This is a genomic window from Ruegeria sp. CDSA079 (genome assembly GCF_059612245.1).
On sequence record NZ_JBXWQF010000010.1, the window covers coordinates 56,066 to 152,280 of the forward strand.

Annotated in this window: 96 protein-coding genes (1 of these 96 cut by a window edge); 44 read left to right on the top strand and 52 right to left on the bottom strand. The window is 58.1% G+C overall.

Annotation, left to right across the window (positions count from 1 at the left end):
• Positions 1–531 carry the 5' portion of a PAQR family membrane homeostasis protein TrhA gene (gene trhA, locus AC2FJZ_RS12450; protein ID WP_496777880.1) on the bottom strand. 111 nt of this gene lie to the left of the window's left edge, so the window shows 531 of its 642 coding nt (coding positions 1–531); its start codon is at positions 529–531; the stop codon falls past the left edge of the window.
• Positions 532–597: 66 nt separating this feature from the next.
• Entirely contained in the window at positions 598–1,092 is a 495-nt protein-coding gene (locus AC2FJZ_RS12455; protein ID WP_496777882.1) for an RNA pyrophosphohydrolase, read from the bottom strand.
• 137 nt (positions 1,093–1,229) lie between these two features.
• Here AC2FJZ_RS12455 and AC2FJZ_RS12460 point away from each other — a divergent pair, with 137 nt between their 5' ends.
• Both AC2FJZ_RS12460 and AC2FJZ_RS12465 read left to right on the top strand, forming a co-directional pair.
• Positions 1,230–3,257, top strand: a complete 2,028-nt coding sequence (locus tag AC2FJZ_RS12460; protein ID WP_496777884.1) for a 2,4-dienoyl-CoA reductase FMN-binding domain-containing protein — start codon at positions 1,230–1,232, stop codon at positions 3,255–3,257.
• A gap of 95 nt (positions 3,258–3,352) precedes the next feature.
• On the top strand, positions 3,353–4,264 hold the full coding sequence (locus tag AC2FJZ_RS12465) for an AEC family transporter (protein ID WP_496777886.1): 912 nt from the start codon (positions 3,353–3,355) through the stop codon (positions 4,262–4,264).
• Positions 4,265–4,289: 25 nt separating this feature from the next.
• On the opposite strand, the gene AC2FJZ_RS12470 is transcribed toward AC2FJZ_RS12465, so the two are convergent.
• The gene (locus AC2FJZ_RS12470; protein WP_496777888.1) at positions 4,290–4,730 is read right to left on the bottom strand and encodes a DUF4399 domain-containing protein; all 441 of its coding nucleotides are present in this window, start codon (positions 4,728–4,730) and stop codon (positions 4,290–4,292) included.
• Positions 4,731–4,957: 227 nt separating this feature from the next.
• On the opposite strand from AC2FJZ_RS12470, the gene AC2FJZ_RS12475 reads away from it, so the two are divergent.
• Positions 4,958–5,863 (top strand): LysR family transcriptional regulator, encoded by a 906-nt coding sequence (locus AC2FJZ_RS12475; protein ID WP_050605100.1) that lies wholly within the window; start codon positions 4,958–4,960, stop codon positions 5,861–5,863.
• A gap of 77 nt (positions 5,864–5,940) precedes the next feature.
• Here AC2FJZ_RS12475 and AC2FJZ_RS12480 read toward each other — a convergent pair whose 3' ends face one another.
• Genes AC2FJZ_RS12480 through AC2FJZ_RS12495 form a run of 4 tightly spaced genes read right to left on the bottom strand, consistent with a single transcriptional unit; the run spans position 5,941 to position 8,857 of the window.
• Positions 5,941–6,843 carry an OmpA family protein gene (locus AC2FJZ_RS12480; RefSeq protein WP_496777890.1) on the bottom strand — a complete coding sequence of 301 codons (903 nt, stop codon included), beginning with the start codon at positions 6,841–6,843 and terminating at the stop codon, positions 5,941–5,943.
• Complete coding sequence (locus AC2FJZ_RS12485) at positions 6,840–7,412, bottom strand: peroxidase-related enzyme (RefSeq protein ID WP_496777892.1); 573 nt, start codon at positions 7,410–7,412, stop codon at positions 6,840–6,842. The genes AC2FJZ_RS12480 and AC2FJZ_RS12485 overlap by 4 nt, the downstream gene beginning before the upstream one ends.
• A gap of 15 nt (positions 7,413–7,427) precedes the next feature.
• Positions 7,428–8,138 (bottom strand): GNAT family N-acetyltransferase, encoded by a 711-nt coding sequence (locus AC2FJZ_RS12490; RefSeq protein WP_496777893.1) that lies wholly within the window; start codon positions 8,136–8,138, stop codon positions 7,428–7,430.
• Positions 8,135–8,857, bottom strand: a complete 723-nt coding sequence (locus AC2FJZ_RS12495) for a competence/damage-inducible protein A (protein WP_496777894.1) — start codon at positions 8,855–8,857, stop codon at positions 8,135–8,137. Before AC2FJZ_RS12495 ends, AC2FJZ_RS12490 begins: the two co-directional genes overlap by 4 nt.
• Positions 8,858–8,907: 50 nt before the next feature.
• On the opposite strand from AC2FJZ_RS12495, the gene sfsA reads away from it, so the two are divergent.
• A complete protein-coding gene (gene sfsA / locus AC2FJZ_RS12500; RefSeq protein ID WP_496777896.1) occupies positions 8,908–9,609 on the top strand; it encodes a DNA/RNA nuclease SfsA in 702 nt (233 codons plus the stop codon).
• A 175-nt stretch (positions 9,610–9,784) separates the two neighbouring features.
• A complete protein-coding gene (gene map / locus AC2FJZ_RS12505; protein ID WP_050605106.1) occupies positions 9,785–10,597 on the top strand; it encodes a type I methionyl aminopeptidase in 813 nt (270 codons plus the stop codon).
• On the opposite strand, the gene AC2FJZ_RS12510 is transcribed toward map, so the two are convergent.
• The 4 genes from AC2FJZ_RS12510 to AC2FJZ_RS12525 form a co-directional block, all read right to left on the bottom strand.
• Positions 10,585–10,764 carry a hypothetical protein gene (locus AC2FJZ_RS12510; RefSeq protein WP_496670530.1) on the bottom strand — a complete coding sequence of 60 codons (180 nt, stop codon included), beginning with the start codon at positions 10,762–10,764 and terminating at the stop codon, positions 10,585–10,587. The two genes, map and AC2FJZ_RS12510, sit on opposite strands and share 13 nt — an antisense overlap.
• 25 nt (positions 10,765–10,789) lie before the next feature.
• Complete coding sequence (locus tag AC2FJZ_RS12515; protein ID WP_496777897.1) at positions 10,790–11,425, bottom strand: HAD family hydrolase; 636 nt, start codon at positions 11,423–11,425, stop codon at positions 10,790–10,792.
• An 88-nt stretch (positions 11,426–11,513) separates the two neighbouring features.
• Entirely contained in the window at positions 11,514–12,074 is a 561-nt protein-coding gene (gene rsmD, locus AC2FJZ_RS12520) for a 16S rRNA (guanine(966)-N(2))-methyltransferase RsmD (protein WP_496777899.1), read from the bottom strand.
• Positions 12,071–13,282, bottom strand: a complete 1,212-nt coding sequence (locus AC2FJZ_RS12525; RefSeq protein WP_496777900.1) for an NAD(P)/FAD-dependent oxidoreductase — start codon at positions 13,280–13,282, stop codon at positions 12,071–12,073. Before AC2FJZ_RS12525 ends, rsmD begins: the two co-directional genes overlap by 4 nt.
• Positions 13,283–13,381: 99 nt before the next feature.
• Between AC2FJZ_RS12525 and AC2FJZ_RS12530 the strand changes: the two genes are divergently transcribed.
• The 4 genes from AC2FJZ_RS12530 (at position 13,382) to AC2FJZ_RS12545 (ending at position 14,906) form a co-directional block, all read left to right on the top strand.
• The gene (locus AC2FJZ_RS12530) at positions 13,382–13,867 is read left to right on the top strand and encodes a peroxiredoxin (protein WP_050605111.1); all 486 of its coding nucleotides are present in this window, start codon (positions 13,382–13,384) and stop codon (positions 13,865–13,867) included.
• A 101-nt stretch (positions 13,868–13,968) separates the two neighbouring features.
• A complete protein-coding gene (locus AC2FJZ_RS12535) occupies positions 13,969–14,214 on the top strand; it encodes a glycine zipper 2TM domain-containing protein (RefSeq protein WP_083445331.1) in 246 nt (81 codons plus the stop codon).
• An 11-nt stretch (positions 14,215–14,225) separates the two neighbouring features.
• Positions 14,226–14,573, top strand: coding sequence for an EF-hand domain-containing protein (locus AC2FJZ_RS12540; protein ID WP_496777901.1), 348 nt, complete (start codon positions 14,226–14,228; stop codon positions 14,571–14,573).
• A gap of 24 nt (positions 14,574–14,597) precedes the next feature.
• Positions 14,598–14,906 (top strand): hypothetical protein, encoded by a 309-nt coding sequence (locus AC2FJZ_RS12545; protein ID WP_050605114.1) that lies wholly within the window; start codon positions 14,598–14,600, stop codon positions 14,904–14,906.
• Here the strand turns inward: AC2FJZ_RS12545 and AC2FJZ_RS12550 are convergent.
• From AC2FJZ_RS12550 to AC2FJZ_RS12565, 4 genes are read right to left on the bottom strand one after another with little or no spacing between them, the layout of a single operon-like run.
• A complete protein-coding gene (locus tag AC2FJZ_RS12550; RefSeq protein WP_209505128.1) occupies positions 14,903–15,196 on the bottom strand; it encodes a 4a-hydroxytetrahydrobiopterin dehydratase in 294 nt (97 codons plus the stop codon). The two genes, AC2FJZ_RS12545 and AC2FJZ_RS12550, sit on opposite strands and share 4 nt — an antisense overlap.
• Positions 15,193–16,380 (bottom strand): GNAT family N-acetyltransferase, encoded by a 1,188-nt coding sequence (locus AC2FJZ_RS12555; protein ID WP_496777903.1) that lies wholly within the window; start codon positions 16,378–16,380, stop codon positions 15,193–15,195. The genes AC2FJZ_RS12550 and AC2FJZ_RS12555 overlap by 4 nt, the downstream gene beginning before the upstream one ends.
• Positions 16,381–16,425: 45 nt before the next feature.
• Positions 16,426–17,196: a glycerophosphodiester phosphodiesterase family protein gene (locus AC2FJZ_RS12560; RefSeq protein WP_496777904.1), complete on the bottom strand. Its 771-nt coding sequence runs from the start codon at positions 17,194–17,196 to the stop codon at positions 16,426–16,428.
• Positions 17,193–17,648: a RidA family protein gene (locus tag AC2FJZ_RS12565; protein ID WP_496670498.1), complete on the bottom strand. Its 456-nt coding sequence runs from the start codon at positions 17,646–17,648 to the stop codon at positions 17,193–17,195. The genes AC2FJZ_RS12560 and AC2FJZ_RS12565 overlap by 4 nt, the downstream gene beginning before the upstream one ends.
• Before the next feature lie 291 nt (positions 17,649–17,939).
• On the opposite strand from AC2FJZ_RS12565, the gene AC2FJZ_RS12570 reads away from it, so the two are divergent.
• Together AC2FJZ_RS12570 and AC2FJZ_RS12575 are read left to right on the top strand one after the other, a co-directional pair.
• Complete coding sequence (locus tag AC2FJZ_RS12570; RefSeq protein WP_496777906.1) at positions 17,940–18,755, top strand: MlaA family lipoprotein; 816 nt, start codon at positions 17,940–17,942, stop codon at positions 18,753–18,755.
• A complete protein-coding gene (locus AC2FJZ_RS12575; protein WP_050605120.1) occupies positions 18,745–19,344 on the top strand; it encodes an MlaC/ttg2D family ABC transporter substrate-binding protein in 600 nt (199 codons plus the stop codon). The genes AC2FJZ_RS12570 and AC2FJZ_RS12575 overlap by 11 nt, the downstream gene beginning before the upstream one ends.
• 98 nt (positions 19,345–19,442) lie before the next feature.
• On the opposite strand, the gene fliP is transcribed toward AC2FJZ_RS12575, so the two are convergent.
• Genes fliP through fliF form a run of 4 tightly spaced genes read right to left on the bottom strand, consistent with a single transcriptional unit; the run spans position 19,443 to position 22,630 of the window.
• Positions 19,443–20,171, bottom strand: a complete 729-nt coding sequence (fliP, locus tag AC2FJZ_RS12580) for a flagellar type III secretion system pore protein FliP (protein WP_496777908.1) — start codon at positions 20,169–20,171, stop codon at positions 19,443–19,445.
• Complete coding sequence (locus AC2FJZ_RS12585; RefSeq protein ID WP_496777909.1) at positions 20,171–20,458, bottom strand: FliM/FliN family flagellar motor switch protein; 288 nt, start codon at positions 20,456–20,458, stop codon at positions 20,171–20,173. The genes fliP and AC2FJZ_RS12585 overlap by 1 nt, the downstream gene beginning before the upstream one ends.
• Positions 20,451–21,047: a FliH/SctL family protein gene (locus tag AC2FJZ_RS12590; RefSeq protein ID WP_496777911.1), complete on the bottom strand. Its 597-nt coding sequence runs from the start codon at positions 21,045–21,047 to the stop codon at positions 20,451–20,453. The genes AC2FJZ_RS12585 and AC2FJZ_RS12590 overlap by 8 nt, the downstream gene beginning before the upstream one ends.
• Positions 21,047–22,630 carry a flagellar basal-body MS-ring/collar protein FliF gene (gene fliF, locus AC2FJZ_RS12595; protein ID WP_496777913.1) on the bottom strand — a complete coding sequence of 528 codons (1,584 nt, stop codon included), beginning with the start codon at positions 22,628–22,630 and terminating at the stop codon, positions 21,047–21,049. Before fliF ends, AC2FJZ_RS12590 begins: the two co-directional genes overlap by 1 nt.
• A gap of 118 nt (positions 22,631–22,748) precedes the next feature.
• Between fliF and AC2FJZ_RS12600 the strand changes: the two genes are divergently transcribed.
• From AC2FJZ_RS12600 to AC2FJZ_RS12620, 5 genes are read left to right on the top strand one after another with little or no spacing between them, the layout of a single operon-like run.
• On the top strand, positions 22,749–23,246 hold the full coding sequence (locus AC2FJZ_RS12600) for a flagellar basal body-associated FliL family protein (protein WP_496777915.1): 498 nt from the start codon (positions 22,749–22,751) through the stop codon (positions 23,244–23,246).
• Positions 23,247–23,255: 9 nt separating this feature from the next.
• Positions 23,256–23,738 carry a hypothetical protein gene (locus tag AC2FJZ_RS12605; protein ID WP_496777917.1) on the top strand — a complete coding sequence of 161 codons (483 nt, stop codon included), beginning with the start codon at positions 23,256–23,258 and terminating at the stop codon, positions 23,736–23,738.
• Positions 23,735–24,310, top strand: coding sequence for a MotE family protein (locus AC2FJZ_RS12610; RefSeq protein WP_496777918.1), 576 nt, complete (start codon positions 23,735–23,737; stop codon positions 24,308–24,310). The genes AC2FJZ_RS12605 and AC2FJZ_RS12610 overlap by 4 nt, the downstream gene beginning before the upstream one ends.
• A 53-nt stretch (positions 24,311–24,363) precedes the next feature.
• Positions 24,364–25,233 carry a flagellar motor stator protein MotA gene (motA, locus tag AC2FJZ_RS12615; protein ID WP_496670470.1) on the top strand — a complete coding sequence of 290 codons (870 nt, stop codon included), beginning with the start codon at positions 24,364–24,366 and terminating at the stop codon, positions 25,231–25,233.
• Positions 25,230–27,380 (top strand): hypothetical protein, encoded by a 2,151-nt coding sequence (locus tag AC2FJZ_RS12620; RefSeq protein ID WP_496777920.1) that lies wholly within the window; start codon positions 25,230–25,232, stop codon positions 27,378–27,380. The genes motA and AC2FJZ_RS12620 overlap by 4 nt, the downstream gene beginning before the upstream one ends.
• Positions 27,381–27,593: 213 nt before the next feature.
• On the opposite strand, the gene betB is transcribed toward AC2FJZ_RS12620, so the two are convergent.
• The gene (gene betB, locus AC2FJZ_RS12625) at positions 27,594–29,048 is read right to left on the bottom strand and encodes a betaine-aldehyde dehydrogenase (RefSeq protein ID WP_496777922.1); all 1,455 of its coding nucleotides are present in this window, start codon (positions 29,046–29,048) and stop codon (positions 27,594–27,596) included.
• Between the two features lie 188 nt (positions 29,049–29,236).
• Between betB and AC2FJZ_RS12630 the strand changes: the two genes are divergently transcribed.
• Positions 29,237–29,566 carry a hypothetical protein gene (locus AC2FJZ_RS12630; protein ID WP_496777924.1) on the top strand — a complete coding sequence of 110 codons (330 nt, stop codon included), beginning with the start codon at positions 29,237–29,239 and terminating at the stop codon, positions 29,564–29,566.
• Between the two features lie 3 nt (positions 29,567–29,569).
• Here the strand turns inward: AC2FJZ_RS12630 and AC2FJZ_RS12635 are convergent, their stop codons facing one another.
• Positions 29,570–30,082, bottom strand: coding sequence for a potassium channel family protein (locus AC2FJZ_RS12635; RefSeq protein ID WP_496777926.1), 513 nt, complete (start codon positions 30,080–30,082; stop codon positions 29,570–29,572).
• A 65-nt stretch (positions 30,083–30,147) separates the two neighbouring features.
• A complete protein-coding gene (gene trhO / locus AC2FJZ_RS12640; RefSeq protein WP_496777927.1) occupies positions 30,148–31,053 on the bottom strand; it encodes an oxygen-dependent tRNA uridine(34) hydroxylase TrhO in 906 nt (301 codons plus the stop codon).
• Positions 31,054–31,149: 96 nt separating this feature from the next.
• Here trhO and pncA point away from each other — a divergent pair, with 96 nt between their 5' ends.
• Positions 31,150–31,743: a bifunctional nicotinamidase/pyrazinamidase gene (gene pncA / locus AC2FJZ_RS12645; protein ID WP_496777928.1), complete on the top strand. Its 594-nt coding sequence runs from the start codon at positions 31,150–31,152 to the stop codon at positions 31,741–31,743.
• Here pncA and AC2FJZ_RS12650 read toward each other — a convergent pair.
• Entirely contained in the window at positions 31,740–32,270 is a 531-nt protein-coding gene (locus AC2FJZ_RS12650) for a hypothetical protein (RefSeq protein WP_496777930.1), read from the bottom strand. The two genes, pncA and AC2FJZ_RS12650, sit on opposite strands and share 4 nt — an antisense overlap.
• A 164-nt stretch (positions 32,271–32,434) precedes the next feature.
• Between AC2FJZ_RS12650 and pncB the strand changes: the two genes are divergently transcribed.
• Positions 32,435–33,727, top strand: coding sequence for a nicotinate phosphoribosyltransferase (pncB, locus tag AC2FJZ_RS12655; protein ID WP_496777932.1), 1,293 nt, complete (start codon positions 32,435–32,437; stop codon positions 33,725–33,727).
• Here the strand turns inward: pncB and AC2FJZ_RS12660 are convergent.
• From AC2FJZ_RS12660 to AC2FJZ_RS12685, 6 genes are all read right to left on the bottom strand, one after another.
• The gene (locus AC2FJZ_RS12660) at positions 33,724–35,175 is read right to left on the bottom strand and encodes an aldehyde dehydrogenase family protein (RefSeq protein ID WP_496777934.1); all 1,452 of its coding nucleotides are present in this window, start codon (positions 35,173–35,175) and stop codon (positions 33,724–33,726) included. The two genes, pncB and AC2FJZ_RS12660, sit on opposite strands and share 4 nt — an antisense overlap.
• A gap of 33 nt (positions 35,176–35,208) precedes the next feature.
• Positions 35,209–36,807 (bottom strand): ABC transporter ATP-binding protein, encoded by a 1,599-nt coding sequence (locus tag AC2FJZ_RS12665; protein WP_496778000.1) that lies wholly within the window; start codon positions 36,805–36,807, stop codon positions 35,209–35,211.
• Complete coding sequence (locus AC2FJZ_RS12670) at positions 36,804–37,619, bottom strand: ABC transporter permease (protein WP_496777936.1); 816 nt, start codon at positions 37,617–37,619, stop codon at positions 36,804–36,806. Before AC2FJZ_RS12670 ends, AC2FJZ_RS12665 begins: the two co-directional genes overlap by 4 nt.
• A complete protein-coding gene (locus AC2FJZ_RS12675) occupies positions 37,616–38,563 on the bottom strand; it encodes an ABC transporter permease (RefSeq protein ID WP_496670438.1) in 948 nt (315 codons plus the stop codon). The genes AC2FJZ_RS12670 and AC2FJZ_RS12675 overlap by 4 nt, the downstream gene beginning before the upstream one ends.
• Positions 38,564–38,603: 40 nt before the next feature.
• Complete coding sequence (locus tag AC2FJZ_RS12680; RefSeq protein ID WP_496777938.1) at positions 38,604–39,602, bottom strand: ligand-gated ion channel; 999 nt, start codon at positions 39,600–39,602, stop codon at positions 38,604–38,606.
• Positions 39,603–39,736: 134 nt separating this feature from the next.
• A complete protein-coding gene (locus AC2FJZ_RS12685) occupies positions 39,737–41,224 on the bottom strand; it encodes an ABC transporter substrate-binding protein (protein ID WP_496777940.1) in 1,488 nt (495 codons plus the stop codon).
• Positions 41,225–41,394: 170 nt separating this feature from the next.
• On the opposite strand from AC2FJZ_RS12685, the gene panB reads away from it, so the two are divergent.
• From panB to AC2FJZ_RS12705, 4 genes are all read left to right on the top strand, one after another.
• Positions 41,395–42,234, top strand: a complete 840-nt coding sequence (panB, locus tag AC2FJZ_RS12690) for a 3-methyl-2-oxobutanoate hydroxymethyltransferase (RefSeq protein WP_496777942.1) — start codon at positions 41,395–41,397, stop codon at positions 42,232–42,234.
• Positions 42,231–43,082: a pantoate--beta-alanine ligase gene (gene panC, locus AC2FJZ_RS12695; RefSeq protein ID WP_496777944.1), complete on the top strand. Its 852-nt coding sequence runs from the start codon at positions 42,231–42,233 to the stop codon at positions 43,080–43,082. Before panB ends, panC begins: the two co-directional genes overlap by 4 nt.
• A 69-nt stretch (positions 43,083–43,151) precedes the next feature.
• The gene (glpK, locus tag AC2FJZ_RS12700) at positions 43,152–44,630 is read left to right on the top strand and encodes a glycerol kinase GlpK (protein WP_496777946.1); all 1,479 of its coding nucleotides are present in this window, start codon (positions 43,152–43,154) and stop codon (positions 44,628–44,630) included.
• Positions 44,631–44,714: 84 nt separating this feature from the next.
• Positions 44,715–45,131: a VOC family protein gene (locus tag AC2FJZ_RS12705; RefSeq protein WP_050605143.1), complete on the top strand. Its 417-nt coding sequence runs from the start codon at positions 44,715–44,717 to the stop codon at positions 45,129–45,131.
• Positions 45,132–45,146: 15 nt separating this feature from the next.
• Here AC2FJZ_RS12705 and smpB read toward each other — a convergent pair whose 3' ends face one another.
• The 10 genes from smpB to AC2FJZ_RS12755 all read right to left on the bottom strand — a co-directional run bounded on the left by smpB (position 45,147) and on the right by AC2FJZ_RS12755 (position 53,356).
• On the bottom strand, positions 45,147–45,623 hold the full coding sequence (gene smpB, locus AC2FJZ_RS12710) for an SsrA-binding protein SmpB (protein ID WP_050605144.1): 477 nt from the start codon (positions 45,621–45,623) through the stop codon (positions 45,147–45,149).
• A gap of 57 nt (positions 45,624–45,680) precedes the next feature.
• Positions 45,681–46,223, bottom strand: a complete 543-nt coding sequence (gene idi, locus AC2FJZ_RS12715; protein ID WP_050605145.1) for an isopentenyl-diphosphate Delta-isomerase — start codon at positions 46,221–46,223, stop codon at positions 45,681–45,683.
• 199 nt (positions 46,224–46,422) lie between these two features.
• Positions 46,423–46,836 (bottom strand): c-type cytochrome, encoded by a 414-nt coding sequence (locus tag AC2FJZ_RS12720; RefSeq protein ID WP_050605146.1) that lies wholly within the window; start codon positions 46,834–46,836, stop codon positions 46,423–46,425.
• Between the two features lie 113 nt (positions 46,837–46,949).
• Complete coding sequence (locus AC2FJZ_RS12725; protein WP_496670406.1) at positions 46,950–47,966, bottom strand: P1 family peptidase; 1,017 nt, start codon at positions 47,964–47,966, stop codon at positions 46,950–46,952.
• 80 nt (positions 47,967–48,046) lie between these two features.
• Positions 48,047–48,793 (bottom strand): SDR family oxidoreductase, encoded by a 747-nt coding sequence (locus AC2FJZ_RS12730; protein ID WP_496777948.1) that lies wholly within the window; start codon positions 48,791–48,793, stop codon positions 48,047–48,049.
• A gap of 60 nt (positions 48,794–48,853) precedes the next feature.
• A complete protein-coding gene (arfB, locus tag AC2FJZ_RS12735) occupies positions 48,854–49,273 on the bottom strand; it encodes an alternative ribosome rescue aminoacyl-tRNA hydrolase ArfB (RefSeq protein ID WP_496670401.1) in 420 nt (139 codons plus the stop codon).
• A gap of 262 nt (positions 49,274–49,535) precedes the next feature.
• The gene (locus AC2FJZ_RS12740; RefSeq protein ID WP_496777950.1) at positions 49,536–50,180 is read right to left on the bottom strand and encodes a queuosine precursor transporter; all 645 of its coding nucleotides are present in this window, start codon (positions 50,178–50,180) and stop codon (positions 49,536–49,538) included.
• 91 nt (positions 50,181–50,271) lie between these two features.
• Positions 50,272–51,156, bottom strand: coding sequence for an esterase-like activity of phytase family protein (locus tag AC2FJZ_RS12745; RefSeq protein ID WP_496777951.1), 885 nt, complete (start codon positions 51,154–51,156; stop codon positions 50,272–50,274).
• The gene (gene mepA, locus AC2FJZ_RS12750) at positions 51,129–51,992 is read right to left on the bottom strand and encodes a penicillin-insensitive murein endopeptidase (RefSeq protein ID WP_050605151.1); all 864 of its coding nucleotides are present in this window, start codon (positions 51,990–51,992) and stop codon (positions 51,129–51,131) included. Before mepA ends, AC2FJZ_RS12745 begins: the two co-directional genes overlap by 28 nt.
• Positions 51,989–53,356 carry an MFS transporter gene (locus AC2FJZ_RS12755; protein WP_496777952.1) on the bottom strand — a complete coding sequence of 456 codons (1,368 nt, stop codon included), beginning with the start codon at positions 53,354–53,356 and terminating at the stop codon, positions 51,989–51,991. Before AC2FJZ_RS12755 ends, mepA begins: the two co-directional genes overlap by 4 nt.
• A gap of 129 nt (positions 53,357–53,485) precedes the next feature.
• Here AC2FJZ_RS12755 and AC2FJZ_RS12760 point away from each other — a divergent pair, with 129 nt between their 5' ends.
• From AC2FJZ_RS12760 to yaaA, 3 genes are all read left to right on the top strand, one after another.
• Entirely contained in the window at positions 53,486–53,776 is a 291-nt protein-coding gene (locus AC2FJZ_RS12760) for a YggT family protein (RefSeq protein WP_496670392.1), read from the top strand.
• A gap of 86 nt (positions 53,777–53,862) precedes the next feature.
• A complete protein-coding gene (recQ, locus tag AC2FJZ_RS12765) occupies positions 53,863–55,902 on the top strand; it encodes a DNA helicase RecQ (RefSeq protein WP_496777954.1) in 2,040 nt (679 codons plus the stop codon).
• A gap of 33 nt (positions 55,903–55,935) precedes the next feature.
• Positions 55,936–56,706 carry a peroxide stress protein YaaA gene (gene yaaA, locus AC2FJZ_RS12770; RefSeq protein WP_496777955.1) on the top strand — a complete coding sequence of 257 codons (771 nt, stop codon included), beginning with the start codon at positions 55,936–55,938 and terminating at the stop codon, positions 56,704–56,706.
• A gap of 79 nt (positions 56,707–56,785) precedes the next feature.
• Here yaaA and AC2FJZ_RS12775 read toward each other — a convergent pair whose 3' ends face one another.
• The gene (locus AC2FJZ_RS12775; protein ID WP_496777956.1) at positions 56,786–59,044 is read right to left on the bottom strand and encodes a response regulator; all 2,259 of its coding nucleotides are present in this window, start codon (positions 59,042–59,044) and stop codon (positions 56,786–56,788) included.
• A gap of 116 nt (positions 59,045–59,160) precedes the next feature.
• Between AC2FJZ_RS12775 and AC2FJZ_RS12780 the strand changes: the two genes are divergently transcribed.
• Positions 59,161–64,587, top strand: coding sequence for an alpha-2-macroglobulin family protein (locus AC2FJZ_RS12780; RefSeq protein WP_496777958.1), 5,427 nt, complete (start codon positions 59,161–59,163; stop codon positions 64,585–64,587).
• Positions 64,588–64,671: 84 nt separating this feature from the next.
• Positions 64,672–66,660 (top strand): penicillin-binding protein 1C, encoded by a 1,989-nt coding sequence (pbpC, locus tag AC2FJZ_RS12785; RefSeq protein WP_496777959.1) that lies wholly within the window; start codon positions 64,672–64,674, stop codon positions 66,658–66,660.
• Here pbpC and AC2FJZ_RS12790 read toward each other — a convergent pair.
• From AC2FJZ_RS12790 to AC2FJZ_RS12805, 4 genes are read right to left on the bottom strand one after another with little or no spacing between them, the layout of a single operon-like run.
• On the bottom strand, positions 66,657–68,699 hold the full coding sequence (locus AC2FJZ_RS12790) for a hypothetical protein (RefSeq protein ID WP_496777961.1): 2,043 nt from the start codon (positions 68,697–68,699) through the stop codon (positions 66,657–66,659). The genes pbpC and AC2FJZ_RS12790 overlap by 4 nt on opposite strands.
• Positions 68,696–71,458 (bottom strand): DUF4159 domain-containing protein, encoded by a 2,763-nt coding sequence (locus AC2FJZ_RS12795; protein WP_496777963.1) that lies wholly within the window; start codon positions 71,456–71,458, stop codon positions 68,696–68,698. The genes AC2FJZ_RS12790 and AC2FJZ_RS12795 overlap by 4 nt, the downstream gene beginning before the upstream one ends.
• Positions 71,455–72,330 (bottom strand): DUF58 domain-containing protein, encoded by an 876-nt coding sequence (locus AC2FJZ_RS12800; protein WP_496670376.1) that lies wholly within the window; start codon positions 72,328–72,330, stop codon positions 71,455–71,457. Before AC2FJZ_RS12800 ends, AC2FJZ_RS12795 begins: the two co-directional genes overlap by 4 nt.
• Positions 72,327–73,334 (bottom strand): AAA family ATPase, encoded by a 1,008-nt coding sequence (locus AC2FJZ_RS12805; protein WP_496777965.1) that lies wholly within the window; start codon positions 73,332–73,334, stop codon positions 72,327–72,329. The genes AC2FJZ_RS12800 and AC2FJZ_RS12805 overlap by 4 nt, the downstream gene beginning before the upstream one ends.
• A 64-nt stretch (positions 73,335–73,398) precedes the next feature.
• Here AC2FJZ_RS12805 and AC2FJZ_RS12810 point away from each other — a divergent pair, with 64 nt between their 5' ends.
• Positions 73,399–73,974, top strand: coding sequence for a DUF1285 domain-containing protein (locus AC2FJZ_RS12810; protein WP_496777967.1), 576 nt, complete (start codon positions 73,399–73,401; stop codon positions 73,972–73,974).
• Here AC2FJZ_RS12810 and AC2FJZ_RS12815 read toward each other — a convergent pair.
• Positions 73,957–74,913, bottom strand: coding sequence for a DMT family transporter (locus AC2FJZ_RS12815; RefSeq protein WP_496777969.1), 957 nt, complete (start codon positions 74,911–74,913; stop codon positions 73,957–73,959). The two genes, AC2FJZ_RS12810 and AC2FJZ_RS12815, sit on opposite strands and share 18 nt — an antisense overlap.
• A 178-nt stretch (positions 74,914–75,091) precedes the next feature.
• On the opposite strand from AC2FJZ_RS12815, the gene AC2FJZ_RS12820 reads away from it, so the two are divergent.
• The gene (locus AC2FJZ_RS12820) at positions 75,092–75,847 is read left to right on the top strand and encodes a hydroxypyruvate isomerase family protein (RefSeq protein ID WP_496777971.1); all 756 of its coding nucleotides are present in this window, start codon (positions 75,092–75,094) and stop codon (positions 75,845–75,847) included.
• 62 nt (positions 75,848–75,909) lie between these two features.
• On the top strand, positions 75,910–76,140 hold the full coding sequence (locus AC2FJZ_RS12825; protein WP_050605164.1) for a DUF2798 domain-containing protein: 231 nt from the start codon (positions 75,910–75,912) through the stop codon (positions 76,138–76,140).
• A gap of 42 nt (positions 76,141–76,182) precedes the next feature.
• Here the strand turns inward: AC2FJZ_RS12825 and polA are convergent, their stop codons facing one another.
• Positions 76,183–78,987: a DNA polymerase I gene (gene polA / locus AC2FJZ_RS12830; protein WP_496777973.1), complete on the bottom strand. Its 2,805-nt coding sequence runs from the start codon at positions 78,985–78,987 to the stop codon at positions 76,183–76,185.
• 27 nt (positions 78,988–79,014) lie between these two features.
• Here polA and AC2FJZ_RS12835 point away from each other — a divergent pair, with 27 nt between their 5' ends.
• Positions 79,015–79,506, top strand: a complete 492-nt coding sequence (locus AC2FJZ_RS12835; protein WP_496777974.1) for a hypothetical protein — start codon at positions 79,015–79,017, stop codon at positions 79,504–79,506.
• A 7-nt stretch (positions 79,507–79,513) separates the two neighbouring features.
• Here the strand turns inward: AC2FJZ_RS12835 and AC2FJZ_RS12840 are convergent, their stop codons facing one another.
• Complete coding sequence (locus AC2FJZ_RS12840) at positions 79,514–79,690, bottom strand: zinc-finger domain-containing protein (protein ID WP_496777975.1); 177 nt, start codon at positions 79,688–79,690, stop codon at positions 79,514–79,516.
• Positions 79,691–79,777: 87 nt separating this feature from the next.
• Between AC2FJZ_RS12840 and AC2FJZ_RS12845 the strand changes: the two genes are divergently transcribed.
• The gene (locus tag AC2FJZ_RS12845) at positions 79,778–80,767 is read left to right on the top strand and encodes an ABC transporter ATP-binding protein (protein ID WP_496778002.1); all 990 of its coding nucleotides are present in this window, start codon (positions 79,778–79,780) and stop codon (positions 80,765–80,767) included.
• Here AC2FJZ_RS12845 and AC2FJZ_RS12850 read toward each other — a convergent pair.
• Positions 80,757–81,227, bottom strand: coding sequence for a DUF1203 domain-containing protein (locus tag AC2FJZ_RS12850; RefSeq protein ID WP_496777976.1), 471 nt, complete (start codon positions 81,225–81,227; stop codon positions 80,757–80,759). The genes AC2FJZ_RS12845 and AC2FJZ_RS12850 overlap by 11 nt on opposite strands.
• A gap of 109 nt (positions 81,228–81,336) precedes the next feature.
• Here AC2FJZ_RS12850 and AC2FJZ_RS12855 point away from each other — a divergent pair, with 109 nt between their 5' ends.
• The 3 genes from AC2FJZ_RS12855 (at position 81,337) to AC2FJZ_RS12865 (ending at position 85,790) form a co-directional block, all read left to right on the top strand.
• A complete protein-coding gene (locus AC2FJZ_RS12855; RefSeq protein WP_496777977.1) occupies positions 81,337–84,255 on the top strand; it encodes an error-prone DNA polymerase in 2,919 nt (972 codons plus the stop codon).
• Between the two features lie 48 nt (positions 84,256–84,303).
• On the top strand, positions 84,304–84,717 hold the full coding sequence (locus AC2FJZ_RS12860) for a group III truncated hemoglobin (protein ID WP_496777979.1): 414 nt from the start codon (positions 84,304–84,306) through the stop codon (positions 84,715–84,717).
• Between the two features lie 134 nt (positions 84,718–84,851).
• Positions 84,852–85,790, top strand: coding sequence for a DMT family transporter (locus AC2FJZ_RS12865; protein ID WP_050605172.1), 939 nt, complete (start codon positions 84,852–84,854; stop codon positions 85,788–85,790).
• Between the two features lie 10 nt (positions 85,791–85,800).
• Here the strand turns inward: AC2FJZ_RS12865 and AC2FJZ_RS12870 are convergent, their stop codons facing one another.
• Both AC2FJZ_RS12870 and AC2FJZ_RS12875 read right to left on the bottom strand, forming a co-directional pair.
• Positions 85,801–86,523, bottom strand: coding sequence for an NYN domain-containing protein (locus AC2FJZ_RS12870; protein WP_496778003.1), 723 nt, complete (start codon positions 86,521–86,523; stop codon positions 85,801–85,803).
• A 98-nt stretch (positions 86,524–86,621) separates the two neighbouring features.
• Entirely contained in the window at positions 86,622–87,734 is a 1,113-nt protein-coding gene (locus AC2FJZ_RS12875; RefSeq protein WP_496777981.1) for an S-(hydroxymethyl)glutathione dehydrogenase/class III alcohol dehydrogenase, read from the bottom strand.
• A 130-nt stretch (positions 87,735–87,864) separates the two neighbouring features.
• On the opposite strand from AC2FJZ_RS12875, the gene AC2FJZ_RS12880 reads away from it, so the two are divergent.
• Positions 87,865–88,152, top strand: coding sequence for an I78 family peptidase inhibitor (locus AC2FJZ_RS12880; protein WP_496777983.1), 288 nt, complete (start codon positions 87,865–87,867; stop codon positions 88,150–88,152).
• Between the two features lie 61 nt (positions 88,153–88,213).
• Positions 88,214–89,866, top strand: a complete 1,653-nt coding sequence (locus AC2FJZ_RS12885) for a DUF6504 family protein (protein WP_496777985.1) — start codon at positions 88,214–88,216, stop codon at positions 89,864–89,866.
• Between the two features lie 3 nt (positions 89,867–89,869).
• Here the strand turns inward: AC2FJZ_RS12885 and AC2FJZ_RS12890 are convergent, their stop codons facing one another.
• Complete coding sequence (locus AC2FJZ_RS12890; protein WP_496670329.1) at positions 89,870–90,595, bottom strand: SDR family NAD(P)-dependent oxidoreductase; 726 nt, start codon at positions 90,593–90,595, stop codon at positions 89,870–89,872.
• A 193-nt stretch (positions 90,596–90,788) separates the two neighbouring features.
• On the opposite strand from AC2FJZ_RS12890, the gene AC2FJZ_RS12895 reads away from it, so the two are divergent.
• Genes AC2FJZ_RS12895 through AC2FJZ_RS12915 form a run of 5 tightly spaced genes read left to right on the top strand, consistent with a single transcriptional unit; the run spans position 90,789 to position 94,995 of the window.
• A complete protein-coding gene (locus AC2FJZ_RS12895) occupies positions 90,789–92,120 on the top strand; it encodes an NAD(P)/FAD-dependent oxidoreductase (RefSeq protein WP_496777987.1) in 1,332 nt (443 codons plus the stop codon).
• A complete protein-coding gene (locus AC2FJZ_RS12900) occupies positions 92,074–92,619 on the top strand; it encodes a hypothetical protein (protein ID WP_496777989.1) in 546 nt (181 codons plus the stop codon). Before AC2FJZ_RS12895 ends, AC2FJZ_RS12900 begins: the two co-directional genes overlap by 47 nt.
• A complete protein-coding gene (locus AC2FJZ_RS12905; protein WP_496777991.1) occupies positions 92,619–93,842 on the top strand; it encodes an MFS transporter in 1,224 nt (407 codons plus the stop codon). The genes AC2FJZ_RS12900 and AC2FJZ_RS12905 overlap by 1 nt, the downstream gene beginning before the upstream one ends.
• Positions 93,839–94,456, top strand: a complete 618-nt coding sequence (locus tag AC2FJZ_RS12910) for a DUF3833 domain-containing protein (protein WP_496777993.1) — start codon at positions 93,839–93,841, stop codon at positions 94,454–94,456. Before AC2FJZ_RS12905 ends, AC2FJZ_RS12910 begins: the two co-directional genes overlap by 4 nt.
• Positions 94,453–94,995, top strand: a complete 543-nt coding sequence (locus tag AC2FJZ_RS12915; protein ID WP_496777995.1) for a DUF3833 family protein — start codon at positions 94,453–94,455, stop codon at positions 94,993–94,995. The genes AC2FJZ_RS12910 and AC2FJZ_RS12915 overlap by 4 nt, the downstream gene beginning before the upstream one ends.
• A 27-nt stretch (positions 94,996–95,022) precedes the next feature.
• On the opposite strand, the gene AC2FJZ_RS12920 is transcribed toward AC2FJZ_RS12915, so the two are convergent.
• On the bottom strand, positions 95,023–95,247 hold the full coding sequence (locus AC2FJZ_RS12920) for a hypothetical protein (RefSeq protein WP_496670299.1): 225 nt from the start codon (positions 95,245–95,247) through the stop codon (positions 95,023–95,025).
• A 121-nt stretch (positions 95,248–95,368) separates the two neighbouring features.
• On the opposite strand from AC2FJZ_RS12920, the gene AC2FJZ_RS12925 reads away from it, so the two are divergent.
• Entirely contained in the window at positions 95,369–96,118 is a 750-nt protein-coding gene (locus AC2FJZ_RS12925; RefSeq protein ID WP_496777997.1) for a hypothetical protein, read from the top strand.
• Positions 96,119–96,215 lie beyond the last annotated feature (97 nt).

Sequence of the window (96,215 nt, forward strand, 5' to 3'; positions counted from 1 at the left end):
CGTTCCAATAACATAACTGGCTGCGCCGCCCGCAATGCACCAAAGGGTGGCTACGGGAACGGTGGTCATGTCGGGGATCGCGCCCAGACCAATGCCGCCCAAACCAAGGTATGACGCTGTCGACCATCGCGATTTAACTGTCTCATTCGCAATCTTGTTCCAGACGGCTGCGATGGTCAGCCCCCAGCACACCCAAAGCAAAGTCATGGTCCATGTCGTGCCGGCCTGAACGAAGAACGGTGTAAATGTCCCGCAGATACTGGGATAAATCGCGGCATGATCGATGCGGCGCAGCAATTTGCGGCGGTCATGCCAAGGCGCGAAATGATAAGCGCAGGACGCAAGATTCGACGCAAGCGCGCAGAGCACATAAACAATGACCGCAAGAAGCAGCGCGGAATCCAAACGCTGATAGGCGTTCATGATCAGCAGGCTGCCGGCCATCAGGATCAGGGACAACCCGATCACATGGACAACCATGTCGACAGTGCGATGCGCACGTACGGGGCTTGGATAGGTCGTTTGCATCATGACAGGCCAGTTACGAACAGCTCTGCGCTAAAGACCCGTTTGGAAAATGTCCAACTTTCCCATGCGTCATGTGTACGAGCCAAGGTGACCTTCAAAAGCCGTCAGCACTTGCTCATACACGTCCCGTTTGAACGGCACGATCTCTTCGATCAACCGATCAGGCGCCTGCCATTTCCAGTGTGAGAACTCGGGGTGGTCGGTTGCGATATTGATCTGGTCATCTGTTCCGACAAAGCGCAGCAGGAACCATTTCTGCTCTTGCCCGCGATAGCGACCTTTCCAGATCTTGGGCACGATGTCGTGCGGCAGGTCATAGGGCAGCCAGCCATCTGTTTCGGCCACGACCTCCACCAGATCAGAGGTCACCCCGGTTTCTTCCCACAACTCGCGCAAGGCCGCGTCGCGCGGGCTTTCGCCCTTGTCCACACCACCCTGAGGCATCTGCCACGCGTCCTTGTGGCGGTCGTTGCGCTGGCCCACAAAAATCCTGCCGTCCGCGTTTATCAGCATCAACCCCACGCAAGGGCGATAGGGCAGCTTGGCGATGTCTTCGGGGGTCATGTTGGGCCTCATCGGGTTGTTCCGCCCACCTCTAGCAACCGCAGCCGCAACAGCAAAGAGGGTGACGTGGGGTTTCGCGTGACAAAGTTGACGCGAAGGTCAATCTAATTCGCACATTCGGGAGGGAGAGTTTCGTCATGACCGCGTACCCAAACATGCTGGCCCCGCTGGATCTGGGCTTTACCACCTTGAAGAACCGCGTGCTGATGGGCTCGATGCATACGGGGCTTGAGGAAACCGGTGATTGGAACCGGGTTGCTGAATTCTATGCTGATCGGGCCCGCGGCGGTGTGGCATTGATGGTAACGGGTGGGATTGGTCCCAACCTCGAAGGCTCGGTTCTGCCTGGCGCGTCGATGATGACCAATGACAAAGAGGTAGCGAACCATTCCATAGTGACCCAGCGGGTGCACGAAGCAGGCGGCAAGATCGCGATGCAGATCCTGCACGCGGGCCGCTATGCCTATGGTCCGAAATGCGTGGCCCCCAGCCCGGTAAAATCCCCGATCTCGCCCTTTCCCCCGAATGAACTGGATGAAGAGGGTATTGAGAAACAGATCAGCGACATCGTAAACGCTGCCGTTCTGGCGCAAAAGGCAGGTTATGATGGGGTCGAGATCATGGGGTCTGAAGGGTATTTCCTGAACCAGTTCCTTGTGACCCATACCAACAAGCGCATCGACCGCTGGGGCGGGTCCTACGAGAACAGGATGCGCCTGCCGATTGAGGTCGTGCGCCGCACGCGTGAGGCCGTTGGCAGCGATTTCATCATCATCTACCGCCTGTCGATGATCGATCTGGTACCTAATGGCTCGACCCATGAAGAGGTGGTGCAACTGGCTCAAGAGGTTGAAAAGGCCGGTGCCACGATCATCAACACCGGCATAGGCTGGCACGAGGCGCGGATTCCAACCATTGCCACCAGCGTCCCGCGTGCAGCCTTTGCCTGGGTGACGAAAAAACTGATGGGCAAGGTGTCGATACCTGTGATCACCTCGAACCGGATCAACACGCCAGAGGTTGCGGAAGAGGTTTTGGCCACAGGCTGTGCCGATATGGTGTCGATGGCCCGCCCGATGCTGGCCGATGCAGATTTTGTCAACAAAGCCGTCGCAGGCCAGTCTGCGCAGATCGCACCCTGTATCGCCTGCAATCAAGCCTGCCTGGATCATACATTCAGCGGCAAACTGACCTCGTGTCTGGTCAACCCGCGCGCTTGTCATGAGACTGAACTGGTGATTGAGCCCGCCACGACGCGCAAAAAAGTTGCCGTTGTCGGTGCGGGCCCCGCCGGTCTGTCCACCGCCATGACCGCCGCCCAGCGCGGCCACGACGTCGCCCTATTCGAACGCGCATCCGAGATCGGCGGGCAGTTGAACATGGCAAAGCAAGTTCCAGGGAAAGAGGAATTCTGGGGGCTGGTCGACTGGTACCGCACCATGATGGATGAACTGGACGTTAACGTGGAGTTGAACCGTGAGGTCAGTGCCGACGACCTGATCGGCTTTGACGAGGTGGTCATTGCAACCGGCGTCACCCCGCGCGATCCAGAGATCCCCGGGCAGGATCGGGATAACGTGCTAAGTTACATCGACGTGCTGCGTGGTAAGGCCGAGATCGGCAAATCCGTTGCTGTAATCGGGGCCGGTGGCATCGGATTTGACGTGTCCGAGTTCCTTTTGGAAGATGGCCACAGCGCAACAACCGACTTGCCGCTTTGGATGAAAGAGTGGGGCGTGACAGACCCGGCCGAGCACCGCTCGGGCCTTGCCCCTGAAGGACCACAACCCAGCGCACCCGCGCGTGAGGTCACTTTGCTACAACGCAAGAAACAGGCACACGGTAAGGGCTTGGGCAAAACCACGGGTTGGATTCACCGTGCAGCGCTGAAAATGAAGAATGTCAGTTTCGTGGGCGGCGTGAACTACGAGCGCATCGACGAGGGCGGCCTGCACGTCAGCTTTGGCGAAGACCGTGCCGACCCAACCGTGATAACGGCGGACAGCATTGTGCTGTGTGCCGGTCAGGTCTCGGACCGGTCGCTGGCAGACGCTTTGATTAAGCGCGGACTCACCCCGCATGTAATTGGCGGCGCGGATGTGGCTGCGGAACTGGACGCCAAACGCGCGATCAATCAAGGGACGCGTCTGGCGGCAGAGTTTTAGCAACTGTCAGTTCCGACACTGGCTTGTCGGTAACTGTCTTGTCAGTGATGGCTGGCCAACTAGAGTGGCATCGCTGAATGTAGGAACAGCCTGCCATGATCTTTGCCACCATATTGTCGGGGCTTGCCCCGAGTTTCCTGATGGTCGCGCTTGGCGGAGTTATCCGGGCACGGTTGTCCGAGAAGGCTTGGCAGGGCCTCGACAAACTGAACTTTGAAATTTTGTTCCCCGCGTTGCTGTTTGTCGCGGCCTGCAAACGACCCATTGCTGTGGCCGATGTTTTACAGATCGGACCAGCTGTATGGGCTATTTTGATCTTTGCTATGCTATTGGGCTGGGCGGCAAGACCAATCGGGCCGGACCGGTTTCTGGATTTTGCGGGCGGTTGGCAAACGGTGTGGCGCTTTAACTCGGCAATCGCATTGGTCGCATCACAAACACTGGGACCGGATACGATCGGTCAGATGGCTGTGGCCATCGGGATGGCGGTGCCAGTCGCGAACATGTTGGCGGTTTTGGTGCTGTCAAAGGGTGGCAGCCTGAGCCTCTTGCAAACTCTGTCCAGAGTGGCACTGAACCCCTTTTTGCTGGCCAGTGTCCTGGGCGTGGCAGTCGGCCTTTCCGGCATAACCATTCCCGCACCTATTTTGGCCCCTCTTGAAATGGTCGCGGCAGCGGCAATTCCGATTGCGCTTATTTCAATCGGTGCAACCATGAATTGGACCGCGCTGGCAAAGATGGATCGATTCAGCGGATATGTTTGCCTGACACAGTTGGTACTGGTTCCCGGGGCCACGTTTCTTGTATGCCTGCTTACTGAAGGGGCAAACGGGCTGGCGCCTGTTTTGATCCTTTTTGCGGCCTTGCCGACGGCCTCCGCCGCCCACGTACTGGCGTCTGGGTTCGGGGCTGACAGAAAGCTGGTCGCCACGCTAATCGCGCAATCAACACTTCTGAGCGCAGTGACTCTGCCACTGTGGATTTTAGCGGCGCGGGCTGTGTTTTAGAGGTCACCCCCTCGTCCGAAAAACCTTACTCCACGGAAATCGTAATCACCTCGGATACGATCGGAGTGGCGTGTGGCACATGCCCGGCGTCGCCCAGCACCAGTTGCAATGTGTGCTGACCGGGGGGCAAGTCCAGCGTTACCTCGGTCTGGCCGCCGCCGAAATGAAGGTGATTGTCGTCGGCGGGCAGGCCAAAGGCCAGTTCATCCGCGCCGTCCTCGCCTTCGCCAATTGGGGGACGGTCGATCAGCAAATGATGGTGACCGGTGTTTTCCTTCTCGGTCCCAGCTGGCGCAACGCCCATGCCGCTGAGACCAAAGACAACGGTGACCGGTGATTGCACCGTGTCACCGTCTGACAAATTGACGAAATAAACCTTTGCATCGGGGTTCGAAGGCGTTTCACCCCCGGCTTGCGCAAAGCCCGCAAAGAGGCAAAGGGAAGCAATGGCGAAAAAGGTCTTCATGATCTCCTCCGTTGTCACAGAAATGCCATTCTCAAGTTAACAGCTTAGCGCGATTGCCCCGAAAACACAGCATCACAGGGTCTGCGGCGATTATGGAAACCACTGTTTCTAAGTTTCCCATACGCAAACGATCCGATTCAAATCCCTGATATTATCCCATGTATGCCCCGTTTCCGCCCAGATTCAGCGCCATAGTCAGGGAGGAAATCAAGATCTGGGGAACGAGTATGGACCGATTGACCGAAATGGAAGCCTTTGCCAATGTGGTGGACCAGGGTGGTTTCACCGATGCGGCCAAGAAGATGGGCATCTCCAAATCTGCTGTGTCCAAACATGTCTCGAGCCTCGAAGCGCGTCTGGGGGCCCGGTTGCTGAACCGCACCACGCGCCGGGTGTCACCAACGGAAATTGGCCTGGCTTATTATGACCGCGCGCGACGCGTTCTGAATGACGCAGGCGAGGCAGATTCGCTGGTCACGTCGATGCAATCGGCCCCATCGGGCCTGCTACGGATCAGCGTCGCCACCGATTTTGGTGTAAATCACCTGTCTCCCGTTCTGTCCAAGTTCCTGTCTGCCTATCCCGACATCACCGTGAACATGGTGTTGAACAACCGTTACGTAGAGCTGATTTCCGAAGGATTTGACGTAGCCGTACGCATCGGCGAGTTGGAAGACAGCACGCTGCGCGCACGGAAACTAACCGAAACCGTGAAACGAATGGTTGTTGCGCCCAGCTACATTGAACGATTCGGGCGTCCGCAGAAGATCGATGATCTGAACGAACACAAGCTGCTGCACTATTCCAGCCAGTCCTCGGGCAACGTCTGGAAACTGACCGCACCCTCGGGTGAAAAGCGTCAGGTGCGCACTGCAGGCTGGCTAAGCGTGAATGACGGGCAATCGCTGTTGAACGCGGCCATCTCGGGGCTGGGGATCGCGTACCTACCCAGCTACCTGTATGCCGAAGCGCTGAAATCAGGGCAGGTGGTCGACGCCATGCCATCACTGCCGGATGAAGTTCAGGGCATCTATGCCGTCTACCCACCCGGCCGCTTCACACAACCCAAAGTTCGGGCCTTCATCGACTTCCTCGTCGATTCCTACCACGAGAAAGGCCCGATGGACTGGTAATTCTCCCAGAAGACCAACCTCTGACCCGCATCTAAAAGTGCGGGTCTTTTTTTGCCTTCAGGCATGGCTGCACCTGCTCAGTTGACCAGCAACACCGCCTCGACCCGGCGGTTCAGGTCGCGCCCCTCGGGTGTTGCATTCGACGTGATCGGAGACAGATAGCCCACGCCCTGCGCCTCGATCCGGTCGGGGGCCACACCATGGGCTTCGATCAATCGGGTACGTACGGCCTCGGCCCGGCTTTTGCTGACCGAGATATTGGCCTGCAACGCACCGGTGTCGTCAGTATGCCCCACCAAAGCCAACCGCGTGTCCGGGTTGTCGGCCAGATACCCGGCCAGCAGGGTCAGCGAGCCAAACGGCCCCTCACCCAACGCCACCTCGCCGGTTGGAAAATGCAAATCATCCAAGATCACATGCCCTGCGCTTGTCAGGGCCTCGAGTAATCCGCCCGAGCCTTCGACGGCCTGTTCGATCACCACCGGATCCGGGTCAGGCACATCCTGCGGCGACACGCGGATCAACTGGACATAGCCATCCGGCGGGTTGCGGCTGACAAGCAGGCTGAGCGCAACAGGTCCCTTGGTGGCGGACAGAAAACGGTAATCCTGAATGGCGACATACATGTCGGGTGTCGGCACGACTTCGGTGCCAAATCTGAAGTCGAAGCCGCCGCAAGTTCGCGCCTCGCATTCGAACAGAATCTTGTATCCCTGCGCCTCGACCTGATCGCGCAACGGGGCCAAAAGTTGCAGGGTCGTACTGGACCCTGCCTGAAGCCGCCATGTGAACCGTTCGACCCGACCCTCATACGTATCAGCAGGTACAACGCCATTGGCATAAACCCCTGTTGGCAGGTCATAACTGTCCAGCGGCGACGTCCGGTCGCTGACCTGGCGTGCACTTGCTGGCAGGGTCAGATCCTGCGCCAGAACCGGACTTGCCAGAAGCATTGAAACAAGGGCTGCGGCGCGGATCATCGAAACTGTGCGTGATATTCTTCGTTGGGCACCATTGCGGTCGCGCTGGCCACCCGGTTGGACATGTTGAAAAACCCGGTGACATTGGCAATGTCCCAGATGTCCCGGTCGGTGAACCCGGCATCGCGCAGCTTCTGGCGGTCAGGTTCTTCTATCTCGGCGCTGGAAGTGGTCATCTTTGCAGCGAAGTCCAACATCGCACGTTGACGAGAGTCCAGCGGCGCGACGCGATAGTTCATCACCAGCATCTCGCCCAATTGCGGATCGCCCGAGAGCTGACGTACCGCTGCGCCATGCGCGACCAGGCAGTAAAAGCACTTGTTAATCGACGACACCACCACGGCGATCATCTCTCGTTCCAGCTTGGACAAGCCGCTGTCGGCCAGCATCAGGTCGTTATACATCGCCGTGAAGGCGTTCAGCTTGTCGATATCAAACGCGTTGGCCTTCAACACGTTCGGCACCATGCCCAGCTTTTCAACACATATCTCAAAGTACTTCTGCGTTTCCGGCGGCAAGGGATCGACCATGGGCAGGTTCAGCGCGGTGGGCTTGTCTTTCTGTGTCACGGCGGCCTCTTCAGTTCACTCAAGGTGACGGTAATGGTATTCGCCCGCAAGCTCCATCCCGAGCGTGCGATAAAGACCGTTGGCACCTTTGTTGGCTTTGGTGCAGATCACGCTGAGGCTCTGCGCGCCATGATCTCGCGCCCAGATTGCTGCCGCGCGCATGGTCCAGTTGCCCAGCCCTTGGCGGCGATGATCGGGCAGAATTTCAAGCGCGTGGACCATCGCAACATTCCCATGCATCGCGACAAAGGCCACACCGCTGGGTTTATCGTTGTGGCGCAGCAACAGACTGGTTTTGGGGCCCTTTGCGCGCGCCATCACCGCCTGCCGTTTTGGCCCGACCCCGGCAGAAGACCAGATTTCTCGAATGATCTCAAGTGGTTCCCAGACCGCAAACACCATGATCGAAGGGATCGGTTGATCTGTCAGCCGAGCGACCGGGCAAGCATAAATGTTGACCGGATCCAGAATACTATAACCACGACGCGCCAACTGAACATCCAGCGCCTCGTCCCCGGGGCGCAGGCAGAAAATGCGTTTCTGCCCCATGGCAAGCATTGCCGCCTCAGCAGCGTCAATATCCGCTTCGGTAGCGGGGCCCAGCGCATTGGCGGCAGACACGCGTGACCCGCCGCCCTGCCCTTCGCGCAACTGAAATGGGCCAAGCGCCTGATAACGTGCGGCAGGCCATGTGCCGTCGACTATATCCGCCCAGTTGGGACTCAAAGCTCCAACTCTTTCGCAAGACGGGTCATCGCGGCATCAATCTGTCCACCATCAGTGCCGCGTATCACAACATTGGCGCCAAAGACCCCGTTAATCTGGAACGGATAACAGCCGATGGACAAGTCGTTGAACTCTTCGGCTAAAACGGACAGGTTTGCCGCAATATCGCCCTCGCCCCGATCCACGCGCAGAGTTTGTGACAGCAAGGGGCTGCCGCCGGTCAGTGTTGGCAAAACGCTGGCCACCATCGCCTGAAAGACCGAAGGCACACCTGCCATCACATACACATTCGCAAGGACAAAGCCCGGTGCCGTTGAGACCGGGTTGTCGATCAGCGCCGCGCCATCCGGGATGCGGGCCATGCGCAGACGGGCGGCGTTCAGCTCCAACCCGGATTTGTCGTAATGGGCTTGCAGCAGCGCCCGCGCGTCATCCCGTATGTCTATTGGCGTGTCAAATGCACGTGCGATGCAGTCGGCGGTGATATCGTCATGGGTCGGGCCGATGCCGCCGCTGGTAAAGACGGTGTCATGGGCGTCAGATAGCGCTTTGGCCGCCGCTTCGATAGCGGGGGCGTCATCGCTGACAATGCGCACTTCTTTCAGGTCAATGCCGTGCTTGGTTAGTTCCTGCGCCAGAAAGTGCATGTTGGCATCACGGGTGCGGCCCGAGAGGATTTCATCCCCGATCACCAACATTGCTGCGGTTGGATTGGCCATGGCGCTCTCCCCTCTTGATCGTTCTCAGGGGCAGGTATAGGCCCTGAACCATGCGTTTTGAAACCCCTCTTGTCCCCGCCCGCCTGATCCGTCGCTACAAACGCTTTCTGGCCGATTGCACGCTTGAAGATGGGCGAGAGGTTACGGCCCATTGCGCCAATCCCGGCTCGATGATGGGGCTGGCCGAACCGGGCGAGAAAATCTGGCTGGAGCCCAATGACGATCCCAAGAAAAAGCTGAAATACGGCTGGCGGCTGGTTGATCACGAGAATGGGCATTTCACGGGGGTCGATACCTCGGTTCCGAACCGGGCTTTGCGGGCCGCCCTAGAGGCGGGCGAAATGCCCGAACTTGCCGCCTATGACATCGTCCGGCCCGAGGTGAAATACGGCGAAAACAGCCGCATCGATTTCCTGCTGACCGGGCCGGGCCTACCGGACGCCTATGTCGAGGTCAAAAGTGTTACCCTGTCCCGCCAACCCGGCCTCGCCGAGTTTCCCGACAGCGTCACGGCCCGTGGTACCAAGCATTTGGGAGAACTGGCGACGATGGCCGCGCAAGGACACCGGGCGATCATGCTGTATCTGGTGCAACGGACGGATTGTGACCGGTTTGCTCTGGCTGAGGATATTGATCCGGCTTATGCGTCGGCGTTTGACACCGCGCAAGCTCAGGGAGTTGAACGGTTGATTTACGGGACGCGCATTTCGCCGGGGGGTATTTGCGTGGCTGATGCACGACTGGCCGACTGAGCAGGGATTCCGCAGGGCAAACCTCGTTTGAGGCTAAGGTTGTACAGCCCTTGAACTTAGCCCTCCAAACGCCATTTTCTTTCGTTGAATCGCCCCGCGACCCCGCACCCTCTGGAACTTTCTGCACAAGCAGCGTAAAAGGAATGCTGCGCGCAACATATGGAGCTTAGCGTCGATGAAAGAGCATCGTGGCCGCCTGACGAAAGACGGCATTCGCATCTATGAACAAAGTGACTTCGCCGGGATGCACGCGGCGGGCGCATTGGCGGCGCGGATTCTGGATGATATCGCCGGGCATATCTTTCCCGGCCAGACCACCGGCGCGATTGACGGGCTGATCACACAGATGGTCGAAGACGCAGGCGCAACCTCGGCCACCATTGGCTACAAGGGCTATCAGCACGCCAGCTGTATCAGTGTGAACCACGTGGTCTGCCATGGCATTCCCGGTGAGAAAAAGCTGAAGGATGGCGATATTCTGAATATCGACGTGACCGTCATCGTCGATGGCTGGTTCGGCGATACATCGCGCATGTATGTGGCAGGCAAACTGCCGCGCAAGGCGGAACGGTTGATCCAGGTGACCCATGACGCGCTGTTCAAGGGCATCGAGATGGTCAAGCCCGGCAACACATTCGGAGACATCGGCCACGCCATTCAGGCTTTTGTCGAAGCGCACCGGATGAGCGTTGTGCGTGATTTCTGTGGCCACGGGCTGGGCCGCGTGTTCCACGCTCCGCCGAACGTGCTGCACTATGGCCGTCCGGGCACTGGCGCGGTTCTGGAAGAGGGTATGTTCTTTACCATCGAACCAATGGTGAATCTGGGTCGTCCGGAAACCAAGACGCTGGCCGATGACTGGACCGCCGTGACCCGCGACAAGTCGCTATCGGCGCAATTCGAGCATTCGGTGGGTGTCACGGCGGACGGGGTCGAGATCTTTACGATCTCGCCGGGCGGCAAGTTCCACCCGACCTATTCCTCCTGATCGGCAACCTGTTCACGCAGGAGTTTCAGCAACAACGTCTCTGATCCCCACGGGGTAACTGCGTCGTGGATGAAAACCGGTGCACGCATCGGTTTAGGCGGCGGCCCTGTCGTGCTGTAAGTGTCCTGCGAGAAGGCCCAGAGCGGAGGTATGATGGCGCGGTCCATGTGCCAAACGTAGCATGATTGTCGCTCAGAGTCCCAAAAGCTTGGGCACTTGAGACATCTGTGTAAAGACCTCGGCCCCGAGTTTCCTCAACCGCTCGCCCCCGCCATGGGGCGCATACCCCAAGCAGCGCATATTCGCGCGGATGGCCGCCGTCACACCGCTTGGGCTGTCTTCGATCACGATCGGAGACGCAGCACCCAACTGTCGGGCTGCAGTCAGAAACAAGGTCGGATCAGGCTTGCCCACTCCGATTGTCTCAACTGAGAACATAACGTCTTTGAAACGGTCCCAAAGCCCGTTCTGACCCAAGGTGACCTTCATCTTGGACAATGTCCCATTCGAAGCCACGCAAAAGGGCAGGCTCCTGCGATCGAGCAGCGACAGAAGATCAGGGATGCCATCAACCAGGGGAACGCCTTTTTGCAACAACGCGTCCGTCTCTGCGTCCAGTTCGGCAATCCAGTCGGCTGGCAGGTTCGCCCCCAACTCGGCGGCCTTTTCCTTGCACTTCACCGTTGTCAGCCCGACAAACAGGGACATGCACTCCGGCAACGTCAGATGCAGGCCATAGCCCGCGAGGTTATCGACCAATGCCTGATTGGACAGAACCTCGCTGTCGACCAGAACGCCGTCGCAATCGAAAATCACCAGATCGTGCATGGGAACCTCTGCCAGTCTCAGGTGAGCCCTACACCTTGGCGTAATGCGGGCGCAATCCAACCGTCGGCATCAACCCGCCCGGTGTGTTTCAGTCTGAAACCTGATGCCACATCAATGAGATATACGTATCTCCATAGCCGCGTGAGTCATGCAGGACGAACCCTTCGGGCGCGGTCATTGGGCTGTTTTCCTCCCATACGATCAACGCGTCATCGGCCAGCCAATGGCCTTGCAGGGCAGCAGCCAGCGCCTTCTGGCCCAAAGCTTTGCCATAGGGCGGGTCAAGGAAGATCAGATCATACGCCGCGCCGGAATTGTCGCCCAGCCGGGTCGCGTCGCGGCGGATCAATGTCGTCTGGCCTGTGCTGCCAGTGAGGTCGATATTCTTCCGGATCAGCCCCTGCGCGACACGACCGTCATCAACGAAAGTCACATGCGCTGCGCCGCGCGACAGAGCCTCAAGCCCCAGCGCCCCGGTGCCTGCGAACAGGTCCAGCACACGCAGACCGTCAAAATCGATCTGATGGGTCAGTACGTTGAACAGGCTTTCGCGAACGCGGTCGGTGGTGGGGCGCAGATGTGCGCCCGCATCCCCTTTGCCGACCGAAGCCAAGGCGCGGCCCCGAAACTCTCCGGCGATGATCCTCACGCCTTGAGCAGCGGCTTCAGATCCGCTTCCGGGTCGGCCACGATGGCCGGGTCGGCCGTCTTGCCTGCATCAATCAGACGTTTGCCGACCATATAGGCGCGTGGATCGTTCATTGCGTCCACCGCTATCAACTGGTCGCCCTTGTAATACCAGAAGGACACGGTTTGCCCTTCGCCTTTGCGGGTCACTACGCGGTCATATCCGGTGTTCAACCCGGCAATTTGCAATTTGACATCATACTGGTCTGACCAGAACCATGGTGTCGCCACATAATGCCGGTCCGCGCCCAGCATGTTCTGCGCCACGATCTCTGCCTGATCGATGGCGTTGGGCACGCTTTCAAGCCGGATCCGGCCTTCGCCATGCGGGAACGAAGCACAATCGCCTGCCGCCCAGATCGAGGGGTCCGATGTGCGGCCATGGGCGTCGGTCTTGATACCGTTGTCCAGCTCAAGCCCCGCCATCTCAGCCAATTGGGTTGCGGGTGCGATACCCACGCCAACCACGACGAAATCAACCGCCAGCTCGGTGCCGTCGGTCAAAACGGCTCCAGTGACCTTGCCGTTTTCGCCAAGCAGCCGATCCAGCCCAACACCTTCGCGAATGTCAGCGCCGTAATCGCTGTGCAACGCGCGAAAATAATCGCTGGTCTCGGGTGCGGCGACCCGTTGGAGGATGCGATCTGCCATCTCGACCAGAGTGACATTGACCCCGCGCTTGGCGCAGACGGCAGCGGCCTCAAGCCCGATATAGCCCCCCCCCACGATCAGCGCGCGGGCACCTTCTGTTACCTTAGGCTCCATATCGTCAATATGTGCCAGGTCGCGCACCACATGGACGCCGTCCAGATCACCGCCTATCGCGACTGGCAGACGGCGTGGATTAGAGCCGGTGGTCAAGGCCAGTTCGTCGTAGGAAATGACTTCATCCCCCAACGTCACGGTCTTGGCTTGCGGGTCGATGCCCGTCACGCGCTGACCCAAACGCAGGGTTATGTTGTTCTCGGCGTAAAAACTCTCGGGTCGTAGGAACAGGCGCTCCTGCTCCATGTCGCCCAACAGGTACGCCTTGGACAAAGGCGGGCGCTGATAAGGCAGATGCGGTTCAGCCCCGATGAGGGTGATGTCCCCCTCGAACCCATCCTTGCGCAGACGCGCCACCAACGATGCGCCCGCCTGACCGGCACCTATCACGACAATATGGCTCATGTTTTGCCCACCCTGCAGATTTCTCGTGGTCACTTTCTGTCGACCACCTATATTGCGGCTAAGCACAATTCTGCAAATCCAAACGACAGGAGCTGAAAAATGATTTCAACAGGAGATGCACTTCCTGAGGCCACACTGATCCAGATGGGGGCGAACGGTCCGGAAGAGGTTCGGATTTCAGATAAGACCAAAGGGCGCAAAGTGGTCATATTCGCTGTGCCCGGTGCCTATACCGGCACGTGCACCACGGCACATGTGCCAAGCTTCATGCGTACGAAAAAACAATTCGACGACAAGGGCGTGGACGAGATCATGTGCCTGTCGGTCAATGACCCTTTCGTGATGCAAGCCTGGGGTGAATCCACCGGCGCGACCGAGGCAGGATTGACCATGGTGTCAGACGCGGCCTCGGAATTCACCAAGGCCATCGGCATGGATTTCGACGCGCCACCTGTAGGCCTGATCGCCCGGTCCAAACGTTATGCGATGCTGGTCGAGGACGGTAAGGTCACAGCGCTGAATCTGGAAGAAAACCCCGGCGCCTGTGAAATCTCAGCGGGTGAAGGCCTGCTGGAGGTGATCTGAGTTTTGCTGGCCCCGGTCTGCCCGGGGCCAATTGATCTCAAATTAACTTGAAGCACCGCCCCAATGCGCGAATACTCGTCGCATAACTAGGGGAGATTTTTATGAAGCTTAGGGTATTTTCACTCATCTTAGTCGGCACAGGCCTTGTGGCGGCCTGTGGACCAGCGCCCACCCCGCAGCAACAAGCAGCACGACAGCACGAGATTGCATGCCTTGGCGGCACGCTTGGCGGCGCGTTGATCGGTGGTGCAATCGGCAACCAGTTCGGTGGCGGATCGGGCAAGACGATCCTGACCGCAGCAGGCGCCGCCGCTGGCGGTTTCGAAGGCCAGAGATTCGCGTGCTGAGGAGGTTGGGCATGACACGGACAATAATCATACTCGCAACCGCAGTTCTGGCCTCGGCCGTCCATGCGGAAACTGCGGCCGAGCTGCATGAAAAAGAGCTGAACGCCATTGACGCAAACAACGACGGCTTCCTGTCCAAAGACGAGTTCAACGCGTTCTCGGATTATGCGTTTCAGACAATGGATGAAGACAAAAACGGCACCTTGGGGCTGGACGAGGCCAAACCGTTTCTGGACATCAAGCAATTCCAGAATGTTGACCGCAACAAGGACAGCTTTATCTCAAGAGCGGAATATGATGCTCAGATGGATGAAGATTTCAACACGGCGGATCAGGATGGTAACGGCCAACTGGATTAAACCTGCCGCGGACAGGAGCTTGGTATGAACAAATGGATTGGCTTGGGCGCATTGGCACTGGTTGCGGCCTGCGATGTTCCGCAGGCACCCGTGGTGACGGGGCCGGACGGTCAGGCCCGTATTCAAATCAACCTGTCCGGGCTGACCTGTTATGAAAATCGGTGCCTGGACATCAACCCGAGCGCGCGGAGCGTGCGTCAGATCGGGAACAAGACCACGGGTATCCCAAGGTCCATTGACGTCAGCGACGGCACCGTGACACCTGCCGAGTTCAGGCAGATGGGCACTACAGCATCCCTTGCCGGAGGAGAAGGTTCAGGCAACGATCGCTAGCACAGGCTGTCCATCTTACGGGCCAGCTTGGCATCCAATGACGACAGGCCGCCCACATCGTGCGTAGACAGAACAACCTCGACGGTGCGGTAAACGTTGAACCACTCGGGATGGTGATTCCATTTCTCAGCCCAGATCGCCACTTGTGTCATCCAACCGAATGCGTGCACGAAATTGTCGAAAATGAAGGTCTTGGTGATTGCATCGCGGCCTTCAACCATGGTCCAGCCGTTCTTGAACAGCGGATCCAGCAGCGGGCCACGGGTTTCGGTCGACAAAAGTTCAGTCATTGCTGTTCCTCCGGGTTCGATTTCCTGAACGGACCGTAGTCCGTTAGAATTTCGATCTCTTCTCCCACTGCGCGGCCTTCGGCGTCCAGATATTTTTTGACCGCATCGGCAAAACCCGGATCGCCAACCCAGTGCAAGCTATGCGTGCGCGTTGGCAAATACCCCCGCGCCAGCTTGTGTTCGCCCTGTGCGCCCGCCTCAACCCGGGCCAGACCGTGGGCAATGGCAAAGTCTATCGCCCTATAGTAGCACAATTCGAAATGCAGGCAGGCATGATGTTCACTGCAACCCCAATACCGGCCAAAAAGCGTTTCGCGGCCTATGAAGTTCAGCGCCCCCGCAATGGCATAGCCATCCCGTTCCGCCAGCACCAAGGCCATGTCATCCGCCATAGTTTCCTGCGCAATGTCAAAAAACTGGCGCGTCAGGTAAGGCGAGCCCCACTTACGCGCGCCGGTATCCTGATAGAACCGCCAGAACGCATCCCAATGTTCAGGGCGCAGTGCATCCCCGGTCAGGGTGCGGATGTCTCCGCCAAAGTCATTGGCCTGCGCCCGTTCCTTGCGGATGTTCTTGCGCTTGCGCGATGACAAAGCGGCCAGGAAAGCGTCGAAATCTGAATAATCATCATTCAACCAGTGAAACTGCTGCGAACTGCGCAGCATCAAACCCATCTGTTCCCCGGCCAGCGCCTCATCCTCGGCACAGAAGGTCGCGTGAACTGACGATATCTGATTGTCCGCCGCCAGTTGCACCGCGCCTTGCACCAAGGCCGACATGCCGAACCGCTCGTACCCCGGACGCACCAGGAAACGCCGTCCAGTTGCCGGGGTGAACGGCACCGCGATCTGAAGCTTGGGGTAATAGCGCCCGCCCGCGCTTTCATAGGCATGGGCCCAGCTATGATCGAAGATATATTCGCCCTGGCTGTGAGATTTGGCGTACATCGGCGCCGCCGCGATCAGGATCCCGTCAAGATAAGCAGTCAGATATTGCGGCTGCCAGCCTGTACCACGCCCAACGGACCCGCTTTCTTCCAGCGCCAGTAAAAACCGATGGGTTGTAAATGGATCAAGAGGTCGGCCGCCATCGGCGATCTCGGGGCAAGCGCAGGCATCCCACTCTGCCGCAGAAATCTGCGACAGAGCGCCCAGTACCTGAATTTCGATCTGTGCCTGATCCATATGTCCTCCGCGCCAGTCCTTTATCTGTGACAGCACAGAGCAGGTTCAAGCCGAATGCGTGGCCAGATACCCTTCGAAGGTCACATTGTCGGCAACCTTGCGCGCCTCTGCCTCTTGTTCAGGCGACCGGATTGTCCAGCACAGGATTGGCACACCGCGCGCTTTCAACTCGGCCACGCGGGGGCGCGACAGGTCGGCAGCCTCGTGACTGATGAAGCTGGCATTGGTGCTTTCGAAATCCGGAATGTCCCGCAGATGTTCTCGGACGGCTTGCGGCAACGGCCAGTCGTCTGCCCTAAAAGCGCAGGTTACGATCCCGCAAGGTAGATGCGGGGCCAGACGTGCAAGCTCAGCGGTCGAGTTCGGGTTGAACGACATTAGAGCCAGCGGACCTTCATAGCCCGACAGAATGCGCACGGCCTCTTGCTCCAACGGGCCGATGCCGATGCCCATGGCGCCGTCCTGATCTTTGAACTCAATAAGCAACGGCACCTGCCCGGCGACAAGGTCCAGCACTTCTTTCAGTGACGGGATACCTTCGCTGTCGGAATGCAGCAAAGGAACCGCCAAGGCCTCGGCCCCGGTGATCTGCTGGATCGCGCCGGTCTGCCCGGTCAGACGCTTGAGGTCATAGTCATGAAAGACCATCACCTGACCATCCGCGGTCAGTTGCAGATCAATCTCGATCCCATACCCTGCATCAATCGCGGCCTGAATGGCAGCGCGACTATTTTCAGGACGGTTGTCCGAAATATCATGCAACGCCCGATGCGCAATCGGGCGTTGAAGAAACTCTGACGGCAAGCTGGGTGTCATTGGACTTCGAAAATCCCTTCGATCTCGACCGCGACGCCCAACGGCAGCGACGCGGCACTGACGGCCGAGCGCGAATGACGACCGGCATCGCCCAGCGCCTCGACAAGGAAATCGGATGCGCCGTTGATCACTTGCGGCTGCTGGGTGAAATCCGCAGTCGAATTTACAAAACCGGTCAGTTTGATCACGCGCACCAGCTTTTCGATGTCGCCGCCACAGGCTGCCTTGACCTGCGCCAGCAGATTGATCGCGCAAACCCGTGCCGCCGCCGCACCGGCTTCGACATCCATGTCATCACCCAGTTTGCCGGTGATCAACTCATCTGTTTTCGAAATCTGACCCGAAACATAGACGATATTGCCCATACGCACGAAGGGTACATAATTGGCGGCCGGCGCGGGCGCATCATCCAACCTGACACCAAGGCTTTCCAGCTTTGAAGCGATGCTCATTTGAGAGGGTCCTTCCCTAGATTCAACTGCGCCGGACGCTAACCGGGAAGAACCGTTTGGGAAAGTCGAAATCCGGTACTTGCCGATTTGCCTGCGATCTAAGCGTTTCTTTACTTATTACGACCTATTGATCCGTGGTCACTTTACCAGCCCCCGGCGGTCAGGTTACACGCAAGGTATTTCATTTGAGACCCGAAACGACTATGTGACAGAACTTGTGCCACCCCAGCACGTTGATATTGATTAAATGTCCGGCGGACCATGTGCCGGGCCACTTGGGAGAAGCAAAACGTGCCTCGCAGATTGCGCCTGAAACATCTTGTCGTCCTATCATGTATGGCCGTTCTGTCCGCCTGCGCATCCACGCCGCCCGAAGGGGCCACGCGCGATGACGTTTTTGATCCTTATGAAAACAACAACCGGGCGATCCACAAATTCAATCTTGGCGTGGACCGGTTTTTGTTCCGCCCCGCCTCGAAAGGCTATGTGAAAATTGTTCCCGACCCGATGGTGACAAGCTTCAGCACCTTTGCCGAAAACATTTCGCTGCCGGGTCAGGCCGTTGATTACCTGCTGCAAGGCAATCCGAAGCAAATGGGTAACGCCTTGCTGAGATTCGTGATCAACATGACCGTGGGCGGCTTTGGTCTGTCTGCACCCGCGGACGAGTTGAACCTGCCGCCAGTGGATACCGATTTCGGCGAGACACTGCATGTCTGGGGCGTGGGCGAAGGCGCATATGTTGAACTGCCCTTCTACGGCCCGTCGACCCAACGGGATGCGATCGGGGTTGTGATCAACCTGTTCTCGAACCCGATCAATTTCACTCCGGTGCGCCCCGCCGATAACATTGGCGTCTATGCCGAGATCGTGCGCCGCATGGGAGATCGCGGCCGGTTCTCGGATACGGTCGACTCGATTCTTTATGAAAGTGCAGACAGTTATGCGCAGGCACGCCTGATCTTTCTGCAAAATCGCCGCTTTGAACTGGCAAGAGATGACGAAGACGCCTATCTGGATCTGTATTCTGACCCCTATGCCGAAACCGGGACAGACCCGGTCAGGGACCCCTTTTTAGACCCCTACGAGGACCCCTATGCCGAATAACGAGTTGAACCGCCGCCATTTCATCGCCTCAGGCCTCGCGTTGGCCCTGCTGCCCCTGCCCGCCTTGGCGCAGACCGAAGCCGCTGCCAAAGCGCTGGTCAACAGCGTTGTTACAGACATCAATCGGGTGATCGATTCCGGCAAATCCGAGAAGGCGATGCTGCGTGATTTCGAGAAAATCTTCGTGCGATATGGCGATGTGCCGATCATGGCACGCTATGCGCTGGGGGCAGATGCCCGCACCGCCAGCCCCGCCCAGTTGAAACAGTTCACCAATGCGTTTCAGGGCTATATCTCGCGCAAATACGGTCGCCGGTTCCGCGAATTCATCGGCGGCGAAGTCAACGTGCGTAACGCGCGCAAGATCAAGGCAGGATATGAGGTACGGACCCTGGTCAAGCTGCGTGGATCGTCCCCGTTCGATGTGACATTCCTGGTGTCGGACAAATCGGGTCGCGACAAGTTCTACAACATGTTCATCGAAGGCGTGAACCTTCTTCTGACCGAGCGCACCGAAATCGGCGCAATGCTGGATGCCCGGAAGGGGAATCTGGATCAGTTGATCAAAGATCTGAAAAAGACGGGCTGATACATTTGTTGAGTTTGGAACGCCCCAAACTGAAACCCTGAAAAGCTAATGTGAGGGGTCAGAAACGTCTGGTCCCTTTTTGGTGGCAAACGTCTAAATTATGGCAAATAACTGCGCACTAACGCGCCAGCGATCAACGCCCACCCGTCCGCAATCACAAAAAATGCCAGTTTGAACGGCAGGGATACGATGGCGGGTGGCACCATCATCATACCCATCGACATCAACACCGCCGCCACAACAAGATCGATGATCAGAAACGGCAGGAAAATCAGAAATCCGATCTGAAAGGCCCGCGCTATTTCGGACAGCATGAATGATGGCATCAAAACCGACAAAGGCGCCTGCGCCGACAATTCCATCGCTTCGCCACCAGGTCGCAATGCCGCCATTGCATAGAACGTATCAGCGTCCAGCCGCGCCGCCATGAAACCCCGAAAGGGTTCCAGTGCCCGTTCCAGTGCGGGCTCAACCGCTAGCGTTTCTTCCATCATCGGACGGATGCCGGTGTCCCACGCCTCGGTGAACACCGGATCCATGATGAAATAAGTCAGGAACAGCGCCAAACTGACCAGCAGCATGTTGGGGGGCGATTGCTGCAGACCGATCCCCTGCCGCAGGATCGAAAGTACCGTGATCAGAAACGGGAAGCAGGTAATCATGATCGCCAGACCCGGCGCGATGCTCAGCACCGTGATCAGCAAGACCAACTGTATGGTCCGGGCCGAGATCGACCCACCTTCGCCCAGCGACAAAGTCACTTCCTGCGCAATGGCAAGCGAAGGAAACAGCGTCATCACCAGAGCCAGCCAGATCGCGCAGCGCATCAACCGATCCCGTTTTGAAGATCGGCTATTTCGGTGAGTCGAACAGCCAGTTGTCCGGCCTGATTGCCGTCCATCTCTTCCAGCAACCCACGCGCCACCAACTGATCCCCAACGTAAAGGTCAACCGGGTCTTCGATCCGTTTGTCCAGGGTCAGCACCGCATTCTCGCCCATGTTCAGCAAGTCCCGGATCAACGGGCGGGCGCGGCCTACGGAAACGGTCACCTCGATCGGGACCGATTCAAACGGGTTGGGCTTTTCAATTTTCGGGGTCTGAGTGTCATTCATTGGACAAAGCCTCTCTTGCCTCAAAGACGTAAGCGTCAAAAATCTGTGCAACGGTGGTCAGCAAGGCACCGCAATCCACTTCACGCCTGCTGGTACCGACCTGCAACCGCGCCTGCCTGGGCCCAAGGGCGGGATCTTCGATCACGCGTGGGACTGAATGCATGTCTGTCGGCAAAAGCGCCTCGACATCTTCAACACGCCCCGTTGGCACCATAATCTGCATCGGTTGTTCCATCTGCGTCCGCGCCATCTGGCACAGCTGTTCAACAAGACGGGCGGCGATGCCACGGTCTACTATCTCGGGCAGAACCGTCTGAACCAGGCTTTCGAACATGGGCTCCAGCGACAGCGTCATCCGGGTCATCGCTTCGTGATAGGTGAAGGACATGTCCTCCAGCGATTGGGCGAGCTCTATTGATATTTTCCGACGGCTTTGTTCCTGCGCTTGAGAGGCATCTTCCCACCCGGCTCCATACCCGTCTTCAAAGGCTGAAAGCTTCTGTTCCTCCAGCATTTCCTCATCCAGAAACAGAACCGTTCCGGTGTTGGTCTGAGCGGTGAAGTCCTCAAGTAGATGGGCAATTGACATCAAACCTGCTCCTCGCCTTCTTCAAGCCAGCTGCGCAGGATCTCGACGGTTTCTTCCTGCTTGTCCCCGATCATTGTCCGCAACCGCTCGACCGGGTCTTCGGCGGTTTTTACACCCAGCGCTGGAACGCCTCCGTCATGAGGCAAAGGCGCGAAACCTGCCGCGTCATCAGTCGCGATTTCACCGGTCAGCACCGAGGATTCGCCACCTACGCCGTCAGTGGGGGGCAACAGTGCCGGTGCCATTGCGGGTTTCATCAGGATCGGTCGGATCACGAACAGTGCCAGCACCAGCGAAACCGCAGCCAGTACCGCCATCTGGATCAGAGACATCGCGTCCAGATGAATGTTTTGCCACAGCGAGGATGACACCACGGTGCCTTGTGGGCCTACTGTGGGCAAATCCAGAGATTTCAGAGTGATCACATCCCCCCGCGCCGCGTCGAATCCCACGGCCGAAGCCACCAGTTCTTCGAGCGCATCCAGCTCTGCCTGCGGCAAAGGCGCAAATGTTTCAGCACCCGAGGCATCCACTGTCCGCGTCCCGTTCACCAAAACAGCAACCGTCAGACGTTTGATCGCACCGGGTGCTGTGTGTACCTCAAGCTCTGTCTCAGAGACCTCGTAATTCACCCGCTCACGTGTCTGCGTGGCGGTGGAATTGGACTCGTCGCCTCCGGCCTCATCCCCATCGGGCAGGTTCGATGCCACCGTCACATCCGAAGACTGATTGCGAGCGCTGTCCGAGCGTTCCTCGACATCCGTGCTGATCGCCACACGACCCTTGGGATCAAAGCGCCGCTCGCGTATCGATTCTGTCTTGGTCTCCGTATCCACGCTGACCTCGACCACCGCATTGCCATTTCCCACGCGCGCTTCGACCAAACGCAGAACACGTTCGCGCAGTTGGCGCGATTTATCATCCGCTGTATCCGCGGCCACAGACGTGTCCTGCCCACCAATCACGGCTCCGCTCGAATTGATCACAGTCACGTTTTCGGGCGTAAGCCCGCTCACGGCAGAAGCAACGAGGAATCGGATAGCCTTGGCCTGATCGCTGGTGATGTCAGCCCCCGACGGCACCAAATATACCGAAGCCGTGGGCGCGACACTGCGCTGAAACGGGTTCGCCGAACCGTTTGCGATATGCACACGTGCCTGACTGACATATGGGCTGCCGACTATTGTACGCGCCAGTTCACCCTCTTTCGCGCGCCAGTAAGCGGCATCGAACATCTGTGATGTGGTGCCAAACCCGCTTAGTGAATCAAGTAGCTCATAGCCCTTGTTGCCGTTTGCAGGCAGGCCTTCACTGGCCAAGGTCATCCTCAATTCGTCGCGCTGCGCGCCTGGAACATAGATGGAGCCACCCCGAAGCTCATAGGTGACGCCGCGCTGATCCAATGCGCGCACGATGTCTCCTGCGGCACCACTTTCTAATCCTGCATACAGAAGCGTCATCGACGGCGCTGTCACAAGGCGGGACATTCCGAGAATTCCCAAAAACACCAGCACAACCGCGCCGGCAACGATGAATTGTTTATGCCTGTCCAAACTTGCCCAGACAGTTCCGATCTGCTGCACGCTCACCTCCGACTCGCCGACATTCTGCCCGGCGCACCCCCTGTTTGGACGATTGCCCTTAACAATCGGTTAGTCCCTGACCGGTTATGAAACGACAGAACGGATGAATGAGGACGTCATGACCGACGCAACGGCTGAACAGGCGGAAACCCCTGATAAAAAAGGAAAAAATGGAATTCTTATAGGACTGATTCTGGCCGTTTCTGGCGCCGCGGGCGGGTATTTTCTGACCTCTTCGGGGCTGATTCCACTAGGTGGCAAAGCCGCTGAAGAGGCAAGCCAGGATATGGAAAAAGAAAAACCGGTCAAAACGCTGGCTAATGTTGCATTCATCGATTTGCCACCCGTGATCGTATCGGTGAACTCAGGCAACTCGCGGCATTTGAAATTTCACGCGCAGCTCGAAGTTAACGCCCCGTACATGGCTGATGTGGAAAGAATGCAACCACGAATCATGGATGTCCTGAACGGATACCTGCGGGCCGTCGAACTGCAGGATCTTGAGGACTCGCTGGCGTTGATGCGCATCAGGGGTCACTTGCTGAGGCGCATTGGAATCGTCGTTGGCGAGGGTCGCGTTCGCGATGTGCTGGTGATGGAATTTGTACTGAACTAGGAGGCAAAATTGGAGCTGATTGCGGATATTCTGCTGGTCGCCGGTGCGTTGGGCGCGGGTCTGTATTGCTTTGTTCTTGCGCGCCGTCTCAAGCGGTTTACCGATCTTGAAAAAGGCGTCGGCGGTGCCGTGGCCGTGCTGTCAACACAGGCTGAAGAATTGCGGAAGTCGCTGGAAGACGCGCGTCGTGTCTCAGATCAGTCCGGAGATCAACTCAAGGCGTTGACACAGCGAGCAGAAGCTGTGGCGCAGCGGCTGGAACTAACGATGGCCTCGATGCATGACGTTATTCCCGAGGAAAACCCAACGCCTGAAGCGATAGAGCCTGCTCTTCCCGACACGCAGCCAGAAGGGCCAAAGACAATCGGGCAGGACGACACTGCAGAAGCAGCTGATTCCAGTTTGTCCGAAGTGGAGGAAGAAGAAATCAAGGCACCAGAGGGCCTGATGTTTTTCCGACACGACCGCAAACAAGGTGAGGCACAGGCATGAACCGCCTACGAGCCGCCCGAAAAAACGTCTGCCCGCGCGGCGGCGTGCTTGCGGTGATATCCTTGCTGATGATCGGTTCAGCCGCCATTCGAATTGGTTTGGAGGCCGGACCGGCCCTGGCAAAACCGGCAAAACCAGAGACCTCGACAAGCAATCCCGCTGCATACGACATACAGGTTCTTATCAGCACGCTTTTACGCCGGGAGGAAAAAGTAAAACAGCGCGAAGACGCGCTACACGAACAGGAAAAGGCGGTGGAGATCGCAAGCCAAGCCATCGAAACGCGGCTGGTCGCGCTTGAAGAGGCAGAAGAGTCGTTGCGCGCCACCCTGGCTGTTGCAGTCAACGCGGCTGAGAATGATCTAACGCGCCTGACAGATGTTTATCAAACCATGAAACCCAAGGACGCAGCAGCATTGTTTGAGACCATGGACCCAACATTTGCCGCTGGATTTCTGGCACGGATGCCGCCCGACTCTGCGGCCGGGATCCTGGCGGGTCTCAGCCCCGAAGTCGCCTATACGATTAGTGTTGTTATGGCAGGTCGCAATGCCTCGGCCCCACTGGAATAGCCCGTGCTTCCCATTCTTGCGCACCACTTAGTCGGAGATGTCAAATGATTGGAATTATTGGAATTATTGGAATTGTCGTCATTTTCGTGATGGTTTTCGGCGGCTATCTGGCTGCTGGTGGCAAGATGACCATCATTCTGAAGTCGCTTCCGTTTGAAATGATGATGATTGGCGGTGCCGCCGTTGGTGCCTTTCTGATCAGCAATGACATGGGCGGTGTAAAACACACGGTCAAAGATATGGGGAAGGTCTTCAAAGGTCCGAAGTGGAAACCCGAAGACTATCGCGACCTTCTTTGCCTTTTGTTTTCGCTGATCCGTATTGCACGCGCCAATCCGGTCGAGGTCGAGCAACATATCGAAGACCCTGAAAACTCCAGCTTGTTTTCCACATATCCCAAGATTCAAGCCGACAAGGAAGCGGTCGATCTGATTTGTGACACGATGCGTGCTGCCGCAATGAATTATGATGATCCGCACCAGGTTGAGGAGGTTCTGGAAAAGCGGATGGAGGCGAACTTTCATCACGCGATGCACTCAAGCCACGCCTTACAGACAGTAGCAGACGGCTTGCCCGCGCTCGGGATTGTGGCGGCGGTTCTGGGGGTGATCAAGACCATGGGTTCAATTGATCAACCACCCGAGGTACTGGGCAAACTGATCGGTGGCGCTCTGGTGGGCACGTTCTTGGGGGTTTTTCTGGCGTATGGTCTGGTGGGTCCCTTTGCTGGAAAGTTGAAAACCGTGGTCGAGGAAGACAATCACTTCTATCAACTGATCAAGGAGGTTCTGGTCGCAAACCTGCACAACCACAATGCCGCCATGTGTATTGAGGTTGGACGCCAGAATACGCCGACGCATAACCGCCCAGGGTTCTCCGAGCTTGAAGAGGCGTTAAAAGACCTCAAGCAGGCTGCGGCATGAAACAGCTTGGACTTCTGACCGCAGCTTTGATCATGGCGGTCACTGCAGCGGCTGCGCAAGACGTGACGGTTCGGTCAGGTGAGCATGACGGCTACACACGTCTGGTCTTCAACGTTCCACCGAATACAGAATGGGCGCTGGCCCAACGCAAAGACGGTGCACGATTGACGGTGGATTTGGACGGCGTGACATTTCGGACAGGGTCGGTTTTCAGTAGATTAACGACAAATCGGCTTGAATCGCTGTCGCAGGCACAACCCGGTGGCGCCTTGGAACTGGAATTTGGGTGCGAATGCGTGGCTTCGGCCTTCCTATACAGAGGTTCGATGATCGTGCTGGACGTCGCGCCAGGCGAATTCCTGCCCCCGCTGCTGGCTGACCTTCCACCGCCGATGACGCGGCAGCCGATCAAAGCGGTATCTGTTTCGAATACAGACGCACAAATGGCCGGGCTTGACCTGCCGCTTCTCAAACATGAATTAAAAGACCAGCTTTCCAGCCGTTTTCTGCAAGGTGCCGACCGCAAGCTGCTTGATTTACGGCTGGCGCCGGTTGGACCGCGCAACTCTACCCCGTCCAACACGGATCCGCTGTTGACCGATCTAAGTTCGAATATGCGCCTGACCACGGTGCTTGACGATCTGAAGGACGTGTTGAATTCCGAGGTGCTGCAAGTCGAAAGTGATGCAGTCTGTATCTCGACAACCGAATTGGGCTTCTCAGATTGGTCCACTGCGGAACCTTTTGTCACGCAGGTGTCTTCTCTGCGCACCGCACTTTACCAAGAGTTTGACACTCTCGACGAAGAAAAAGCCCTGGAACTGGCAAAACTTTATGCGTTCCATGGCTTTGGAACAGAAGCTCTAGCTATTTTAGGCTTGTCCCAAATGAGCACTAGTGAAGCTGAGCGCATTGAGGCGATTGCTCGGCTTGTGGATGAGAAACCGGTGCAAACATCCAATCCGTTCAGCGGCTTGCAACGATGCGACAGCGATGCGGCGCTGTGGGCCGTTCTCTCTGAAAAAAAGTTGGCCTCCGATGCCGATGTTGAAGCGATCGAGCAGGCTTACGCAGGATTGCCGGATCATCTTCGCCGCCGCTTCGGTACGCGGCTTTCCCAAATTCTCGTCGAAGGGCATGAATTGGAGGCCGCCCGCAGAGTGATACGTTCGGTCGACCGCATCGAAAAAAGCAACTCTCCCAGTACGACACGCGCCAAGGCCATAGTTGCCGCAGCCGAAGGCGACCACACGCGGGAAGAGGAACTGCTGACCGAGGTGGTTACGTCAACCGAAGCCACGCCCGAAGCGCCGGTGGCATTGGCCCGTTTGGTCGAAAAGCGCTGGACCGAACGCCAATCCGTTTCTGCGCAGGAACTTGAACTGGCCGCGTCCTATGCGGTCGAGTATCGGCGCTCGGATCTGGACCCCATGATGGCCCGCACGTATGCGATTGCGCTGAGCTTAAGTCAGGACTTCGATCCCGCATTCGACATCATTCTGGAGCTGGCAAACGGGCGAGATAGGAACCGCGCGTTCAACCGGCATCTGCATCTGTTGTCAGAGCGTTCAGATGACGTGACCTTTTTGCGCCAGACATTTCATCTAATGCAGATGAGCAAAACACCAGCCCTGACCACAGGCACCGCAATCGCATTGGCGGATCGGCTCACCATGCTCGGTTTTGCGGATCAGTCATTTGCTCTGGCAAACAGAGCTGAAGACCAGACGCATCGGGCTGAAAGGGCCCGTTTACGAGCAAGGGCAGCCCTGATGTCGGGACGTCCCCACCAGGCTCTGCTTGAACTGGCCGAGGACGACTCAGAAGAAGCTTTAGCTTTGCAAGCGCAGGCCTTGGACATGGCACGGGACTTTTCGACCGCAGCCGAGATCATGCGGAGTTTGGGGCAAGGCGAAGCGGCCAACCGCTTGTTCTGGCTGGCGGGATCGTCGGCCGATACGGTTGACCCGCCGGATGGGAAATATGCGACCTTAATCGAACAGCCCAAGCCCTGTTCACCCCTCCAGTGCGGCAATTCGAAAAGCCATTACAGGACGCCGAAGATTTGCTTGAAAACAGTGAAACGACACGACAGAAAATCGCCGAGATGTTCAATGCAATCAATACAGAGTGACACGCGCTTCTAGCGCACCGCGGCCAATAGGACTGTACAGCTCAGCAAAATCGCACAAAGGGGTTAGCGCTGCAATCGCAATCCAATGCGTCGAAGTCACAGACGCACATTTCAAATTTCAGCAGTCCCAAACAGGTGTGCACGCGCCCGCTTGAAATATGCTCTGCACCCGACGCTTTAAGCCGGGAACAGAGAAATTAGGGGGCAACAGACAAAGCGCCCGTTATCAGTAAGGTGCCTCGACATCGTTCATCGAGACATAGACGGTTTTCATCTCGCTGAAATGGTTAATCGCCAGTTTCGAGTTTTCGCGCCCCACACCTGACATTTTCGATCCGCCAAACGGGGCTTCGACCGGGGCAAGGTTGTAGGTGTTGATATAGCAAGTACCCGCCTCGAACCCGGCAACCACGCGGTGTGCGCGCGTCAGATCGCTGGTGAAGACACCGGCAGCCAGACCAAATTTGGTATCGTTGGCGCGGGCCATGACCTCTTCTTCGGTGTCAAAGTCCAAGACTGACATGACCGGGCCAAAGATTTCTTCACGCGCGATAGTCATGTTGTCGGTCACGTCAGCAAAGACTGTGGGTTGCATGTAGAACCCTTCGCCATCGATCCGCGCACCGCCATGGACAAGACGCGCGCCCTCGGCCTTACCTTTTTCGATATAGCCCAGCGCGACATTCATCTGATTTTCACTGACCATCGGACCAAAGCTGACGTCCTCGTCCATGGGGTCGCCGATTTTGGCGTTGGCCAGACGTTCGGACAGGCGTTTGAGGAAAGCTTCTTTGATAGCCTTTTGCACAAACACGCGGGTGCCGTTGGAACAGACCTGGCCCGATGAATAGAAGTTGCCCAAAATCGCGCCCGAAACCGCGTTTTCGATATCGGCGTCGTCAAACACGATCATCGGGGATTTACCGCCCAATTCCATGGTGACGTGTTTCATGCCCTCGGCTGCCGCGGCATAGACCTTGCGACCCGTTGGAACGGAACCAGTCAGCGAGACTTTGGCAACGCGCGGATCAGTGACCAGCGAAGCGCCTACATCTCCATACCCCTGGATCACGTTGTAAACACCTTTGGGCGCGCCGGCCTCGATCAGAATTTCGGCAACTTTCAATGCGGATAAAGGAGTTGATTCCGAAGGTTTGAACACCATTGAGTTACCGCACGCCAACGCCGGAGCGCCCTTCCAGCACGCGATCTGGGTGGGGTAGTTCCAGGCTCCGATCCCGACGCAGACGCCCAGAGCCTCGCGGATCGTGTAGACAAAATCGCCCCCGCCCAGCGGAATGTGTTCGCCGGTCAGGCTGCCTGCCAATCCACCAAAATACTCCAGCGCATCCGCGCCCGAGGTGGCATCTGCCACGGTGGTTTCCTGGATGGGTTTTCCGGTGTCATGAGTTTCCAGAACCGACAGGTCATAGTTGCGTTCGCGCATGATGTCGGCGGCACGGCGCAAGATGCGGCCGCGCTCGGTACCAGACAAAGCAGCCCAGGCCGCCTGCGCCTTTTTCGCGCTGTTTAGAGCCTGTTTAACAATTGAAGGCGTCGCCGAATGCAACCGTGCGATCACCTTGCCAGTGGCCGGGTAGATCACGTCAAGGGCAGCACCATCCGTATCTTCGACATAAGCGCCGTCAATGAAATGGCTGGCTTGGGGCTGAAACTTCATACCGAATCCTCTTTTTTTCGCACCCGTCTGAACGGGAAAATCAGTCCGTTGAAAACGGCCCTAAAGATTATTGATTGACCAGTCAATAAAATCATTCGGACGGCAGAATCATGCCGGTTCTAACCCACAAACCTTGAAATATTTGGTTAATGTTCTATTTATGTTCTACATAGTCAGAGGATAAACCGATGGCCCAGAACACGCACCAATCTGCCCTGAACAGGCCCAGCAATGACTACCATTTGCTTCCGGTGACTGACCGGCAGATGCGCTATGCCCGCGCGATTGCCGAGAAGTCGGCATTGGAAATACCGGTTGAGGCGCAGCGCGACCGAAAGCTGCTGTCCGATTGGATTTCAACGCACAAACCGCACAGTACGTCGCAATTCGACAATTACCCGACAGGCAAACAAGTTGCCTTTGCCGAGCGAATTTCACGCAGCAAACGCCGCCCGATCCCATCCGAGTGTTTCCGTGACAAGCAAATGATGTCGAACTGGATTGATCACAACAAATAGACCCTATTTAGGGTCTGCATGGCCGTGATTGCGTGCATAAAGCGACACCGCAGCCGCAACAAACATGCCCAGCAGAATGTACCCAGTAACGGCCTCGGACACAGCAAGCCCACGGCACAGGCCAGTTGGGGACATGTCGCCATACCCAACCGTCGTAAAGGTTACATAGGAAAAATACAGAATATCACCCGGACCCTGAGCGCCGACGACACAATGATCGTTATATCCAAAGGCGCCATAGACGGCAGCGAACAGGAAGGGGACGACCTGTATGAATGACACCCCCATCAGGAACAAAAGCCTGCGCGGCGATTTCACTTGGGTCATGTAAAACCAGGACTGTGACACCAGCCAGATCAGTAAACCAACCGAAGCGATTGTGCCGATCGTGTCACCTGCGGTCGTCTCGTTCAGGCGTGAGAGGCCATACCAGGCAAGAAAGCTCGCCAGAACCAGACCCAACGCCGCCAGAAGGGTCGATTTCCATTCGTCCAGTGTTGTAGGTTTGCGGTACATGGGCGTCCCAAAAAGCTGATCTTCAGGTGATCATCTGACCTAATGCTGGGGCCTGCAACCCGAATTCAATCCTGCCGAAAATGCGTTTCGCCTCGTTCACGCGCCAGCCGGATCTGCTTTTGCCGTTCGCGAAAGCGCATTTTGTCGGCCTCTGATGTCTCATCGATACATTGGTGACAGGACACGCCGTGTTCGTATTCCGGACGTTTCATATCCTCGGGCAAGATCGGGCGGCGGCAACCATGGCAGAGCATGTGCGGCCCTTCCAAAAGACCATGACCGACAGACACGCGATTATCGAACACGAAACACTCGCCTTGCCAGGTGCTGTCCTCAGCTGGCGTCTCTTCCAGATACCGAAGGATCCCGCCTTTCAGGTGATAGACATCCTCGACCCCCTGCCCGAGCAGGAAGTTGGTCGATTTTTCGCAGCGGATACCCCCGGTGCAGAACATGGCGACGCGCTTGTTGTGAAAGCGGTCCTTGTTGTCTTCCCACCACACCGGAAAATCGCGAAAACTGGCCGTTTCAGGGTCTATTGCGCCTTCAAACGTGCCAATCGCCACTTCATAATCGTTCCGCGTGTCGATCACCACAACATCGTCCGAGCGGATAAGGTCGTTCCAGTCTTGCGGCTCAACATAGTTGCCAACGCTGGCGCGCGGATCGACATCCGGCTGCCCCATGGTCACGATCTCTTTCTTCAGCCGCACCTTCATCTTGCCAAATGGCGGATGATCCGAGGTTGCCTCTTTCCACTCAAGATCCGCGCAGCCCGGCAAAGCACGGATATGCGCAAGAACCGCGTCGATCCCGATGCGCGGGCCTGCTATGGTGCCGTTGATCCCTTCTTGCGCCAGCAGCAATGTGCCGGTTACAGATTGCGCGCGACACAGGTCCAGCAGCGGATCTCGCAACATGGCTGGATCCGGGAAACGGGTAAAATGGTACAAAGCGGCGATGGTATACATAGGCGCGATTTACCTTCGTAGTCCCAAAGTCGCAAGAGAGTGCATTGACGCCTTGTATCCCGACCCCTACCGATACAGTATTTAAAGGAGGCTGCCATGACCCACGCCCTGATCGTCATCGATGTCCAGAACGATTTCTGCCCCGGTGGCGCGTTGGCAGTAGCCGGAGGGGATGAAATCGTCGCCCCGATCAATGCGATGATGGATGAATTCGACGCCGTGATCCTGACTCAGGACTGGCATCCGGCAGGGCATTCTTCTTTCGCCAGCGCGCATAAGGGCAAAAACCCGTTTGACCTGATCGATATGCCATATGGCCCTCAGGTTCTGTGGCCCAATCACTGCGTTCAGGGTACACAAGGTGTCGCATTTCACCCCGATCTGCGCACCGATGCCGACTTGATCCTGCGCAAAGGATTCCGCAGCGCCATAGACAGCTACAGCGCATTTTTTGAGAACGACCACAAAACGCCCACGGGCCTGAAGGGGTATCTGGAAAACCGGGGCATCACCCGTTTGACCATGGCCGGTTTGGCGACCGATTTCTGCGTTCACTATTCAGCTGTGGATGCCGCCGGATTGGGGTTCGATGTCACCGTTCGCATTGATGCCTGCCGCGCAATTGATATGGACGGATCGCTGGTCGCAGCGGAACACGCCATGCGCGGTGCCGGAGTTACTTTGGCCTAAGGACCTGTCCCGGCTGCGGCCAACAACTTAAGAAGCACAAACAAAACAACCGCCAATCCCAAAGCTAAACCGATACGGCCCGCTACGGTCCGCCGGTCCGGGCTGGGCTGCGCCGGTTGCGGCGGCGGCGTGCGTGTCTGACGCGCGCGCGCAATCCCGGCCATCGGCTGCGCGGTGCGCACGTAGCTCAGGAAATCCATCAGGTCGAACTCGCCGCAATACTCCCCCTGAACCCCACGGTTTTTTACATTGGCAAACAGTGACCGGAGAATCCGCACCCTGTCGGTTTGGTCCTCTGCCGGAAAAACGCCCGGCACAATGCCGCTGTTGCGCGACTCGAGGCTGAACCCGGCATCCAGAAACATCTTGCGGATTTTCGGTGACGTACCTCGCAAAGCGTCCGCAGTTCTAATGTCGCGAAAAACCGCATGCACCTGACTGTCCCCATCCATCTGAGCCCCCGGCTTTTCGGGGTCAGAATCGTCCAATGCTACGTTAACAATATCAAAATCGTACTCGAGACTCATTCACAAACTCAGTTCCGTATTTCCATCCCCTCTTATCACTAACTCGCGAAAACAATGCACAATATGCCGGTATTGTGACGTCATACTGGCATTGTCACCAAATCAGCGACTCTTGCCATTCCCGTTGTCGATTGATCTAAATACGGAAATCGCAGGAGTTCCCCATGGTCGACATCGCGACCCGTGTATACAATCACAAATGGAAGATTGACCCGATTGTCCGGTCTTTGATCGACACAGATTTCTACAAACTGCTGATGTGTCAGTCAGTGTTTCGAAACAAGCCCCAAACAAACGTAGTGTTTTCCCTGATTAACCGGTCGAATCACGTGCCATTGGCCCAATTGATCGACGAAGGCGAGTTGCGGGAACAGTTGGATCACATCCGATCACTCAGCCTGAGCCGCGGGGAAAGCACCTGGCTGCGCGGCAACATGTTCTACGGCAAACGTCAGATGTTCCGCTCGGATTTCATGGAATGGTTCGAGAACATGCGCTTGCCGCCGTACCATCTGGAACGCAAGGGCGATCAGTATGAACTGACCTTTGAAGGCAAGTGGCACGAGGTCATGCTGTGGGAAATCCCCGCACTGGCGGTGCTGATGGAGCTGCGCTCGCGCGCTGTTCTGAACGACATGCGGCGGTTCGCATTGCAGGTGCTCTATGCCCGCGCGATGACGCGCGTCTGGGAAAAGATCGAAAAGCTGAGGTCGGTCGAAGGCTTGACCATCGCCGATTTTGGAACGCGACGGCGGCATTCCTTTTTGTGGCAGGATTGGTGCGTGCAAGCGATGATCGAAGGCTTGGGCGCGTCGTTTACCGGCACGTCAAACTGCCTGATCGCCATGCGGCGCGAGGTCGAAGCCATTGGCACCAACGCACATGAGTTGCCCATGGTTTATTCCGCGTTGGCCGACACCGACGCAGAGCTGGCGCAAGCTCCTTATGACGTGCTCAGCGATTGGCATGATGAACATGACGGCAACTTGCGCATCATTCTGCCCGATACTTACGGCACCAACGGCTTTTTGGACAATGCACCCGATTGGCTGGCCGGATGGACCGGCATTCGCATTGACAGCGGCGATCCCGCGGCAGGGGCCGAAGTCGCCATCCAGTGGTGGAAGTCACGCGGAGAAGATCCGACACAAAAACGAATTATTTTTTCGGATGGTTTGGACGTCGAGAAAATTCAGGAGCTGCACACCCAATTCGCAGGCCGCGCCAGTATTTCCTTCGGTTGGGGAACTTTGCTGACCAACGATTTTCGCGGTCTGGTTCCCAATGACGCGCTGGCACCGTTCTCATTGGTCTGTAAAGCGATATCCGCCAACGGACGCCCAACAGTTAAACTGTCGGACAATCCGGAAAAAGCGATGGGACCGAAAGATCAGATCGAGCGCTATAAGCGGGTGTTCAGAGTAGGCGCGCAAGAATCGATCAAGGTCGTGGTTTAACCGTGAAAGGCGGCGACCGTTTTTAGCTGTGAAAAGCCGTACAGCGCCTCAAACCCTTTCTCACGACCGTGGCCGGATTTTCCAACACCACCAAAGGGCAGTTCAACCCCACCACCTGCACCATAGTTGTTGATAAAAACCTGACCCGAATGCAGCGCCTTCGCCACCCGCATCTGCCGGGCCCCGTCGCGCGTCCAGATGCTGGCGACCAGGCCATATTCTGTGCTGTTTGCTATGGTTAGGGCCTGCTCTTCGGTGTCAAACGGGATCAGAACCTGAACCGGACCAAAAATCTCGTCCTGCGCCAGTACGTGATCGGGCGGTACATCTGCAAACAAGGTAGGCCGGACATAGGCACCTGTCTCGGGCGCTTCACTCACGATCTGACCCTGCGCAACAATGGCCAGATTAGCGCCTTTGTCCAGAAAACCGTTTACGATCTGCTTTTGCCGGTCCGAGATCAACGGCCCAACGCGCAGATCCTGCATTGCGGGCCCGACAGTAAGCCGTTCATAAGCTTCGGACATGCGGGATTTGACCTGATCATACACCCCACGCTGCACCAGTATGCGGGATGAGGCGGAACAGGTTTGCCCTGCATTCTGAATGCCAGCATTCACCAGAAACGGCAGCGCCGCTTCCAGATCGGCGTCGTCAAAGACCAGTTGCGGGGATTTCCCGCCCAGTTCCAGCGTCACAGGCACCACGTTGCGCCCTGCAGCCTGCTGCACCAAGGTCCCCGTGGCAACCGATCCGGTGAACGAGATATGGTTGACCCCCGGGTGTCCGGACAGCGCAGCACCTGCCTCGCCCCCCAGACCCGGCACGACATTTAACGCACCGGCAGGCAGTCCGGCCAGTTGCGCCAGATGAGCAAAGGCCAGTGCCGTCAAACAGGCCTCTTCCGCAGGTTTCAGAACGCAGGCGTTGCCCATGGCCAGCGCAGCGCCGACTGAACGGCCAATGATCTGCATCGGATAGTTCCAGGGTACAATATGACCCGTTACCCCATGCGGTTCGCGCAGGGTATAGACGGTGTAGCCATCAAGATAGGGGATGGTCTCTCCCATCACCTTATCCGCCGCACCGCCATAGAACTCGCAATACCGTGCCAGCGCGACAGCATCAGCCCGGGCCTGCGTCAGCGGTTTGCCCACATCCATCGCCTCAAGCTGCGCTAGATCGTCGACCCGCTCCAGTACCAGCTGACCCAGCCTCGTCAGAATGCGACCCCGCTCAAGCGCTGTTTTACGCCCCCAATCGCCCTGCAATGCGCTTTGGGCCGCTGCAACTGCGACGTCGACATCTGTCTCCGAACCACGCGCGATCCGACAGATTTCGGTCCCGTCCGAGGGGTTGATGAGCGGCATGGTGTCACCCGAGGTTGCTGGTTTCCAACGACCCTCAATCAGGCAAAGAGTGGGGTCGAACCATATTTTCTGGGTCAATTTCGCCTCCATTTCAGGCTCTAATCAATGGTTTCAGGCCGGTATTTTCCCAAACTCTGGCAATCGGGGTGCGGCTGCGATCAGGGTTTGTGTGTAGGGGTGATTTGGTGTCGTAAAGACCTGATCGGTCGCGCCCTGTTCAACGATCCGACCGGACTGCATAACCAACACGCGATCGGTGACCGTGCGCACGACGCTCAGATCATGGCTGATGAACAGATAGGTCAGGTCGTAAGCTTCGCAAAGCTCAGCCAACAGATCGAGGATTTGTGCTCGGACCGACACGTCCAGCGCCGATACAGCTTCGTCAAACAGGATCAATTCAGGCCGGATGATCAGCGCCCGCGCGATTGCAATTCGCTGGCGCTGCCCGCCCGAGAACTCATGAATGTACTTGCCAGCGTCATCCGGGCTGAGGCCGACCGCTTTCAACATCTCTGCAATCCGATCTTGACGGTCCGATCCGGTTGGTGGGGTATCCAGCAGATGGAAGGGTTCAGTGATCAGGCGCGCGACGCGGTGGCGGGGGTTGAAACTGCCAAAGGGGTCCTGAAAAACCACCTGCATTTTTCGACGCACGGCAAGGTTGGGTTTGTGGCCGGCGAACACTGGCTGCCCGTCCAGGCGAATCTGACCGGATTGCACCTTTTCCAGCCCCAAAATAGCTCGTGTTAGGGTCGATTTTCCGCAACCAGATTCGCCCACCAATCCTAAACGTTCTCCTCGGTTGAGGGTGAAGCTTACGCCATCCACTGCCCGGTGGTGACGCGGCCTGTCAAACATACCCGTCCGAGGCAGGCGGTATTCCCGCACAACCTGGTTCACCTCCAGAAGCGGGAGAGGCTCTGGTGGTTCCGGCAGTGTGACATGATGGTCGGATGCCTCAAACAGCATGCGGGTGTAGGGATGCTGCATGTTGTGCAACAGATCGTTGGTCGCACCGCTTTCGACCACTTCCCCGTGTCGCATAACAGTGATTTGGTCGGCCATATCTGCGACCACAGCCAGATCATGGGTGATCATCAGCAGACCCATGTCATATTCGCGCACCAACCCCTTGAGCAGATCAAGAATCTGAGCCTGCGTGGTAACATCCAGCGCCGTTGTCGGCTCATCTGCAATTAACAGCTTGGGTCGCAGGGCGATGGCCATTGCAATCACCACACGCTGGCGCTGCCCGCCGGACAATTCATGCGGATAGCGGGACAGAGGGAACCGATCCGCAGGAAGACCAACGCGGGCCAGCACCTCTTGCGCACGTGTACGGGCCTGGGCCGGAGGCATCGCCTTGTGGATCAGGATCGTTTCCATAACCTGATCGCCGACGGTCTTCACGGGGTTGAGCGCTGTCATCGGCTCCTGAAACACCATCCCGATGGATGCACCGCGCAGGGCGCACATCTGGGCCTCTGACCGGGTCAGCAGACCTGCACCGTCCAGTTGGATCGAACCGTCCACCTCTGCACCGTTCGGAAGCAGCTGCATCACCGCCAAGGCCGCCATGGATTTACCCGAGCCGCTCTCACCCGTTACCGCCACGATCTGACCGTGATCAATGGACAGGTTGACGTGTTTCAGGATCGGAGCCCCATGGATCGACAGTGAAAGGTTCTTGATGCGCAACAAAGTCATGCCCGCGCCACCCTGATCCGGGGATCCAGCCAATCACGCAATCCGTCGCCCAGCAGGTTCAGGCCCAGCACCGTGACGATGATCGCCACGCCCGGAATCAGAGCCAAATGCGGGGCAAAACTAACCATTGTCTGCGCATCCGCCAGCATTCTGCCCCAACTGGGCGTAGGCGGCTGTGCCCCCAGACCGACGTATGACAGACCGGCCTCGGCTAAAATTCCCAAGCTGAACTGGATTGTGCCCTGCACGATCAGCAGGTTAGCGACATTGGGAAGGATGTGTTCGGCCGATATCCGCGCCGCGCCCTTGCCAGACACGCGGGCGGCAAGGATGAACTCGCGCTCCCAAAGCGACAAAGCGGCGCCTCGGGTGATGCGGGCAAAAACGGGAATGTTGAAGATACCGATGGCAATGATGGCGTTGATCGCTCCGGCACCAAACACGGCGGTGATCAGGATCGCTATAACCAGCGAGGGGAAGGCAAAGACCAGATCGTTGCCGCGCATGATCACCTCATCCAGCCACGACCCTTTACGCGCCGCCGCTGTCAGACCAAGGGGTACACCCAGCGCCATACCAATCCCCACGGCTACCAAGGCCACCGCGATTGACGTACGCGCGCCGACCATGATCATCGAGAACATGTCGCGCCCGAAGTGATCCGTACCGAACCAGTGCTGCGCATTTGGGGGCTGAAGCTTCTCTGGAATGCTCAGTGCCGCGTAGTCATAGGGGGTCCAGACAAACGAAATCAGCGCGGCCAAAACCAACAGTGAAGACAAAAAGGCACCCAGAAACAGGTTACGGCTCATGTCCTGCTCCTCAGCCTTGGGTCAACGGCGGCATAAGCCAGATCGACCAGAAAGTTCACTGTGATCACGGCAAAGACCAGCAACATGACCACCGATTCAACAACGATCAGGTCGCGGGCCGAGATCGCCTGAAACACCAATCGCCCGAGGCCGGGCAGGTAAAACACCTGTTCGATGATGATCGACCCGGCCAGCAGGAAGGAAAACTGCAAGCCGATGATGGTCAACACCGGAATCAGCGCATTTCGCACCCCGTGCCGCCAAAGTGCCTGACGGCGGGACAAGCCCTTGGCCCGGGCGGTACGCATGAAATCCTCGCCCAAAATATCCAGCAAGGCCGACCGCATCACACGCGCAAGAATCGCCGCCTGCGGCAGGGCCAGTGCTATTGCGGGCAGGGTCAGCGAATGCAATCCGGCCCACATCCCGTTGCTCCAACCGACAAACCCACCCGCATTGAACCAACGCAGGTTGATGGCGAAGATCAGCACAAGCATCATCGCAAACCAGAAATTGGGGACGGCAATGCCCAACTGCGTGGAACCCATTACCGCCAGGTCGCCCGGTTTGCCCCGGCGGGCAGCAGCGTAGATCCCGGCGGGAAACGCAATCACCGTAGACAGGGTCAGCGCATAAAGTGCCAGCGGCAGCGACACCCAAAGCCGGTCTGCGATCATCTGGGACACCGGCGTACGGTACGTGTAGGAGGTGCCGAAATCCCCCACCAGCATCCCGCCGACCCAGTTGAGATACCGCTGCATCTTTGACCCGTCCAGGCCCAGCTCGGCCCGCAATGCGGCAAGGGTATCCTCTTGAGCGTTGACGCCCAGCATGAACGACGCCGGATCGCCCGGCGCGACCTCGATCACCGCGAAGATGACGACCGAGGCTACAGCCAGGCTGATCAGCAGCGAAATCAGGCGTTTAAGGGCATAGCGGAGCATTGGAACCACGTTAGGGTCACATCAAGCGCGGGTCTAGCACCTAAGGCACCAGAAGATAGGCGAAAACCGCGTAGGCCACGATTGCGGCATAGCCCAACGGATAGATCCACTTGATCGCATAATTGTCCAGCGTCCGCGCTGCTCCTTCTTTCCCGGAAACTTTGAGTTTTCGCAGCGCAACATTGAACACGATCAATGCCCCGGTCATCAGGAACATGCACTGAAGAACAAAATCCAGAAAGGTCAGATAGCCGAGCTTTGGCAAATCAGCAGAGATCGCCCAGTTGAATGCAACAAAGACCAGCAGATTGCCGCCCGCAATCTCGATCCGGCGGCGATATTCATCCAGGAAGAACAGCGCCCATCCGACCGAAATCAGAACCAGCATCGGCAGGAACACCCGAATGACATAGTAGGTCAGGTGCCGGTTGCCTTCGAAAACAAGCGCGACCTGATCGCTTTGTCTGCCTGATAAGCCTGTGACCCTGGTCGCTTCCAGACGTGCATTGCCCAAAATCCACTCTTCTTCCCCCAACAGATCGCCAAGTCCGGAATAGTCCTCAAGCGGGCGGTACGTCACGTAGTCAGAGGGAAAGATTGATACGACCTCGAAATGAAACTCCTGTGTATCGAACGGGTATTTTCGGAAGTCAAAATGCGGTGCCTGCAACGTCAGCGAGGATTTCTCAACATAAACGACGCGTCCATCATACCGCAGGGACGCAGCGGATTCGTGGATCCATTTGTTGGATTGCTGGTTGTGGATGACAAAGGCAGGCAAAATGGTGCCGATTTCGGCGGCATGATCCGCAAGATTCGGTGGGTTGAAAACCCGGATATCGCGCCCGATCTCAGCACGATCAAACGCGAGCGCGGGATCCGTCCACTCTACGCGCAAAACCACAACAGCACCGTAGTTTTCGGCCTTTTGATCGACGCTGGTAATCTGGTCGATGCGGATACCAATGCCAACTTCAAGCGGGTTCTCTGGTGTGCCGGTCAGCGCATCCAACCGTCCGCCCAACACGTTTTGTGCCATGGCCTTGTCCGGTGCAATCGACGAAAGGCAAAGGCCCAGAAAAAGAAAACACAAAACACGAGAAAAGAACATAACAAGCGACACCCGATAAGAGTGTGGGGCAGAGCCTGCATCAGGCAGCCCCGGTATAGGCATTATTCAGACCAGCTGATCTGGGTCAGGTCGATTGCCGCTGTGGGGGCGTTTGCCCACAATCCCTGCACACCGGCCTTTGCGACGCCCAGCTTGGCCAATTGGAACAGATAGCCATTCACGTAGTCGGTTGAGATCAGACGCTGCGCCTCACCCAACAAGCGGCTGCGTTCATCGGGGTCGGTGGTGGCGTTAAGAGTATCCATCAGCGCCTGAAAATCAGTGCTTTCATATTGGAAGTAATAATCGGGTCGGGCATAAATTCCGATGTCCATGGGTTCGGTATGGCTGACAATCGTCAGACCAAAATCCTTGCCCCTGAACACCGATTCCAGCCATTGCGCCCATTCGACATTGATGATCTCGGCCGTGATGCCGACCTCGGCCAGTTGCGCGGCAACAATCTCACCCCCCCGACGGGCGTATGAAGGCGGCGGCAGGTGAAGTGTGGTTTCAAACCCGTTTTCAAACCCGGCCTCGGCCAGCAGCGCCTTGGCCTGTTCAGGGTCATAGGCGGATTCGCCGGTCAAATCGACATAAGCCGGATGGTGCGGCGCGAAATGAGTGCCAATCGGCGTGCCATAGCCAAACATTGCCCCGTCAATAATCGCTTGTCGGTCGATGGCATGAGCCACGGCCTGCCGGACAAGGATATCGTCAAACGGAGACTGTTTGTTGTTGGTGGACAGAATCGTTTCCCCTTCAGTTGTACCGACCAGAACCTGAAAGCGTGGATCTGCATCGAACTGCGGCAGGTTTTCCGGCGCGGGGAAGTTATCAAATACGTCCACATCCTCGGCCATCATGGCGGCAAAAGCGGCGGTTGGGTCCGAGATGAACTTGAAAGTCGCAGTCTCTAACGCGGGCTGATCGCCCCAATAATTGGGGTTTCGGTTCAAAGTGATGCTGTCGCCCTGAACCCAGTTGTCAAAGGAGAAGGCCCCGGTTCCGATCGGGTTGGTCTTGATGTTTTCGATACTGTCGGGCGCAACGATGACCGCATCCCCCCAGGCCAGATTGAACGGAAAGTTACCATTCGGTTCTGACAGAGTGACTTTGACGGTCAGCGGGTCCAACGCTTCGACACTTTCGATCCCGGCAAACAACGCCTTCTGTGCGTTCGCGCTGTCTTCGGCGGTGGCCCGATCAAGCGTGAACTTGACGTCCTCGGCATCCATGGTTGTGCCGTCATGGAACGTCACACCATCACGCAGCTTGAAGGTATACACCGTACCATCGTCAGAAATCTCCCAGCTTTCAGCCAGGCCGGGCACGACCGAGCCGTCGCCCATAAAGCGGGTAAGACCTTCGAAGATATTGGTGTAAACCACCGAGTCGATGGCCTGCGCTGCAGCACTGGTGGGGTCCAGATGCGGGGGTTCAAGCTGCAACGCGATGGTGATGTCGGACTTGGCCAGAGCTTGCGTGGCAAGCAGACTGGCCCCCACGGCCAGGGTCGATGCAAATGTCCGGAACATGAATTTTGTCATGTGAACTCTCCCTACTGAAACTGGTTGTGCCCTTGTTTTCAGGGCCGTTTTACTGACAGTCTTCCTGTAAACCTGAGGTCAATCAAGGGAATGTTCGCGCAACCGGGGTTTCTTCGACCCCTTCCGATCTGCTATGCCGCACTGCAACATAATACCTGCAGGAGCGACCCATGAGCGCAACCGCCCGCAAGAAAGCCCTGAACGCCGAGGATATTCGCGCCCGAAAAGGCGGCGTGCCTCTGGTCTCGCTGACCGCCTACACCACGCCTATGGCGCGCCTGATGGATGCGCATTGCGACTTTGTTCTGGTGGGCGACAGCGTTGGCATGGTGCTGCACGGGCTTGAATCCACGCTTGGTGTTACGATGGAGATGATGATCCTGCACGGTCAGGCGGTGTCGCGTGGTCTGGACAGGGCAATGATGGTCATCGACATGCCCTTTGGCAGCTACGAGCATTCTCCTGCCGATGCTTTCCGCAACGCGGCGCGGCTTATGGCGGGAACCGGCGCCGGGGCTGTGAAGCTGGAAGGTGGCGTTGAAATGGCCGAGACTATACGCTTTCTGGTCAAGCGCGGCATTCCGGTGATGGCCCATATCGGTCTGACACCGCAATCAATCAACACGCTGGGCGGTTACAAGGTGCAGGGCCGTGACGATCAGGCAGAAACTGTCATGGCAGATGCCCGCGCCGTGGCCACGGCCGGTGCGTTTTCAGTTGTTCTGGAGAAAGTCCCGCAAGGTCTGGCCGACCAGATCACCGAAGAAATTGCGATCCCGACCATCGGCATCGGTGCTTCTGCGGGCTGTGACGGGCAGATTCTGGTCGTGGACGACATGGTCGGCTTTTTCACCGCCTTCAAACCCAAATTCGTCAAACGCTATGCCCAGTTGGGCCCGCTGGCCGAAGCAGCCATTGCAGAATACGCCGCCGAAGTGCGTACACGGACCTTCCCGGCAGACGAACATGTCTTTGCCGACCAGGCTCCGACCAAAGGACCTAAGGCATGACTGCACCGATTTTGCGTTCTCTGGCCGAGTTGCGCACCAAAACCAACGAATGGCACAGGAACGGAGAGACTATCGGCGTTGTTCCGACCATGGGTGCGCTGCACGAAGGACATTTGTCACTGGCGCAGGCCGCGAAAGAAGGCTGCGACCGGGTCATCGTGACAATCTTTGTGAACCCCAAGCAGTTCAACAACCCCGAAGATCTGGCCAATTACCCCCGCACCGAACATGAGGACGCCAAGAAACTGGCCCCTTATGGGGTGGACGCGATCTATGTGCCGGACCCGCAGGAAGTTTATCCTGATGGTTTTTCGACGACGGTTTCGGTTGCTGGCCTGACGGACATGATGGAAGGCCCCTTCCGTCCGGGACATTTCGAGGGGGTCGCCACTGTTGTCGCCAAACTGTTTCTGCAAACCCAAGCTGATCGGGCCTATTTCGGGGAAAAAGATTATCAACAGCTGTTGGTGGTCCGCCGCATGGCCCGCGATTTGGACATCCCTATCGAGGTGATCGGCTGCTCAACCGTGCGCGAACCTTCGGGCTTGGCGATGTCGTCTCGCAACCTTCTTCTTTCACCCGAAGGGTTGAGAGTTGCAGAACGAATGAACAATGTCATGCGACACGTGGCTGACGGTCTGGCTGCGGGAAAAGGCTTTGCCCCGCTGGCGCAGGAGGCGAAGGCAAACTTATTGCAAGCAGGGTTTTCCGAGATCGAATATATCGACCTTCGCTGTGCCGAGACTTTGGAAAACCTGTCCAAAGCCAGCAAGCCCGCCCGTTTGTTCGTTACCGCCTGGGCCGATGGGGTTCGATTGATCGACAATATCCCGGTCAATCCGGTCTGATTTCTGCTCTGGCCCCTGCGCCGTTGTTCGCGCTAAAGTCCCGTCAAACAAGACCGGGGGAGAGCGGACATGACCTATATTCTGGCAATCGATCAGGGCACGACATCCTCGCGCGCCATTCTGTTTGATGCGCACATGCGGCCTGTAGGCACCGCACAGCAAGAGTTCCCCCAGCACTTCCCGCAGGAAGGCTGGGTTGAACATGACCTCGAGGATATCTGGTCCAGCGTAATGCACGTGTGCCGCGAAGTGATTGAAACCACCGGCGTTTCAGTCGATCAAATCGCCGGTATCGGCATCACCAACCAGCGAGAAACAACGGTCGTCTGGGACAAACAATCCGGCAAAGCCATCCACAACGCCATCGTCTGGCAGGACCGCCGCACCGCCGACATCTGTTCCCGCTTCAAACAAGCAGGGTGCGAGGATGACGTCACCGCCCAGACCGGCTTGTTGCTGGACCCGTATTTCTCGGGCACCAAGGTCAAATGGTTGCTGGATAACGTCTCTGGTGCGCGTGAGAGGGCCGAAGCCGGAGAACTATTGTTCGGCACGATAGACAGTTTCCTGATCTGGCGGCTGACTGAAGGCCGTGTTCATGCCACCGATGCCACCAACGCCGCCCGTACCTTGCTGTTCGACATCCATAAGGGCGCATGGAGCGACGAGATCTGCGATCTGCTTGATGTACCCCTGAACCTCTTGCCCGAAGTGCGGGATTGCGCATCGGATTTCGGCACCACCACAATGCTTGGAGGAAGCATTCCTATTCTGGGCGTTGCTGGCGACCAGCAAGCGGCCACAATCGGGCAGGCCTGTTTCCAACCTGGTATGATGAAATCGACCTATGGAACGGGCTGTTTTGCGCTACTAAACACGGGCGCACAGCCGGTTGTATCGAAAAACCGACTGCTGACGACGATTGCCTATCAGTTGGACGGTCAACGCACTTATGCGCTGGAAGGATCGATCTTTATCGCAGGGGCGGCCGTGCAGTGGTTGCGCGACGCGTTGCAGATCATCGACTCGGCCCCTCAAAGCGGCGATCTCGCCGCTCAGGCAGATCCGAACCAACATGTCATTCTGGTGCCCGCATTTACCGGATTGGGCGCGCCCTATTGGAAACCCGATTGCCGCGGTGCGATGTTCGGGCTGACCCGCGGCTCGGGCCGGGCCGAGATCGCACGCGCCACGCTGGAAAGCATTGCCTTTCAGACACGTGACCTGTGGCACGCCATGCAGGGTGATTGGGGGGCTGATGCCGATGTCATCCTGCGCGTCGATGGCGGGATGAGCGCATCTGACTGGACCATGCAAGGCTTGTCGAACTGCCTGGGCGCGCCGGTGGATCGTCCCGTGATGCAGGAAACGACCGCCCTAGGTGCGGCGTGGCTGGCCGGGATGAAGGCCGGTGTGTATCCCGATCAGAGCGGATTTGCCGAAACGTGGCAGCTGGATCGTCGCTTTGAACCAGATACAGCACAGGATGAACGCGACGCCATTTATAAACGCTGGCAACGCGCGGTGCAGTCGGCGATGGCGTTCTGAGGCAAGGCGTTTATTGAGCCCAGGTCGAAGCTGCCCTAAACTTTGGGGCAGAGATTCCAAAACGCTCGGACAGGAAGGCGAAACATGATTGCCTATGTCACTGTTGGCGTCGATGACATGGCGCGCGCAAAACGGTTTTACACGGCGTTTTTGCCTGCGCTGGACTTCGAACTTGAAGAAGGGCCCGAAGGGTTAAGTTTTGCTTTGCCCGTGGACCCGGGCCAGTCCCCGGTGCTGCCCGATTTCTACGTGAAACCGACCTTCGACGGGGGTCCTGCTTCGGCTGGGAACGGATCCATGGTCGCTTTTGAGGCACAAACCCAACAGCAAGTCCGGGATCTTCACGCCGCAGCACTTGCCGCTGGAGGGTCCGACGAGGGCCCACCGGGCTTTCGCGCCAATTACGGAGCCAACTTTTATGTCGGCTACCTGCGCGACCCCCAAGGTAACAAGATCGCGTTGTTCTCAAGCAATCCAAACGAACCTGGACGCGACGATTAAGGCTTCGCCCTGCGTTTAGCTGTGATCTTTCAACAGCCGCTGTTTCTGCCGTGACCAATCCCGCTTGGCTTGCGTTTCCCGCTTGTCGTGGATCTTCTTGCCTTTGGCGATCCCGATCTTCAGCTTGGCCCGGCCCTTATGGTTGAAATACAGAACCAGCGGCACCAGCGTCATACCTTTGCGCTGGGTCGCATTCCAGAGATTGGACAATTCCTTGCGTGATACCAGCAACTTGCGACGGCGACGCTCTTCGTGCTTGAACACTTTGGCCTGTTCGTAAGGTGCGATGTAGCAGTTGATTAGCCACAGTTCACCATCATCGACCGAAGCATAGCTTTCGGCGATGTTCGAGCCACCAGTACGCAGGGACTTTACCTCGGACCCTTCCAGAACAATACCGCACTCGATATCCTCTTCGATCGCATAATCGAAGCGCGCGCGCCGGTTTTCGGCGATTACCTTGTAATTTGGGTCTGTCTTTTGTTTGGCCATGACGCGTTGATTTAGGCGGCTTGGGCCGTCCTTGCAAGGCAGGGTTTTTCCGAAGGGTCAGGATTTAGCCGAAATGATCAGATCGGGGCCAAAAATCGTATCGGCATAGTTGTGCAGATAGATCTTGAGCCACGGCGTGAATCGGTCCGGATGGCGGGTCACTTCGGCCAGAAGGTCGTGATAGTCGATCCAGCGAATTTCCATGACTTCGTCCGGGTTAGGCTCAATTTTCAGCGGGCCGCGGACATGGGCCAGAAAGACATCGACAACCTCGTTCTCCACCATGTTGTTGCCCACATCCGCATGGTACTCCAGACGGTGCCGGTATTCAGGATAGAGACCGGTGATTCCAAGTTCTTCGCGCAGGCGCCGCACGGCACAAGTGGACGAGCTTTCATCCCATTCCGGATGCGTGCAACAGGTATTCGCCCACAGACCCGGCGTGTGGTACTTGCCCATTGCGCGACGTTGCAACAAAATCTCTGTACCGCGCACAACAAACACGGACACAGCCTTGTGCTTGAGCCCTTTTTCATGCGCTTCCAGCTTGTCTACGGGGGTCAATTCGCCATCAACCCAAGCCGGGATCATGATTCCCATCTGTCCTCTCCTGCTGCCAGTCCGTCTGCCGGGCGCTGATTTGGGTTTAGCTGCCTTCTGAATGGGCTGGCTGTGCGACGAGTTTTTGAAATCTCTCGTTGAATAGCAAAGTGGCTTCTATTTACTCGGGTATCAATCGCACCAAAGGCCGCAGGGGCTGCGGCCTTTGGTCCTTGTGCGTCACACTTTGTGTCAGGGCTTATTCGCCTGAAACGCTGACAATATAGGCATAGACGTCTTCAGCACCTTTTTTCAGCTTGAACGTCATTTTCGACTTGGCGGCGGTGTCATCCAGATAGGATTTCAGGAATGCCTTGGGATCCTGCGAGTACTCGACAAAGGTCGCCTCGTCCCAAACCAGACCTTTCTCGCCTGCGGCGACAATGCTGTCACCGTATTTGAAGCCCTCATATGTCCCAGCCGTGCGGCCATCGACGCCATACAGGTTAGGGCCGGTCTTTCCGCCTTTGACGATCACCTCGCCTTCGGGGTCGGCGATCAAGTGGCAGGACTTGCATTTGTTGAAGGTTTTCTTGCCGGCTTCGGCATCGCCTTCTGCATAGGCGGGCAGGGCCAAAAGGCCGACGATTGCAGTAGCGAGGATGCGATTCATAGCTTGTGCTCCGATACAAATTGGCTGCACCGAATGGACCTTCGGCGCAAAAAAGAGTCAACGCGCAGATTGCCGCGCGGGTTTACTGTGCCACTGCGACAAATAGGCTGTCCTTAACTTTTGTCATGTACCCCGGACCAGCAGGGCAAAAGGTCGCCCGCTGCCGGTGTCGCCAGATACACCGCCCGGGCGATCGCCCGCGCCAGACACAGCGACGCTGCGTTGCCGATGACCCCAAGCTCAGCTCTGTTCGCTATGGGCCGGGCACCAACGCTGGCTGCAAACACCAGATCGCCATCACCGGGTGTGTGAGCCGGCACGATGGCGCGCGCGATCCCATCATGCGCGGCAACGGCCACCCTCTGGCATTGGGACTTGGTCAGGGCAGCATCTGTTGCCACGACGGCGATGGTCGTATTTGTCTTGGTGGGGTCTGCCGGTTTCATCGCCTGGGCCTTACGGCTGGGCTGTGGAAGCCCAAGACCAGCGGCGGGATCAGGCCCTAAACCGCCAAACTCGTCGCCAATTTCAAACGGTGCCGCCCAGAAATGCCGATCTCCGGGTGTGGTTACACTACCCAGCGGATTGGCGGCAACCAGCGCGCCAACAGTGATGCCACTTTCCAGAACAAACGAAGCAGAGCCCAGCCCGCCCTTTTGCATGGCGGCCAAAGCGCCGGTGCCTGCGCCATCAGTGCCGAGATCGAACCGATCCGACGCAGCCTCGAACGCGGCGCGACCCAAGGTGCGGTATGGGTTTTGATCCCAGTTTTTATCACCTCCGTTGAGCAGATCGAACAGGATCGCCCCCGGCACAATGGGCACACTAATGTCGCCGACCGGAAAACCCCGGCCCCTTTCACGGAGCCCGTCCGAGACACCGGAACAGGCGTCCAGCCCAAATGCCGAACCGCCAGACAATGCGATCGCATCGACATGCGTCACCGTTTTGTCCGCCGCCAGAAGGTCGGTCTCACGCGTCCCGGGCGCCCCTCCCATCACGTGGACCGAAGCCACGAACGGGGCCTGAGCCGTCAAGACGGTCGTGCCGGATTTCAGCGCGTCGTCCTGCGCGTTGCCGACCATCAGGCCAGGGATATCGGTGATCAGGTTTTTGGGTCCAGGCGTCATTTTTCCTTCGAAGTTGAGGCCGGGAAGCGCATAGGTGCGCTGCCTTCGGCGAGAGAATTTCTGAAAAGATGAAGAGCAGATCAGATGCAGCGGCCTCCGTCGACCTCGAGTGCTGTGCCGGTGATCATGCTGGCCTCGTCCGAGCACAAGAAACAAGCGGCGTTTGCCATGTCTTCCGGCGTGGAAAAACGGCCCAGTGGGATGGTCGAAAGGAACTTGGCGCGAATCTCGGGCGTGTCTTCGCCCATGAAGGATTTCAGCAGCGGCGTTTCTCCGGCCACGGGGCAGATGGCGTTCACACGCACACCGGTCGGGGCGAGTTCCACAGCCATGGTCTTGGTTGCCGTAATCATCCAGCCTTTGGAGGCGTTGTACCAATTCAGGTTGGGGCGCGGAGACAACCCAGCCGTAGAGGCCACATTCAGGATTGCCCCTGCCCGGCGCGCTTTCATCGCCGGGACAAAAGCACGCGCAGTTAGGTAGACCGATTTCATATTAACGTTGAAGACACGGTCGAATTCCTCTTCGTTGACATCCTCAAGCGGGGTTGGCAAATGCGTGACGCCCGCATTGTTAACAAGAATGTCGAGATCTCTGAACTGATCCTGCGCAACCTCAGCCATGGTTTGAACCGAAGCCCCGTCTGCGACGTCGACCTGATGTCCAACCGCCCGTTCACCGAGAGAGTTCGCAAGATCCAGCGCCGCTTCGCCATTGACATCCGCAATCATCACGCGCGCGCCTTCGTCCAGAAATTTTTGTACAATCCCTGCGCCGAACCCGGATGCGCCACCGGTTACGATTGCGGTTTTTCCATCCAGTCTCATGGCGTTACCCTCCTGCAGCTTTTGAAGGTCAGACTATCAACGCCCCGACAAGATACCAGATCAATCTTCGGACACTTTGCCCCGCAGTGTTTTTACATCGCCTCGGGCCTTTTTCGCAGCAAGCCGACGTTTGACCGAGCCATAGGTGGGTTTCGTTGCGATCCGCCGTTTGGGTTTGACCAAAGCGCGGGTGATCAGTTCAGCCAGTCTGGTACGCGCAATTTCCCGATTACGGGCCTGCGATCGCGTTTCTTCGCACTGGATGATGATCGCACCATCCTTGGTCCAGCGTCGCCCGGCCAGCCGTTTCAGCCTGTTCTTGACCGGATCGGGTAAAGAGGGCGAGCGCGCAGCCTCAAATCGCAACTCAACAGCGGTGGAAACCTTGTTGACGTTCTGCCCACCGGGACCGGAAGAGCGGACAAAGCTTTCGGTCATTTCCCAGTCTTGCAGGATGATATCGTCAGTGATGTGCAACATGGGGCGGATCTTATAGGGCATGGATGGAAACAGAAAGGGCCGCCCCTACGGGACGGCCCTTCGAAAGTTCAGGAGGTCGGGTCGGTTAGATCAATCGACCAGCCGGAGCGAGCGCTCCGCCAAGGGCTGCCCTAGCAGGCTTTCCCCCCGGTTGTTCCGACACCTCTCTCCAATCTCTTTCTTGACACTGGATCACCTCCTTTTCTATCTGTTGCGGTTGAGATTGAGCGTGGCACAAGATGCGCTATTCTCAAAGCACTTTTTACGCAGGCTGCGCCGTCAGCCGCGCAACGATCACCTTGAATGGGATCAGCGCGATCAGGGCCAGCGACAGTTTCACCAGCCAGTCTGCAAAGGCCAATGTCACCCACAGCGGCGCCATTGGGCCAGACAGCATGAAGGGAACAGGCTCCCACGCCCAGTTGATCGCAGCATCTGCATTGGAACCGAAGAAGGTAACCGAGGCCGAGAAGGCGATGGTGAAGAACAGTGCAGTGTCCAGTGCAGAGCCAACCAGCGTCGAGACCAGAGGCGCGCGCCACCAGCGACCACCACGCAGCGAGTTAAAGATGGTGACATCGGTCAGTTGCGCGATCAAGAAGGCGGTTCCCGAAGCCACGGCAATCCGCAGAGGTACGGCGGCATAGGTGAAGCCGTCACCCTGCAACATGATCTGGCTGCCGATCAGCGAGCAGATGATGCCGGTGACAAACCCGGCGAACACGACCTTGCGGGCCGGACCCACGCCGTAGACGCGGTTCATGATGTCTGTGACCAGGAAGGCCAGCGGATAGGTAAAAGCACCCCAGGTCAACAGCCCGTCAAGGATCAGGAACTGGACCAGGAAGTTCGAGGCCACAACAATGGCGGCCATGGCAATGATGCCGGGAATGTAAGCGCGTTGCATTTTCAGATGCCCGTTTTGACAAGGTAGCGGCGACTTGGCCAAGGGACCGTCCCAAGGCAAGCCGTGCGTTTAGACCCTTGGTGGCCCTGAGTCAATCAGGCAGAAGATATTCCACCAATTCGGTCCGCTGCAGGGCCAGGAAGTTGTCATCCGAGATCATCGTGGCCCGCAAACGGCCCTGCCCATCGCGCCAGACTGACAGCCCTTCGAGATTGTCATGCGTGCCCGTTGCAGTTTCGAACAGGGTCTCTTCGGCATTGGGAGTGTCATCCGCCACATCCCATCGGCGCAGTCGCGAGCGGAAGCCGACAAAACCCAGCTTACGCTCCAGCACATACAACTTCCCGTCCGGGCCGAAATCAGCACCGACAGGCTTGAACCCACCGCGTTGTGGAAAGACAAATGGGATCGACCATGCATCGCCATTCCAACGGTAAACCGGGATGTCCCCGTCAGCGGTACGGTCTTTTTCCGGCATTGTGTAAAGCCAGCCGCGCGCATCAATGGCAAGACCTTCGAAAGACCCGTTGTCAGCGAGATCTTCAAAAGCCGGGGGGCGCGGTAAAACGCGTGCCTTGGCACCCGGCTCTGAATAACGGGCGACCCGGTGCACCCCTTCGAACGCGATATAGACCCCACCACCTGGAGCCAGCGCGAGCCCTTCGGAATCCCCAACACCGCCTTTCATGATGCGCCCCTGGCTGGACAGAACCTGCCAGTGATCCAACACACGAACGCTGGTGATCTGATCCCCGTCCCGCTCTAATCTTGCCGTGGCTATTCTGGCCCGATCACTGAGCACCAGAATCTGCTGACCATCGTCCCAAACGTGCAGCGCCGAAAACCCGCCAAACCAGTTTGCGGGGTCTTTCCACTCAAAGCTGTGCAGATATGTGGCGGGCTTGATTTCGACCGCCACGGCTGCCGTGGCCGCAAATAGAAAAGCGCTCAGTTGGATTGCAAAACGGCAGCGCATTGTTGTGGCAAATCGGCCAGAACGTATTCCCGGCGTTTCTTGGGGGCTGGCGCATTTGGATCAGGTGGCGGCGGATTGAGGATGTTGTTCACCCATTCCTGCGCCTGGGCGCACCCATCGCCCTTGGGTGGCGAGTCCTGATTGACGCAGCCTTTCGACCCTCGGGGACATTTCAGACGGACGTGAAAATGGTAATGATGCCCCCACCATGGTCTGATCTTGCGCAGATAGGCGCGGTTGCCTTTCTCATCCTTGCACATCTGCACCTTTGCCCCGGGAAACACGAAGATGCGCGCAACACGCTTGTCTTTTGCGGCTTCGCGCAAAACCGCATGGTGCTGTTTCGTCCAGTTTCCATTGACAAAAGCACCGTTCGCGCGCCGCAGCGAAATGGACGAGATATTCTCTCGCGCCTTGCGGCTGAGGCGCATGTTGTCCCCCGGCAGCATCCAGATATCGATATCCAGACCCAATTGATGCGAGCGGTGGCCCGAGGTCATCGGCCCGCCCCTCGGCTGGCTGATATCCCCTACATAGAGACCATTCCAACCCGGCTGTTTCGCCGCAAATTTGCTGAGGTCTGTCACATAATCAATCGCCTCGGGGTGCCCCCAATTGCGATTGCGTGACAAGCGCATGGCCTGCCACGTAGGTCCGGTTTCGGGCAATTGCACGGACCCGGCGGCGCAACCACGCGAATAACTGCCGAACGCGGCTGGTTTTTGTTGTGAATTGACCCTTTTCGCCCCAAACAACTGCTTCGCCAGAGGCTCTGCCGTCGCAGTGCCTGCAAAAGCAAGCGCCGCCAAAACGATCAAAAAACGCTTTAAAATCATCTGCTCTGATCCCCTTCCGGTCTGACCCAGCGCATCAGGAATAATCCCAGAATAAACAACCCAACGACGGGTGACACCCCCAGACGGGCGCTGCCAGTCACGGTTGTTGCAATTCCGATCAATAGGGGTGCCGCAAAGGCGGTTGCACGCCCCGACAGACCATAAAGCCCAAAGCTTTCGACCGGAGCCTTGGGATCAGTATGACGCACCATCATCGAACGACTGGCCGATTGCAGAATTCCGCCCATACCCCCGATCAGCACACCACAGCCGAAGAAAACAATGTCTGGCAGGCTAGATCCTTCGACCAGTGGAATGCCGTAAATCTGCGTCCGGTCCATCATCACCACCGTGGCGCAGACGAAAATCAGAACCCAGATCGCAACAATGATCACTGGTTTGGGGCCGTACTTCTTGTCCAGCTTGCCGCCCACCCAGGAAAACGCCGCCGCCGCCAGCACGCTGACAATCCCGAAGATGCCGATCTTGATCAGGTCCCACTCCAGCACCAACCGAGCATAGACACCGCCAAAACTGTAAAGCCCGTTCAGCGCATCGCGGTAGAACATGGACGAGCCCAGATAACTGGCCAGGCTGACGCGGTAACGCAGGTTAGACACTGATTTCGCAAGCAGCCGCAGCGCCTCAGCCACACTGCCCTTTTTGTCACTTGGCACATCCTCGCGCACCCACAGGAAGTAGGGCACCATGAACAGAATGAACCACATTGCTGTAAACGGGCCGACAAAACGCGTGCCTTCCCGGGTCGCAGCATCAAGGCCCAGGGCGGGATCCATCCCAATCAACGTCTTGCCATTCGCCTGTTCCACGAACAGTGCCAAAATGATTGCAAGTGAGATCAACCCACCAAAATAGCCAAATGCAAAGCCCGAACCCGAAATCTCGCCCACTTCGCTGTCATCGCCCAGATCGGGCAGCTGCGAGTTGATGAAGATCAGCGCATATTCCGCGCCCACAAAGCCCAGTCCAAACGCCGCCAGCATCAGCCACATATTCGAACCATCCGGCATCGTGTACCACAGCGCGCCGGACCCGACCGCATACATGACCGAAAATGCAAAGATCCACGGAATGCGTCGCCCCGACACATCTGCCATCGCCCCCAGCAAAGGCGCACCAAAGGCAATGATCAGCCCCGTGATCGTCAGGCAGTTCGCCCAGACCGTCTGCGCTTGCGCGGCAGCGGCCGCGGAATCCAGTCCACTGTTGGCATAATACCCGGCTGCCACCCCGGCAAAGTAGGGGCCAAAGACAAACGTGACCAGCAGGGTGTGATAAGGCTGACTGGCCCAGTCAAAGAACCACCAGCCCCAGATGCGCCTGCGTTTGGAAATCTCTGCCATCTCTGCCTCAGTTATTGTTGTGTTTATAAGAAGGGGCTTTAATTCAATTCGCAAGCTTTGAGTGCCAGACACTTGCTCTTTGCCTTTGTGGCGCTTAGGTCTCGTCAGACGTAACTGGAGTATTCGAATATGATGGCAATCTACGGCCCGTTAATGCTGATCCTGAGCATTGCCTATTGGTTTGTCATTATTCACGTTATCATGAGCTGGCTAATCAATTTCCAAGTGCTGAATCTGAATCAGCAGTTCGTCGCTCAGATTTGGTACGGGCTGAACAGGCTTCTCGAACCCATTTACCGACCAATACGACGGATCATGCCAGATCTTGGGGGAATTGATCTGACACCACTGGTGGTGCTGGTCGTCATCATTTCGCTGCGCGAGTACATCCTGCCGGAATTGTTTCGGGCCTTAATCTGAAACTCTTCCCTCTTGTTCACCGATTCTTAGTATGTGATTGTCCTGTCTTAAGAGCAGATAAACCTTAAAACAGGGCAACTCCGCAGATGTTCGACTCCGCACCCTTGTTGCGAGATGTCTTTGGATTCGACGATTTCCGCCCCGGGCAGGAAGAGATTGTCGATGCCGTGACCGCTGGCGAAAACGTGCTGGCCATCATGCCCACTGGGGGCGGGAAATCCCTATGCTTCCAGTTGCCTGCCTTGCTGCGCGACGGTGTGACGGTGGTGATTTCACCGCTGATCGCCTTGATGCGCGATCAGGTGCGCGGACTGCAGGAGGCCGGGGTTGAGGCCGGGGCGCTGACCTCGGGCAACACACCCGAAGAGACCGACGCAGTGTGGGAAGCTTTGGAAGCCGGGCGGCTCAAGCTGCTTTATATGGCGCCTGAACGTCTGGCTGCCGGGTCGGCGCTGGGCATGTTGCGCCGGATCAATGTAAGCCTGATTGCCGTGGACGAGGCGCATTGCGTCAGCCAATGGGGCCACGATTTCCGCCCCGATTACCTGCGGATCGGCGAGTTGCGGCGGGCACTGAACGTCCCTCTCGCCGCCTTCACCGCCACAGCGGATGCAGAAACCCAGGACGAGATTGTCGAGAAACTGTTTGACGATATCGAGCCGCGCAAGTTTCTGCGTGGGTTCGACCGGCCCAATATCCATCTGGCGTTTGCCGCCAAGGACGGGCCGCGTAAACAGATCCTGGATTTTGCAGCCGCACGCAAAGGGCAATCCGGCATCGTCTATTGCGGCACCCGCAACAAGACCGAGGTCCTGGCCCAGGCCCTGCGCGCCGAAGGTCACACTGCTTGCCATTACCACGGTGGGATGGACCCCGAGGATCGTCGCATCGTCGAGACCCGTTTCGCGCGCGAAGACGGTCTGATTGTCGTGGCCACCGTGGCTTTTGGCATGGGCATCGACAAACCCGATATCCGCTGGGTGGCCCATGCGGACTTACCCAAATCCACCGAGGCCTATTATCAGGAAATCGGGCGCGCAGGGCGCGACGGCGGCCCCGCCGAAACGCTCACCCTGTTCGGCCCCGACGATATCCGCCTGCGGCGGTCGCAGATAGACGAAGGGCTGGCTCCTCCCGAGCGCCGCATGGCCGATCATGCAAGGCTGAGCGCTTTGCTTGGCTTGGCCGAGGCGTTGGAATGTCGCCGCCAGACCTTGCTGGGCTATTTTGGCGAACAGGCCGTGCCCTGTGGCAAATGCGACCTATGCGATACGCCGCCCGAGGTTTTTGATGGCACAACACCGGTCCGCATGGCCCTATCCGCGATCCTTCGCACTGAGGAGTGGTTCGGCAGCGGCCATTTGATCGACATTCTTCAGGGGAATGAGACCGATAAAACCCGCGCACGTCGTCACGATGATCTGTCCACCTGGGGCATCGGCAAAGAATGGTCGCGCCCGCAGTGGCAGGCGATCTTTCGACAAATGATGGGGCATGACTTGGTCCGCCCCGACCCCGAACGTCATGGCGCGTTGCGCATGACTGAGGCGGCCAAACCGATTCTGAAGGGGAAGGTGAAGATCAACCTGCGCAAAGACACCCTGCGCAAGGCAACGCGTCGACCAGCGGTGAAAGCCATGGTGTCCGAGGAAGACGCGCCGCTGCTGTCGGCGCTCAAGGCCAAACGCCGTGCTTTGGCGGAATCTGCGCGCGTTCCAGCCTATGTCATCTTCACTGACCGCACTTTAATCGAAATGGCTGAAAAACGACCTATGACACTGGACGATGTGGCACGGATTGGTGGAGTCGGTGCCAAAAAGCTGGAACGCTATGGTGACACTTTCCTTGAAGTCATCGCAGGAGCGGTTGAGGCCGTTCACCCGGCCCGGCGCAAACTGGCCGGGCGGGATCAGGGCGAGATTTATGACCGTTTGCTCGAAGTGCAGTCTCAGTTATCGCGCGGCGCCGATGGGATCGGCAAGCCACTGACCTGCTCGGCTTCGCAATTGGCAAAGGTGGCGCAGATGCGGCCCGATGACTCTCGCGGGATCGAGACGGTGCTGGGCGATCGACGTCACGAAAGGTTTGGCGCTGCCTTTCTGGACGTGCTGCGTGAGGCGGGCTAGATACGCCAAATCAGGCAAGGAAAGAGGGCGGATATGCTGGTAGTGATTTCCCCGGCCAAGCGGCTGGACTGGGCAGAACGGAATGTCGCGGTCACACAACCCGACTTTCAGGATGACGCGATCCGGCTATCGAAGACCGCACGGAACCTGACGCTTGGCGATCTGAAAAAGCTGATGGACCTGAGCGACGATCTCGCACGCCTGAACCGCGACCGCTATCGCGCCTTTACGGACGCGCCCGAGGCCGAGGCCACGCGCCCCGCGGCGCTTGCTTTTGCGGGTGACACCTATCAGGGGCTTGAGGCCAGTTCACTGGACACTGACGAACTGGCGTGGGCCCAGGACCATTTGCGCATTCTGTCAGGGCTGTACGGCGTGCTGCGACCGCTGGATGCGATTCAGCCTTATCGGCTGGAGATGGGCAGCAAACTAAAAACCCGGCGCGGCAAGAGCCTTTATGAATATTGGGGCGACCAACTCAGCAAAGCGCTGAATACCCAAGGCTCTGAAATTGACAGTGATGTTCTGATAAACTGCGCCAGCCAGGAGTATTTTGGCGCGGTTGACCCAAAAGCCCTAGAACTTCGGGTCGTCACGCCGGTCTTCATGGAAGACAAAAACGGCACCCCGAAGATCGTCAGCTTCTTTGCCAAAAAAGCCCGCGGTGCGATGGCGCGGTATATCATCCAGCACCGCCTGACCGATCCCAAGGCACTGCTGGAATTCGACACAGGTGGGTACGCATATCGTGCTGACCTTTCTGAGGCGGACAAACCGGTCTTTGTGAGACCCTACACGGTCTGAGTTTCATTGGTAAATTTGGTTGCGCTTGCGGCCATGGAAGGAAGCGAGGGGCCTGCCCCTCGCGCACCCCGGGATATTTCTAGCCAGATGAAGCAGGACCCCGCTTGCTGTCACTGCCGGGTGCAACATGTTTATCGGCTTCAAGAGGCACGACCTGACTGACATCATCGGGTTGATGTTGCAGGATTATCTGGTGAATGAGGTTTTTGTGCAGTGGCTTGGTCAAGTAGTGATCAAGCCCCGCAGATAATATCCCCTCTTCATCTCCGGCCATTGCGTGGGCGGTCAGGGCAACGATGGGTACATGACGGCCGGTTTCAACCTCTAGCCGACGGATTTCAGCGGTGGCCTGTTTGCCGTCCATTTTTGGCATTGAGATATCCATGAAAATCAGATCGGGCTGGAAGTCCTGATAGATATCAACAGCCTCAAACCCATGAGATGCAAATCTCAGCTCGATGTTCAGATCCTTGACCATCTTTTTTAGGATCAGTTGGTTGGTGCGATTGTCTTCTGCCGCGAGGATTCTCATGCGTCGGGCTTTGATTGTTGTAAATTCATCATTATTAGAGACTGATTCTAGCTTCATAAGCTGGGAAGGGCTTTGGGAATAGTCCTTGAGCACCATCAGCCTGCCATACAACTCGGATCGGGGGATGGGTTTCTGTAGAACCCCTTCGATCAGGTCGCGTGCCGGGTGAGTGTGGATCAGGCCGGGATTTGTGGACATCACAATAACCGACAGATCCCCCCAGCCCCGATCCTTGAGCGAAGTTGCAAGGTCCAACCCGTCCATGTCCGGCAGATCATGATCACACAACACAAGTTCAACTTGATCGTTCATCTTTGCCAGCGCCTCTCCCCCGGATGCGCAGACGGTCACTTCGGCACCCAATCGGCCAAGCTGTTTCGACAGAATAGCCCGGTTTACAGCTAGATCCTCGACCACCATCACATGTTTGACGCAGTCCGCCAGGTTCGGCGGTTCGGGCTGCGGTCCTTCGGCCGCGGGCAGGGAGATGCGAAAACCGAAACATGATCCTTTACCCAATTCGCTTTCAACCCAAACCGCGCCCTCCATCATGGAAATCAAGCGCTTGGTGATGGCGAGGCCCAACCCGGTGCCTTCGAACTGACGATTGCGATCGTCTTCCACTTGATTGAACTCGCCGAAGATATGGCTGATTTTTTCGGCCTCGACACCGATGCCCGTATCTTCGATGGCTACATGAATATCGCAGGTCTGTGTGTCAGGGTGGGGCACACCGGTGACCCGGACCAGAACATGCCCTTCGGACGTGAATTTGACCGCGTTGCCAACCAAATTGGTCAGGACCTGCCGTATTCGACCGGGATCACCGACAAACAGCGTGGGCAAGAACAGGTCATAGTCCACCAGCAGCGTCAGGCCCTTGTCCCGCACGCTGGGCTGCAACAACATTGCGACCTCCAGAATGCAGCGTTCCAGATCAAAGTGTTCGGGGTGCAGAACAAGTTTGTCAGCTTCGATCTTCGAGTAATCCAGCACGTCATTGATGATGACAAGCAGGGCCTCGCCCGAATTACGGATAGTATTGACATAAAGCTGCTGCTCTTCATCCAGCGGGGTTTCGCCCAGCAACTCGCTCATCCCGACGATACCATTCATCGGCGTGCGGATTTCGTGGCTCATGTTGGCCAGAAACGCAGACTTCGCACGGTTGGCCGCTTCGGCCCGTTCACGCGCCGTTCTCAACTCGGTCTCATGCCGGACCGAGGCGGTTATGTTAAGGGCAAGGCTGACCACGTCACCACCATTGCCCCGCTGATCGATCAGACGGATGTACTGCCCGTTCCACAGTTGCAGCACAATTGGTGGCGGGTTGGCACGGTTCCAGCGCGCCTGCATTCTGGCGCACCATTCATCGGCGGATTCATCGCCAATGTCGACGATGCCTTCGGTCGTCAACAATTCCAGAATACGGGTGTAGGTTATCCCGGGTGCCACTTCATCCAGTCCGTCAAAAGCGCTCAGATACGCGGTGTTGGCCCCGATCAGCCGACCATCTCCGTCGAAAAAGGCAAACCCATCCTGAATGGTTTGGATCGAATGCCATAGACGGCGTTCGGCAACCTCGATCTTGGCATGGGCGACGGTCAGGTCGGATTTGACCTTCTCATTCTCATCCCGAACGGTTTCAACTTCGGCCTGTGTTTCACCAATACGTTTGGTCAACGCCATGGCGTGCTGGCCCAGTTTCCGGTTGGCCGCCGAAAGCTCGGACTGTTTCAGGGCCAGCATACGCTCGGCCGCCAGACGCGCACGCCGTTCCTGTGCCAGTTTGTGTGCAAGATTCATGATGATCGATTCCGGGACGTTCAGGCCCCACCATCGCGGCAGAGAATGAAAAACTGTTTAAGCCGTTGCACGACAGGCATGCGCCATGCAAACCTCGGTTCAAAGAGGAGGGCACCATGCACCGCTTTGTTTTTATTTCAATTACTTACATCTTTTCACTGCTGATCCTACCCGCTACCGTACTGGCGCAGGATGCGGTGCCTGAATTCCGATATATTACTTCACGGGACACGGATTATTATGGCTCGGATCTGGACGCACTGTTCGACACCGATCTGAAATCCTGCATTCAGGCCTGTTCTGCCACTGCACAGTGTACGGCATTCACCTACAACACCCGATCTGATGCGTGCTTTCCCAAAAGCGGCGTGAATCGACAAGAGACCTATCAAGGGGCTCTGTCAGCGCAAAAGGTAGCGAACTCTCAACAGGCCCTAATATTAGGAAAAACGCGAGCTGAATCCTTGAATGTACTGGGGTCATCCGATCTGAATCGAGTAACGAAACAAGCTCGAGATTTGGGTTTCCTGCACCCTGCTGGCGAGCATGATCTGCAAGCTGTTCTGGACGCAGCGCGCAATGCGGGCAGTGTCACACAAGCGATGCAATGGACTGGCGTTGCCGTATCGCTCAGCGATGCACCGGATCTGTGGGTGGAATACGCACGCCTGTTGCTGACTATGAACCCCTCGCGTTGGAGCGAACGACGGGATCTGCGCAATCGTGCACTGAATGCTGCGATCAATGGCTATCTGCGCGCCGAGGCCCCCGGCACTCAGATCGCGGCGCTGATGACTATGGCAAACGCGCTGGAAGAGGTTGAGCGCGGGCGTGACATGATCCCCGTTCTGCGCCTTGCCGAGCAGGTGCAACCACGTGAGGATGTGCTGGCCGCGCTGGACGACGCCATTGGAAAATACGGTTTCCGCGTGGTCGACAGCTCGGTCGATAGCGATTCCGCCGCACCTCGAATCTGTGTTGAGTTTTCCGAACCGCTGGTCAAAGCCGGCGTGGACTACGACTCCTTCGTGCAGCGTGACGATGCCGGATTGGTCGTGCAGGCCGAGGACAAGCAACTCTGCGTCGATGGGGTGGCACATGGCCAGCGCTATCGCTTGACAGTGCGCCAGGGATTGCCTGCCACCTCAGGTGAAGCCCTGAACCGCAATATTGAACTGACCCACTATGTGCGCGACCGGACGCCTTCGGTTCGCTTTCCCGGACGCAGCTATGTCCTTCCGAAATCTGCTGACGCAGCACTACCTGTCGAGACCGTCAATGTCACCGATCTGGATCTGATCCTGCGACGGGTCAGTGACCGCAACCTGTTGCGCGCTGTGCAACAGGACTTCTTTGGCCGTCCGCTCAGCGAATGGCAGGAAGAAGAATTCTCGGACGAGATTGCCGAAGATATCTGGACCGGCACGGCCGAGGTTTCCAACCAACTGAACCAGACCATGACGGCACGCCTGCCCATGGCGGATGCCATCGCCGATCAGCCTGCTGGCATCTATGCGCTGACGGCCCGCGTTCCAGGGGCCGATCCCTATGACGACCCCGGCGCTACGCAATGGTTTGTGCTGTCCGATCTGGGGATCAGCACCGCGCTTGGCACGGATGGGCTGCACGTGACCGTACGCGGCCTAAGCGATGCCGCGCCGCGCAAAGGGGTCGAGGTTTCGCTGGTCACAAACGCAAACGCAGTCATCGCAACGGCGCTGACCGATGAAACTGGCTATGCCACCTTCGCACCCGGCCTGATCCGCGGGGCAGGAGCCAGTGCACCTGCCTTGGTGATGGCCGCCGCCGAGGACAACGATTTCAGCTTTTTGTCCCTGACCGATCCCGCTTTTGACCTGTCGGACCGCGGCGTTGAAGGGCGCCCGCCCGCGGGGCCGGTTGATGTCTTCCTAACCACAGACCGTGGTGCGTATCGGGCCGGAGAAGTCATCCATGCCACTGCGCTGTCCCGCGATGGTGAAGCACAAGCCATTGAAGGACTGCCGCTCACTGCGATCCTGTATCGCCCGGACGGGGTTGAATACCGCCGGTCAGTCTCGGATGGCGGCGTTGCCGGGGGGCATGTCTTTGGCTTGCCCGTTGCCGCAGACGTTCCGCGTGGGGCATGGAAGATCGAGATAAAGTCCGACCCCAAAGGCGAGGCGCTGGCGCGTCAGACGGTGCTGGTCGAGGATTTTCTGCCTGAGCGTATCGATTTCGATCTGACCCTGCCCAACGCACCTTTGCGCCCGGGCGACACCCCCCCGCTTTCTATCGATGCGCGTTATCTCTTCGGTGCGCCCGGTTCGGATTTGAGCATCGACGGTCAGATCATTGCCCGCCCAGCAGATACCATCCCAGGCTATGAAGGCTATCGCTTTGGCCGTTACGATACCGAGACTTCGATCAAGAGCACGTATTTTGGTGACATGCGCACTGACGCGGCAGGCCAGGCCACTGTTGCCGTTGAAATTCCCGAATTAGACACTGAAGGAAAACCTATTGAGGCCGAGATCATCACGCGATTGGCCGATGGCTCGGGCCGTCCGGTTGAACGTCGCCTGACTGCTCCGGTCCTACCGCCGCAACCTGTGATCGGTGTCAAACCTCTGTTCGAAGACGTCATCCCGGAAGGCACCGAGGCGGCGTTCCAGATCGTTGGCCTCGCCCCTGATCTGACCCCTAGCCCGATGCGCCTGCGCTGGACGCTGAACAAGGTTGAAACGCGATATCAATGGTATCAGCTTTACGGGGATTGGAATTGGGAACCGACAACCCGCCGTACACGCATTGCCACGGGTGAAGTAGACTTCGCGACAGACCCATTGACGCTGACGCAGCCTGTGGATTGGGGCCGTTATGAATTGGTGGTGCAGCGGATCGACGGGACATATGCCGAAACTGCCGTCGATTTCTATGCGGGTTGGTATCAGGCCGCTGACGCGTCAACGACGCCGGACCGGCTTGAGATGTCGCTGGACCGTGACACCTACAGCGCAGGTGATACTGCGCAGCTCCGGATTGTCCCGCGCATGGCGGGTGTCGCCCAGATCGACGTGCTTTCGAACCGGCTGATCCATCGCCAGATGGTCGAGGTGCCGGAAGGTGAATCCGTGATCCCGATAGAGATCACACAGGATTGGGGTGTAGGAGCCTATGTAACCGCCACGGTGATCCGTCCGATGGATGTCGCAGCAGGTCAGAACCCGGCGCGTGCCATGGGTGTGGCCCACGCCACCATCGATCCGGCAGGCCGTAAGTTGACTGTCGCCATTGACGTACCCGAGATCACTTCGCCTCGTCAGACGCAAAAGGCCCGGGTTAGGATCGAAAACGCTTCGGAAAGCGAACCTGTCTGGCTGACTCTGGCCGCTGTGGATGTGGGCATTCTGAACCTGACCGGGTTCGAAAGCCCGGACCCACAGGGATATTATTTTGGACAACGTCGTCTGGGTGTCGATCTGCGCGATGTCTATGGGCGTCTGATCGACGGTATGAACGGAGCGATGGGCACGGTTCGATCCGGCGGTGACGCGGATAACGGGATGCGCCGTCAGTCTCCACCGCCAACGCAGGACCTGATGGCTGTGTTCAGCGGCCCGGTGCAGGTCGGCGCGGATGGAGAGGTTGAGATCGACATCCCCCTGCCCGCATTCAACGGAACCGTCCGATTGATGGCCGTCGCGTGGTCATCCAAAGCGGTTGGTCAAGCCGAAGCCGAGATGATCGTCCGCGACCCGGTGGTCGTCACCGCCAGCCTGCCGCGGTTCCTGGCCCCAGGCGATCAAAGCCGGATGCGGGTTGAGATCGTTCATGCCGAAGGCACATCCGGAGACATGGCACTTGGCCTGACCGCATCGGGCGGCTTGGAACTGGGCGCGGCACCAACCAGCTTAGTGTTGGAGGACGGCGGCAAGGCGGTGTTCGACGTCCCGATCACGGCGAATGTCGTCGGCGACCCGGAAATCAGTGTTTCGATCACCACACCGGACGGGCGCGACCTGTCACAGACCTTGCGGATGCCCGTGCGGGCAACCGATCCGGTGATTGCCCAGACACGGCGTTTTGCACTGGGTGCCGGAGACAGCTTCCTATTTTCGAAGGACGTGTTTGACGGGTTCCAGCCCGGCTCGGCCAAAGCCATCCTGTCTGCCGGAGCGTTTGCGAAATTCGACACGCCGGGTCTCTTGGATCAGTTGAATCGATACCCGTATGGCTGCACCGAACAGATCACCAGTAAAGCCCTGCCGCTGCTCTATCTGTCATCCGTCGCGCAAGCCTCGGGGCTGGGGGACGGTCCGGTGGTGGATCAGCGCATCACGGACTCGATCCGCAGCATCCTGACCCGTCAGGCCGCAAACGGCGCCTTTGGTCTGTGGCGCGCTGGCAGCGGTGACTTCTGGCTGGACGCCTATGTGACCGACTTCCTGTCCCGTGCCCGCGCTCAGGGACATCCTGTGCCGGACCGGGCCTTTGCGCAGGCCATGGATAACCTTCGGAACAGGGTCAACTATGCACCCGATTTCGACGAAGGCGGTCAGGATATTGCCTATGCCCTGATGGTTCTGGCGCGGGAAGGCGCGGCGTCGATGGGTGATCTGCGCTATTACGCGGACGTCAAAGGGGATGCGTTCGACACTCCTTTGGCGCTGGCACAGTTGGGCGCGGCACTGGCATCCTACGGCGACCAGACCCGAGCTGACGCGATGTTCAACCGTGCCGCACGTATGCTGGAACAGGTGCCCGACGAACAGGAAAACTACTGGCGCGCAGATTACGGCACCCACCTGCGGGATGCGGCGGGTCTGCTGACCCTTGCCGTAGGCGCGGGCAGCGAGGCGGTTGACCGCGGCGCTTTGATCCAAAGGGTGAGCGCGGGCACGACACCATTGTCCACGCAAGAGGCCACGTGGTCCCTGCTGGCAGCGCACGCGTTGGTTTCTGACCCAACTGGGTCGGGCCTGGCGGTCAATGGCACGCCGGTTTCCGGTCCGTTTGTGCAGGTTCTGCAGTCAGGACAGTCAGATGAGGTCAACATCACGGCCATGGACGGTCAGGCGACGGATATAACCCTGACGGTCACTGGGATTCCGGAAACCCCGCCCGAAGCGGGCGGCACCGGCTACGCGATTGAGCGGCGGTACTATTCGATGGATGGAGATCTGATCGACGCAAGCAGTTTCGCTGTGGGTGACCGGTTCGTCACCGTTCTGTCGGTAACGCCGTTTGAAGGCGGTGGCGCGCGGTTGATGGTGGATGATCTACTTGCCGCCGGGATCGAGATTGACAACCCCAGCCTGCTGCGTTCAGGCGATGTGCGATCCCTGGATTGGCTGGATTTGTCGGACGCCACCCATACCGAGTTCCGTTCAGACCGTTTCCTGGCCGCAGTTGATCTGTCCGGGCGTGAAACCGTGACGCTGGCCTATGTCGCCCGTGCGGTTACGCCAGGTGTGTTCCATCATCCCGCGGCCTCGGTCGAGGATATGTACCGCCCTCAGAACCGCGCATGGACGTCTACTGGTCGGGTTGAAGTTCAGTGATCGTTCTGGTGCCATATCACTACTTGGGTTTCTGCGATGCCTAGGCCGTCGCGATTTTTGCTCGTACTGGCTGGTGCCTTATTTATGACTGCGCTGGCACGGGATGGCGTTGACCGCTGGGTTGACGCCACGGTGCTTCCCCCGTTTCTGGCCGAAACATCGGTTGAGATGCGAGACCGGAACGGCGACCTTTTACGCGCGTTTCCAGTCGAGAATGGTATCTGGAGGTTGTTGCCCGGCGCGGTCGATCCAAATTTCACCGCCATGCTCATCCGGTATGAGGACAAACGGTTCTGGACCCACGCCGGTGTGGACCCGATCGCAATGCTGCGGGCAGCAGGACAAAGCCTGTGGAATGGGCGTACGGTGTCGGGTGGGTCCACATTGACCATGCAGGTCGCGCGATTGATCGAGGATGGCTCGACCGGGCGGTGGCGTGGCAAAATCCGTCAAGTTAGGGTCGCATTTGCATTGGAGCGGCGGCTAAGCAAGAAGCAGATTCTGGACCTGTACCTGACCCACGCTCCTTATGGTGGCAATCTGGAAGGTATTCGCGCCGGCACCCGTGCGTGGTTTGGCAAAGACGCAGCCCGGTTGACCGCGGCACAGGCGGCCCTGTTGGTCGCGCTGCCACAATCCCCAGAGGCCCGGCGCCCGGATCGCAGGCCAGAGGCGACCCGGAAAGCACGTGACCGGGTTCTGCGCAGGCTCGAGCGCCATGGCGTCCTGACCCGGGCTGAAACACATGCGGCCCTGACCGAACGCCTTCCGGATCGAATGAAACCGTTTCCGCGCCTCGCACCACATTTGACCGATCGCGTGAAGCGCCAAACGCCCGCAACCAGCGCCTTTGATCTGACCCTGGATGCCGGATTGCAGGCCCGGTTGGAGACTTTGGTCACACAGTCCGTCACCCGTGCTGGGCCGCGCCTATCCGGGGCGCTTATCGTGGTCGATCATCGCAGCGGTGAAGTTTTGGCCTCGGTCGGGTCGGCCGGTTATCAGGATGCCCGACAGGGTTTTGTGGATATGACCCAAGCTCTGCGGTCGCCCGGATCGACCCTGAAACCACTGGTCTATGGGATAGCATTCGATCAGGGGCTGGCCCATCCTGAAACCCTGATCAGCGACAGCCCCGTGATGTTTGGCCGGTACGCCCCGCGCAACTTCGATGGCGCATTCCGTGGCGATGTAAGGATTCGTGACGCCCTGCAATTGTCGCTTAATATCCCTGTTGTACGCCTGACGAATGCGTTGGGGCCCGCGCGTGTTATGTCGGCATTACGCTTCGCCGGATCAAAACCGCGTCTGAACGGCGGCACGCCGGGGTTGGCGATCTCTTTGGGTGGCGTTGGGTTAAGCCTGCGCGATCTGGTACAGATCTACGCCACTCTGGCAGCCGGTGGGCAAGGTCCGATTCTGCATCATGACGCGTTGGCCGAAACGCGGCAGACCCCGCGCGTTTTGTCAGAGACCTCTGCCTGGCAGGTCGCGGACATTCTGGCCGGGGTTTCAGCCCCTGCTGGCGGCGCGACAGGGGCGCTTGCCTACAAAACCGGCACGTCTTACGGCCACCGCGATGCCTGGGCCATCGGCTTTGACGGGCAGCACGTCATCGGAGTCTGGCTGGGTCGCGCGGATGGAACGCCTGTTCCCGGCGCATTTGGGGGCGATCTTGCTGCGCCTCTTCTGGCTGAGGCATTCAGCCTATTGAAACCCGAACTTGCCCCGCTGCGCCCGCCACCGCCCTCAACCCTGCTCGTGGGCGCGGCACAATTGCCTCAACCCTTGCAGCGTTTTCGCCCCCGCACTGCGGCTTTCGAAAATGATCCGTCCGCGCCGGACTTGCTGTTCCCGCCTGACAACGCCGTGTTAGAGACGTTTGGAGCACCTCTGACAGTCAAACTGCGCGGGGGCGTCGGGCCATTTTCAGTACTGGCAAATGGCGTTCCCGTATTGACCGGACAACGGCAGCGAGAGTTCGAAATCCCCAATCCAGGGGCCGGTTTTACCTCGCTCGTTGTGGTGGATGCGCAGGGCCTTTCGGACCGGGCAGCAATCAGGATTGATTAGCGCCGCCCTTCGCGCAGCCAACCACCCAACAGGAAACCTCCTGCCAGCAACAGAACCAGCCAGGGCGGCAGCAGGCCGGCCTGTGTGACGTCCCGTGTCTCATAAGCATCGCGTGGGGTCAGACCGATCCAGCCCCGGCCTGCCGCAGGACGCCCAGCGCGCACGTTGCGGATCGATGGCAAGCCGTCCTCCAGCCGGATCACGCCACCCCGCATACTGGCCAGGACCGGTTCCAGAACATCACCGGTTGCGATGGTGCGTTCAAACTCCTTCGGTGCGGCGGGACCAAGGCCAATCACGGCCACATGGTCGCCTTCCTGCAGACGGTAAAGACCAATCTCTGGCCCATAATATTGCGCTTCGAACCGGCCTGGAGAGACCTCTTCCAATGTGATCTCTAATGTCTCGCCATTCGGGCGTGTCACCGTCACCGGCCCCACGTCATCTTCAAGGGTCTGGCGAATGATCCGCATGGATTGACCGCTGGCCTCGGCCCATAACGCCTCTTCCTCCAGTTCGGGTTCTTTCATCATCCAATGGGCCAGCCTGCGCAGCAGCTCCAGTTGCGGACCACCGCCTTCAAAACCCCGACTCCATAACCAAGCATGATCCGAGGCCAGCATCGCAACGCGCCCTTCGCCAACGCGATCCAGAACCAGCAGCGGGCGTTCGTCAATTCCTGTCATCAAAACCTCGCCCGAGCGATGATTCACGTCGATTTGACGCAACCAAGCCCCCCAATCCTCGGAATCGCCAAGATTGGTTGTCACCGGATGCCGCTGCCCCAAATCACTGACCATCGGCACGTAACGCTCTTCGAACACCCGTGCTGAGGGCTGAGCTGGTAAAATCGGCGCCAGCGGAGACCGGAAGATGCTGTCGGCACTGGCGAAATCAGGACCGGCCGCAATCAAAACCGCACCACCGTCGTTGATGTAACTGGTGACGTTGTCCAGATAGATCGCAGGCAAGATGCCGCGCCGCTTGTACCGATCGAAGATGATCAGATCGAAATCGTTGATCTTTTCCAAAAACAGCTCACGTGTTGGAAATGCGATCAACGACAGTTCATCAACGGGCACGCCGTCCTGTTTTTCGGGCGGACGCAAGATGGTGAAATGCACCAGGTCGACCGAACTGTCGGACTTCAACAGATTGCGCCATGTGCGCCCCCCGGGATGCGGCTCACCCGAGACCAACAGAACGCGCAAACGATCCCTAACGCCGTTCATCTGGATCAGGGCAGTGTTGTTGCGGTCGGTCAATTCACCCTCGGCCCGAGGCACAGAGAACTGAATGACGTTACGCCCGCCATGGGGCAGCGTGATGGGCAGCTCAACATCACGACCAATGGGAATGCTGAACTGTTCAGGTGCGGCACCATCTACAGAAATCTCCAACGGCGCGGTAATCGCGCCTGCCGGAGCAGCTCCGCTGTCTTCCACCCGCAGGGTCAACGTGACCGGCTCGCCGATAATGGCAAAGGCAGGTGCATTGCGGACGATAAGCCTGCGATCCCAGTCACTTTCACGTCCGGTTTGCAACAGGTGCATCGGCGCAGGCAGGTCCGGGGCCTGATCAACATCGTGCACGATCCCGTCCGACACCACCAGAATGCCAGCGATACGGGCCCGGGGTTCTTCGGCCAAAGCCTCATTCAGGGCCGCCATAACTTGCGTGCCCTCATCCCCATCCCCGTCGCCGACCTGAATGCGGCGCAGTTCCGTATTGTTACGCGCCTCAATCTCGGCAGCAAGTTCCTCGGCAGCCTGCGCAGTTTGTTCGGCCCGGTCCGAAAGCGTTTGGCTGGCGCTTTCATCCTCGATCATCAAAACGATATCTGTCAGCGGCGCGCGATCTTCAATCTGATAAACCGGGCCAGACAGCGCGGCGAGAACCACCAAAGCCGCCAAACCCCGCAAGGCCCAGCCTGACAGGCCACGCTTCAGGGCCAGTGCAATCCCTGTCACGGCAATCGCACCCACAGCGGCCAGAACGGGCCACGGGATCAGCGGGTCGAATATGACGGTTCCGGTCATTGTCCTAGCCTGTCCAGAAGGGCTGGCACGTGGACCTGATCGGATTTGTAGTTCCCGGTCAGCACATGCATCACCAGATTGACGCCAAAACGATTGGCCAGTTCGCGTTGCCGTTCCCCCGCATATCCGCGTCCGACCGGCAGCAGGGCTTGGCCGTTGCGATCCACGGCCCACGCCCCGGCCCAGTCATTTCCACCGATGACTACGGGTGTCACGTTATCGTTGAGGTTACGGAACGGCATCCCTTCGATCTGTTCCGCATCCAGTGGCGCAGCTTCGACCCAGACCTCGGTACCGGAGTAACGACCCGGGAAATCCTGTAACAGATAGAAGGTTCTGGTCAGGACGTGATCGCGTGGAATCGGCTCTAACGCAGGGATATTCAGCGGTCCGGCCAGTTGCTGCAACTTGCGACCATTCGGGCTGGACGCACCGAAACCAGCGATATCTGCGTCACGCGTGTCGAACAAAATCATCCCGCCCGAGCGCAGGTACGCATTCAGTTTCACATAAGCTTCGGCGGAAGGCTGAGGCTGGCTTGGGGAAATCGGCCAGTAGAGCAACGGGAAGAATGCCAGCTCATCGCGTTCCAGATCCACACCAATAGGTTCGGCAGGTTCGACTGAGGTGCGATAAAACAAGGTTTGCGCCAATCCCCGCAGCCCGGCCTGTGCAATGTCGTCCACCTGTGCGTCACCCGTCAGCACATGCGCCAAAACAAGTTCATGCGTTGCCGCCAAGGCGAACTCGGTATCTTCCTGCGTCTGCGCCTGAACTTCGGGCACCAACAGAAACGCGGCCAGAATCCCAGCGGCTGCGCGTGCCAAACCCAACCGACCGGACAAGGCCAAAGACGCGACCACGTCAATCGTGAGCAACATCAGAGCGAAGCTGAGGAGCAGGCCACCGAGCGGAGTTTCGGTGCTGATCTCCTGTCCTTTGATCGGAACATTGGCGGGCCAGACCACCGGGCGCAGTTCGGTATCCTCGGAAACAACGTTCAGCGCCAGTTTCTGTTTACCGCTTTCATACAGACCCGGGCGCAAATCTGGCCCGATCTGGCCCGAAATCAACTGCACCCCGTCCACACCGACCAACGTACCAGCATCCGACAAGGTGCCAAACCCATCCATGACTTGTACCGGTTCCCATGTCGTACCCTGCAACTGCGCCTCTTGCCGGGACTTCGCGGCAGAGGCCACGGCCAGACGATCCAGCATCTCGACAAACAGGCCCGACAGCGGCAGGCTAGACCATTCAGCGTCCGCAGTGACATGGAACAGCACCACCTGCCCCAATCCCAACGCCTTGCGCGTCACCAAAGGTGTGCCATCAGACAGCGAGGCAATCACGCGATCTGCAAGATTAGGGTCTGGTTGAGCCATGACTTGGGTCGAAACGACCACATCGTCCGGGATGTCCAAACCATTGAACGGTGAATTCTCGGGGAACGGAGCCAATGTCTTGGCCTCGCCCCAGCTCATCGCTCCACCAACGGATCGCCCGCCGCTGCGCAGCCGTACGGGCAACAGGGTATCTTCGGTGTCCCGCCCCAGATCACTGGCCGCCATACGCGGACCGGCAAACCGCAGCAGCAGGCCACCTTGTTCGACCCATTCGATCAGACCGGCCTCTTCCGTATCAGACATCTGTGCGACATCCGACAGAACGATCACATCCGGGTTCGCAGGCAGAACCTCAAGCAGGCCGCCATCGACAAAATCTGCCGTGGGGTTCAGAACCTGCGTCAGGTAATGCAGAGGCGACAACAACTCCAGCCCCTCTCGGTTCAGGGTTCCTGCAATCAGCGAAACCTCGCGTCGGCGCAAGCTGTCATCAGTCAGGGTCACGGCCCCGGCGGACCGTTGGCCCTGAATTTCGAACCGCGTAATCCGTGCCCGCAATTCCGAAGGCAGCGCCAGTTCGACCTCCGCCGAGGTTTCCCCGGCTTCAAAGGTCAGGTCGACCGAATGCAGCACCCGTGCCGTGCCCGCCGGGTCGCGACCTTGCGCCAAAACCGTCACCCGCTCCTCCGGGCCGGGACCTGCCCGCTGTAAAGTGAGCTGGATCAGACCGTCCTGATAGGCCGCAGGCTGGATCGCAATGGGCCGAGACGCCCCCTGATACACCGTCACATCACCACGCGCCTGCAAGGCAGAGACCAGCCCGGAATGTTGGGCATAGTCCAACCTGTCGCTAAACCAATGAGTGTCAAAGCTGCCACCAACTGCATCCAGAGCAGAAATGGTTTGCAAAATCTGATCTGCGGTCGGTTGCCAAGGGTTCGGTGTCAGCCCCGGAAGACGCCCGCGCCATGCCTCAGCGGCTTGAAAAACAGGCGTTTCCGGCTCGGTCAGGCGCATAATTGCAACGGTACGGCCCGCGCGCCCGGCCTCTGACAGCTGTGTGTCAATCTGGTCCAGCGTGGCCGACCAGCGCGTGGCACCGGCCCAACTGGCATCCAGAACCAGAAGCAGCGGCCCGGTACCAGTCTCATCCCGTGATGGATTCAAAACCGGCCCGGCCAGACCGATGATGATGGCCGCAGCCGCAAGCATCCTAAGCAGTAACAGCCACCATGGCGTGCGGTCCGAGACACTTTCGTCATCCTTCAGCCCCAGCAACAGCGTGACCGCCGGGAACAACCGACGGATCGGGGCGGGCGGTACTGCGCGCAGGATGAGCCACAGGATCGGCAGGGTCAGAAGACCCAGCAAAATCCATGGCGCGGTAAAGCCAATGCCCGCCAGAACCGTCATCGCGTGCCCCCATCCAAGGCCCGATAGAGCCACAATAGAGCCGCTTGCGCGCTATCGTCTGTGTGGTGCAGACCCAATTGCCATCCCGTCGCACGGCATAGCTGCGTCAGGGCATCCTTGCGGCGTGCAAGTCGTTCCAGATAGCGATCCCGCAGCTCGGCGGCTTTGAGTGTTTCGTGCCGGACGGATCCTCCGACGCTTTCGAAAATCGTCCGGCCCCGATATGGAAATGTCTCTTCGCCCGGATCCAGTACTTGCAGGACCACGCCGCGCACGCCACGGTCAGCAGCTTTGGTCAGGGCCAATTCAACTTCGTCCATAGGACCCAGAAAATCCGAAATAAACACCGCGCGGGCATGAGGGATCATGGCGCGGTGTTCAGGCGGGGCATAGTCCGCGTGATCATCTTCGGACCAGGCTTGTGCCAGGCGGATGATCTGCGCATTGCCGCGCCGGGGCGGCAACTTTGTACCGGTCAGGCCCACACGCTCACCGCCGCGCACCAGTAAAATCGAGGTCGCCAGCCCCAGCAGACGGGCACGATCTGTCTTTGTCGGCAGCGATTTTTCGGACGCAAACCGCATCGACGCACCCTGATCGACCCAGAGCATCACCGATTGCGCGATCTGCCATTCCCGTTCCCGCACAAATTGCTGATCCCCCCGCGCCGAGCGGCGATGGTCAATCATACGGCGGCTGTCCCCGATTTGCGCAGGACGGTATTGCCAGAAATCATCTCCCATTCCGGACCGCCGTCGACCGTGGTCGCCCAGCAGAACGGTTCCGGCCAAATGCTCTGCTCGCGCCAATAGGGGCGGCAGCCGTGATGCCTCGGCCTCGGATCTTTCGCGAAGGGTCAGCGCGGCATTCACGCCGCAGCCTCGGTGCGGATCAGACCGGCAGCCGTCGAGTCAATCAGCTCAGCAAGGCTGTCACCCCGAGCCCGAGCCGCAAAGTTCAACGCCATCCGGTGGCTGAGCACCGGCCGGGCCATGTCCAGAACATCCTCGGCATTCGGGGCCAAACGCCCCTGCAGCATCGCACGCGCCCGCACTGTCATCATCAGCGCCTGCGCTGCGCGCGGGCCGGGGCCCCAGGCCACCGTTTCTGCAACGCGCTCGGATGCGCCAGCTTCTTCGGGTCGGAAGGCGCGAACCAGATCGAGGATCAATTCGACCACCGACTCGCCCACCGGCATCCGGCGCAACAGGATTTGGGCCGCCAACAGGTCATCCTTGCTGAATATCTGATGCGCCTCTTCCTCTTCCACACCGGTGGTGGCCAGCAGAATATCGCGCTCGGTCTGCCGATCTGGATATTCGACGTCGATTTGAACCAGAAAACGGTCCAGCTGTGCTTCGGGCAGAGGATAGGTGCCTTCCTGCTCAATCGGGTTTTGCGTGGCCAAAACGTGAAATGGTGTCCCAAGCGAGCGATCTTCGCCCGCCACGGTCACTGTACGTTCCTGCATCGCCTGCAGCAGCGCCGACTGCGTTCGCGGGCTGGCACGGTTGATCTCGTCCGCCATCAGCAACTGGCAAAAGATCGGGCCAGAGATAAAACGGAAATGCCGTGATCCATCATCCGCAGTATCCAGAACCTCAGACCCCAGAATATCGGCCGGCATCAGATCAGGTGTGAACTGAATGCGATTGCCATGAAGGCCCATCACCGTCGACAATGTCTCGACCAGACGTGTCTTGCCCAGCCCCGGCAAACCAATCAGCAGCGCATGACCGCCGCACAGAAGCGCGGTCAGGGTCAGGTCCACAACCCTTTCCTGCCCGATGAAACGGCGGGTGATCGAGGACTTGGCCTCTTGCAGCTTGGTTTCCAGCGCTTCGATCTCGGCTACGAGGTCGGCAGGTTCGGTCATGACTTTCCCTTCCGTGGACTATTATAGATGAAGTGTATCGCGCTAAGAGGAAATGGCAAAAGCAATGAGCGGACAAAAACCTGTGAAACCTTCGCCCGATGGTCTGGCTGCATCAGTCAAAGCGACCAAAACCAAGGGTTTACCGCCCGTTCACCTGTGGAATCCCCCTTTTTGCGGCGATCTGGACATCCATATCGCAAAAGATGGCACCTGGAGTTATTTAGGCTCGCCGATCAATCGTTTCGAGCTGGTGAAGCTATTTTCCTCAATTCTTAAGAAAGAAGATGGGAAATACTACCTCGTCACACCGGTCGAGAAGGTGGGAATCACTGTCGAGGACGCCCCTTTTGTAGCCGTAGATTTCGACCGTGAAGGTGAGAGCGAACAGCAAAGCCTGACTTTTACCACGCATGTCGACGATCACGCCGTTGCCGGGGCAGAACATCCGATCCGGATCGTCATCGATCCGGAAACGCAGGAACCCTCACCCTACATCCTGATCCGATCGAACCTTGAGGCGCGCATTGATCGCAAAAGTTTCTATCGCCTTGTCGAGATTGGCACCCATCATGACGGCTGGTTCGGCGTTTGGTCTGGCCAGAACTTCTTTGGGTTGATCCCCTCAGCCGAACTTGGCTGATCCACGGACCTCTCGTGGTGCCCGATCCTGCGCCACCACAACGGCCAGAGCAACAACACCCGCGCCCAGCGCGCGGGTCCAGCTCCAGTCTTCCCCCAGCATCAGCATGATCAGCATCACATAAAACGGCGCGATGTTGATGTGGAACGACGCCAACGCAACGCCCAATTTACCAACCGAAGCGATGAACAGAACCTGGCTGAGCCCCATGGCAATCAGCGCATATATCGCGAGCATTCCGATCTGCTGCGCATCAACCGCCGCGCGCGGCATTACATCCGTACCCAGTTGCGCGGCCCCAAAACACAGGACACTGGCCATCAGCAACCCACCGGTAAAGGTGATCGTGGCGCGGCCGAGCTGGCTGAGCTCTGGAAAGTCCCGTGCCGTTGCCATGCTACCCCAGCAAAACAGACCGGTTGAAGCGATTGCGCAGACCGCACCCAGCCCCAGTTGTTCCGGTGAACTGGCGCTGGTTGCTATCAAACCACCTACAATCGACACCAAAACGCCAAGTGCAAAGTTCCATTTCAGACGCCGTGTGCCCGCAGCAAGTTCCAGCAATGTGGCCGCCAGCGGTGCACAGGACGCAATAATTGCAACGGTGACGGGATCTGTCAGTTTTTGCGCAAGGATCAGAAGGAACATGCTGATCCCAAAACCGAATCCGCCAATGACCATCGCCCGCCCCCATTTGGCCCTCAGTACACGGCTGGGCCCGTCCAGAAGGAACCAAAGCGGCACCATCACAGCCACTGCTAATGCCAGACGCGCCGCTAGCAGTGCCACAGGTGGCCAGCTTTGCAACAGGATCTCAGCGGCGGGGAAACCCGCAGCCCAGGTCATCATCGAAGCCACCGCCAGACCATTGCCGGACAGGGCCGAGTTGCGGCCAGCAGACATAGAAAGGGTTACCCCGCGCGCGGGTTCCGGGCTCATCGCCATAGGGTCCAAACCTTTTGTTGGTGCAGCGTGAAAAATGATTCGCTGTTACCGCCCGACTGTCCCTGATCCTTCAACCACGATCTGGCCGATTTTCGACAACTTGTCGTTTTCAGTCTCTTCCCCGGAAACCGTGAGGCGGTTAGGGTCGAGCTGCCGCAACCAAAGACCTTTCATGCCCAGATTCGCCGCCAACCTTTCGCTGCTCTTTACCGAACTGCCTTATCTCGAACGGTTTCAGGCCGCCGCTGATGCGGGTTTCACCGCTGTCGAAATCTTGTTCCCATATGACGTGGCCGCAAAAGAAACCCACCGCGCCTTGCTTGCCAACGGGTTGGAACTGGTTCTGATCAACGCTCCTCCACCCAACTACACCGGCGGTCAGCCGGGATATGCTGCCGTTCCGGGTGGCGAGGTTCGGTTTCAGTCGGATATCCGCCGCGTCCTTCGCTATGCCGATGTGCTGTGTCCTGGGCTCATCCACATTATGTCGGGGTATGCCTCAGGGCCGGACGCGCTGGCGTGCTTTGTACAAAACCTGCAATGGGCCGCCGATACTGCGCCGCGACAGAAATTCACGATAGAACCGCTCAATCCGATGTCGCAGCCTGAGTATTTCCTGAACGACTACGATTTGGCTGCCGAGGTGTTGGATCGTGTGAATCGCCCGAATGTCGGCCTGCAATATGACAGTTTTCACGCACATATGATCCACGGCGATGCACAAGCGGTTTGGGATCGCTTTCACCCGCAGGTCATCCACGCACAGATCGGCGCGGCCCCTGACCGATCTGAACCCGGACGCGGACCAACGGATTTCCAAAGTTTGTTCTCAGCCATGGACGCTGCGGGATATACCGGTTGGGTCAGTGCGGAATACACGCCTTCGACATCGCGAACATCCAGCAGTCTTGACTGGATACGGGCTTAGTACTGGAATTTCCTCGGCGAATACTGCACATCAGAGGCAATACGACTTTCAGGACACCCGCCATGATACCAGCCCGTTATGCCCGCGCCGTATTCAGCCTGATCATGTCCGGCCTCATGTCCTGTATCGTGACGGGGATCGCAACAGTGAAAGCCATCGGTTTCGGCCCCGGAACGTTCGGAGATTGGATGGCGTCCTGGGTCTTTTGCTGGCCGATAGCCTTCATCGTGATTCTGCTGTTGGGCCCAACCGTGCAACGTATGGTGAACCGCATGGTCAGACCGCAGGACTGACCCGCGACGAAGAGGGCCCGGCGGGTCGGATGAGACGCGACGCTAGTGCGCCTCGGCCCAATTCGCGCCTTGTCCGGCATCTACACTCAGCTTCACGTCCAGCTTGACTGCCGGGTCCGAGGCGCCTTCCATCACATCCCGTGCCACGTCGATCACCTGATCCACTGAATCCTCAGCCACCTCGAAAAGCAATTCGTCATGCACCTGCAACAGCATCTTGGCAGGTAGCCCATTGATTGCCCCAGGCATACGCACCATGGCCCGTCGGATGACGTCTGCCGCGGTGCCCTGAATAGGCGCGTTGATCGCCGCCCGGCGCGAGAATCCGGCATGTGGCCCCTTGGCGTTGATCTCGGGCGTATGAATCTTGCGCCCGAACAGTGTCTGGACATAGCCATGCTCTTTCGCAAATGCGACGGTGTCGTCCATATAGGCTCTAATACCAGGGAAACGCTCGAAGTATCGGTCGATGAAGCCTTGCGCCTCGGACCGTGGGATACGCAGGTTTCGCGCCAGACCAAAACCCGAGATGCCATAGATCACACCAAAGTTGATCGCCTTGGCCTGGCGGCGAATGTCGGGCGTCATCTCATCGAGAGGCACATCGAACATCTCGGACGCAGTCATCGCATGAATATCCAACCCATCCGCAAACGCCTGCTTCAAAGCAGGGATATCCGCGATATGCGCCAGAATCCGCAATTCGATCTGACTGTAGTCGAGACTCACCAAAACATTGCCCGGTTCGGCGATAAACGCCTCACGAATGCGTCGTCCTTCCTCGGTCCGAACCGGGATGTTCTGAAGGTTTGGATCGGTCGAGGCCAAACGTCCCGTATTCGCACCTGTGATGGAATAAGACGTATGCACCCGCCCCGTATCCGGGTTGATATGGGTCTGCAGCGCATCCGTATAGGTCGATTTCAGCTTGGACAGCTGCCGCCAATCCAAAACCCTGCGCGGCAGTTCATGCTCGGTCGCAAGATCCTCGAGAATATCCGCGCCGGTCGAGTATTTCCCGGTCTTACCCTTTTTTCCGCCCTCAAGACTCATCTTGTCGAAAAGAATCTCGCCCAGTTGCGCCGGCGAGCCCACATTGAAGTTCTCGCCAGCCAATTCGTGAATTTCGGCCTCTAACCCGGCCATTTTTTGCGCGAACGCGTTGGACATTCGGCTAAGAACGTCCCGATCGACCTTGATGCCATGCATCTCCATTTCGGCCAAAACCGGCACCAAGGGGCGTTCCAACGTCTCATAGACGGTCGTCACTTGGACCTGATGCAGCTGAGGCTTGAACAGTTGCCACAGGCGCAAGGTGATATCCGCATCCTCGGCGGCATAGGCGGTGGCCTCGTCAATCGGCACTTTGTCAAAAGTAATGGCCGATTTGCCCGACCCCAGCAGCGGTTTGATCGGGATCGGCGTGTGGCTCAGATAACGCTCAGACAGTGTGTCCATGCCATGCCCGTGCTCACCACCGTGCATCGCATAAGACATCAGCATCGTGTCATCGATTGGGGCAACGTCAATACCATGGCGCGCAAAAATCTTGGCGTCGTACTTCATATTCTGCCCGATCTTGAGGATCGACGGATCCTCGAGCATCGGTTTCAGCTTGGTTAGAGCCTCATTCAGGGGCATCTGCCCCTCAGCCAGTGCATCCGAGCCGAACAGATCGTCCGCTGCACCGTCTCGGTGGGTCAGCGGTATATAGCAAGCCTCGCCAGCCTCAACACACAGCGAGATGCCGACGAGATCGGCAATCATCTCGTTCAAGCCAGTGGTTTCGGTATCGACAGCGACCCAACCGCGTTCATAGGCCTGATCGATCCACTTTTGCAGGGCCTCGACGTCTCGCACACATTCGTATTTCGACGCATCAAACGGGACGAGCTCTGCCTGTGGTTCTTCAGCCGCAGGCGCAGGCGCGTCAGCAATCACCGGAGCTTCGGCCCCCAGCTTATCTGCAATCCGCTTGGTCAGTGTGCGGAATTCCATATCCGCCAGAAAACCCAGCAACGTCTCGGCGTCCGGATCTTTGGCCTCAAGATCATCCAGAGTGAAATCCAGCGGCGTGTTTTCGTCCAACTGCACCAGCTTCTTTGACAGCTCGATCTGGTCACGCTTTTCGATCAGCGTCTGGCGGCGTTTGGGCTGTTTGATCTCTTCGGCACGGTCCAGCAACGTTTCCAGATCGCCATATTCATTGATCAACAGGGCTGCCGTCTTTACCCCGATGCCCGGGGCACCCGGCACGTTATCCACCGAATCCCCTGCCAAAGCTTGCACATCGACCACACGTTCCGGCCCAACGCCGAATTTCTCGAACACGCCATCCCGGTCGATGCGCTTGTTCTTCATCGCATCCAGCATTTCAACACCGCCGCCGACCAACTGCATCAGGTCCTTGTCAGAACTCACGATGGTCACACGCCCGCCCGCCTCGCGCGCCTGCACAGCCAGCGTGGCGATGATGTCGTCGGCCTCGTACCCCTCCAGCTCTTTGCAGGCGATATTGAAGGCTTTCGTCGCCTCGCGCGTCAGGGGCATTTGTGGGCGCAGGTCTTCGGGCATTGCCTCGCGGTTGGCCTTGTAAAGATCGTACAGATCATTCCTGAAAGTGTGCGAGCCCTTGTCAAAGATCACCGCCACATGGGTTGGCGCATCCGGCCCGGCGTTTCCCTCAACATATTTCTGCAGCATGTTACAAAACCCTGAAACAGCGCCAATCGGCAGTCCGTCCGACTTTCGTGTCAGCGGAGGCAGCGCGTGATAGGCCCTGAATATGAAGGCGGATCCGTCGATCAGATGCAGGTGACAGCCTTTTCCGAATTCGCTCTTGCTCATGGTGTCCTGCCTTATAGGATTGTAGTCATGTTCAGTCTGCACGTTTTATCGGCGATAGCGTCCGCAATCGCAATCGCTCTTGTCGCTTCGACCGCATTGGCGGGGCTTAAACTGCCCGCAAACTGCGCGCCAAATCAGGGTAACTTATCCAACTGTGTCCCGATCCTTGCTTGTCTGGGCGACAGCGGAATTTTCTTCACCGGTCGCGCCATCGGATGGGGCGAAGGAACGCATGCTGGTCAAACAAGTGCAAATTTTGGTTGTCATGGACAGTGGCGTGCCCAAGGAAGCTTTGGTTTCGGAGAAGCCACACTGGAATGTGACAACGGGCTTACAGGAAAAGCGTTCTTTACATACCAGCACCCAGAAACCGGCACCGCCAGCGGAATTGGCCGCCTCAGCACTGGGGAAATCTTTCATGTGTGGTCCGGCAACAATGTCGATCAATTCCTGATCAACAAATATGGCGACGTCGACGCAGGTGCGCTTTGTCAGAATTTCACCGCACCCGGCACCTGACGGACAATCAGCCCTGTTCAGTGCCCTTCAGAACATATTTGCAATCACAATACGGGCACTCGACCCAACCAGTATCCTCGGGAATTTGCAGCCAGACGCGCGGATGGCCCAATGCGCCTTCGCCACCATCACAGGCGACACGGGCGGTTTCGACGGTCTTGGTTTCCGGCGCTTCGATGGTCACGGCTGGCGATCCTTCTTCGGTTGTCGGCCTCGCGGGCATGTACTAGGTGCGTTTATGAGCGATGAGCAAACCGGGGGCAAGAGCCACATGAGCGATGCGGCAATCAGGATCGAAGGGCTGCGCAAAACCTATCGTGGCGGCAAGGGTCAGCCCGAGAAACACGCGCTGAAAGGCATTGACCTGACCGTTCCACGCGGGTCGGTTTTTGGATTGTTGGGACCGAACGGGGCCGGGAAGTCGACGCTGATCAACATTCTGGCCGGGTTAGTGGTGAAATCAGCGGGACGCGTTTCGATCTGGGGCTTCGATCAGGATCAGAACCCGCGCCAATCCCGCGTTGCAATTGGCGTGATGCCGCAAGAGCTGAACCTGGACCCGTTCTTTTCCCCGCGCGGCGCGTTGGAGGTTCAGGCAGGTTTGTACGGCGTCCCGAAATCTGAACGCCGCAGCGATGACATTTTGGAACTGGTGGGCCTCAGCGACAAAGCCGAAGCTTATGCCCGTACGCTGTCAGGCGGGATGCGGCGGCGACTATTGCTGGCCAAGGCGCTGGTGCATCACCCGAAGATACTGGTGCTGGATGAACCCACGGCCGGCGTGGATATCGAGCTTCGCCAGATGCTTTGGACCAATGTGCGTAAACTGAATGAACAGGGCATGACCATTATCCTGACCACGCACTATCTGGAAGAAGCGCAAGAGATGTGTGACGAGATCGCCATCATCAACCATGGCGAAAAGATCGCGCAGGACAGCACCGCAAACCTGCTGGGCAGGATGGACAGCCGAACGATGGTGATCGTCCCGGACAGCCCTGTGGTTGATCTGCCTACAACCGAAGGAGTCGAAGCCGCGCTACGCGACGATGGCAGCCTTGTCCTGCAGTATCAGGGCAATCAAACCAGCGCCGAGCAGGTGCTGGAATCCGTCCGCGCCGTAGGTATCCGCATCCGCGACGTACGTACCGAAGAAGCCGATCTTGAGGATGTTTTCCTTGCACTGACATCCTCGCGCGCCGAAGAACCGGCGGAAGATCAGGACCAGCCGCGCAGGGGGATGCACCGGGTCAAACTTTGACCCGGTCAATACGCGCCTGATAGCAGTTGTTTCGGGCCGAGCGGACATGGATATAGGCGATGTCCGCTCGGGCCAGGATGTCCTTCACCGCTGCGCCGATCTGGTCCGTGGGTGTGATCGCTCCGGTGCCGTAGACGATCCGGTCATCCGACCCATAACCCTTGATCAGGTAGTCAGGAGAGGTGGCCAGGATCTCGGGTATCTCTTCCCTCTCGTACCGCTTACACGGTGCAGCACACAGAAAAATCGGGCCGGTTTCTGCGTAAGGTTGCGTCTCTAAAAAAGGGCGATATGCCAATATCAGCATCTCTTTGCCTTCTGGAATGTTCTGCAGGCAGTGCCGGCAAGGGTTGCCTGCGCCCGTCGAAACGGAACGCTCGGGCGTAGCGCCATAAGCGTCCGGCCCTCCGGCCTGAAGGGTGCGGACCTTGTCTGTGGGAAGTGCGGTGATCTTGAACATATCGGGTCTCCTTTTCTTCAACCATGTCCACCCGGGACATCCCAAGCGACCCGTTTCCTGCTCAAAGGACTCGAAAAAGAACAAAACGTGAATATAATAGGGAATCGTCATGTATGCCGAGCTGTCGATCACGTCGAACTTCACCTTCCTCACCGGGGCCTCCCACCCCGAGGAGTATATGGAGCGTGCCGTCACCCTGGGCCTGCCCGCCATTGCGATTGCTGATGACAACTCGGTCGCCGGGATCGTCCGCGCCCATACCCAAGCGCGCGAGATCGCCCGTAAGGTCCGCGAACGGCTGGAGTGGGAAGCACAGAATACCTCCATCGGCCCGCCTTGCCCCGATCATATCCCCAAACCGCCGTCCTATCCGATCCACGCAGTACCCCGCCTGATCCCGGCGGCGCGGCTGATCTTCACCGACGCGCCGACCGTCACCGCCCTGCCCCTGAACCGGCAGGGCTGGGCCAACCTGTGCCGCATCCTGTCCACGGGCCGCCTGCGTGCCGAGAAAGGCGACTGCATCCTGCACCTGTCCGACCTGCTTGAATTCTCTGACGGTCTTCACCTGCTGCTCTGGCCACAAGCGGACCGATCCCAAGGCGGCGCGAACGCGTGGCGAACACAGACGCAACAACTGACGCGCCGCTTTGCCGGGCGGATACATCTGTTGATGCACCCTCGGTATGATGGCGCAGATAGCTCATTTTTCTCTTTATTAGAGGCTGAATCAAAGCAACTTGGCATCCCCACGCTCGCCAGCGCGACGCCGATGATGCATCACGGGGCCCGCCGTAAGCTGGGTGACGTCATGACCGCCATCCGCCTGCGCCGTAAGGTGGACGAGTTAGGCCGAGAGGCTTTGGCCAATGGCGAACAACGTCTGCGCTCCGAGACCGAGATGCTGCGTATCTTCAAAGGTCATGAGGGCGCTGTTGCCCGCGCCCATGAGCTCAGCACCCAACTCATATTCTCGCTCGACGAGCTGCGCTATGACTATCCCAGCGAGGGTAGCGAACAGGAAACCCCAACCGAGCGTCTGCACCGTCTGGCGCATGAGGGGTTGAAATGGCGCTATCCGGCGGGCGCGTCCGAGAAGGCCCAGAAGATGCTGGCGCATGAGCTCACCCTGATCGGCAAGCTTAAATATGAACCCTACTTCCTGACCGTCCGCGACATCGTCCATTTCGCGCGCTCGCGTGACATCCTCTGCCAGGGGCGCGGCTCGGCGGCCAATTCGGTGGTCTGCTTCTGCCTCGGCATCACCGAGGTCAGCCCCGAGATGGGCACGATGGTGTTCGAACGCTTTGTGTCCGAGGCCCGCGATGAGCCGCCCGATATCGATGTCGATTTCGAACACGAACGCCGCGAAGAGGTGATCCAGCACATCTATGACCGCTATGGCCGCGAACGCGCGGGGCTGTGCGCCACGGTTGTGCATTACCGAGGCAAACGCGCCATCCGCGAGGTGGGCCGCGCGATGGGGCTGACCGAAGACACGATCTCGGCGCTGTCCTCGCAGCTTTGGGGGTTCTTCTCGACCGTCGGGCTCGAGGCGCACCGGATGCGGGAAATCGGCCTTGATCCCGAGGATCGCCGACTGAAACAGACTCTAATGTTGGTTTACGAGATCGACGGCTTCCCCCGCCACCTCTCTCAACACGTGGGCGGCTTCATCATCACCGAGGGGCGTCTGGACGAGCTTGTCCCCATCGAAAACGCCACGATGGAGGACCGCACGGTCATCTGCTGGGACAAGGATGACATCGATAGTCTGGGCATCCTGAAGGTCGATGTCCTAAGCCTCGGGATGCTCACCTGCATCCGCAAGGCGTTCGATCTGATCGGGCAGCATCATCAGACCAGCTATACGCTGGCGACCCTGCCGCCCGAGGACCCGGTGGTCTATGACATGCTTTGCAAGGCCGACAGCATCGGTGTGTTTCAGGTGGAATCACGTGCACAGATGAACTTTCTCCCCCGAATGCGGCCGCGCAATTTCTATGATCTGGTGATCGAGGTCGCCATCATCCGCCCCGGCCCCATTCAGGGCGATATGGTTCACCCCTATATCCGCCGCCGGAACGGAGAGGAGGAGGTCAGCTTCCCTTCGGACGAACTGGGCGAGGTGTTGGGTAAAACGTTGGGCGTGCCGCTGTTTCAGGAACAGGCGATGCAGATCGCCATCGTCGGCGCGGGTTTCACCCCGGAGCAGGCCGACAGGCTGCGCCGCTCGCTGGCAACATTCAAGAAGCACGGCAATGTCAGCGAATTCCGCGCGCTGTTCCTACGTGGTATGAAGCGCAACGGGTATGATGACGACTTTGCCGAGCGCTGTTTTTCGCAGATCGAAGGGTTTGGGTCATACGGTTTCCCCGAAAGCCACGCGGCCAGCTTTGCGTTGCTGGTCTATGCCTCGGCCTGGATCAAATGCCACCACCCCGGCATTTTCGCCTGCGCCCTGCTGAATTCGCAGCCGATGGGGTTCTATGCCCCCGCCCAGATCGTGCGCGATGCGCGCGAGCATGGGGTTCAGGTGCGCCCGGTCTGCATCAATGCCAGCTTCTGGGACAATGTGATGGAGCCGGACGGCCATGGCGGGCTGGCCCTGCGGCTGGGGTTCCGCCAGATCAAAGGGCTGAGCGAGGAAGACGCCAGTTGGCTGACCGCCGCGCGCGGCAATGGCTACACTCAGGTCGACGATGTCTGGCGTCGCGCGGGCCTTGGCCCGTCGGTGATCGAACGGTTGGCCGAGGCCGATGCCTTCGCCGGCTGCGACCTGACCCGGCGCGAGGCACTGTGGCAGGCCAAGGCGATTGCCACCGCAAAGCCCTTGCCCCTGTTCTCGCAAGATCTGGAAGGCGAGGCGCTGGACGAACCCGAAGCCTATCTGCCGCAGATGACATTGGGTGAGCAGGTGGTCGAGGATTACGTCGCCACCCGTCTTAGCCTGCGGGCGCATCCGGTGGCCCTGCTGCGGCATCTGCTGACGCCGGATGGGCGCGACAAAACCACCTCTGTCATGTAACGCCGGAACTCCCTATCTGCCAAAAACAGAGACGACATTCAGGCCACCATGACCAGACCACCCCTTCCTCCACGCTTTCCCGCGACGCCAGAGCAGATAAACGCGCAGGTCCGCGCCTTTTACGCCTGTGTGCGGCAGGACAGTGTGCTGGGTCCGGTCTTTGCCAACCATGTCACCGACTGGCCTGCGCATGAGGAAAAAATCGCGTCGTTCTGGCGCAATGCCATCCTTTATGAGCGCAGCTATGACGGCAATCCGCAGCGGGTTCACATCGAACGGCCCGATGTAAAACCCGAGATGTTCGTCCACTGGCTGGACCTGTTCGAAGACGTCGCCGCGCAGACCCTGCCACCAGAAACCTCTATCCCTTGGGTTGCGCTGGCCCGGCGCATCGGCGTGGGGATGAAGGCCGGGGTGCAATCGGCCCGCCAGCCCAAGGACGCACCGCCGATCCTGCGTTGATCCCACATCATAGCTGGCTTGCGGTGTTAGCGGTAAAATAGGGGCTATGCGGGCCGAGGGAATAGGGTTACTCAGAGGCAAGACAGCCCCTCTGCGCTGCCCTTTCACATCGAAACATCACCCGAGGCCGACCCATGAGCACTCAGAACACCACTCTCCGGGGTCTTGGCTATGCATTTGCGGGCTTTGCGGTCTTTGCCACCCATGACGCGCTGATCAAGGTGCTGGGCGGGACTTATTCGGTGATGCAGATCATCTTTTTTGCCACGCTGTTTTCCTTTGTCCCGATGGCGGTGACGATCCTGACCGACAGGACCACGGGCAATTTCCTGCCGCATCATCCGTGGCTGGTACTGCTGCGTTCAGGCCTGATGGTGACGGCCATGTCCTGCGCTTTCTATGCGTTTTCGGTCCTGCCACTGGCCGAGGTTTATTCGTTGCTGTTTTCCTTTCCCCTGATCGTAACGGTCCTTTCAATCCCGATTCTGGGCGAAGTTGTCCGCGCCCAGCGCTGGGCCGCCGTCGGAGTAGGCCTGATTGGCGTACTGATCGTTCTGCGCCCCGGTTCAACAGATATCACGCTGGGGCACCTCGCCGCTTTGACAGCCGCGTTCTGCAGTGCCTTTGCCTCGGTTCTGGTACGTAAGATCGGAAATGAGGAACGCTCGGCGGTATTGATCCTCTATCCGATGCTGCTGGCCATCTTGGTGATGAGCCTGACGCTACCCGCCATCTATCAACCGCCCTCGCTGTTGCACCTGGCGATGATGGCGCTGGTCGGCGTGTTCTCGGTCATCGCCCAGCACCTGATCATTCTGGCCTACAGGGCCGCGCCTGCCGGTGTTGTCGCCCCCAGCCAGTACAGCCAGATCATCTGGGCGACGATCTTTGGCATGGTTTTCTTTGGTGAACGCCCGGACATCTGGGTCGCGGTTGGAGCAAGCGTCATCATCGCGTCTGGCGTCTACGTTGTCTGGCGCGAGAGCCGGGCGAATACGTCATCGGTCAACACCCCGGTGCTGCGGGTGCGGTCGCCTCGATCAGATACAGGTGCGACACGGCCGGGAGACTAGAACCCAGGCGTCAAGTATCCTTGCATCTGATCTTGAGATCACCATTTGTACCGCTCTTATCAAAGCGATCGATAGCACGTACCAAATCGCTCAGCCTTTTATAGCCATAAGTTCGAGAGTCGAAATCCGGATACATCTTGCCTAATTGGCTTCCCACAAATGAAAGACTGGCCCAACCATCGGCTTCGTTCGTGTTTAGTACAACGTTCCGGATCAACTGGTATGCATGGTTCAGCTCATGCTTTGATTTTACGTCACCGACTTTTTTGACCTGAGGCGCGCCAGCTTCAGGCTTCTCTATGTTTTCAATGTAAATGAATCGGTTGCATGCTGCGACAAACGCGCTTGGTGCCTTGCGTTCGCCGATCCCAAACACATCCAAACCCTGTTCGCGGATACGACTGGCGAGACGGGTGAAATCACTGTCAGAGGACACCAATACAAATCCATTGAACCGGCCTGAATGCAGGATATCCATGGCGTCAATCACCAGCGCGATATCACTTGAATTCTTCTTTGATGTGTTAGCGAACTGCTGATGTGGAACGATGGCATATTCGGCCAGAGATTTGGCGTCCCACCCTTGGGGCGATCCATTGGAAAAATCCCCATAGATCCGCCTTAAACCCGCTTCGCCCAATGTTGCGATTTCTTCAAATATCTCAGCGGCATGTTTTGCGGAAACGTTGTCCGCATCAATCAGAACCGCAAGGCGGTCCGTATTTCCTGGTATCACCTGAATTCCTCAACTCAAAATTTAATTCGCATTGAGATATGTAAGAATGAAAAAGGGCGGACAAAAGCCCGCCCTGTGCATTTTGCATATTTTTATCAGTAGACTACGACAGATCTGATGCTCTCACCTTTATGCATCAGATCAAAGCCGTGGTTGATGTCGTCCAGACCCATGGTGTGGGTGATCATCGGATCGATCTCGATCTTGCCGTCCATGTACCAATCGACAATCTTGGGCACATCGGTCCGGCCCCGTGCGCCGCCAAAGGCGGTTCCGCGCCAAGAACGCCCGGTAACCAGCTGGAACGGACGGGTCGAGATTTCGGCCCCTGCAGGCGCCACGCCGATGATGATTGATTCACCCCAGCCCTTGTGCGCCGACTCAAGGGCTGTGCGCATCACGCCAACATTGCCGGTGGCGTCAAAGGTGTAATCGGCACCGCCCTTGGTCAGGTTGACCAGATAGGGAACCAGATCGCCTTCGACCTCGGTCGGGTTGACGAAATCGGTCATGCCGAACTTGGTGGCCATCTCGACCTTTGACGGGTTGAGGTCGACACCGACGATCTGATCGGCCCCGGCCAGACGCAGGCCCTGGATCACGTTCAGGCCAATACCGCCCAGACCGAACACAATCGCGCGGCTGCCGACTTCCACCTTGGCGGTGTTGATCACCGCACCAATGCCGGTGGTGACGCCGCAACCGATATAACAAATCTTGTCGAAGGGCGCGTCCTCACGCACCTTGGCCAGCGCGATCTCGGGCAGAACCGTGTGGTTCGAGAAGGTCGAGCAGCCCATGTAGTGCAGGATCGGATCGCCATCCAGCGTCGAGAACCGCGAGGTCCCGTCGGGCATCAGGCCCTTGCCTTGGGTTTCGCGGATCGCCTGACACAGGTTGGTTTTAGGATGCAGACAGTATTCACACTCACGACATTCAGGAGTGTAGAGCGGGATCACGTGATCGCCTGGCTTCAGGCTGGTGACGCCCGGGCCGACCTCAACCACAACGCCCGCGCCTTCGTGGCCCAGAATGGCCGGGAACAGGCCTTCGGGATCGGCACCCGACAGGGTGAATTCATCGGTATGGCAGATGCCGGTGGCCTTGATTTCCACCAGAACCTCGCCCGCCTTGGGGCCTTCGAGGTTCACGTCCATCACTTCCAAAGGTTTGCCCGCCTGAACGGCAACGGCGGCACGGGTACGCATGGTGCTAATCTCCCTGTCTTATTCGCCCCGACCCTGCGTCAATTGCAGGGTGTTTTCAACTGTGCTTTCATGCCAGACTTGCTAATTGGTTGATATTGCAGAAACGACATCGCCGGAATGAGGAACGCCAATGCACAGATTTATCCCGATTCTGATCCTTCTGGCCGCCTGTGCCGAAACGCCCGTCCCCGAAGACGCACGCCTTGCGCCCGAGGCCGCGCCGGTTGATCTGGCCTTTTGTCAGGGCGAAGCATTTGCCAACTCCGTAGGCCAGCCGGTTTCAACCATTCGGGCCGATTTGCCGGAACGCACCCGCGTACTGGGGCCGGATGATATTGCGACGCAGGATTACCGGATCGACAGGCTGAACGTCTATGTAAACGGTGCGGGCGTTATTCAACGCCTGACGTGCGGGTAAACGTGGACTCAGCCGCTGATTCTCGGATAAGAACAAAATGGGAACATTTTGATGTCTGCCGATGCCAAAACGCCGAATACTCTCATTGTGGTTTCCCCGTCTTGGGGCTGAACGGCTGATCCGCACCGCGCGGGGGCTGCATTCTGGGCCGTTAGCCGTGGTCACTGAGCAGTCGAACATGCAGGTCATTACCTCGCTGAATATTGAGGCGCAGGCCGCCGGGCTGCGTGTGGGCCAGCCGGTGCGCGATGCCCATGCCATGTGCGCCAGCCTGATCACACGGCATCGCAACGCCCCGGCCGAGGCCGCGTTTCTGACCGCGCTACGCCGCTGGGCGGGTAAGTTCAGCCCCTGGGTAGCCGAAGAGGCTCCGGACGGGCTGATCGTCGACCTGTCGGGCTGCGCGCATCTGTTTGGCGGGGAAGAGGCGCTGCTGAGCGTGCTTGAAACCGACTGCGCCGATATGGGCCTCAGCGTGCAGATGGGCATTGCCGACACGCTGGGCGCAGCCTGGGCTTTGGCCCGCTATGCGGGGCAAGAGGCCACATCCGACCGCAATGGCGATGCCATCAGCCAAGAAGCTCGCGCCACCCGCGCCCGGGCGGGTAAACGGCGGCACTGGACCAAAGGCGGGGCTGCACCACAGGTGATGGCCTTGGGTGGTGGCGCGCGCATTGCGGCACCGGGGCAATCTTATGGTGCACTCAGCCCCCTGCCTATCGCGGCGCTGCGGTTGGACGATCCGGTTGTGGCACAGCTGAACCGTCTGGGACTGCGCCGGATCGGCGACCTGCTGGGCCAGCCGCGTGCCAGTTTGGCGCGGCGCTTTGGGCGTGGGCTGGTGCTGCGGCTGGATCAGGCCATGGGCAGCGCGCCCGAGCCGGTTTCTCCGGCCCGCCCACCACATCATTTTGCGGTGCGGATGACGCTGCCCAATCCGATTGGTCTGATTGAAGATGTCATGGCTGCCGTCGATCGGGTGCTGCCAACGCTCTGCGCCAAGCTGGAAGAGAAAGATCGCGGTGTCCGCACCTTGCGGCTGGAGGCGCATCGCGCCGATCAGGCTGCCGAGGTTATCGAGATTGGGCTGGCCCGTCCGACCTATGACAAACACCGGATTCGCCCCTTGTTAGAGATGAAAGTTGACAAGATCGATGCAGGCTATGGCATCGACATGCTGCGGCTTGAGGCGATCCAGACCGAGCCCATCCACGCCCGCACGATCGCCGGTCATGCCGAGGCGCGCCGCGTGGCCCGTAACAGGCTTGAGGGCAATACAGCCGTGGATGACCTGATCGGTAAGCTGGGCGCAAGGGTAGGGCTGGAGGCGATCACGCGGCGACATCCAGCGGCCTCGCACATCCCCGAGAAAACGGCGCAGACGCTGGCAGCGGCGTGGTCGGAGCCTGCACGCGACTGGCCTGCGCCGCCACGCCCCCGGCCCTTGCAGATGTGGCAGCCCGAGCCGGTTATGGCGCCGGAGACCCCGGATGTTCCAACCACCTTCCGCTGGCGCGGGCGCGACTGGCGACTGGCGCAGGCCACCGGCCCGGAACGGATCGCACCGGAATGGTGGCTGGATGATCCCAACTGGCGCAGCGGCGTGCGCGATTACTGGGTGGTGGTGACAGAACAGGGGGAGCGTCTATGGCTGTTTTATGGCCATGGCAGCACTATGTCGGCAGGCTGGTTCTGTCAGGGGTATTTTTGTTAGACTCTATTTTCTGCGATAAACCAACAGATCCGGCAGATAATCAATCAGGCGAATAAACCACGAAAACGGTGCCGGGAAATCGGTACGGAACCGGCGGCGCGACATCGCTTTGACCACGCGTTCTGCCGCATCCTCAGCAGTCATCAGCATCGGCATTTTGAAACTGTTCTTGTCGGTCAGGCGGGTCTTGATGAAGCCGGGATTGACAATGCGCACCGTCACGCCCGTACCCGCCAGATCATGCCGCATCGTCTCGGCCAGCGAGATCAGCGCGGCCTTGCTGGCCCCATAGCCGATAGCGGAAGGCAAACCATGATACCCGGCCAGCGATCCGATCAACGTGATCTCTCCGTGACCCGCCTGCACAAAGCCCGGAACGGTTTCACCCAATACCCGCAACGCACCCGAATAGTTCACATCGCTGATCCTGAGCGACGCCTCGGTGTCCCAGTCGCCCGAGCGCATGGGCTCGTAAGCGCCTGCATTATAGATCAGCCCATCGATATGGCTGGCCTCGGCCACGGCGGTGCGAACAGAGTCTAAATCAGTCACATCGCAGGGAATCGCCCGGGCATTAGGCAGCTTGGAACAGATATCATTCAAACGCGCAGAGTTGCGCGCAGACAGGATGAGATGCGCGCCCTCACGGCTCAACGCCTCAGCCAAGGCGCGGCCCAAGCCCTCGCTTGCGCCGATGATCCAAATGGTTTTCCCGTCAAAGCTGCTCATGTGTGGGCCGTTTCAATTGTGTTTCACAATAATACGGCCCCGCATACGCGTCGGATCAAAACGGTATCGCAAATCACGAATGCTGTAACCAGAAGTCACAAGGTAGTGCATTTGTTAAAAACTCCTATCCCGAGTGATCCAGCGCACCGTACCGTGCGTATCCCATTGTAAAATGTCACATAACGAGGCTGGAATGTTCGACGAAATCCGGGGTGTACGGAAGAAAATTGCGATTGTAGGTGCAGGCATTTCGGGTCTCTCCGCCGCGTATTACCTTTCAGAAAACAACGACGTGACGGTGTATGAAGCCGAACCCAGATTGGGCGGCCATGCCCGCACAGTAATGGCTGGCAAAAACGGAGAGCAGCCGGTCGACACCGGATTTATCGTCTTCAACTACGCCACCTACCCCTATTTGACCCAGCTTTTTGACGAATTGAACGTACCTGTCATCAAAAGCGAGATGAGTTTTGGCGCGACCATCGACAACGGTCGCATCGAATATGGCTTGAACAATTTGCGCACGCTGACCGCGCAGAAACGGAACCTGGCGCGACCCGCCTATTACAAGATGATCGCTGACATCCTGCGCTTTGGCAAGGAAGCCCCCGAAGCCGCCAAGGACGACGACACCACAATTGGTGAACTGGTCGATCAGCTGCGTCTGGGACACTGGTTCCGGCACAACTATCTGTTGCCCATGTGCGGCGCGATCTGGTCTACCCCGGTCGAGTTCGTGGATCAGTTCCCGGCCCGTTCGCTAGTACAATTCTTCCGCAACCATGCTCTGCTGGCGAGTGGGCGCGCCAATCAGCACCAATGGTACACTGTCAAAGGCGGCAGCATCGAATATGTCCGCCGCATCGACGCCGCCCTGCGCGCCCGTGGTTGCGACATCCGGCTGGCCGCCCCGGTTCAGAATGTTCAACGTGGTGAAATGGGCGTCAGCGTCACAAGTCACGGCCAGACGGATCAGTTCGACGAAATCATCCTGGCAACCCACTCGGACCAGTCCCTTGCCATTCTGGGTCAACGCGCAACCCTCACCGAGGCCGCCGCGCTGGGTGCGATCCGCTATCAACCCAACACCGCAATTCTTCACTGTGACCCAGGGCAAATGCCGAAACGGCGCGCCTGCTGGTCCAGCTGGACTTATCGCTCGCAAGCTGGAAATGTGGGCGTGACTTATTGGATGAACCGGCTTCAGAACATCCCGGACAGCGATCCGCTGTTTCTGACGCTGAACGCCTCATCAGAAATTCCCGCGGACAAAATCTATGATCAGGTCGAATTTGCCCATCCGGTGTTCGACAAAGCCGCCCTGAAGGCACAAGGGCAAATCCGCGAGATGCAGGGACAGAACCGAACCTGGTTTGCCGGCGCATATAACCGGCACGGATTTCACGAAGACGGGATTGCCAGCGCGATGAATGTCGTTGCGCAAATAAATGGCACCCCGCAAACCATCGGAGCTGACAATGGCTTTTCTGGGAACGACCCGGCCATCGCTGTGGCGGCCGAATAACGGGATGTGGCGCGCGGCGCTGCTGACAGTGGCTTTGCTGGCCCCGCCAGGAGTGCTGGCATCGCCAGTGACAGAAGAATTGAACGACGCGCAACTGCGCGGCTCAGCGACTTTTCGGTATCTGGGTCTGCCGATTTATGACGCCAAACTCTATACCCCCGGTGGCGCTCCGCTTAATTGGAGCGAAGACATCGGCCTGCAACTGACATACCGCAAAAACATCAAGAAGAAAGCGCTGGTCAACTCGACCCTGGACGAGATGGACCGGATCGGACGTTCTACCCCCGTGCGCGATCAACTGGACCGGTGCTTCAAATCCGTGACCAAGGGGGACAGCTTTCTGGCTGTGTCCAACGGGCCGGATAACGTGAGCTTCTGGCTGAACGGTCAAAAGACCTGCACCATGTCTTATCCGGGTATCAAGCGCAGTTTCATGTCCGTCTTTCTGGGGGAAAACACGCGATCCGCGTCTTTCACGCAGAAACTTCAGGGGCGCTGATGCTTTATCCTCGGGTCAGCCTGTACGCGTTGATGCTCGCTGCGGCGGGTATCCCACTTTATATACACCTGCCGCGCTTTGCGGCGGTAAATCTGGGCTTTGGCTTGGGGGTTATCGGAACCGTCCTGCTGATGATCCGTCTTGTAGATCTGGTGCAGGATCCGTTGATTGGCTGGGCAATCGACAAATGGCCAAAGGGACAGCTTGTGTTCGCCTCTCTGGCTGCATTGGGGCTGGCGGTTGGGTTCCCTCTGCTCTTTAGCTTGCCGCAGGGTGCCAGTGTATCAGCGCTGATCGCGATTCTGATCTTGCTGTTTTCGGCATACAGCCTCGGAACCATTCTTCTGTATGGGCGCAGCGCAACTTTGGCAAAACACACCGATCCAAAAGAGCTGATGACCTTGGCGGCCTTTCGTGAAGGCGGGCAACTGACCGGCGTGGTCATCGCCGCGAGCGCCCCGGCGCTTTTGGTTGCATTCGGAGCACAAGCCCAAGGTTATCCCGCTTTTGGAGTGTTTTTGGGACTGTTGTCCGTTCTGACCTTGGTGCTGACCGTTCCGATCTGGAGACGTACGCCAATCACTGGCACCGGCCTGTCTTTTGCGGGGCTGGGTCAGGCTGGGGGATTGCGTTTGCTGGCTCTCGCGCTGGTGAACAGCCTACCGGTAGCCATCACCTCGACCCTGTTTCTGTTCTTTGTAGAAGACCGACTGCAACTGCCGGACAAAGCTGGCCCACTGTTGATCCTGTTCTTCCTCAGTGCAGGCGCAAGCGTGCCGCTTTGGGCCAAGCTCAGCAACCGGATTGGCCCGAAACAGACTTTGCTGATTGCCATGCCCCTCTCGATCGCGGGGTTTATCGGTGCCGCTAGCCTAAGCGCCGGAAATCTTGCCGGGTTTGCTGTGATCTGCCTCGCCTCGGGCGCTGCTCTGGGTGCGGACATGGTCGTGTTACCCGCCATGTTCTCGGTCGTCCTGACCCGGGCCGGGCTGAACGCATCTGCCGCGTTTGGTATCTGGTCTTTCGCAGGCAAACTGGGCCTTGCTCTGGCTGCCTTTTTCACCTTGCCGCTGTTGGAACGCAGCGGTTTCACCCCCGGTCAAACCAATTCTGCACAAGCGCTGGATACACTGAATCTGGCCTATGCAGTGCTGCCCTGCATCCTGAAAGTTGGGGCATTTGGAATGGTCTTGACCCTGTCGACCGAGGTCGCAAGCAAATGAACGCTATCGCCATCATACTGCTGGTCCTTCTGATCGCAGTTTTCATCCGCGCCCGACTGTTGAGCTTTCGCGCGCAATCTCCGTCGGATTACACAGGAACTGGTCCTGTCTTTTCGCTAAAAGAGCATCTGAACGGGGAAATCCTGTCCGAGGGGCTGATCTATGGCCCCAATGGGAAGATGTCGAACAGCTTCGTCGCCCGTATGGTTGGCGAATGGAACGGAAACTCGGGCACGCTGTCCGAATATTTCACCTATTCCAACGGCAAACAGATGTCCCGAAAATGGTATCTGACACTGGGCACCGGCAACACCTTCACCGCAATGGCAGACGATATTGTCGGTGAGGGTCAGGGCATCATGTCGGGATCAACCGTCAAACTGACCTACCGGATCATCCTGCCTGAAGATGCCGGTGGACACACTTTAGATGTGACAGATTGGATGTATCTGACGGAACACGGGGTCATCATGAACCGGTCCGAGATGCGCAAATTCGGCCTCAAGGTCGCTGAACTGGTGGCCACGATGCGCCCCGCTCCCGACGTGAAAATCACACATGTGCCAGGTGCAAACGGGTATGATGCGACATCCGAAGGGAAACCGCTGCAATGAGTGTTTTCCGTTCCCTGATCACGTTTCTGGCAATTGCAAGCCTTGCCCTTCTGGCGGCGTGCTCCAGCAAGCCCAAAGTGCCCAAGACGTTTTTGTCCGACCGGCAATTGAACCTTGAGGAATTCTTCGAAGGCAAGACGGTGGCCTATGGTCAGTTTCAGGATGTTCTGGGCAATATCCCCCGCAGATTCACCGTTGATATCGACGGGGCATGGGATGGCGAAACCCTGACACTGGTCGAAGATTTCGTCTATGACGATGGCGCCACCGAACAGCGTATCTGGTCTCTGACCAAAACCGGTGAAGATACCTGGACAGGTACTGCCCCCGGCGTGTTGGGCACTGCCAGCGGGATTGAGCGTGGGGATACGTTCAACTGGAAATACAAGATCGACCTGCCGATCAAGGACGGGACGATGCGTGTCAAATTTGACGACTGGATGTGGTTGTTGGATGACGACCGGCTGCTGAACCGCGCCTATGTCTCACGCTATGGCGTGCGCCTGGGCGAAGTGATCCTATTCTTCGAAAAGAAGTAGCCGACGTAGGCTCAAACCTTCATTTCGTCAGTAAAAGATGAATTCGTCGGTAGGAACCTGTGACGATCCACTGGCCGATCCTGCCCGCTTCGTTCTTGTCCCGTCCGAGGCGGCAGCCTCGGGTACAAGTGCATTTTCTGATTTGAGGCGCGCGCGCTCAATCTCACCCCATAGGAAAAACAGACCGTCCCTTTTGCCCATCAAACGCGCAGGCACCCTGGCCCGCAAAACACGTGTTTTTGCTTGTGGCATCTGCTCTCTCACTGCCTCCGGTGTTGTCCACCTTTTTGGAAAGGCTATCGAATTTGTGCAAAAAAAGCAATTTTGCATAAGCAAAATGGCGCTCGCAATCATGCATTGATGGGCTGGCAGCATGACTCACTTTAAGATTGCATTCGAGTTCTGCGCCCAGCAATCGTTCTCCGACCTGTTTTCCCAACCTCAACCAAATCGCGCGGCGTTCGCCGAAAGAGGGGGGGTGATTGTAGCACCCCCCTCTGGAAATACCGGAACGCAAGAAGACCTCAAAATGCACGTAGTACATCGAGGCTTCGACACTTTCGCACTTTCGATTCAGGCGAACATTTCTCAGGAGCTGTTCGATTTGCTTAATACCGAACGGGACAGAGCCGAAGAAGAGCGGCACCCCGTTCCGATCAGCTACGGTGGCGCAGACTTTGACTTGTTGCCCCATGGTGGCAACGGGTATCGCTTTATCCTAAAAGGGGGGCCTTTGGATGTGCATTGGTCCTTCAAGAAACCAAATGCACGCGACCCTTGGGGCATTCGGATTTCGGTTGGTTCAACACTTCTTGCGACACAAGGGCTCGGGTGCGCGCGATCTTATATTGATAAGACCCTGACAAGGCTGGGAACCGATTTGAATCGCATTAGGGTATTATCGGTCGGGCGGATTTCTGCGTTGATGTACTGGCACCTAAATACCAAACATGACCGTTATCTACGTCGTCGGTATTTTTCTAAATCTCGCGGGTCTAGGTCTGGCCATATCGGGCTTATTGGGTGGTCCGGTCAAAACAGATGCATGTATAAAAAACCTACCAAACCCATTTTCCGCCATCGTTGTTGGCGTCACTGTTTATCTGATATCAATCTCGAATGATCTGGCTTTCATTGCGCTTTCTCTAGGGTCAGGACCCATTGATTTTCGTTTTGCAGCATGATTCACGGTTCTAAAACTGAGCGGTGAACATGTCTGA

Excerpts from the sequence above, each read along its gene's own strand:
- AC2FJZ_RS12455 (WP_496777882.1), bottom strand. The coding sequence starts at position 1,092 with ATGACCCCCGAAGACATCGCCAAGCTGCCCTATCGCCCTTGCGTGGGG.
- AC2FJZ_RS12460 (WP_496777884.1), top strand. The coding sequence starts at position 1,230 with ATGACCGCGTACCCAAACATGCTGGCCCCGCTGGATCTGGGCTTTACC.
- AC2FJZ_RS12465 (WP_496777886.1), top strand. The coding sequence starts at position 3,353 with ATGATCTTTGCCACCATATTGTCGGGGCTTGCCCCGAGTTTCCTGATG.
- AC2FJZ_RS12470 (WP_496777888.1), bottom strand. The coding sequence starts at position 4,730 with ATGAAGACCTTTTTCGCCATTGCTTCCCTTTGCCTCTTTGCGGGCTTT.
- AC2FJZ_RS12475 (WP_050605100.1), top strand. The coding sequence starts at position 4,958 with ATGGACCGATTGACCGAAATGGAAGCCTTTGCCAATGTGGTGGACCAG.
- AC2FJZ_RS12480 (WP_496777890.1), bottom strand. The coding sequence starts at position 6,843 with ATGATCCGCGCCGCAGCCCTTGTTTCAATGCTTCTGGCAAGTCCGGTT.
- AC2FJZ_RS12495 (WP_496777894.1), bottom strand. The coding sequence starts at position 8,857 with ATGGCCAATCCAACCGCAGCAATGTTGGTGATCGGGGATGAAATCCTC.
- sfsA (WP_496777896.1), top strand. The coding sequence starts at position 8,908 with ATGCGTTTTGAAACCCCTCTTGTCCCCGCCCGCCTGATCCGTCGCTAC.
- map (WP_050605106.1), top strand. The coding sequence starts at position 9,785 with ATGAAAGAGCATCGTGGCCGCCTGACGAAAGACGGCATTCGCATCTAT.
- AC2FJZ_RS12510 (WP_496670530.1), bottom strand. The coding sequence starts at position 10,764 with ATGGACCGCGCCATCATACCTCCGCTCTGGGCCTTCTCGCAGGACACT.
- AC2FJZ_RS12515 (WP_496777897.1), bottom strand. The coding sequence starts at position 11,425 with ATGCACGATCTGGTGATTTTCGATTGCGACGGCGTTCTGGTCGACAGC.
- AC2FJZ_RS12525 (WP_496777900.1), bottom strand. The coding sequence starts at position 13,282 with ATGAGCCATATTGTCGTGATAGGTGCCGGTCAGGCGGGCGCATCGTTG.
- AC2FJZ_RS12530 (WP_050605111.1), top strand. The coding sequence starts at position 13,382 with ATGATTTCAACAGGAGATGCACTTCCTGAGGCCACACTGATCCAGATG.
- AC2FJZ_RS12535 (WP_083445331.1), top strand. The coding sequence starts at position 13,969 with ATGAAGCTTAGGGTATTTTCACTCATCTTAGTCGGCACAGGCCTTGTG.
- AC2FJZ_RS12540 (WP_496777901.1), top strand. The coding sequence starts at position 14,226 with ATGACACGGACAATAATCATACTCGCAACCGCAGTTCTGGCCTCGGCC.
- AC2FJZ_RS12545 (WP_050605114.1), top strand. The coding sequence starts at position 14,598 with ATGAACAAATGGATTGGCTTGGGCGCATTGGCACTGGTTGCGGCCTGC.
- AC2FJZ_RS12550 (WP_209505128.1), bottom strand. The coding sequence starts at position 15,196 with ATGACTGAACTTTTGTCGACCGAAACCCGTGGCCCGCTGCTGGATCCG.
- AC2FJZ_RS12555 (WP_496777903.1), bottom strand. The coding sequence starts at position 16,380 with ATGGATCAGGCACAGATCGAAATTCAGGTACTGGGCGCTCTGTCGCAG.
- AC2FJZ_RS12560 (WP_496777904.1), bottom strand. The coding sequence starts at position 17,196 with ATGACACCCAGCTTGCCGTCAGAGTTTCTTCAACGCCCGATTGCGCAT.
- AC2FJZ_RS12565 (WP_496670498.1), bottom strand. The coding sequence starts at position 17,648 with ATGAGCATCGCTTCAAAGCTGGAAAGCCTTGGTGTCAGGTTGGATGAT.
- AC2FJZ_RS12575 (WP_050605120.1), top strand. The coding sequence starts at position 18,745 with ATGCCGAATAACGAGTTGAACCGCCGCCATTTCATCGCCTCAGGCCTC.
- fliP (WP_496777908.1), bottom strand. The coding sequence starts at position 20,171 with ATGCGCTGCGCGATCTGGCTGGCTCTGGTGATGACGCTGTTTCCTTCG.
- AC2FJZ_RS12585 (WP_496777909.1), bottom strand. The coding sequence starts at position 20,458 with ATGAATGACACTCAGACCCCGAAAATTGAAAAGCCCAACCCGTTTGAA.
- AC2FJZ_RS12590 (WP_496777911.1), bottom strand. The coding sequence starts at position 21,047 with ATGTCAATTGCCCATCTACTTGAGGACTTCACCGCTCAGACCAACACC.
- AC2FJZ_RS12600 (WP_496777915.1), top strand. The coding sequence starts at position 22,749 with ATGACCGACGCAACGGCTGAACAGGCGGAAACCCCTGATAAAAAAGGA.
- AC2FJZ_RS12610 (WP_496777918.1), top strand. The coding sequence starts at position 23,735 with ATGAACCGCCTACGAGCCGCCCGAAAAAACGTCTGCCCGCGCGGCGGC.
- AC2FJZ_RS12620 (WP_496777920.1), top strand. The coding sequence starts at position 25,230 with ATGAAACAGCTTGGACTTCTGACCGCAGCTTTGATCATGGCGGTCACT.
- betB (WP_496777922.1), bottom strand. The coding sequence starts at position 29,048 with ATGAAGTTTCAGCCCCAAGCCAGCCATTTCATTGACGGCGCTTATGTC.
- AC2FJZ_RS12630 (WP_496777924.1), top strand. The coding sequence starts at position 29,237 with ATGGCCCAGAACACGCACCAATCTGCCCTGAACAGGCCCAGCAATGAC.
- AC2FJZ_RS12635 (WP_496777926.1), bottom strand. The coding sequence starts at position 30,082 with ATGTACCGCAAACCTACAACACTGGACGAATGGAAATCGACCCTTCTG.
- trhO (WP_496777927.1), bottom strand. The coding sequence starts at position 31,053 with ATGTATACCATCGCCGCTTTGTACCATTTTACCCGTTTCCCGGATCCA.
- pncA (WP_496777928.1), top strand. The coding sequence starts at position 31,150 with ATGACCCACGCCCTGATCGTCATCGATGTCCAGAACGATTTCTGCCCC.
- AC2FJZ_RS12650 (WP_496777930.1), bottom strand. The coding sequence starts at position 32,270 with ATGAGTCTCGAGTACGATTTTGATATTGTTAACGTAGCATTGGACGAT.
- pncB (WP_496777932.1), top strand. The coding sequence starts at position 32,435 with ATGGTCGACATCGCGACCCGTGTATACAATCACAAATGGAAGATTGAC.
- AC2FJZ_RS12665 (WP_496778000.1), bottom strand. The coding sequence starts at position 36,807 with ATGACTTTGTTGCGCATCAAGAACCTTTCACTGTCGATCCATGGGGCT.
- AC2FJZ_RS12670 (WP_496777936.1), bottom strand. The coding sequence starts at position 37,619 with ATGAGCCGTAACCTGTTTCTGGGTGCCTTTTTGTCTTCACTGTTGGTT.
- AC2FJZ_RS12675 (WP_496670438.1), bottom strand. The coding sequence starts at position 38,563 with ATGCTCCGCTATGCCCTTAAACGCCTGATTTCGCTGCTGATCAGCCTG.
- AC2FJZ_RS12680 (WP_496777938.1), bottom strand. The coding sequence starts at position 39,602 with ATGGCACAAAACGTGTTGGGCGGACGGTTGGATGCGCTGACCGGCACA.
- AC2FJZ_RS12685 (WP_496777940.1), bottom strand. The coding sequence starts at position 41,224 with ATGACAAAATTCATGTTCCGGACATTTGCATCGACCCTGGCCGTGGGG.
- panB (WP_496777942.1), top strand. The coding sequence starts at position 41,395 with ATGAGCGCAACCGCCCGCAAGAAAGCCCTGAACGCCGAGGATATTCGC.
- panC (WP_496777944.1), top strand. The coding sequence starts at position 42,231 with ATGACTGCACCGATTTTGCGTTCTCTGGCCGAGTTGCGCACCAAAACC.
- glpK (WP_496777946.1), top strand. The coding sequence starts at position 43,152 with ATGACCTATATTCTGGCAATCGATCAGGGCACGACATCCTCGCGCGCC.
- AC2FJZ_RS12705 (WP_050605143.1), top strand. The coding sequence starts at position 44,715 with ATGATTGCCTATGTCACTGTTGGCGTCGATGACATGGCGCGCGCAAAA.
- smpB (WP_050605144.1), bottom strand. The coding sequence starts at position 45,623 with ATGGCCAAACAAAAGACAGACCCAAATTACAAGGTAATCGCCGAAAAC.
- idi (WP_050605145.1), bottom strand. The coding sequence starts at position 46,223 with ATGGGAATCATGATCCCGGCTTGGGTTGATGGCGAATTGACCCCCGTA.
- AC2FJZ_RS12720 (WP_050605146.1), bottom strand. The coding sequence starts at position 46,836 with ATGAATCGCATCCTCGCTACTGCAATCGTCGGCCTTTTGGCCCTGCCC.
- AC2FJZ_RS12725 (WP_496670406.1), bottom strand. The coding sequence starts at position 47,966 with ATGACGCCTGGACCCAAAAACCTGATCACCGATATCCCTGGCCTGATG.
- AC2FJZ_RS12730 (WP_496777948.1), bottom strand. The coding sequence starts at position 48,793 with ATGAGACTGGATGGAAAAACCGCAATCGTAACCGGTGGCGCATCCGGG.
- arfB (WP_496670401.1), bottom strand. The coding sequence starts at position 49,273 with ATGTTGCACATCACTGACGATATCATCCTGCAAGACTGGGAAATGACC.
- AC2FJZ_RS12740 (WP_496777950.1), bottom strand. The coding sequence starts at position 50,180 with ATGCAACGCGCTTACATTCCCGGCATCATTGCCATGGCCGCCATTGTT.
- AC2FJZ_RS12745 (WP_496777951.1), bottom strand. The coding sequence starts at position 51,156 with ATGCGCTGCCGTTTTGCAATCCAACTGAGCGCTTTTCTATTTGCGGCC.
- mepA (WP_050605151.1), bottom strand. The coding sequence starts at position 51,992 with ATGATTTTAAAGCGTTTTTTGATCGTTTTGGCGGCGCTTGCTTTTGCA.
- AC2FJZ_RS12755 (WP_496777952.1), bottom strand. The coding sequence starts at position 53,356 with ATGGCAGAGATTTCCAAACGCAGGCGCATCTGGGGCTGGTGGTTCTTT.
- AC2FJZ_RS12760 (WP_496670392.1), top strand. The coding sequence starts at position 53,486 with ATGATGGCAATCTACGGCCCGTTAATGCTGATCCTGAGCATTGCCTAT.
- recQ (WP_496777954.1), top strand. The coding sequence starts at position 53,863 with ATGTTCGACTCCGCACCCTTGTTGCGAGATGTCTTTGGATTCGACGAT.
- yaaA (WP_496777955.1), top strand. The coding sequence starts at position 55,936 with ATGCTGGTAGTGATTTCCCCGGCCAAGCGGCTGGACTGGGCAGAACGG.
- AC2FJZ_RS12775 (WP_496777956.1), bottom strand. The coding sequence starts at position 59,044 with ATGAATCTTGCACACAAACTGGCACAGGAACGGCGTGCGCGTCTGGCG.
- AC2FJZ_RS12780 (WP_496777958.1), top strand. The coding sequence starts at position 59,161 with ATGCACCGCTTTGTTTTTATTTCAATTACTTACATCTTTTCACTGCTG.
- pbpC (WP_496777959.1), top strand. The coding sequence starts at position 64,672 with ATGACTGCGCTGGCACGGGATGGCGTTGACCGCTGGGTTGACGCCACG.
- AC2FJZ_RS12790 (WP_496777961.1), bottom strand. The coding sequence starts at position 68,699 with ATGACCGGAACCGTCATATTCGACCCGCTGATCCCGTGGCCCGTTCTG.
- AC2FJZ_RS12795 (WP_496777963.1), bottom strand. The coding sequence starts at position 71,458 with ATGACGGTTCTGGCGGGCATTGGCTTTACCGCGCCATGGATTTTGCTG.
- AC2FJZ_RS12805 (WP_496777965.1), bottom strand. The coding sequence starts at position 73,334 with ATGACCGAACCTGCCGACCTCGTAGCCGAGATCGAAGCGCTGGAAACC.
- AC2FJZ_RS12810 (WP_496777967.1), top strand. The coding sequence starts at position 73,399 with ATGAGCGGACAAAAACCTGTGAAACCTTCGCCCGATGGTCTGGCTGCA.
- AC2FJZ_RS12815 (WP_496777969.1), bottom strand. The coding sequence starts at position 74,913 with ATGAGCCCGGAACCCGCGCGCGGGGTAACCCTTTCTATGTCTGCTGGC.
- AC2FJZ_RS12820 (WP_496777971.1), top strand. The coding sequence starts at position 75,092 with ATGCCCAGATTCGCCGCCAACCTTTCGCTGCTCTTTACCGAACTGCCT.
- AC2FJZ_RS12825 (WP_050605164.1), top strand. The coding sequence starts at position 75,910 with ATGATACCAGCCCGTTATGCCCGCGCCGTATTCAGCCTGATCATGTCC.
- polA (WP_496777973.1), bottom strand. The coding sequence starts at position 78,987 with ATGAGCAAGAGCGAATTCGGAAAAGGCTGTCACCTGCATCTGATCGAC.
- AC2FJZ_RS12835 (WP_496777974.1), top strand. The coding sequence starts at position 79,015 with ATGTTCAGTCTGCACGTTTTATCGGCGATAGCGTCCGCAATCGCAATC.
- AC2FJZ_RS12845 (WP_496778002.1), top strand. The coding sequence starts at position 79,778 with ATGAGCGATGCGGCAATCAGGATCGAAGGGCTGCGCAAAACCTATCGT.
- AC2FJZ_RS12850 (WP_496777976.1), bottom strand. The coding sequence starts at position 81,227 with ATGTTCAAGATCACCGCACTTCCCACAGACAAGGTCCGCACCCTTCAG.
- AC2FJZ_RS12855 (WP_496777977.1), top strand. The coding sequence starts at position 81,337 with ATGTATGCCGAGCTGTCGATCACGTCGAACTTCACCTTCCTCACCGGG.
- AC2FJZ_RS12860 (WP_496777979.1), top strand. The coding sequence starts at position 84,304 with ATGACCAGACCACCCCTTCCTCCACGCTTTCCCGCGACGCCAGAGCAG.
- AC2FJZ_RS12865 (WP_050605172.1), top strand. The coding sequence starts at position 84,852 with ATGAGCACTCAGAACACCACTCTCCGGGGTCTTGGCTATGCATTTGCG.
- AC2FJZ_RS12875 (WP_496777981.1), bottom strand. The coding sequence starts at position 87,734 with ATGCGTACCCGTGCCGCCGTTGCCGTTCAGGCGGGCAAACCTTTGGAA.
- AC2FJZ_RS12880 (WP_496777983.1), top strand. The coding sequence starts at position 87,865 with ATGCACAGATTTATCCCGATTCTGATCCTTCTGGCCGCCTGTGCCGAA.
- AC2FJZ_RS12885 (WP_496777985.1), top strand. The coding sequence starts at position 88,214 with ATGCCAAAACGCCGAATACTCTCATTGTGGTTTCCCCGTCTTGGGGCT.
- AC2FJZ_RS12890 (WP_496670329.1), bottom strand. The coding sequence starts at position 90,595 with ATGAGCAGCTTTGACGGGAAAACCATTTGGATCATCGGCGCAAGCGAG.
- AC2FJZ_RS12895 (WP_496777987.1), top strand. The coding sequence starts at position 90,789 with ATGTTCGACGAAATCCGGGGTGTACGGAAGAAAATTGCGATTGTAGGT.
- AC2FJZ_RS12900 (WP_496777989.1), top strand. The coding sequence starts at position 92,074 with ATGGCTTTTCTGGGAACGACCCGGCCATCGCTGTGGCGGCCGAATAAC.
- AC2FJZ_RS12905 (WP_496777991.1), top strand. The coding sequence starts at position 92,619 with ATGCTTTATCCTCGGGTCAGCCTGTACGCGTTGATGCTCGCTGCGGCG.
- AC2FJZ_RS12910 (WP_496777993.1), top strand. The coding sequence starts at position 93,839 with ATGAACGCTATCGCCATCATACTGCTGGTCCTTCTGATCGCAGTTTTC.
- AC2FJZ_RS12915 (WP_496777995.1), top strand. The coding sequence starts at position 94,453 with ATGAGTGTTTTCCGTTCCCTGATCACGTTTCTGGCAATTGCAAGCCTT.
- AC2FJZ_RS12920 (WP_496670299.1), bottom strand. The coding sequence starts at position 95,247 with ATGCCACAAGCAAAAACACGTGTTTTGCGGGCCAGGGTGCCTGCGCGT.
- AC2FJZ_RS12925 (WP_496777997.1), top strand. The coding sequence starts at position 95,369 with ATGACTCACTTTAAGATTGCATTCGAGTTCTGCGCCCAGCAATCGTTC.